We start from the raw sequence: 115343 nt of genomic DNA on the forward strand, positions 1-115343 counted from the left end.
CACCATGCGTGTCGCTGATCGTATTCATCACGTCGAGACCTTTCTCAAGCTGATGCGCGAGCAGCGCGATGCGGTGGTGACGCTGCTGATGTGGGAAATCGGCAAGAACCTCAAGGACTCGCAGAAAGAGTTCGACCGCACCTGCGATTACATCGTCGACACCATCAACGCCCTTAAGGAGCTCGACCGCCGCTCGAGCCGTTTCGAGCTGGAGCAGGACACCCTCGGCCAGATTCGCCGCGTCCCGCTGGGTGTGACCCTGTGCATGGGCCCTTACAACTACCCGTTGAACGAGACCTTCACCACGCTGATTCCGGCGCTGATCATGGGCAACACCGTGGTGTTCAAACCGGCCAAGTTCGGCGTGCTGCTGATTCGTCCGCTGCTCGAAGCGTTCCGCGACAGCTTCCCGGCCGGGGTCATCAACGTGATCTACGGCAGCGGCCGCGAGACCGTCAGTGCGCTGATGGCCAGCGGCAAGATCGACGTGTTCGCGTTCATCGGCACCAACAAGGCCGCCAGCGCCCTGAAAAAGCTCCACCCCAAGCCGCACCGTCTGCGCGCCGCACTGGGTCTGGATGCCAAGAACCCGGGAATCGTGCTGCCGGATGTCAACCTGGACAACGCCGTGACGGAAGCCATTACCGGCTCGCTGTCGTTCAACGGCCAGCGCTGCACGGCGTTGAAGATCCTGTTCGTGCATGAAAACGTGGTCGGCAGTTTCCTTGAAAAGTTCGAGGAGAAACTCGCCCAGCTCAAACCGGGCATGCCGTGGGAACCGGGCGTCTCGCTGACGCCACTGCCGGAGCCGGGCAAGACCGATTACCTGCAAGGGCTGGTGGACGATGCCGTGAGCAAAGGCGCCAAAGTGATGAACGAAGGTGGCGGCACGACCCACGGGCAGTTTTTCTACCCGGCGGTGCTGTACCCGGTCACCCCGGACATGCGCGTTTACCACGAAGAACAGTTCGGCCCCGTGGTACCGGTGGTGGCGTACCGCGATCTGGAAACGGTGATCGAGTACGTGCTGGATTCCGATTTCGGTCAGCAGCTGAGTATCTTCGGCAACGACTCCAAGCAGGTCGGGCGTCTGGTCGATGCGTTCGCCAATCAGGTGGGCCGGATCAACATCAACGCGCAGTGCCAGCGCGGCCCGGACAGCTTCCCGTTCAACGGCCGCAAGAATTCGGCCGAGGGCACGCTGTCGGTGGACGATGCGCTGCGGGTGTTCTCGATCCGCACCCTGGTGGCGACCAAGTTCCAGGAGAGCAACAAGGCGCTGATCAGCGACATCATTCATAACCGTGAGTCGACGTTCCTGACCACGGATTATATTTTCTGATTCATTTGCTCCAACCGGCCGCAGGCGTGTTGCACAGCGGATGCTGTTCAACCGCCTGCGGTTTTTTTATAGCTGTACTTTAAAACCCGCCGCCACTGTATTGCGCTGGCTGTTTAATTCTGCAGCCCTTCCTCTGTCTGAGATTATTTTGTAGGAAGGATTCTAGACTTCCGTAGGACACCTCTCTTCCTCTCTTTGGTGGGTAGAGTTTTTATTCGTAGGGAATTAGCCTTGCCGCTTCCCGAACTCGATGAAAACTTCATCAGCCCATTCGCTGCTCACACTTGTTAAAACTTGACCGCTTGGGGTGCGGGCGTTCGGCTGATACAAAGGCCCTGCGATCCGGATATTCCCCTTTGTGATGTGTTGCATTTTCGACGGAGGAGTTATGGCTTCAAACAGCTTTCAAAATGAAGTGCCCAAGGCGCGGGTCAATATAAAACTCGATTTGCACACTGGCGGTGCGCAGAAAAAAGTCGAATTGCCGCTTAAATTAATGGTGCTCGGGGACTACAGCAATGGCCGGGAAGACCGGCCCTTGTCCGAGCGCACCAAGATTAATATCAATAAAAACAATGTCGACAGTGTGCTGGCAGAATTTTCCCCTGCCTTGAAACTCACCGTTGAGAACACCTTCGCCGACGACGGTTCCGACGCTTCAGTGGATTTGAATTTCGAAAGAATGAAAGACTTCGAGCCGGAACACGTGGCCAGACAAATACCCTCATTGCGCGCGCTGCTGGCGACTCGCAATCTGTTGCGTGACCTCAAATCAAACCTGCTCGACAACGCCACCTTCCGGCACGAACTTGAACGCATCGTCAAAGACGAAACGCTGAGCGATGAACTGCGCGCCGAACTGGCGATGCTCGCCGCACCCACAGAGCGTTAATCACTCGGGTCTCTGATAGCAGGTATCAAACATGTCCTCGAAACACTCTTCCGCAGTCTCAGGCGGTGGCACCGTTTTGTCCGAAGAAAGCACGGGCGTTTATAGCGCGCTGTTCTCCAAAATCAACCTCAACCCGGTGTCAGCCCTGGGCGACATCGAGGCGTTCCAGAACAACGAGGCGCTGTCGGAGATCTCCGCCGATGAGCGCGTGACCGCAGCCGTCAGCGTGTTCCTCAACCTGCTCAAGGGTTCGTCGCGCAAGGTTCAGCGCCTCGACAAGACCCTGCTCGACGAACACATCGCCTCGCTGGACGCGCAGATCAGCCGTCAGCTTGATGCCGTCATGCATCACCCGGACTTCCAGCGGGTCGAGTCGACGTGGCGCGGAGTGAAGTCTCTGATCGATCAGACCGACTTCCGCCAGAACGTGCGCATCGAGCTGCTGGACATCAGCAAGGACCATCTGGTCCAGGATTTCGAAGACGCCCCCGAGATCGCCCAGAGCGGTCTGTATATGCACACCTATACCCAGGAATACGACACGCCCGGCGGTGAGCCCATTGCGGCGGCTGTTTCCAGTTACGAGTTTGATCGCAGTCCGCAAGATATCGCGCTGCTTCGCAATATATCGAAAGTCGCAGCGGCGGCGCATATGCCGTTCATTGGTTCAGTCGGCCCGGCCTTCTTCGGCAAGGAAACCATGGAGGAAGTGGCTGCCATCAAAGACATCGGCAATTACTTTGATCGCGCGGAATACATCAAGTGGAAGTCATTCCGAGACACCGATGATTCCCGTTATATCGGGCTGACCATGCCCCGGGTATTGGGGCGGTTGCCCTATGGCCCAGACACCATTCCGGTGCGCAGTTTCAATTATGTGGAAAGTGTCAAAGGCACCGACCACAGCAAATACCTGTGGACCAATGCCTCTTTCGCCTTCGCTGCAAACATGGTGAAGAGTTTCGTCAATAACGGCTGGTGTGTGCAAATTCGCGGGCCACAGTCCGGTGGGGCAGTCACGGACCTGCCGATTCATTTATATGACCTGGGCACCGGCAGTCAGGTGAAGATCCCGTCGGAAGTGATGATTCCGGAAACCCGGGAGTTTGAATTCGCCAATCTGGGGTTTATTCCGCTCTCGTATTACAAGAATCGCGATTACGCCTGTTTCTTCTCCGCCAACTCGACGCAAAAGCCTGCGCTGTATGACACCGCCGATGCCACGGCCAACAGCCGGATCAATTCGCGGCTGCCTTATATCTTTCTGCTGTCGCGCATTGCGCATTATTTGAAATTGATTCAGCGCGAAAACATCGGCACCACCAAGGACCGGCGTTTGCTGGAACTGGAACTGAATAAGTGGATCAGCGGGCTGGTCACCGAAATGACCGACCCGGGGGACGATTTGCAGGCCTCCCATCCGCTGCGTGACGCGCGGGTGACGGTGGAGGACATCGACGACAACCCCGGTTTCTTCCGCGTGAAGTTGTACGCCGTGCCGCATTTCCAGGTGGAAGGCATGGACGTGAATCTGTCGCTGGTTTCCCAGATGCCCAAAGCCAAAACCTGACGTCGGCCATAGGTGAGCACAACATGAAAATCGACCGACCTCTCTGGGCTGCCGGGGCGCTGCTGTCCCAGCAGCAATTCCAGCAGCAAGCGCGCTGGGAAGCCTGGACCAACGAATGCATCGCCTATCTGTCGCGGGTCCATCCGTGGGGCGTGCAGACAGCGACGTTTGATCTTGAAGCGCTGCGGCTGGGCAAACTCAAGGCGTCCACGCTGCGCGTGCGGCTGCCGGATGGCACGCTGATCGACACCGACAGCGTTGATCGGCTGCCCGCCGCGCTGGCCCTGGAACACATCCTGATCGAACCGGGGCAGGGCGCCACAGTGATGTTGTGTTTGCCCCTGGAGCAGGCCAATGGCGGCAACTGCCTGTTCGAGGGGGCTCGCGCTGACCGACCGGTGCGCTACCGGCAGGAGTGGCGTGAGGTGCAGGATCTGTACGGCGACGATCAACAGTCGATCGGCGTGCTCGAGCACCTGCTCAGCCTGCGTCTGGCCAGCGATGACAATGCCGATTACCTGACCTGTCCGGTCGCCCGGCTGGTGCGGGACGGGCAAGGGCGCGCGTGCCTGGACGAGGCGTTCGTGCCACCGCTGTTGAGCTTTGCAGGGCACGCGGGTTTGCTGGTGCAACTGGACAATCTGCTGACCCAACTGGCGTCCAAGCGCCAGCGCTTGATGGGCATGCGCCGTGAGAGCAACCAGCGCATGGCCGACTTCGCAGTGGCCGATGTCTCGCTGTTCTGGCTGCTCAACGCGCTCAACACTTACCAGCCCGTGCTTGCCGATTTCAAGGCAAGCCCTGCGCGCCATCCCGAGCAGGTCTATCAGGAGTTGGTGAAGCTGGCGGGGGCGCTGCTGACGTTCTCCCTCGAACACGACGTTGAGGCGATTCCGGCCTACCGTCACGAAGCGCTTGAAACGGTGTTCCCGCCCTTGATGCAGATGATTTCGACGTTGCTCGAAGCCAGTCTGCCGTCGCGGGTGATCGCCCTGGCGCTGGAGCGGGTGCTCCCGGGGCGCTGGCAAGTGACGTTCAACGACCCACGGCTGCGCGAGGCCGACGCTGCTGACTTTTACCTGTCGGTGCGCTGCCGCGAGGCGCCGGCGCAACTGCAGGCGCAGTTCCCGCGGCTGTGCAAGGTCGGCACGCCGGACGACGTCGATCGGTTGATCAACGCAGCCTTGGACGGCGTTCCGCTGCAGCCCCTCAGTCACGTGCCGGCGGCGATCCCGCTGCGTCTTGAAAACCAGTATTTCGCCCTCGACTTTGCCCATTCGAGCGGTCAGGCCGTGCTCGCCGAAGGGGTTTGCGCGTTCTACGTCCCGGCGACGCTGCCGGACGTCAAGCTTGAGCTGTTTGCGGTACTGCGCTCATGAGCCGGCCGATGAAAAGCCAGTCGGCTGCCCAGCCCGTCAATGTGGATCAACTGCTGCAGGACAGTTACCTGCTGGTGGTCGAGTTGCGCCATGGCGCGGCCGCCCCGGACAGCGATGCGCTCTGGAACCTGTGCACGCGCCAGGTGGTAGAGGTTCGCGATGCCCTCAAGCAAGCCGGCGTCAGCCAGCGCAGTGTCGACTTCATCAGCCACGCTCAATGCGCGCTGCTGGATGAAACCGTGCTGGCCCATGCCGATGCCAGTGCCCGCGCCAAATGGACCCACGAACCGCTTCAGGCGCATTACTTCGGACGTCATCAGGCAGGGCAGTTTCTGTACGAAGAAATGCGTGAGGTGCTGCACGAGCCCGCGCCGGATCTGTGTGTGCTGAGGGTGTATCACCGAGTACTGATGCTGGGGTTTCTCGGACGCTACAAGGATCCGAACCACCCCGAGCGGCAACAGTTGATGGCCGAGTTGACCGCCCGGGTAGCGCCGCTGACCCTGGATCAGCCGCTGCCCACCTGGATCGACGCCAGGGGACGCAAACCCTTGCCGGCCTGGTTGCGCGCACCGCTGTTGCATCTGCTGGCGGCCGGATTGTTGCTGGCGGGCATCTGGTGGTTGCTGGATTCGCACCTGGCGGCGCTGGTCGCTTCCCTTGTGACCGAGCGGGTGTGACGCGCCCATGACACTCAAGTTGATGCGCGCGCTTGCCCTGTGGTCGGGATGCTTGGCGCTGATGGTGATCAGTGTTTTGCCGCTGAGCCTGGTCGCTCAAGCGGTCGCCGTCTTTGGCGCCGTAATTCTTGTGGTCGTTGGATGGCTGCTGGCGGGGCGGAGGTCGGCGCGTGTCGGTGGTTCGCTAAGTCTGGATGAGTTCAGAGCCCTTCCCGGCAGCGAACATCGGCTGCCAGTGGTGCTGGTGTGTGGCGAGGGGGCGGCGGGGCTTTTTGCTGTTGATCCCGATGCTGATGCCGATATCGCCGAGCAGGTCGTCGTGCGGACGACGGCGAGCGGTTGTTACGTCAGCGTGCCGAGCCTTGAACGATTGCCCGGTGTGGCCGCTGCGCTGCTGGCCGCCCGTCCGCAATGGCGTGGGCAGCTCAGCGTCATGTTCGTCATCAATCCAGCCCAACACGCGGACAGCGCGGTGCTGGCCGGCCAGCTTCGTGCGCTGATTCATCAGCTGTCGGTGATCCGCAGGTGTGCGCAGGCGTTGCCGTTGTGGGTCGTGAGTTATCAGCACATGTCCCAAGGGCCGGGGGATGTTCGTGGGACCGGCTTCAGCCGGGAAGAGGGCGTCTTGCGCACCGAACCCGTCTGGTTCAGTTGGGAAAATGGCGAGCCATCCGCCCGGGTGCGAAGCAACGGCACTTGCGTCAGCGTCGAGGAGTGGCAGAGGCAAGACGCCGCCGCGCTCACTGACCGTATGCAACTCGCCGTGCAGATGAACGCCCACGGCGCATGGCTGGTTCAGTACGTCGCGCCGCACTTCACTGGCATCGGCCGGCATCGCGCGCCGTCGCCAGTGGCCTATGCAATCTGCCAAGTGGCGTGTCTGCCTGATCCGATGCCTGGCAGCGTCTGGCAGCACTGGATACAGGTAAAAACTGCGCTGGTGCCGACCCGGTTGGCGATCGACACGGGCGGTGCTTTGCCCGCGCCGGATCCTTTGCTGGAATTGCTGCCCCGACACACCGGCAACAGCGCCGCGCGGCGCGCCACTGTCATCGGCATCTGGCTGACGGTCTTCGCTGCCGTCGTCGCGGTGTCGAGCTCGGCCCGGCAGAACACCTTGTTGATCCGCCAGGTCGGTGACGACCTGCGCCGCTACGCTTCGATCAACCAAACCGATCGCCAGGACCAGCAGGCGGTAGCCCGGCGCGAAGCGGCGTTGACCGTTCTGCACGACGACGCCCGGCGGCTGGATGACTACTACCGCTACGGCGAGCCCTGGTCGCTGGGCCTCGGCCTTTACCACGCCGAACAGTTGCGCACCACGGTCTGGCACGCCATCGGCCGTTACCGGCCGCCAACCGACACGGCGCAGGCGTCCGGGCCAGTGCGGCTGGACACGCTGTCGCTGTTCAACACCGGCAGCGCCGAACTCAAGGCCGAGTCGACCCAGGTGCTGATCAACGCACTGGTCGGCATCAAGGCCCGACCCGGCTGGCTGATCGTCGTCACCGGGCATACCGACGCCACCGGCAGCGCCGAGCAGAACCTGCGCCTGTCCCGCGACCGCGCCGCTTCGGTGCGCGACTGGATGCAGCGCATGGGCGGCATTCCCGGCAGTTGCTTCGCCGTGCAGGGCTACGGCGCCAGTCAACCGATCGCCAGCAATGACACCGAACAAGGGCGCAGGGCCAACCGCCGCGTCGATATCCGTCTGGTGCCGGAAGAGGGGGCCTGCGGGTCGCTTTCTGCCGGGGCCGGGCCGGCTACCCCCGTCGCATTTCGCGGCACTCGATAACCCAAGCAAGGAGTTTCACATGGCAATTCCCGTTTACCTCTGGCTCAAAGATGACGGCGGCGCTGACATCAAAGGCTCGGTCAACGTGCAGTCCCGGGAAGGCAGCGTCGAAGTGGTCGCCCAGGACCACAGCGTCTACATCCCCACCGACAACAACACCGGCAAATTGACCGGCGCCCGGGTGCACACGCCGTTCCTGTTCACCAAGGAAATTGATGCCAGCAGCCCGTACCTGTACAAGGCCGTCGGCACCGGCCAGACCCTGAAAAGCGCCGAGTTCAAGTGGTACCGCATCGACGACGCGGGCCAGGAAGTCGAGTACTTCAACACCCTGCTGGAGAACGTCAAGGTCGTGCGCGTCGCGCCGAAAATGCACGACGTCAAGGACCCGGCCAAGGAGAAGCACAACCACCTGGAGATGGTCGAGCTGCGCTACGAGAAGGTCACCTGGACCTACAAGGACGGCAACATCATCCACTCCGACTCGTGGAACGAACGCCAGACCGCCTGACGCTGCAAGGCCGGCAGACAGGCAGCTTTTGCACGCCTGTCTGCCGGCTGCGGTGTGTTGGGTGGAGCGTCCGTTCGCGATCGCTGCGCCAAGCACATCTACACGGCACGTTTCCCGAGAAAAAACAGCGACGCGCCGACCGCTCAATGGTTTAGTCGCCGCTTATTACTCTTTCCGTTCAAGGACGATGACCCATGGCACAGAGCTCCTCCCGTTTGCTTCGCCGTCTCAACCCTTTCTGCGCCCAGGCCCTCAGTGCGGCGGCAACGCTGTGCCAGAGCCGCGGCCACGGCCACATCACCATCGAGCACTGGCTGCTGAAACTGCTGGGGCAGGGCGACGGCGATCTAGTGCTGATCGGGCGGCGTTATGAGTGGGACATCGAGGCGCTGTGGAGCGGCTTGCTCGACCACCTCGACCGCCTGCCGCGCAGCGTCCAGGCCAAGCCGCAGCTGTGTGACAACTTGCAGCGGCTGATCAAGAACGCCTGGGTGCGTGCTTCGATGGAAGAGGACAACGAGCAACTGCGCTCGGCCCACGTGCTGGGCGCGCTGCTCGAGTCTCCCGACCTCCTCGCATGCGTGGAGGCCTGGCCGTTGCTCAGCCTGAGCGAGGTGCAGTTGCGCCATTTGCTGCCGTTTCTTGACGAGTATTCCGATGAGCGCCCACAGCCTGGGCAGGGTCTGGACGTTGAACCGGAGATGGCTTCGGTAAAGATCTCGCCTGCGGATTCAACGGCGGAAAACCCTTCGCTGGCCAGGTTCACCCAGGACATCACTGATAAGGCGCGCAAGGGTGAGATCGACCCTGTGCTGGGCCGTGACGACGAGATTCGTCAGGTCATCGACATCCTCAGCCGCCGGCGCAAGAACAACCCGATTCTGGTGGGCGAGCCCGGTGTCGGCAAAACCGCGCTGGTGGAAGGGCTGGCCCTGCGCATCGTCGAGGGCAACGTGCCCGCCAGCCTCAAACCGGTCAGCGTGCGCACGCTGGATCTGGGCCTGTTGCAGGCCGGCGCGGGAGTGAAAGGCGAGTTCGAACAACGCCTGAAAGACGTCATCGAGGCCGTGCAGCAGGCCGAGCATCCGGTGCTGCTTTTCATCGACAAAGCCCACACGCTGATCGGCGCGGGCAATCAGGCGGGGGGCGCCGATGCCGCCAATCTGCTCAAACCCGCCCTGGCCCGTGGTGAACTGCGCACCATCGCTGCAACCACCTGGAGCGAATACAAGCAGTATTTCGAACGTGACCCGGCACTGGAGCGACGCTTCCAGATGGTCAAGGTCGACGAACCGGACGACGCCACGGCGATGGTCATGCTGCGCGGTTTGAAGGCCCGCTACGCCAGCCACCACGGCGTGCACATCGAAGACGCGGCGATACAGGCGGCAGTGGTGCTGTCGCGCCGCTATCTGCCCGGTCGGCAGTTGCCGGACAAAGCCGTCGACCTGCTCGACACCGCCAGCGCCCGGGTGCGCATGAGCCTGGATTGCGAGCCCCAGGCGCTAATCGCGAGCAAGGCCCGGCAGTCCGCGCTGGAGCAGGAACGCCAGGCGCTGCAAGACGATCAGCGCGTCAACGGACGCAATGCCGATGAGCGTCTGACGGCCATCGCCGCGCAGCTGTTATCCCTGAGCGGTGAGCTGGCGCGACTGCAGGACCAGCACGCCCACGAACTCGATCTTGCGCAGACGTTGCTCGCTGCTCGTCATGCCGAAGTCTTTCACCCCGAGACCTGCACGGATTTGCAGGCCCAGCTCAAGGCGGTTCAGGGCGATGCACCGCTGCTGTCGCTGGATGTCGACGATCGCAGCGTCGCCCAAGTCATTGCCGACTGGACCGGCGTGCCCCTGAGCAGCTTGCTGAAAGATGAACAGGCCAGCCTGCTCACGCTGGAACAGTCCCTGGCCGCGCGGGTGATCGGACAGGACCGCGCGTTGACGGCAATGGCCCAGCGTCTGCGCGCCGCGAAAACCGGCCTGACCGAAGAAGACTCGCCGCTGGGCGTGTTCCTGCTGGTCGGCAGCAGCGGCATCGGCAAGACCGAAACCGCCCTGGCGCTGGCCGACACGCTGTTCGGGGGCGAGAAAGCGCTGATCACTTTGAACCTGTCCGAGTACCAGGAAGCCCACACCGTCAGCCAGTTGAAAGGCGCACCGCCGGGTTACGTCGGCTACGGGCAGGGCGGCGTGCTCACCGAAGCGGTGCGCCAGCGCCCCTACAGCGTCGTCCTGCTGGACGAAGTGGAAAAGGCCCACCGCGATGTGCTCAACCTGTTTTATCAGGTCTTCGATCGAGGCTTCATGCGCGACGGCGAAGGGCGCGAAATCGACTTCCGCAATACCGTCATCGTCATGACTTCCAACCTGGGCAGCGACCTGTTGCAGGACTACCTGCTGGCCAACCCCGAAGCGTTCGACGGAGAGGTACACGAGCAACTGCGGCCGGTCCTGCGCGAGCATTTTCAGCCGGCGCTGCTGGCGCGTTTCCAGACGTTGATTTACCGGCCGCTGCAGGCGCCGGCGCTCAAGCGCATCGTCGCAATCAAGCTGGGCAAAGTGGCAGAGCGGTTACGCCGGCATTACGGGCTGGACTGCCGGATCGACGAGCGCCTGCATGATGCGCTGGTGGAGGCGTGCCTGCTGCCCGACAGCGGCGCGCGGAACATCGACAGCTTGCTCAATCAGCAGATTTTGCCGGTGCTGAGTCAACAGCTTTTACAGCGCCAGGCGGCGCGATTGGCGACGCGGGGCGTGGTGCAGGGGCACTGCGAGGAGGACGGTATCACCCTTGAGTTTGTCGAGTCCCAGGCTTCGGTGGAGGGCGAATGATGAACGATGCCATCGGGGTGTTTTTCGACCATAGCCGTCACAAACTCGTCGTTCATAACCTGCCTGTGACACTCGACGTTTTAGCCTTTGAAGGTGAAGAACAGCTGAGCCAGCCGTTTCTTTATCGCGTGGAATTTACCTCGGTTGAGCGAGACATCGGCGCCGAGCGGATGCTGGGCCAGGATGCGCAGTTCAGTCTGCATGCGGCGGCCCACATGTTGCCTGTGGCGATTCCTGGGTTGCGGGTGCCTCGGGTTGAAGCGCTGCGTACGTTGCATGGGGTGGTTACCGGGTTCAAGCGGCTGTCCGGCTCGGCTGATGAAGCGCGCTATGAAGTGACGCTGGAACCGCGCCTGGCGTTGCTGGCCCGTGGGCGGCAGTTCCGGATCTATCAGCATCAGTCGGTGCCGCAGATTGTCGAGAGCATTCTGCGTACGCGCCATGACTTCCAGGGGCAGGACTTTCTGTTCACGCTGGTGCGGGAGTACCCGGCGCGCGAGCAGGTGATGCAGTTCGGCGAGAGCGATCTGGCGTTTATTTCCCGGCTGCTGGCCGAGGTGGGGATCTGGTACCGCTTTAGCAACAATGAGCGATTGGGTATCGAGGTCGTCGAATTTCACGATGATCAGCGGCATTACGTTCGGCCGCGGGTGAGCTTGCCGTTTCGGCCGCAGTCCGGGTTGGGCAGCAGTGACGCGGACGGGGTTTGGGGGCTGCAGGTCAGTCATGAGGTGGTGGAGCAGAGCGTTCACTTTCGTGCCTACCACCATCGTGACGCCGGTGCGTGGCTGGATGGGGATGTTGATCAGACGCGTGGTGATACCACGACTTATGGGGAGGCTTATCACTATGCCGAGCCGTACAAAGCGCTGGGTGACAAGCTCGATCAGGATGAAGATTTAGAGGGTGAAAGCGGGTTTTTCTTTGCCCGGTTGCGGCACGAACGGTATCTCAATAACCAGACTCGGCTGACCGGGATTAGCAGCAGTGCATCTCTGGGACTGGCCCAGGTGCTGGCGATTTCCGGTGGGGCGCCGCAGGCGTTTGAGCCGGGAGCGGTGCTCACAAGGCTACGGTTGCGTGCGGCGCGGGATCGCAGTTTTGAGTTGAGCTTTGAAGCGATTCCTTATTCGGAGAACGTGTGTTTTCGGCCGCCGTTGCTGGCAAAACCGCAAATTGCCGGGACCGTTCCGGCGCGGGTCACCAGCTCGCTGGCCAACGATCCCTACAGCCACATCGACCGCGAAGGCCGCTACAAGGTCAGCTTTCTGTTTGACCGCGACAGCTGGGAGCTGGGCGAAGAAAGCCTGTGGCTCAGATTGGCCCGTCCGTATGCCGGGGATACCCACGGCCTGCACTTGCCACTGATCTGCGGCACCGAAGTGGCGATTGCCTTCGAGCAAGGCGACCCGGACCGGCCCTACATCGCCCATGCCCTTCACGATAATCGCCATCCCGACCATGTGACGCTGCTGCGCAGCGACTACAAACGCAATGTCCTGCGCACGCCGGCGAACAACAAGCTGCGCATGGAAGATGATCGCGGCAAAGAACACATCAAACTCAGCACCGAGCACAGCGGCAAGAGTCAGCTGAACCTTGGGCATCTGGTCGACAACGAGAAGGATAAGCGCGGCGAAGGCTTTGAATTGCGCACGGATGGCTGGGGCGCGATTCGGGCCGGGCGTGGGGTGTTCATCAGTGCGGATGAACAGACCAGGGCCCACGGGCAGCAGCTCGACATGGACGCTGCAATCGAGCAGCTTGAAAGCGCGCTGTCGTTGGCCCGGTCCATGGCTCAAGCCGCGCGGAGTGCCCAGGCCATTGCCGCCGATACCAGCGGCCACGAACAACTCACCGCGGCCCTGACCAACCTGACCGAGCCCGGGCTTCTGCTGCATGCACCGGCCGGCATTGGCGTGGTCAGCCCCGAGGCTGTTTTGCTGTCCTCCGGCCGTGACAGCGTCGCCATCGCGTCGTCGCGCTCGACCAACATCAGCGCGGGACATGACATCACCGGCACGGCCGAGGGTGCGATCAGCCTGTGCGCTGTGACCAAAGGTTTCGACCTAAAAGCCGTGGATGGGGATGTGCAGTTGCACGCCTACGGCGGCGCGATGCACGCGCTGGCGAATGACCAGATAAAAATTGAAAGCCTGGCCGGCCGTGTCGAGATCAGTGCGCCCGAAGAAATCGTCTTCAGCTGCGGCGGCGCATTCATCCGCATTAAAGATGGCGATATCGAGCTGGGCGCGCCAGGGAACATCCATCACCGGGCCGCTTACGTCCTCAAGGGCGGTGCCACCACGCTGACCACCCCGGCGACACCGATACCGCCGGGCTATGCCGCGGGCTACACCCTCAGCGAACCCGATAAGGATTACGCGCCCTTCGCCCGTTACCTGATCACCACCCAGGAGGGCGAGCGGTTCGCCGGCGTGACCGATAAGGACGGCAAGACCATTCCGGTCCACACACTGTTGCCCGGGAAGGTGGTGATCGAGTTCCCCAATGACAAGCACGATGAGCAGTGACCACCGCTCAGGGGCCCCGTCGCCCAAATGGTTTGCGATCTGCATCGCAACGGCTACCGACACCGCGCCTGCCGCCAGGCAATCGGCCGCGACAATTTATCACCGCATCAAATCTTCAATCAGGAAGGACCCGGCATGAAAGACAGACAGCACCAGACGGACATTTTTTGCACCTACAAGCCTGTGGCCATCGGCCCCCAGAAAACCCATTGGGTTGAATTTCAACTGGTGGACGAGCGCGGCGAGCCGCTGGCTAATCTGCCGTGGCGGGCGACCAACCAGGCAGTGCGGGATGGCTGCGTTGCTGAGTACTCGGGGAGCACCGATGCCCAGGGTGTCATTCGGCTTGAGGATCTTTATCCGCTCGACGTAACACTGCTAATGCCGGCGGCGCCGTTGGCTGACGTTCTGCAACAGCGGCGGTTGCGCGCGGTGCGTCCGGAGCCCGAGCGGCCGGGTGCAAGTGACAGCAAACCTCTGTACGGAAAGCAGCGTCCCGGGTTTTCGCCGGTGGAAAAGCAGGCACATGAGCAGGGGCATGCCTATCAGTATCTGCGAATAGGACAGTTGTGTGATGAGCTGCCGAAGTTCAATCCGCCATGGCCAGAGCTGGATCCGCCACCGGCTTATCATTTTCCGGACGCTGAGTTTTCAGGGTTTACGGTGCAATACGAAGCGCTGAACTGCCGGCATGTCTTGGAAGTTTGCCCGCTACGGGCTTGGTCGTTGGTGTTGCATCATCAGCCTGAGTACAGCCTGGCGAATGCCTACAACTTGGGGCTGATGAGCATCTTGTCGTACAGCAACCGCGCGGAGACTTTGTACGGTTCGCCTCAGGAATTTTTCGCGCAGCAGTGCCTTGATCTGTCGCGAACTCCCAAGGTATGGGACGGGGGGAAAAATTGGCCCTGTCTGGTGACTGACGTACCGTTCGATGATCGTTACCAGCGGTGCGAAGTATTTAACACCGCAACAGCAGACGTCCCTGAAGGCGATACCCAACTTTTCTACGTCAGAAATTCCACTCAGATGATGGTCGCGTGGCGGGGGACTGACTTTGATCGGATAAGCGTCCCTGACCTACGCACGGACCTGACCTTCCGCCCCGTCAAGCCTGAGCTAACGCCTGCATGCGCGCCTTCGGTTCCATGCGCGGATCTCGCACCTGACGGTCGTATGCATCTCGGATTCAGTGAGGCATACAGGGTCGTGCCGAGACTCTTTCCCTTCCGCTTTAAGGAAGATCTCCCGAGCCGTCTCGAAGGACGGAAGTTATACGTTTGTGGGCATAGTCTTGGCGGCGCTTTGGGATTGATCCACTCAGCGACACTTAAGGACCAGAATCCGCTGTTGTACACCTACGGAATGCCCCGTACGTTCACCCTCAATGCGATACGTGGTTTAAACGAACTCTGGCACTACCGTCATGTAAATGACACTGACACCATTCCCAGTGTTCCACCTGAGGCGGACCTCGATAACCAACTTTACAACCTATATGGCCCCTTAGGTACAACGTTGGGTTTTACATGGTCGATGGGCCAGACCCTCATGAACAATCTCATTAAATCCGGCGATCCGTACGGCCACCACGGCGAGATTGCCATGCTTTATCGCGTAGAACAGCACACGCAGAGGCGTGGCTCTTCCTACCCCGCATATCGAAGCAAAGATGGTTTCGGAGCGCCTTATTACAACACCATAAAAACGCGACTACCCGAGCGGCCAACCTTGTATCTAGTGCCAAGTCTCGACATGACAGCAAGTGAAAATAGCGAACAGTCACAGCTCCAGTTCATGAAAAGTATGAATGCCGAAATGCGTGAACAATATTTTCCACCTTACAAAAACCCCAAGCCGGGAGGGCTGCTGGGTATAGGTAACCACATGATGGGCGAATATATGGCGCACATAACCCGCCGACTACTTACAGCGATTAAACCTAATTGGAAACCGCTGCTTGCTGCACCGTCCGAGTTCGAGCGTTTCAAGAAACAGATGGAAGAGCATGGCAGCACTTCGCCGAAAGATGAACATAAGCGTAATCGCTGGTTCCTGCTGATGCACGAGGAAGTCGATGCGGCATTGAAGGAGACACGGCAGTTGGATGGTGGAGTCGAAGCGCTCGAACGCCTTGATTCCATTGCACGTGTGCGGGGATGAGCTAATGAGCCATTTAGCGGTTCAATTTAAAGCTTCTCTGCTGTGTAGTGCGCTGTCAATCTCGGTGAGCGGCTGTGCAACGGACCGTAGCCTGTCACCACTACCAGACGGGGAAAAGGTGACGTTTACGATCAAGGTTCCAGCAGAATTAAAACCATACGATATGCGTGTTATGTATCGATCGGCTAAATGCCAGCGTGTTGGTCATGATGCAAGCGGCAAACCTGAAATGCTGGACGGGCACAGTTCTTTTGAGACCGTCTTCCAGCCAGGTCAACCAGAAAATATGTATAAAGCGACGCTTTTTGTTAATGGTGGCGGGCCGTGCGAATGGCGTTTAAGTAATGTGATGTTCGGAGTGACCTACCGTGACCCCGGTCGCTTTGGCGAAAATGTTCTAGTTGGCGGGGGAGGCGGAGTAATAGTCGTATTCGATCATAACAATCCACAGCTTAGTTTGGGGGGGCGTGTGGCAGTTGAGGGTTCAGAGTTGAAAATCGTCAAGGATTACTATCTTTGGCTAAACGAGAGATATACCGGAGGATATGTAAAGCGTGCCAGCTTGTCGGGATACGGAAGCGGTTATCTTACATATGAAGCGAGGCAAGCAAGAAATATTTATTTTGAACCGGTGTTTCATCCAGAGTTTGTGGTTACGTCTGTAGCGCCCAAAAAACACGCAGTCGGAGATTTCATTAAGTTTTTTTATCCGGATGGGACAGTCGAGTCCGATCCGGAAGGAAGGCCCAACTTTAAAAAAATGCAGGAAATCCGCCTGAAAGCGGAAGCGAAGAGATGATGGGGCACACGGTAAACAGGCGCTTGGAGGGTGTCATGAAGGCCGTAACGGGATCCGTAAGGCCTTCAGCTTTGTTCTTTTTGTTGCTAACTGTGATTGGCGGATGCTCAAAGGACTACACAATGGCTCCATCGCCGGAGGGCGAGAAAGTTACGATTACGATAAATGCTCCGCAGGAGTTAGCGCCTGAGGTGCTGCGTGTGATGTATCGATCGGCCAAATGCCAACGTGTAACCCATGACGCACATGGTCAGCCACAAATGCTTGACGGCAACAACTCTTATGAGGGGAGGTTTGAGCGTAGTGGTGAAACAGGTATGTATCATACAGAGCTATTCGTGAACGGAGGAGGGGCTTGCGAATGGCGCCTAAGTAATGTGGTATTCAGCGTTGTTTACCGCACGCCCGAAAGATTTGGAGAAGGCGTAGTGTCCGGTGCGGGCGCAGAAGTAATCGTGGTTTTCGATCACAACAGCCCCCAGCTCAGAGTTTCGGCGCCAATGGCGGTAACCGGTTCAGAGTTAAATGTCGTGAAAGATTTTTACCCTTGGATTAAGGAGAGTTACATTCGGGGGTATATAAAACGTGTGGATCTTTCTGGAGGGGGTGGTGGTGATTATACCTATTACGCGCGTCAGGCTAGGACCGTATATTTCGAACCCATTCTGCATTCAGATTTTGTGGTGTCTTCTGTGGCACCCAAAAAACACATCGTTGGGGATTTCATAAAGTTTAAATACCCTGACGGAACAGTAGAGTCTGATGGGAGGTCAGAGCCTAACTTTGAAAAAATGCAGAAAATCCGCGCTGAAAGCGGAAACAAAAGAGTGAAGTCGCCCGCTGCCCCACCGCCTGTATTGAGAAATCTTCCATGAATCATGCTAAGTCATATTTGAAGACTTCGGTTTTGTGCTTCGTATTGCTCACTTTCCTCGGCGGCTGCGCGAAAGACTACAGTATGAACCCACAGCCGAATGGTGAGAAGGTCGAAATCGTTATAAAGATGCCTGAGGAACTGGAGCTGACACCTCTGCGAGTCATGTATCGCTCGGCTATATGCCGCAAAGTTGTCCATGACGGTGACGGTAGGCCTGAGTCCCTTGAAGGATATAACGGTTACGGTTCGGAACTAACGAGGCGTGGGGCCACAGAGTTCTATGAGGCGAGGTTGTTCATCGATGGAGGCGGTCGCTGCAAGTGGCGTCTTAGTAACGTCGTATTTGGCATCAAATACCGTCCTCCAAGTCGTTTCGGAGAAAGTGTAACGCAGGGCACGGGCGGCACGGTCATCATAAAATTTGATGGTAATAGAGCGCAGCTTAGCGTCGGAGGAACAAGGAAAGTGGTGGGCCCCGACTTAAAAATCGTGAAGGATTACTATCCATGGTTAAGCGAGAAGTTTATCGATGGTTATGCGAGGCGTGCGAACTTGTCTAGTGAGAATCGCGGTTATCTTAACTACGAGGCTCGGGAAGCGAGGTCCATATATTTTGAGCCGGTACTGCATTCAGATGTGGTAGTGACATCTGTGTCGCCAAAAAAACACGTCATTGGAGACTTCATGAAAGTCTACTATCCCGATGGCTCTGTGGAATCCGATTGGCGAGCGAGGCCTAACTTTGAAAAAATGCAAAAAATTCGTTTGGCGGCGGAGGCAAAATAATGAAGCCGCTCATTATGCCTCATCGTCCTAAGGAACCTTATATGCATCACGCGACGCTATACGCAAAAACTCCACTCTTATGCCTTGCGCTGCTCGCACTCTTAAGCGGTTGTGTAAAAGACTATAAAGTTCTGACTCCGCCGCCCGACAGCGAAAAGGTAAAAATTGTTATAAAAGTGCCTGCAGAGCTTGAGCCCAAAACTTTGGTTGCCAAGTACGAATCGGCCAGATGCCGAATGTTCGTCGACTTACCCACTGTGAGCCGTATGCAGTTTCCAGGATCAAACTTCCAGAATTCGAAGTTCACCAGGCAGGGAGAAACTGATTTCTACGAAGCAGAGGTATTCGTTGATGGCGGCGGTGAATGTGAATGGCAACTAGATAGCATCGAGTTTGGGGTCGTGTATCGTATTCCTAATCGTTTTGCAAAAAAAGTAACGGCTTATTATGGTGGGACAGTTATAGTTAGGTTTGACGGGCAGCACGCACCCTTTAATACGGTTGATCAGTTTATCGAAGGGCCGGACCTGACAATCGTAAAGGATTACTATCCATGGGTAAGGGAAGCCTATGAACTCGGTTACTACGATAAGAGCGTAAATCTGGCCAGAGAGTATGAAAGTTATCGTGCCTACAGGGCTCGGGACGCAAGAAACATCTATTATGAGCCGGTGCTGCATTCAGATCTTGTCGTGACGTCGACTTCCCCGAAGAAACGCGTCGCTGACGAAATCGTCACGACAACATTTCGCTACCCCGACGGAACGGAAGAATCCAATCGGGAACTTGAGCCAGACTTTAAGAAAATGCAGGAAATTCGCTTGAAGACGGAGGCGAAATAATGAACTTGCTCAGCGCCGCGAGATATCTTCAGGGCGATCAACCGAATCCGAAAGCTTCAAGCTTCAGCGCTTTACTCATAATCATAACGGTGTTTGCATCGCTCAGTGGTTGCGCACTCGACTACGAACTCCATCCGGACACGGAGGGGGAGAGAGTCACGATGACGCTTAAAGCATCGGAAGGGTTAGTCCCGCCGCCCATGGCCGTGGGTTATCTATCGACGATCTGCGAAAACGTTTATGAGGGGCCTGATGTATTCGGCAATATCAGGGAGCAGCGTGTAGCGTTCAAACGGCGCGGGGAGGGCAATGTCTATGACGCCGATTTCGCTGTTGACGGTGGCGGGATGTGTAGGTGGCGCGTGGCTTACGTGAAGTTTGGGGTACGTCCTCAATGGCCTGAGCGCATTGGCGAAGGTGCGGTAGTGGGAACGGGAGGTGATGTCCTGGTCGTGTTTCAGCATAACAATCCGGATTTTCCGTCTGAAGGGGTTAAAAATGTGGTGGGCACCCATCTTGATATAAAAAATAATTACTACCCATGGTTAAAAGATGTCCTAAAGAAGGATTACGTCAAGAGGCTTAATCTGGTGGGTGAAGCGGTGCCTTACCAGACTTACCTGGCTCCCCAAGTGCGAAACATAAACGCTGAGGCAGTGCTTCACGCCAAGTATGTCGTGACATCAAAACAGCCAGAGTTCAAAGGCATCGGAATTCACCCTGCCTTTATTTATCCAGACGGGACTTCGGGCCCAGATGACAGCGATACGCCAGATTTTCCCACGCTTGAGGCCATTCGTTTAAAGGCTGAAGCCAGACGATGAGGACAAGTAATAACTTAACGTGTCACTCCTGATCTTTATATCGGTCATCAAGTCGGTGAGTACAGGCCCGCACCGTTAAAACCCGGCACGTATGACACGCACGCGCAACCCATGAGCTCGCCCAGGGATGCGCTCGCGCGGAATAAATACACGGCTTCATCAATTCATTAACAAAGGATCTTTCAATGTCACAAGGATTCGTATTGTTGGGTGACAAGACCACCCACGGAGGAGCGGTAATTTCCGCATCGTCTACTCATATCACCCAGGGCAAAGCAGTCGCTCTGGTGGGGGATAGCGTCATGTGTCCCATACCCGGACATGGCGTTAATCCCATTATTGAGGGTTGTGCCGACTGTTTAGAGGATGGCCGTGCGCTGGTGGTCGATGGTTGCCACTCGCTGTGCGGTTGCCAGGTCATTTCCAGCGCACCTGACTGGGCGGTGGATTGAAGATGGCGTGGCAACGTGAATACGTGCAAGCAGGGCTCGCACCCAAACCGCCTTCACCGGTTCGCTGGCTGCTGATCGTGGTTTTAGCGGGGGCAGCGGCTGTGCTGATGTTCCTGCTCTACGTCGTGGTGCCTGAATTGCAGGCGTTAAACGTATGGGCGCTCACCGCCTCGCCGTTGGTGGTGGCGATTCTCGCGCTGGCGGCGCGGGTGCACGCTTACGGTGGCGCTCTGGATGAGTACAGGCTGCTGCAGGAGCGGTCCCGGCTGGCACAGGTCGCCTGGGCGGAATGGGGTCAGCGTTACATGGCAGTCATGGGTGGGCTTGTTCTTTTGCCCGAGCATTTGTCTGCGGTGGCGATCATGAAACTGCCCCATATGCCTGTCCCACACTCAGGCAAAGCCCGCCGCATCGTTGGCCTGCCGAAGGGCCAACAGGGCCGGGCCATGGCAGGTCTTGCCCAATTGATGGGTTCGCTGTCGACAATACTGGCGCCGCTGCCACCGAGTAAAAGTCTCAGGGTCACTGTCCTGACCGATGCGCCACAGGATGAGCATCCAGCATTGGCCGACGCCTGCCAGCAGCACCTGTCCGATCTCACCCCGTCATCCACCCTCACCGGCGTCCACGTAACAACCCAGTTTTCCTTCGCTTGGATGGAAGAAACACTTAAAACCCCACGCGACGCCGTCGACCTCATCCTCGTCGTCCAGGCCCACGGTAAAGAGGCTTACTCCGACGGACTCGCCGCGATCCTGCTGTGCGCCGACGCGGTCGCCAAAGCCCACAAGCTGCCCATCGCCGCGCGCCTGTTGCGCCCGATGCCCCTCGACGTCGATTCCCTGGAAACCGACTTCACCACTTTCCTCCAGATTCAGGCCAAAGCTCGCGATGCAACAGGCGTTTTGGCCGACGGCGCCGACTGGCACCCGGAAACCACCCTATTACTGGCGTCAGCCGCGCGAGAGGCTGCAGCGCTGTCGGTGGACCACCGCTGGATTCTGGAAGCCTTAAATGGCGTGCCGGGCCCCTGCGGTCCTTGGCTGCTGGCAGCCCTCGGCATCGAGATGACCAGGCTCGCGAAGCAACCCTTGTTGTTACTGAGCAGCGAAGACAAAGGCCGCTGGATCAACACCGTCACACCGGGAGACATCGCATGAAATCCATGATCGGCAATGGCTGGCGTCGCGCGGGTGGCGCGGTATGGCTTGTCGCCTTCGCAGCGGCGCTGGGCTGGCTTGTTTACACCTATGGCGCAACGGTCGGACTGACGGAGAGACATCAGCAAATCACGGTGTTCCTGTTGCTGATGGTGATCGCGCTGTTGGTGCAGACCCTTCCTCGTGCGCTGGCGCTGATGAAGGCCCGCCGCAGCGTCGAGCGGCAGAAGGGCGACGGCGTATTCCCACCGGAGGAGTCGTCATCCAACCCGGAAACCAAGAAACTCCCGGGCGTCGCGGAACTCCAGGAGCACCTCGACCACCAGTACAGCGCCTTCCAGCGCACCCGCACCCGCTTCATTCTGGTCGTCGGCGAGCCCGAACAGATCGAAGCCATCGCCCCAGGCCTTGCCGATGCCCAGTGGCTCGAAGGCCAGAACACCGTGCTGCTCTGGGGCGGCAGCCCGCAAACCCAGCTCTGCAAAACCGCTACCCGCTGGCACGCCGTAACCCAGCGGCGGGGCCTGGACGGCGTGGTCTGGGCCCTTGATAAGCAGCAAAGCGCCAACGCCGCGACGATGGCCAGTGGCGTCGCCGGTTTGCAGCAACTGGCGCGAACCCTGGGCTGGCAGTTGCCGCTGCACCTGTGGGAGGTCTGCGCGAGCCAATGGCCGCAGCACACCCGTCCGCGTGAGCCGGTTGGATCGTTGCTGGCCGCGCGCGTCACCGGGTCGCAGCTGGAAACGTCTCTTGCCCGTCTGGATGAGCCGCTGCGCAAACACGGCCTGGACCAGATGGAAGAAAGCGCGGACCACGACTTTCTCTTGCGCTTGTCCCAACAGCTGAAAGTGGAGGGCATCGCCCGCTGGCGTCAGGCGCTGACGCCGTTGCTGGGCAAGTTTGCGCGTGGAGTGCCATTGCGCGGGCTTTGGTTCAGCTTGCCGGCGCAACCCACCCACACCGCTGACCATTTGTGGCTGCCCGATCCAGCGTGGGGGGGCGTACTCCAAAACCAGTCACGCCAAACCCGCCGGCTAGGATGGCCCGTCACGCGCATCAGCTACGCACTGGCACTGGGTGCCGCGCTGATCTGGGCAGCAGGCCTGCTGCTGTCGTTATCCACCCACCGCGCCCAGATCATCGACATTCAGTCGTCCCTCGCGGCCGTGCAGCCTTCGGGCAACGGCGATGAGCCGTTGCTCGCCCTCAACGCGCTGATCCTCGAAATGGGCAGGCTGAAGGACCGAGCCCGGCGTGGCGAGCCGTGGTACCAGCGCTTCGGGCTGAGCCAGAACGATGCACTGCTCGCGGCGATGTGGCCGCGCTATGTGGAGGCCAACAACCGGCTGATGCGCGACCCGGCGGCGGAGAATCTGAAGCGCCAACTGGCATCGCTGGTGGCATCGCCCGCCGACAGTTCGCGGCGGGCGAAAGGCGCGCACAACGCTTACGTACAGCTCAAGGCCTACCTGATGATGGCCCGGCCGGAGAAAGTGGATGCGGCGTTTCTGGTGACAGCACTGGGTCATGCCGAGCCAACGAGAATGGGCGTGGCGCCGGGGTTGTGGAAAGGGCTGTCGCCCACGCTGTGGCAGTTTTACGCCGCGCAACTGGCGGCCAATCCGCAGTGGCGCATCGAGCCAGATAACGCACTGGTGGCCCAGGCGCGGCAGGTCTTGCTGGTGCAATTGGGCCAGCGCAATGGCGAAGCCAGCCTTTATCGGCAGGTGCTGGAGGCCGCCGCGACCCACGCTCCCGATCTCGGGGTTGAGCAGATGGTCGATGACAAAGAGGCGTGGCCGCTGTTTTTCACCGAGGCCAGTGTGCCGGGGGTATTTACGCGGCAGGCGTGGGACGGGCAGGTGCGTCAGGCGATCGATGACATTGTCGAAGCCCGACGCGAGCAGATCGACTGGGTGCTCAGCGATCGGGAAAGCAGCGCCTTTGCCGACACCTCGCCCGAGCAGCTCAGAGCGCGCCTGACCGAGCGCTATTTCCATGATTACTCCGGTGCCTGGCTTGAGTTTCTCAACAGTGTGCAGTGGCGACGGGCCGACAGCCTGGCCGACGTCATCGACCAATTGACGCTGATGAGCGACGTCCGTCAGTCACCGTTGATTGCCTTCATGAACACCCTGGCCTGGCAGGGGCAGGCCGGCAATCGCAGTCAGGGGCTGAAGGACTCGCTGGTGCAGTCGGCGCAGAAGCTGATGGGCAGCGAACGCTCGACCCGGGTGTCTGCCATCAGCCAGCAGCTCGACACGACGGCCGGGCCGCTGGATCCGACCTTCGGCCCGCTGCTGGGGTTGTTGGGCAAGGACCCGGAAGGCAAGGGCGGCGATGACGACCTCAGCCTGCAAGCGTTCCTGACCCGTGTGACCCGGGTGCGCCTGAAGTTGCAGCAGGTCAGTCACGCCGCCGATCCCCAGGGGATGACACAGGCCATGGCGCAGACGGTGTTCCAGGGCAAGAACATCGACCTCACCGACACCCGCGCCTACGGCGAGCTGCTCGCGGCCAGTCTCGGCGAGGAGTGGGACGGCGTGGCCCACGCGCTGTTTGTCCAGCCGCTGGATCAGGCCTGGCGCAAGGTGCTCGAGCCATCAACGGTGGCCCTCAACCGGCAATGGCAGCAAGGCGTTGTGGATGAATGGGACCAGGCGTTCCTCGGTCGCTACCCCTTTGCCGCTACCGGCAGCGACGCTTCGTTGCCTATGCTGGGCAAAATGATTCGGGCGGATTCGGGGCGTATCGAGCAGTTCCTCCAGCGCGAGCTGACCGGCGTGTTGCGCAAGGACGGCGGTCGCTGGGGGGTGGACCCGGCCCACGGCCAGGGCCTGCTGATCAACCCGAAATTTCTCGCGGCCGTCAATCAGCTCAGCCATCTGGCCGACGTGCTCTACACCGACGGCGGCATGGGCATCAGTTTTGAGCTGCAGGGCAAGGCGGTGCGCGACGTGGTGCAGACCACCTTCGTGCTCAACGGCGCGCGGCATCAATACTTCAATCAGAAAGAGAGTTGGCAGCGATTTGCCTGGCCCGGCAGCAGCGATTACCCCGGCGCCAGCCTGACCTGGACCAGCGTGCGCAGCGGCGAGCGTTTGTATGGCGACTTTCAGGGCGCCTGGGGGCTGATCCGTTTGCTGGACACCGCCACCGTCAACGCACTGGACGACAGTGACAGCCGCTACCGCATCACGGTGCCGGCGCCGGATGGTCTGGACCTGACCTGGCACATGCGCACCGAGCTGGGCGCGGGGCCGATGAGCCTGCTGGCGCTGCGCAATTTCAAACTGCCGCGACAGATCTTCCTCAACGGGATCGCCAGCGCACCCACGTCATCGCGCGCCGAGGTGATCGAATGAGCCTGCAAACGTTGATCGCCACGACGCTGGGTGAGCGTGACGCGGTGGGCCTCGCCAAGGCCCAGGCTGAACACTGGACAGCGTGGCTGGCACCGATCAGTGCCGAGTCCGCCGTGGGTCAGGACCCCGGCTATGACGATGATTTCCAGAGCATGCGCGAGGAGGTCAACAAACTTTCCGGAGCGGACGCCGATCGGGTCGTCTCGCTGGCGGAAAAGCTGCTCAAAGGCGCGTGCAAGGACCTGCGCGTGCTCACCTATTACCTGTGGGCGCGCCTGCAGCGGGACGGCGAGTCCGGGCTGGCGGAAAGCCTGAACCTTCTGGCCGCGATCATCGAACGCTACAGCGCCGACGTGCTGCCGGCGCGTCCCAACAGTCGCAAGGTAGCGCTGGAGTGGCTGGCGAGCGCCAAGGTGCTGGACAGCCTGACGCTGTACCCGGAAGTGGTGAAAGCCGAGGCCGAGCGCACAGTCGCCGCGCTCGCGTGGCTGGATCAGGTGCTGCAAGGCTGGCCTGCGCAACAACGCCCGGAGCTGGGCGCGCTGTACGCGGCGCTGTCGGCACGGCTGGCCCAGGCCGGCGGACTCGACGCCGTGGTGCCGCAGTTCAGCGCCAGCCATGACGCTGCGAATCCTCAGGCCACCCAACACGCCGCCCCCCATGGCGTCGGCCCCGCGCCAAATACCATCCGCTCTGGCCGTGATCTGCTGGACAACGGCCGCACGCTGGCCAGCTATCTGCGCGAACAACCCCAGGGCTGGCTGGCGGCCCATCGGCTGATGAAAAGCCTGCGCTGGGACACCGTGCACCAGTCGCCGCCCCACGACGCGAGTGGCCGAACACGATTGGCACCGCCCCGGGGCGAATACCGCGCGCAGCTCAAACGGCTGTACCTGCAACAGAGCTGGAACGAGTTGCTCGATCAGGTGGAGCGCATATTCGCCGAGGGCGTAAACCATTTCTGGCTCGACCTGCAGTGGTTTCTGTATCAGGGGCTGAGCCGGCAACCTGCGCCATTCGAGGGCTGGGCACGCATCGTCAAGGAGGACCTGGGCCTGCTCCTCGAGCGCCTGCCGAGCCTCGAAACATTGTGCTGGGACGACGGCTCGGCCTTTGCCGATGAGACCACCCGCGAGTGGATCGAACAGCACGTCAGCACCCAGGGCGCTGCTGCCTGGTTGCCCGCGCCGGCCGCGTTCAACCCAGACGACGCCGACATTCTGGCCCTCGAAAGCGAGGCGCTGGCCCAGGCCGACCGCGACGGCGTCGAGGTGGCGCTGGGCTGGCTCGACACGCGCCCCGACATTCACAGCGGCCGGCAGCGCTGGCTGCTGCGCCTGCTGATGGCGCGGGTCGCCGAGCAGTACGGCAAAAGCGAGCTGGCGTTGCACCTGCTCGGCGAACTGGACGCCACGGCCCAGCGCCATGTCCTCGCCCAGTGGGAGCCTGCGCGTGTGTTTGAAGTCAAGGCGCGTTTGCTCAAGTTGTTGCGTATCAAAGCCCAGCGCAGCGACGCCGACAAGGTTGCGCTGGGCAAACGCATGGAGCCGCTGCTGGCGGCTCTGGTGGCCATGGACCCGGTCCGCGCGGCAGTGCTGTGCGGCTGACACTCACAACCAGGAGGTTTCTTTGAACACGGACAATCTGACCCTGCGCTATTTCGATGCCGAAATGCGCTACCTGCGCGAGGCCGGCAAGGAGTTCGCCCAAGCGTTTCCCGACCGCGCCGCCTCGCTGAATCTGGACAAACCCGGTGCCCACGATCCCTACGTCGAGCGGCTGTTCGAAGGCTTCGCGTTCCTGATGGGGCGCCTGCGGGAAAAGCTTGACGATGACTTGCCGGAGCTGACCGAAGGTCTGGTCAGCCTGCTGTGGCCCCACTACTTGCGCACCATTCCCTCGCTGTCGATCGTCGAGTTGCAGCCCGACGTGCACCAGATGAAGCAGAGCGAGGAGGTCGCGACAGGCTTTGAAATTCAGTCGCAACCCATCGGCCCCCAGCGCACGCGCTGCAGTTACACCACCACCCAAGCGTTGACCCTGCGTCCGCTGGCGCTGGATTCGGTGCGCCTGGCCCAGGAGCCGGACGGCCGCTCGGTGATCCGCCTGCGTTTTTCCTGTGGTGCGCTGAGCCATTGGGGCCAACTGGACTTGCGCCGCATCCCGCTGTACCTCAACGCCACGCCGGCGGTAGCCAATGCGCTGCACCACGCGCTGACCCTGGGCACCCAGGCCCTCTACGTGCGTCAGCCCGGGGACGCCCAACGTCAACCGCTGCAGGGGCGCTTTGCGCCCAAGGGCTTCAGCGATGACGACCGGCTCTGGCCCAAGGGCGACAGCGCCTTCAGCGGCTATCAGTTGCTGCTGGAGTACTTCAGTTTTCGCGAGAAATTCATGTTCGTCACCTTGCACGGGCTCGAGAACATGAGCATCGCGCCGGACGCGCCGTGGTTCGAGCTCGAGGTCGTGCTGAATCAGGCGTGGCCCCACGGGCTTGCCCTGAGCGCGGAACAGATTCGCCTGCACGCCGTGCCGGTGATCAACCTGTTTGCGCTGGAAGCTGACCCGCTGTCCCTGGACCCTTTGCAGACCGACTATCTATTGCGGCCGATGCGTCTGCAGGACGGCCACACCGAGATCTATTCGGTCGACCGGGTGACAGCGTCCCGGGGTTCCGGGCGGGAGGCCTACGTGCCGTTTTCCAGCTTCCGGCACAAGGGCGGCATGCTCCGCGACGAGGCGCCCGAGCGCTATTTCCACACCCGCCTCAAGCGCGCAGCGAACGGGCTGCATGACACGTGGCTGATACTGGGAGGAGAGGGCGCCGACGTCGATCGGCTCGCCGAGCGCGCGTGTCTGTCCCTGCGGCTCACTGGCACCAACGGCCAGTTGCCGCGAAAAGCGCTGCAAAGCACGATCCTCGACACGCCGTTGCACGCCACCCAGGCAGGCCTGCGGGTGCGCAATCTGTGTGCGCCGACCCTGCCGTGCTACCCGCCGAGTCGCGACCGTTTTCACTGGCGAGTATTGAGCCACCTGGGCTCGAACTTCCTGCCGATGCTCGACAGCGCCGAAGTGCTGCGCGGCACCCTGGCGCTTTACGACTGGACCGGCAGCGAGCTCAATCGCCGGCGTCTGGAGGCCATCGTTGACGTCCGTCACCACCTCATTCAGCGCTTCGAAAAAGGCTTCCTCCTGCGCGGGGTGGACATCGAAGTCACCCTCGACGCCAACGGTTTTGCCGGCGAGGGCGACATCTGCCTGTTCGGCGAAATGCTCAACCGGTTCTTCGCGCTGTACGCCGACATCCACCTGTTCACCCAGATCACCCTGATCCTGCAACCGACCGGGAGGAGCCTGCGATGGAGCGAAAACCACAGCCAGCGGATTCCCGGTTAAGACTCGTCGAATGGCTCGATGCCGTGCAGGGGCGGGTGGCAGAGGCGAGCGTCTACCGTTTCTGCCAGTTGCTGGAAAGCGCTGCGCCCGGCCAGCCGTCGTTGGGCAGCACGGAAAACCCGAAGGATGATCTGGTGCGTTTCCGGCCTGACCCCGGCATGGGCTTTCCGGCCAGTGAGCTCAAAGCCGTGGAGTGGTCGTCTGAGGATCAGCCACTGCCTGCGACCGTGCGCACCCGCTTGCTCGGCCTCTATGGCGTGGATTCGCCGCTGCCGACGCGCTACCTCGACGACATCGCGCAAAAGCGGGAAGGCCACGAGGCGCTGGAGGGGTTTCTCGACATCTTCAACCATCGGGTCTTCACCCAGTTTTACCGGATCTGGCGCAAGTATTCGTACCCGGCCTCATTTGCGCCCGCGGGTGCCGACCCGACCTCGCAATGCCTGTTCGGGCTGATCGGGCTGGGCATCCCCGGCACGGCAAAACGTATCGCCACGCCGCTGTCGCGCTTTCTGGCGCTGCTCGGGGTGATGCGTTTGCCGACCCGCAACGCCGAGGGCATTTCGGCGCTGGTGCATTTGCTGGCGTCTCAGACCCGGGTGTCGATCGCGCCGCACTGGCCGCGAAACATCGCCCTCGCCACGCCGGCCAGCCTGTCCTCCGCACGGCCGGTGAACCTGTCCCAGGGCACGCCGCTGGGCAGCGTCGGTCGCGACGTCAACAGCGAACTGTTGCTGACACTGTTCACCGCCGACCACGACGAGGCGCGGGAATGGCTGCCCGGCGGCGGCTTGCACAGCGACCTGCGGGTGCTGCTGCAGGTGTATCTGGGCTGGCGCTGTACGGCGCGGTTGCGCTTGTCGCTGCCGATTGATTGCCTGCCGGTGTCAGCGCTGAGCGGACGCGGCGTGCTGCTGGGCATGACTGCAGGGCTCGAGTTGAAGGGCCGCGCTGCCGGGGAAAACGACACGATCACTATCCATTTGGGCCGTTATCAGGGGCTCCACCTCAACCCTCAGGAAAGAGAAACCACCCATGTCGCCTATGATTTTTAGAGCGTTGAACCTCTGCGCCTTCGGGCTCCTCGTCAGCGGCTGCGGGGTCACGCAGAGCGTGTCGGACTCCACCGCGTCCATGACCCGGGCGATCTTCTACAAACAGGTCAGAACACTGCGTCTGGACTTCGACGGCCGCCAGGCCCTGAACACCGACGGCACGGACATGCGCGCCTTGTCGGTGCCGGTGATGGTGCGGGTGTACCAGCTGCGCGACGGCAAATCGGCAAGCAAATCCACCTACGACGACCTGCTGCGGGACGCCGACCGCCTGCTCGGCGCTGACCTGCTGGATCAGCGCTCACTGGTGATCAAGCCGGGGGAGGGTGCGCAGCTGGATGTGCCGCTGGACGAAAACGCCGGGGTGGTCGCCGTCGTCGGGTTGTTCCGCGAGCCCGATTCACAGGCCAACGACTGGCGCATGCTGCTCAACCGCGACGACCTCGACCCGGACCGGCCACGGGTTATCGAACTGGGGGAAAGCCGCCTGACGCTGCGCCCCCTGGCCGAGGGTTGAGCCATGACCGAGCTCAACCCGTCGCTCTACGAAACCCTGCTGCAGAATTTCACCGGTGAACTCGATCTGGCCCGGGTGGCGGAGGACGACCAGTACGTGCTCTCGGTGCTGGACAACCTGCAGCGCATTCTCAACAGCCGCGCGGGCACCCTCGCGCACCTACCCGATTACGGCCTGCCGGACATGGGCGCCGTGCTCGAAGGCTTGCCGTCTGCCGCCCATGGACTGATGCGGACCATCGCCGACACGCTTCTTAAATACGAGCCGCGCCTGTTGTCGCTGCACATCGAGCTGTTGCCGCAGACCGAACCGGGCCATCTGGTCTACGCCCTCGACGCGACGCTGGAAGGCGAGCGCACCGCGACGTTCGGCACGACGTTGAGCCCGGAGGGAAGGGCGGTGGTGCGTCATCTCAAGCGCCATGATGTGCGGGCCCTCCCGTGAGGCTGACAGCGCGCGCGATGACCCAGGGCTTCGCCATGGAGATCAAGGCCGGCGGCGATCCGCGGGAATTGCCGGACTACCGGAGGTTGTGCATTGAAATGGCCCGAATGGGTCACCCGGCCTGCCCTGATGTGGACTGGCAATCCATTGAACAGTGCTGCCTGGCCTTGTTTGCCAGCCATGGCGCGGACCTGCAAACGGCGGCGGCTTATGCCCTGGCGCGCAGTCACCTGGCCGGAGTGGACGGGATGTTCGAAGGCGTGGCGGTGCTGGAGAGCCTTTTGCGGGCAGACGCCAAACCCTGGCCCCGAGGGGTATCGGCGCGGGCGGAAATCCTCAGCGGAGTGTTCGGCTCGTGGCAAGCGGTGCTGCGGGAACTGGACATCAACCCTTGCGATCGGGCAGGCCTTAACCTGCTGAGCACGCGGCTTGGGTCGCTGCGCCAGACGCTGGTTGAGCAACATCCGCAATCCCTCATCGCGCTGGATCGGTTGCACGAGCAGATCGGACAGCGGGTGTCACGTCTGGAGCGCGATGCCCAAGCCCTTGGCGTTATCGGGCATCAGGCAGCGCGAGCTTCAACGCTGCCCACCTCAGCGGACTCCCCGGTGCAGCGCGCAGTGCACGGCTCAACGCAGCGCAACCGGCCCGGCACGCAAAGGAAGGCCACGCCCCCCAATCCGCCCCTCCAGCAGCGTCGAGCGCTCCGTATCGGATGGCTCGCTGCCGCGCTGTTCGGCTGTCTCATCGTTCTGGCCGCAGGCTATTAATGTGCGTTGACCCCACACTTTCCGCGGGGTCGGTCGCGCACGGAATGTACCGCCCGGCTGAACCTTGGCATTTACCCGTCGGCCATATTTACAGCCGGGCACTGACTCCATTAGTGTGCGCGCATCATCTGCCTCAACACCGCGGCTGCCGCATGTTCAGGCACGTCCGCTCAGACCGGACACTTTCGCCCTTGGTTGAAATCACCCCTGCGTTGCGCGACCCCTGCGTCCCGGCCCCCGTTGCCAGCGTCCTTCAGCAATTGCGAACGGCGACCGCTGTCCAGCACACGGCACTCGAAGCCCGATTGCCACTGACCCACCCACAGCTTGATCTCGACACCTACAAACGGATCATCGCTGCCTATTACGGTTTTCATCTGCCCCTGCAACAGTCGATTGAGCGTTTTCTGGCGCCCCAGGCCGTTGATCCTGCGCGGCAGAAAATCCCGGCGCTGATCAAGGATCTGCACGCCCTTGGCCTGGACGACCTGCAGATTGAGGCGCTGCCGCTGTGCACCGAGCTGCCCGCCATCGACAGCGTCGCGCAGTTACTCGGCGTGATGTACGTCATGGAAGGGGCGACCCTGGGCGGGCAGGTGTTGCGCCGCATCATCGCCGACAGACTGGGCGTGGACGCCGACAGCGGCGGCGAGTTTCTGGACGTCTACGGCCGCAACACCGGTCATCTGTGGAAAGCTTTCCTGAAACAATTGGCCGAGTTCGACACCCCGCTGTACAACACCGAGGTGGTGCAATCGGCCCGCCTCACCTTTGAATCCTTTCAAACCTGGCTGGAGCGAGCGGGAGTGCTGAACAATGCTTAACAACATGCAGACCATGGATGACCTGCTGGACACCTGCGCCAACGAACCGATTCGGATCCCGGGCGCCATTCAGCCCCACGGCGCTCTGCTCACGCTGCTCGAAGCCGACTGGTCCGTGCAACAGGCCAGTGCCAATGCCTGGCAGATGCTGGGCATCCCCGGCGACGTGCAGGCCGGCGACTCGCTGGCACGCTGGCTGGGCGAGGCGCAGGCCGACGCCTTGCGCGACGCCGTTCGGGACGCGGATCTGCACAGCCTCGATCCGTTGCCGATGCAGTTTGCCGGGCAGGCATTCGATGGCCTGTTGCATCGCCATGACGGCCTGCTGTTTCTGGAGGTGGAGCCCGTCGCCACCCAGGCATCGATGCAGCACTTGGGCCCGCGCCTCACGCGCACCTTGCGTCGCCTGCAATCGGCCAAATCACTGGACGATCTGTACGCCATCAGCGTCGCGGAAATCCGCGAACTGACCGGCTACGACCGGGTGATGATCTATCGCTTTGAAGAGGAGGGCCACGGGCAGGTCATTGCCGAGTCGGCAACGGCCGAACTGGACGCCTACCTGGGGCTGTTTTTCCCCGCCACTGACATTCCGCAACAGGCCCGCGAGCTGTATCGCCTGAACTGGCTGCGCATCATCCCCGACGCCGCGTATGTGCCGGCGCCTATGGTCCCGGCCCTGCGCCCGGATACCGGCGAACCGCTGGACATGAGCCACGCGGTGCTGCGCAGCGTGTCGCCGATCCATTGTCAGTACATGCATAACATGGGCGTGCGCTCATCGATGAGCATCTCCCTGCTCAAGGATGAACGCCTCTGGGGCCTGATCAGTTGCGGCAATCGCGAGCCGCTGCAGGTTCCCCACACCCTGCGCTCAGCCTGCCAGACCATCGGACAAGTGCTGTCGATGCAGATCAGCCTGCTGGAAGATCAGCACACTCAGCGCCAGCGACTGGCCAAACATCACATGCTGGACCGGCTGTCCAGGGCGATGAACGAGTCCGCGGCCGACGTCTACAACGGGCTGCTTGAACATTCCCAGGCGCTGCTGACACTGGTCGACGCCAACGGTGTGGCGGTGATCATCGACGGTCAGGTGCACCTGATCGGCCAGTGCCCGAGCACCGAGCAAGTGAGCGCGTTGCAGCAATGGCTGCAGAACCGGCCCGGAGCGGTGTTCGAGACGTCCAGCCTCGGCGCCGTGTTCCCCGACGCGCAAGGCTATCCAGACGTGGCCAGCGGACTGCTGGCGTTCAGCTTGCCCAAGCCGGTGGCCAACGCGGTGCTGTGGTTTCGCGCAGAGGTCAGGGGCAGCGTGGAGTGGAGCGGTAACCCACAGGAGGCCAAACGGGTCGTCAATGACCGCCTGCAGCCACGGGAATCCTTTGCCCTGTGGGAACAGCAGGTCGAGGGCAAGGCCAGGGCCTGGAGCGCCGGCGAGGTCTACGCGGTGTCCGACCTGCGTCGCTCGGCGCTGGAGGCGGACCTGTCACGGCAGGTGCTGCGCGAAAAAGAGGCCGTGCGTGCCCGCGATGAGCTGGTGGCCGTGGTGTCCCACGACCTGCGCAGCCCGCTGACCGTCATCGTCATGCAGTGCGCCATGATGCAGCGGGTGATCAACGCCGACGCCACGGCGTCTACCAAACGACTCAACTCGGCCATCGACATCCTGCAGCGCGCGTCCACGCGAATGACCAACCTGCTGGAGGATTTGCTCGATACCTCAAAGATCGAAGCCGGCCGCTACTTCATCGACGCCGAGCCGCTGGAAGTCAGTCAGTTGTTCGAAGACGCCTGGTCACTGCTCACGCCACTGGCGCTGAACAAATTCATCGACCTGACGTTCGACGCTGATCCCGACCTGACGATTTTCGCTGACCCGGAGCGCATGTTTCAGGTGCTCTCCAACCTGGTGGGCAATGCCATCAAATTCACGCCCAAGTCCGGCAGTGTGAAGGTGACGGCGTCAGCCGCGGGCGACAATGTGGTGTTCGCCGTGGCGGACAGCGGAGATGGCATTCGTGGCGATCAGTTGCCCCACGTGTTCGAGCGCTATTGGCGCAGGCGTGAAGGCAATCCGAGCGGCACGGGCCTGGGGCTCTACATCTCCCAGGGCATCGTCAGGGCCCACGGCGGCGAACTGACCGCCGCCAGTGAAGAGGGCGTCGGCAGCGAATTCCGCTTCACGGTGCCGCGCGCGTCCATGGCGTCCTGACCCGGACGCGAGCGCCCCAGTGGCCGGGGGTTATTCCTGACTGGAATCCCCCGCATGAAAAACATGAATTTTATTTATGCCTGTCAGCCCTCTACCGTGAGCGTGTTCCGTTCACGGTAGAGCCATCATGATCGCACACCCCCAATCCCAGGCTGAGCCCCTGCCATCCATCGTCGAAGAGCACTGGAAGCGCAATCTGGCTGTTTGTGTGTTCGGCGCGTTCACCACCATCGTCGCCATGACGCTGCTGCTGCCGTTTCTGCCGCTGTATGTCGAACATTTGGGCGTCAGCGATCAGGCCGCCATCGTGCAGTGGTCGGGGGTGGCGTTTGGCGCGACCTTTCTGTCTGCCGCGCTGACGGCACCGCTGTGGGGGCGGCTGGGCGACCGCTACGGGCGCAAGCTCATGCTGATTCGCGCCAGCCTGGGCATGGCGGTGGCGATGTCGCTGATCGGGCTGGCGGAGAACATTTACCAGTTGGTCGGGCTGCGTTTGCTGGCAGGGTTGCTCGGCGGCTATGCCTCCGGCGCGACCATTCTGGTGGCGACGCAGACGCCCAGGGCGCGCACCGGCTGGGCACTGGGGATGCTCTCTTCGGGGATCATGGCCGGTAATCTCGCCGGGCCGTTGATTGGCGGACTGTTGCCGCCGCTGATCGGCATCCGTCACACGTTCTTCCTGGCCGGGGGCGTGATCTTTCTGACCTTCCTTGCGACGCTGTTTCTGATGAAGGAAGCGCCTCGGCCCCAACGTCAGGCGGGTGCGGCGAAGGCGCCGGCTGTGCGGGCGTGGGACGTCATCGCGGACAAAAGGCCAGTGCTGACCATGCTGGTCGTGGCCTGTCTGGTGATGTTTTCGATCATGTCCATCGAGCCGATCATCACCGTGTACCTGACCCAGTTGCACAGCGAAAACGTCACGCTGATGGCCGGGCTGGTGATGTCGGCTACCGCCCTGGCCAGCGTGTTGTCGGCGTCCCGCCTCGGCAAGCTGGCCGACCGCATCGGCCACTGGAAAGTGGTCATCGGCTGCCTGACGGCGGCCGCTCTGTTGCTCATCCCCCAGGCGTTCGTCAGCCATGCCTGGCAATTGGTGCTGCTGCGTTTTCTCATGGGCATTGCCCTGGGCGGCCTGTTGCCGTGCATTGCGGCGATCATCCGTCATTCGGTGCCCGACGCCGTGGCGGGGCGCATGCTGGGCTATTCCACGTCTTGCCAGTACATCGGCCAGGTGCTGGGGCCGCTGACCGGGGGGTACCTGGGCGGGCATTTCGGGATGCCGGTGGTCTTCATCGCCACCTGCCTGCTGATGGGCGGGTGCGCGGTCGGGATGTTGCTGATGCGGCCTCTGATGTCCAGCGGGACCGGCGCCAGCCGGGCGGAGCGCGGCATTTGACAAAACCATGACATCCCGCACCCGATAATCGCCGCAGGAGGGGCGACGCCCCGGATTCGAGTACCGCCATGCACGGACCTTCATGGACATCAAACACAGCCTCAAGCAACGGATTGTCATCGTATTCGCCTTGATGAGCACCCTGGTCGCCGGGGTATTCGCCGCCGGTATCATTGCCACCGTGCACGTGGTCGAAAAGCGCCTGTCGATCATGAGCCTGAAGGGCAACATGCACCGTCTGCTGGCGGTGGACAGCATCAACGACTGGCGCCACCGGCCTGAAAAAGACGAATTGTTCTACGCCGAAGAGGGCGTTGGCGACCTTGCCATGAGCGACGACCTCAAGGGCCTGCCCTTGGGATTTCAGGAGTTCTTTCGCGGCAAGAAAGCCTATTACGCCATGGTCTCGGAAGTGAACGGGCGCCATTACGTGTTGTTGCGGGATCAGCGCAAATTCCAGAAACGTGAACGAATTCTGTTCGGGGTCGTGCTGGTCGGCTTCGTCCTCAGCGTGCTGTTGGCGGTGTTGCTGGGGCGGCTGCTGGCGTCCCGGGTGATCACGCCGGTGTCGCGCCTGGCCGGTCAGGTGCGCCATCGCGATCAGTTGCTGGAACTGGCGCCGGTGCTCGCCAGCGATTACGCCAATGACGAAGTCGGCGCACTGGCCCGATCCTTCGACGAAACCCTGGGCCGGCTGCGGGCCGCGCTGAGTCGCGAAAAGCTGTTCACCAGCGACGTCAGCCATGAGCTGCGCACGCCGCTCATGGTGCTGGCGACGTCCTGCGAACTGCTGATGGAATACCCGGCGCTGGACGACCGTTCCCGCACGCAGGTCAAGCGCATCGGCAAGGCCACCGCGGGTATGAACCAACTGGTCGAAACCTTCCTGCTGCTGGCCCGTACCGAAGGCAAGAACACGCCTCATGGCCAGCGGTCGTCTCTGGTGCTGATCGCCGACGAGCTGGCTGACACCTGGCGCACGCCCATCGAAGCCAAAGGCTTGCGCTTCAGCTATCAGCGCCTGGACGGCGACGACGAGGCCTACAACGCGCCCTTGCTGCGCTCGGTGATGGGCAATCTCTTGCGCAACGCCTGGCACTACACCGATCAGGGATTCATCCAGTTGACCCTGCGCAGCGACGGGTTCAGCGTCGAGGACAGCGGCATCGGCATTCCGCTGGAAAAACAGCAGGCCATGTTCCAGCCCTTCGTGCGCGGCGACGAACAGCGCGGGGAGGGCCTGGGCCTGGGGTTGTCGCTGGTCCAGCGCATCTGCGCCAACCAGCACTGGACAGTCAACCTGACCAGCCGTGATGACGGGGGATGCTGTTTTACCGTGTCGCTGAAGCCGACCCATGAGATGTTGGTGGCCACAAGCCCCAGTGCCGACATCAGCGATTAATCCGACGCTTTCCCGGCTGAAGCCGGTCCTGCAGCCGGTCCCTCAGTCGGTCCTTCAGTCGAGGTCAAACCAATCCAACCGCGCCCGCTCCACAGGGCGCAGGCGACACCGCGCACGCCACTGGTCCGGTGCACCGCACGAGGGCTCGACAGTGCGCTCCAACGGTTGCCTCCCTTATGGACCCGCGACCATGCATCCTTCCAGCCCATCACTCATTTGCATGCCTGCCGACGATCCCGCGGCAGGTACGGATGACACCCCTGAATATCCCCTGTCTGCCCCCATCAAACCCGACGATCCCGAGCGGCGCAGCGAGCAGTCCCAGGCCGAGACCGATGGGTGCACCCCCGAAGCCGCTGCCGATCCGGCCGAGTGATTATCATTCGTTCGGATGTGTGAGTCGCTGCGTCTGTCGGCAACTGCGTGTGCATCTGTCATTGAAATTGATGATTGCGCTTGGAAAGCTTCTTCAAAAACGGAAGAATGCGCGATTATTCGCGCACCTAACTCGCAATATTCACCACGCCAATACCGTGGCGGAGGAAGCAAATTTGAATCAGCTAAAACGCCTTCAGAGCGGAATTGAAGGGCTTGATGAGCTGCTAATGGGCGGCTTCGTTGCCGGGTCCTCGTACATCATTCAGGGTCGACCGGGCTCCGGAAAAACCATTCTGGCCAACCAGATCGGTTTCAATCACATCCGCAATGGCGGCCGCGTGCTGTTCGCGACCCTGCTCGCCGAGCCCCACGAACGGCTGTTTCAGTTCCTCTCCACCATGAGCTTCTTCGACAAAGACCGGGTCGGCGACCAGATCCAGTTCGTCAGCGCGTTCGACACCATGGAAAACGACGGCCTTGATGAAGTCGTCAAGCTGCTGCGCCGGGAGATCGTCCGCCAGAAGTCCACGGTGATGATCCTTGACGGGCTGCTCAATGCCCGCTCCAAAGCCGAATCCACCCTCAACACCAAACGCTTCATCTCCGAACTGCAGGGCCACGCCGCTTTCGCCGGGTGCACGGTGTTCTTCCTCACCAGTTCCCAGCTGGACGACGGCAGCCCCGAACACACCATGGTCGACGGCGTGCTGGAAATGGGCGAAGAGCTGGTCGGCAACCGGTCCGTGCGCCGTATCAAGGCGCGCAAGACCCGTGGCAGTGGCGCCATCCCCGGCGCCCACGAATGCGAAATCACCGAAAACGGGCTGGTCGTCTACCCGCGCCTTGAAAGCACCATCACCCACTCGGCGCTGCGCGACAGTGCTGAATTCAGTGTCGTCGCCAGCGGGATTGACACGCTGGACCCGCTGATCGGTGGTGGCCTGGTGGAATCGTCGGTGACCTTGCTCCTCGGCCCGTCGGGCACAGGCAAGACCACGTTCGGCCTTAACTTTCTCGCGCGCTCGACGCCCGATGAACCGGGGCTGCTGTTCGGCTTCTACGAGTCGCCACAGCGCCTTCGGGTGAAGGCGGCGGCGCTCGGGCTGGACTTTGAAGCGCTGGAACGCGCCGGTGCGCTGCACATCGCCTGGAAATCACCGACCGCCGAGTTGATCGACAAACTCGCCCTCGACCTGCTGCGGATCGTCGAGCAGCACGGCATCAAGCGCGTGTTCCTCGACAGTCTCGGCGGCATGGCCAGGGCGTCGTGCGATCAATCGCGGATTCTCGACCTCTTCAGCGCCCTGATGAGCGAGCTTCGCGCCCGTGGCGTCACGGTGGTCTCGAGCTGGGAAATCCGCGGCCTGATCGGTGGCAAGATCGACGCACCGGCCCCTGACATGTCGGGCATCGTCGACAACCTCATGCTGATCCGCTTCGCGCAATCGACGGCGGGGCTGACCCGGCAACTGTCGATCCTCAAAATCCGCGATAACCCCTACGACCCGGCCCTGCTGGACGTCTTGATCGGCGAGCAGGGTCTGACTGTGAAAAAGGCTGCGTTCCATGCCCTCGACGATTCAGGCAATGCAACGGCGTAGAAGTCGTCATCGAGCCGATGATCGCTCATTGGCGCGGAGGGCTGCATGACCACGATTCTGATCGTCGACGATGAATACCTCATCGCTGACATCCTCAGCTTCGCGCTGGAAGACGAAGGCTACCTGACGGTCACCGCCGGCAGCGGACTGAAGGCCCTCGGCATTCTCGAACGCGAGCGCCCGCAGCTGATCATTACGGATTACATGATGCCCGGGATGAACGGCATCGAGCTGGCGGAAGCGGTGCGCGTGAATCAGAGCCTGGGGCAGATCCCGATTGTGCTCATGAGCGGTGCGCAGTCGCATCTGGGCATCGCCCGGCCAGACCTGTTCAGTAAAGTGTTCGACAAGCCGTTCGAAATCAGCGCAGTGCTGGAAGCGGTACGGTCGCTGCTGGGCACGTAGGACTGGCTTCAGCCGGGAAGAGGCCGATGTGGACGCCAGCAATTTTGCGGCGCGGCTGCCGGCGCATTCCCGGCTAAAGCCGGACCCACGGTCGAGGTCATGGCTGCTGGCGAAGTCCGGGAGCAAGTCTCACTGGACGCTTGGGATGCTTTTTATGGGACCGGCTTCAGCCGGGAAGAGGCCGATGTGGACGCCAGCAAATTTGCGGCGCGGCTGCCGACGCATTCCCGGCTAAAGCCGGTCCCACGGTCGAGGTCATAGCTGGTGCCTAGATCGAGGCGCAGCAGGTCTCACTGGACGCACGGGATGCTTTTTGTGGGACCGGCTTCAGCCGGGAAGAGGCCGGTATGAACGCCAACAATTCTGCGGCGCGGCTGCCGACGCATTCCCGGCTAAAGCCGGTCCTACAGTCAAGGTCATGACCGCTGCCGAAGTCCGCGCGCAGTAAGTCTCACTGGACGCTTGGGATGCTTTTTGTGGGACCGGCTTCAGCCGGGAAGAGGCCGGTATGAACGCCAACAATTTTGCGGCGCGGCTGCCGGCGTATTCCCGGCTAAAGCCGGTCCCACGGTCGAGGTCACAGCTGCTGCCTAGGTCGAGGCGCAGCAGGTCTCACTGGACCCACGGGATGCTTTTTGTGGGACTGGCTTTAGCCGGGAAGAGGCCGGTGTCGACGCCAGCAAATTTGCGGCGCGGCTGCCGACGCATTCCCGGCTAAAGCCGGTCCTACGGTCGAGGTCACAGCTGCTGCCTAGGTCGAGGCGCAGCAAGTCTCACTGGACGCTTGGGATGCTTTTTGTGGGACTGGCTTTAACCGGGAAGAGGCCGGTGTGGACGCAAAAATTCTACGGCGCGGCAGGTGATGCCGGGCGTGGATTGAAACTCGGGAAGGCAGGGCGGCCATGACGCCGCCCTGGGTGAATCAACGTCCGTCAGCGACCTTGCGTTCGATCTCAGCTGACTTTTTGTTCAGCTCCTCGGCGTCCTGTTCTTTTTCCCGAATGGAGGTGGGGGTGATGATTTCGTCCACCGCGCGGGTGTCGTTGTCAGGGTCAGTGAGGTCTCGCTGTATCACGTTGACGGGTTTGCCAGCGCTGTCCAGGGTTGGCGCGTCGGGCTGGGTGACGTTGCGTGGGTCGACCGGGGTGTCGTTGCTCATGGGTTCATCCTCGCTGTGGGGTATGAGGGTTGGATGTGTCGACGGTCGCCGAGTTCGGGTTTTTTTCGGCCGCGTGCCAGGCGGGGCCGGAGCCGCTCAACGCTGCTCCACCAGATTAAGGAAGCGCCGCGTGCGCTCGTTGTCCGGGTCGACCAGCACCTCGGTCGGCGAGCCATCGGCGACGATGCGCCCGCCCTCCATGAACAGCACGCGGTCGGCGATGTCCTGGGCGAACTTCATTTCGTGGGTCACCAGCAGCATGGTCATCTGCTGCTCGTGGGCGATGGCCCGAATTACGGCCAGCACTTCACCGACCAGCTCGGGGTCCAGCGCAGAGGTGACCTCGTCGAACAGCATCACTTGGGGCCGCATGGCCAGCGCCCGGGCAATGGCCACGCGCTGTTGCTGGCCGCCGGACAGCTGCGCGGGATAGGCATCGGCCTTGTGGCTCAAGCCGACCAGCCCGAGGTATTGATGGGCGCGCTCCAGAGCCTCTTCGCGGCTCAGCTTGAGCACCTGAAGCGGGGCTTCGGTGACGTTCTGTTGCACGGTCAGGTGCGGAAACAGGTTGAACTGCTGAAAGACCATGCCCACCCGATGCACCACCGGCGGCTTCTTCGCACCCGGCCAGTGCCAGCCGCCGGATTTGGCCGGCACCGGCGAGCCGGCCACCTCGATACTGCCGTGCTGATAGGCCTCCAGGCCCTTGATCAGGCGCAGCACCGTGGATTTGCCCGAACCGCTGGGGCCGATCAGGGCGACTTTCTGACCGGCGGGGATGCTCAGGTCGAGGTGATCGATGACCCGGGTCGCGCCAAAGTTTTTCACCACTTGCTTGAGGATGATCTGCGGCGATGCGCCGGGCAGAGCGTGTGCGAGATCAGACATGGCTGCGCCTCTCGAAATATTTGAACAACAGGGAGGTCGGCACGCTGATCGCCAGGAACATCAGCGCCATCACCGTGTAGGGCTCGTTGTAGCGGTACGTCATGCCGGCGATCTGCTTGGCCGCCTGGAACAGCTCGGGAATCGTGATCACCGCCAGCAGCGGGGTTTCCTTGAACATGCCGATCAGGTAATTGCCCAGCACTGGCAGCATCGGTTTGAGGGCCTGGGGCAAGACGATCCGCCGCCACGTGGTGGCGCCGTCGAAATCCAGGGCCTTGGCCGCTTCCCATTGTCCGGCCGGCACGCCTTCGATGGCCCCGCGAAAGGCTTCGGCAATGTAGGCCGCGTAATACAGGCCGAGCCCGATCACCCCGGTGGAAATCGCCGGCAGGGTCAGGCCGGCCAGGGGCAGGGCGAAGAACAGCACGTAGAGCTGCACCATCAGTGGGGTGTGCCGAAAGAAGCTCAGGTAGCCGGCGCTCAGCCGTTGCACCAGCGCGTTGTTCGAGCGTTGGGCGATGGCCAGCAGCAGACCGAGCAGCACCGCCAGCAGAAACCCCAGCATCACCACTTGCAGCGTCACCAGCAGCCCCTGAAACAGATCGGGGACGATGGACCAGGCGAAGGCGTAATCGAAGTTCATGGGGCCACCCCGCGACGCCAGTGGGTGACCCGCCGCTCATAGCGCTTGACCAGCCAACTGAGCGGCCAGGCCATGACGAAATAACACACCAGCACGATGCTCCAGATCAGCGTCTGCTGGCCCAGGGTGGTGATCAACTGACCGCCGGAAAACGTCAGGTCGCTGAGGGTGATCAGTGACACCAGCGACGTGGTCTTCAGCAGCTCGACCAGTTGATTGCCCATGGGCGGCAGCATGAAGGGCAGGGCCTGGGGCAGGATGATTCGGCGAAACGCCGTGATCGCGTCGAAGTCCAGGGCTTTGATCGCGTCCCGCTGGCCCCGGGCGACATTGCTCAGGGCCGAGCGGACGATTTCCGAACCATAGGCGGAGAAGGTCAGGCCCAGGCCTAGAATGCCGGTGGTCATCGGCGCCAGGGTGATGCCAAACAGCGGCAGGATGAAGAACAGGTAGAACAGCAGCACCAGGGCGGAGATGCCCCGCAGGATTTCGACGTAGACCGTCGCGATCCAGCGCAGCGCGCGCCATGGGGACAGGCGCATCAGCGCGATGACAAACGACATCACCACCACAACGACTTGGGCGAAGAAGGTGATTTCCAGGGTGACCAGTGCGCCGTTGGCCAACTGGCGAGCGATGAAGCGCGCGGTGTCCAGGGTGGAAGCATCAAAAAGCATGGGCCGTACTCGTATGGGCTGGGGCCGTCATGTCGCGGGTGAAAGATCGAGAAGCTTCCCGGCTGAAGCCGGTCCTACTGGATGCGTGCGGTCTGTAGGACCGGCTTCAGCCGGGAACAGGGCCGTGGCGGCACCCTCGATTTCCAGTGTGCTCACCGACGCCTTCCCGGCTGAAGCCGGTCCCACTGAATGCACTCGATCCCACAGTAGGACTGGCTTTAGCCGGGAAGAGGCCCGTGCTGGCGCCCACCATTTTGCGGTGCGCCCACCGACGTCTTCCCGGCTGAAGCCGGTCCTACAATGGCGCCGGCATCAGCGCCGGCATCGGCATCGGCACCGGGATCAGCATCAGCGATTGCAGCGTTGCTCGGCGGTGACGTCGGCGGGTGGCAGTTCGTTTTCGGTGTAGCCGTACTTCTGCAGGATCTTCAGCAGGTCACCGGACGCGCGCAGTTTCGCCAGTTGCTCGTTGAACGCCTGGGTGAACGCCGGATCGTTTTTCGGCAGGCCGTAGGCGTGGTAATTCCAGGTCGGTTTGCCATCGGCGTCCGGGATCTGCTCGAACGGCAGCGCCCGTTCAACCGGCGTGCCGTCGGCTTTTTTCAGCAGGCCGATGATTTCGGCATCGGGGAAGTACACCACGTCGACGCGATCGGCCTGCAGCGCGGCGAGGGCTTCGGTGTCTTTGTCGAAGAGCACCACGTTGCCATTGCTGATGCCGCTGTCCTTGGCTTCCTGCACCTGATTGCTGCCGGGCTGGGTCGCCAGCCGCGCCTTGCCGTTGGCCGCGACGTCCTTGAGGCTGTGCAGCTTCAGCGGGTTGCCAGCCTTGACCAGAAACGCGCCACCGGAGCGGGTGACCGGGTTGGAATAGCCAATCACTTTGCAGCGTGCCGGGTTGATGAACAGGCCGGCACCGATCAGATCGAAACGACCTGCCGCGAGGCCCGGCACCAGCGAGCCGAACTCGGTGATGGGCAGTTCAACCTTGCTGATGCCCAGCGGTTCGAGAATGGCCCGGAGGATCTCGACGTTGGCGCCGACGATGTTCCCGTCGGTGCCCACGTAGGCATAGGGCTGCTCGTTGGCGATGCCGGCGGTCAGGCCCTGAGTGCGGCCCTTTTCCAGCAGGTCGGCGACGGCGGAGAACGAAACCACGGCATTCAGCAGCAGGGCGGAGCCGAGTGCGGCTGACAATGACAGGGATTTTCCAGCGATTGTGCGAGGGAAGGGCATGGCGGACTCGTGGCGTCAGTGGGGGCAGGAAAGCGGAAGCCGCGAATCATAAGAGTCTAAAAAAGATTAGATAAATATCGTTTAGTTATTAGTTTATGCACTTGGGTCCGATGGATTCGGCCCGTGCCACGGCAACCGTATCCCCCTTGGACCGCTCTGGCAAGGCGGTCCGGGGGAACAGTCCGTGTCGATCAGGCCGTGGTTGAGGTTTCGCGGTGCGGCAGTTTCCAGCCAGCGCGAATAAAGTGGCAGGTGTAGCCGTTGGGAATGCGCTCCAGGTAGTCCTGATGCTCCGGCTCGGCTTCCCAGAACGGCCCGGCCGGGGCGATTTCGGTGACGACTTTGCCCGGCCACAGGCCCGACGCATCGACATCGGCCACGGTGTCCAGCGCCACGGCTTTTTGCTGGTCGTTGAGGTAGAAAATCGCCGAGCGATAGCTCACGCCCCGGTCATTGCCCTGGCGGTTCGGGGTCGACGGGTCATGAATCTGGAAGAAGAATTCCAGGATCTGGCGGTAGGAAATCTGTTCGGGATCGAAGACGATTTCAATGGCTTCGGCGTGGGTGCCGTGGTTGCGATAGGTGGCGTGGTCGACGTCGCCACCGGAGTAGCCGACGCGGGTCGAGACGACGCCGGGGTAGCGGCGCAGCAAGTCCTGCATGCCCCAGAAGCAGCCTCCGGCAAGCAGCGCGGTTTCGGTGTGGGTGGTCATGGGCAAGTCCTTCCAGCTGTTGAGCGGTGTGTGTCAGACAAGCGCCGCAGTGTGCGTGTCTGCGAGCTTGTTGGCGAGTGGGCGGCGCAACGGCCGCCCTTGAAGATCAGAGGATGGAGACGCGCACTCGTTCACTCGCCGCCGAACTGCTGACGGTATTGGCCGGGCGTCACGCCGATGCGCTCATTGAATGCCTTGCGCATGTGCCGCGCGCTGCCGAAGCCGCAGCGACTGGCCACCACCTTGAGCGGCAGGTCACTGCCTTCGAGCAGTTTGCGTGAATGATCGATGCGCGCGTTGAGCAGGAATTGCATGGGCGTCAGGCTGGCTTCGCGCTGGAACGCCCGGGCGAAATTGCGCGGACTCATCGCTGCCAGGTCGGCCATGCGCTGCACGGTGTACGCCTCATTGATGTGATCGACGACGTAGGCCTGCACCCGGGCGATCGCGCTGTCATCCCGGGGCACCGCCGCCAGCAGCGGGCCGTAGGGCGTTTGCCCGCCCTGACGCTTCATCACCACCAGCAGCACTTTGGCGACTTCGAGGGCGATCTCCTTGCCGTGGTCTTCGGCGACGATGGCCAAGGCCATGTCGATCCCGGCGGTAATCCCACCGGAGGTGATCAGGTTGCGGTCGACGACGTAGATTTGCTCGGTTTCGACCCGGGTGGCGGGGAACCGCCGGGCGAGTCGCTCGACGTAGTTCCAGTGGGTGGTGCAGCGATAGCCGTCCAGCAGGCCAGCGTCCCCCAGCAGAAACGCACCGGTGCAGATCGCCCCGAAACGCCGGGCGCCCTGGACGGCGGCGGGTAGCCAGGCGGTGAGCTGAGGATGGCCGACGCCGTACGCGCCCGGCCCGCCGGGGACCAGCAGCAGATCGATGTCGGCCGGCAGATCGTCCAGCGCCACATCCGCCTGGACCTTGAGCCCGCAGGAGCTGCGGATGAGCAGCGGTCGCTCGGCCACCGTGATCAATCGGTACTGTTCTTCCGGTGCCAGCAGTCGATTGGAAATCGAAAAGACGTCCATGGGGCCGGTCACGTCGAGCATGAGCACGTCGGTGAACAGCACCACTGCCACTGTTCTTTGCCTGGAAATGTCGCGCATGCCTTGATCGCCTTTCTGTTACCGCCACTGCCAGCGCAGGGGGCACGAGCCTGAAACCAGGCGGCATTCTAGGGGATTGTGCGGAAGGATGTGAATGATGGGCGTTGGTTGACGTGCTGCCTGTTCAGCGCGGGCGATCGTCCCACTGAATGCGCGCGGTGTTTTTAGTGGGACTGGCTTGAGCCGGGAAGGGGCCGGTGCGAGCAGCCTCGATTTTGCGGTGTGGCTTCTGACGCTTTCCCGGCTGAAGCCGGTCCTACGGTCGATGTCAGCGCCGGTCCCACCGCGGATACGCAAAGCGCAAGATTCTGCGAGTCCGCCAGTCCGTAATCAATGTCCGGAATCATTGCGGATCTGACATTGCCGGCTCTGCGGGTGCGCTTTAGACTCCCGGCCATCCACTAGACGACTGGTCTACGCCATTCATTCTGGTCACACCTTTGAACGCCTTGAACGGAGTTTCACCCATGGCTACGCAACCCTTGCTCACTCACGTCAACCTCGGTCGGCACGTGCTGAAAAACCGCATTGCCTTCCCGCCCTTGACCCGCCAGAGAAGCCTGCAACCGGGCGATATCGCCTCGGACCTGATGGCGACGTACTACCAGCAGCGTGCGTCCGCCGGTTTCATGATCACCGAAGGCACCCAGATCGAGCCGCGCGGCCAAGGCTATGCATGGACCCCGGGCATGTATACCGCCGAGCAGGTCGAAGGCTGGCGCAAAGTGACCGACGCGGTGCACGCGGAAGAAGGCGTCATCTTCGCCCAGCTCTGGCATGTGGGGCGCGTGTCCGACCACGCCTTGCAGCCTAACGGCGAAGCGCCGGTTGCCCCATCGGCGATCCCGGCGGTCAACGCCAAGGCGTTCATCGAAACCGCGCCGGGCGCAGGGCAACTGGTGGTGCCGCCGACGCCTCGCGCACTGACCGTGGAAGAAATCCGCGAGTTGGTGAAGCTGTACGCCCAGGCGGCAAAAAACGCGATCGAAGCGGGTTTTGACGGCGTGGAAATCCACGCGGCGAACGGTTACCTGGTCAACCAGTTCATCTCCGAGCACGCCAACCACCGCGACGACGAATACGGCGGCTCGCTGGAGAACCGCCTGCGCTTCCTGCGCGAGATCGTCACTGCCGTCGCCGAAGCCGTTAGCGGGGATCGTCTGGGCGTGCGCTTCTCACCGCTGTTCGCCAGCACCGACGAAGAACGCGTCTACATCGGCCTGGTGGAAAGCGATCCGCATCACACCTACGTCGAAGCCGTCAAGGTTCTGGAAAACGCCGGCGTCGCCTACGTCTCTATCGCCGAAGCCGACTGGGACAACGCCCCTGAACTGCCGGAGACCTTCCGTAGAGCCATCCGTGAAGCCTTCAGCGGACGCATCATGTACGCCGGCCGCTACACCGCCGAACGCGGCAACCGCCTGATCGACGCCGGCCTCGCCGACCTCATCGCCTTCGGCCGCCCCTTCATCGCCAACCCCGACCTGCCCGCACGCATCGCCAACGGCTGGCCCCTCAACCCCGTTGACCCGGCCACGTTGTATGGCGGGACTGAAGTGGGCTATATCGACTATCCGGTTTATAAGGCTGGCGAATAAAACCCCTCGCCTTATCCCGGATCGAGTACAGACGCGGACGCGGAGCGATCAGTGGAGGCAAAAGACGTTAGCGTTGTCCCGGGGACAGATTAATTTACGGTGAAGCGCTGTAAATAAATCAGTCCCCTATGCGCTGCGGCTAAAGCCGGTCCTACAAGGTAAGCGTCTGCTGTGCCTTTGATTTTCGTACACAGGAAGCCCGGTCATCGCGAAATGCGACTTGGGTGCAGGCTGAACGCAGGTCTCGCGCAGTGGGCCGAGCGGCATGGATGCCGCGAGAGCCGCCCCCCGCCATGGATGGCGGATGGCGGCGGGCCCACGGAGCGAGACCGGAGTGAGGGAACCCGACGAAGTCGGGCCCAACCAGGAGCAAGCACCCTTGGTTACTTGGGGTGCTTTTCCAAGTAACTCGCCGAAGGCGAAACGTCTGCCCCCAGGCAGACGCCCTTGATCTTGATCTTGACCTTAAAAAAAGCTGCAAAGCTATTCGCGCGTAGCGATCTCATCCAGATGGTTAAGCAACGCCAGCGGATCCTCATACACCCGCAACGCCCCGGCGCGCTCCAACTCGCTCACGTCATACCCGCCCGACAACAGCCCGATCCCCGTCGCCTTGCACCGCCGCGCCGCCAACATATCCCAGATCGCATCACCCACCACTAGACAATCCTCGATCCTCGCCTCAATCTTCTTCGCCGCCGTCACAAACAAATCCGGGTCCGGCTTGCCATTCTTCACATCATCCCGCGTGATCAGATTGATCTGCTCCGGCTCCAGCCCCAACGCCTTCAGATTGATCCGCGCCGTCGACATCTCCCCACTGGTCGCGATGCACCAGGGAAAACCCTCATCGTCCAGCGTCTTCAACAACTCCACGGCCCCCGGCAGCGCAATGATCTGATCCTGGGTTCTCTCGTACGCCTCAGCGTGCCTTTCACTCAACCGCTCAGCCTGCGCCTCAGTGATCTCCATCCCGGTTTCACGGGACAGCATCTTCAGCATCAAGCCGCCGCTCATACCGATCTTGCGGTGGATGCGCCACATCGCCAGTGGAATGTTCTCTGAATCAAGGGCTTCCTTCCATGCCGTGACGTTCTGATAAACGCTATCGGTCAAGGTGCCGTCGAGGTCGAAAAGGAAGGAGGTATTGGATCGCATGGTGAGGCTCCGTTGGTCAACAGGTCATCCGCTGACAATGACTAAAAATAAAAGGGGAAGCGCCCGGCGTTCAGGCCGGGGCATAAAAGCGGTTCAGGACAACCCGAGTGTCAGCCGCTTCAACCGGCATTCCACGACCTTGTCGTAGAACTCGGAAAGCGCGTCGGCCTGCTGCGCGTCAATGCCGCCGCAGCACCGCAGCCCGAGCACGAAGCCGTTGGCCTGAGCGCCGTTCTTGACCGCGTCGATGGTCGAGCCCGACGCATGGATATCAGCCAGGATGCGCTCGCTTTGCGGTCGCAGTACGGGGGGCAGGTGGTCGAGGATGTCGGTCATGGGGAAGGCTGCCTTTCAGTTCTCTGTCCGGCTGTCTGTGTCTGCACAGCAGCGGTTGAATGCTCATGCAAGACCTGACCGGGAGAGGGGCGCAGCGGTTCCGACAAATCCTTCAAATGACCGCGAACGGCAGGGGTCGTGGGACTGGCTTTGGCCAGGAAGGGGTCGTGTGCTACACCACAACACTGATGGTGTACAAACCGGCCTCTTCCCGGCTGAAGCCGGTCCCACCAGAATCAATCTATACGCGGGTGCTGCTGAACCAGCGTCTCGCGCTTGGCTTGCAACTCGGCAATCTGCGTGTCGATGTCTTCAATCTTCTGCTCAATGTTGTCGTGATGCTCCTGCAGCAGCTCACGGGCTTCGTTGAGGTCCGACGCCGCCGGCGCGGCGCCACGCAAAGGCTTGTTCGCGGTCTCTTTCATGGTCAGGCCGGTGATCAGGCCCACTACCGCCACCACCATCAGGTAGTACGCCGGCATGTACAGGTCCTGGGTGGTTTCAACCAGCCAGGCGACCACGGTCGGGGTCAGGCCGGCAATCAGCACCGAGACGTTGAAGGCACTGGCCAGCGCGCTGTAGCGGATGTGGGTGGGGAACATCGCCGGCAGCGTCGACGCCATGACACCGATGAAAAAGTTGAGGATCACCGCGATCAATAGCAGACCGGCGAAGATCAGGCCCAACTGGCCGCTGTTGATCAGCTTGAACGCCGGAATCGACAGCACCAGCAGCGCGATGCTGCCAGCGATGATGAAGGGGCGACGGCCGATCTTGTCGCTGAGGAAACCGATCAGCGGCTGCACGAACAGCATGCCGACCATGATCGCCACGATGATCAGGACGCCGCGGTTTTCGCTGTAATGCAGGTTGTGGGACAGGTAGCTCGGCATGTACGTGAGCAGCATGTAGTACGTGACGTTGGTCGCCGCGACCACGCCGATGCAGGTCAGCAGGCTGCGCCAATGCTTGGTCGCGACTTCCTTGAACGAGACTTTCGGGCCGTGTGCCAGGCCTTCGCGGTCACCCTGTTCGAGCTTTTCAACGTGCTGCTGGAACGCCGGGGTTTCTTCCAGCGCGTTACGCAGGTAGAGGCCGATCATGCCCAGGGGCAGGGCGAGGAAGAACGGCAGACGCCAGCCCCATTCGAGGAACTTCTCCTCGCCGACCACGGACGAGATGAGCACCACCACGCCGGCACCCAGCACAAAACCGGCGATCGAACCGAAATCCAGCCAGCTGCCAAGGAACCCCCGTTTGCGGTCCGGCGCGTATTCAGCGACGAAGATCGAGGCGCCGGTGTATTCGCCTCCGACCGAAAAGCCCTGGGCCATCTTCGCCAGCAGCAAAAGGATCGGCGCCCAGATGCCAATCGATTCATACGAGGGAATCAGTCCGATGGCAAAGGTACTCAAGGACATGATGACGATGGTCGCGGCGAGGACTTTCTGTCGCCCGTACTTGTCACCGATGGCGCCGAAAAACACGCCGCCGATGGGGCGAATCAGGAAGGGCACGGAAAAGGTCGCGAGGGCCGCGATCATCTGCACGCTGGGGTCGGCGCCGGGGAAGAAGATCTTGCCCAGTGCGTAGGCCACGAAGCCGTAGACGCCGAAGTCGAACCATTCCATTGCGTTACCCAGCGCGGCGGCGGTGATGGCCTTCCGCATCTTGGCATCGTCGACAATAGTGATGTCTTGCAACCCGATCGGGTTGACGGTTTTCTTGCGTGATCTCATAAAAGTCCCGGCAGCTAGAAGTGTGACGTTGCGACGTTGTGGCGATCGGCATTGCGACCCACGGCAGCGCATACACTCGAAAGAGGTGGTGTGCTGTCGTAATAGTGGCAGGCCGATCTGCATCAGATAGGACCCTGACACAATTAATTCAGAGAAATCCCTGGTTTTTTGAAGTTTATTCAAATGAGTGATTAATCGAGCGGCTCTATCGACCGATAAAGTCAAACAGGTTGGATCCAATGAATTAAATGCATCAGAACAAGACAGGCGGTAGTCTCAGCCTATTGATTAAGTGATGGCTCAATGACATATTTGCTGCGCCTTCAACTCATGCCCACGGAAAAAAATGCGCCCCTTCAAGTCACTTGTTGCAGCCTCGGTGCTGATCAGCGGGTGCAACGGAATGCCCACCGCTTTCACCCAGGATCCTGTCTTTGACCAAGCCTTCGTCGTCCATTCCGGTGCGCCGCTGCCCTATCTGTTGATGGGCACCGCGATCCAGTGGAATGAAGATTACGCCGTCACCGTCAAGCACATCCCTTACATCTCCGGCGCGGTATTCCAGGGGCAAGGCGACGTACAGTTCTTCAAGCACAAGGCCGATTCCGTTCCGATGTGGCGCTCGTACCAGCCGGGTGAAGAACTCACCTCAGTGGGCTACAACTCCGCCTACATGTCGGTGAAAGGCACAGGCCGCGCGCTGCCGGCGATGATTCGCCTGGACGCCAAAGAAGGCAACGTAATGTACGGCACCCATGATGGCCCGGTGGCCAAGGGCATGTCGGGCGGCCCGGTGTTCGCGGCAGACGGCAAGGTGGTGGGGATCACCGTGGCATTGCTGACCTCCAGCGACCTGGCCAAGATCAAGCGCCCGGACCTGGCCAACCAGCCACGGATCAGTATTTTCATGCCGTACAACGAAATCAACCGTGAGTGGACCCGTTACATGGCTCAGGCCAAGCCGGCCACGCCAGCGCCGACCCACCTCGCGGTCAACTGATCAACGCTCACGCAACGCTTCGCGGGCGCGGTTGAGGGGTTTGATGAGGTAATCCAGCACGGTTTTTTCACCGGTGCGGATGTCCACCGTGGCGATCATCCCGGGGACGATGGCAAAGCTCTTGCCCGCCTTGTTGCGCAGTACGTCCGAGTCCGTGCGGATGTACACGCGGTAGTAGAAGATTTCCGGCTTCACCTCATCCTGAATCGTGTCCGGCGAGATGGTCACAACCTTGCCGTCGAGGCTGCCGTAAATCGAATAGTCATAGGCCGTGATTTTCACCTTGGCCTGCTGCTCGGGGTGGATGAACGCGATGTCCCGGGGCGAGATGCGCGTTTCGATCAACAGTTGCTCATCCAGCGGGACGATCTGCATCAGCTGTCCGTTGGGCGGCACGACCCCGCCGATGGTGCTGACTTCGATGTCCTTGACGATGCCGCGCACCGGCGAGCGCAAGGTCAGGCGAGACAGCGAGTCGCTGCGGCCGCGGATCACCGCTGACAGCATCTGCGCCTCGGCATTCGCTTTGGCCAGGTCTTCGCGGGCATGCACCATGTATTCGGAACGCGCCTCGGTGGCCTTGAGCTCAAGCTCGGAGCGCTGGCGGTTCAGGCGCAGCACTTCGACCCGACTCGACGCTCCGATTTTCGCCAGATTCTCGGTGATCGCCAGTTCGCTGCGCACCAGCTTCAGCGAGCTCTCGATGCCGGTAAGGGTTTCGCCGAGGCCCCTGCGCCGGGCGTTGAACAAGTCGGTTTCGGCGCGACGCAGCTCCGGGTACTTGTCCAGCGACGCATCGAACGTCAGCGGCTTCTCGCTGACTTCGGCCTGCAGCCGGTTGACGCTGGCCAGCGCCGCCCGGTACTTCGCCTCGCTCTCGCCGACGTTCGACTCACTCTTCACCGCATCGAGCTGCGCCAGCACCTGGCCGCGCTCCACCAGCGTGCCTTCGCTGACGTTCAGCTCCTTGATGATCCCGCCCTCCATGGACTGAATCAGCTGCTCCCTGGAACTGGGCACCACCTTGCCGGTGCCGGTGGACACTTCCACCACCTGAAACCAGGCCGCCCAGGCAAGGAAACACGCGAGCATCAGCGCGCACGTCCAGATCACCCGCACGCTCCCGGTGATGCTGCGTTCATCCTGGCCGTCGAGGTAGGTGACTTGATCGCCAAGCCGTGGGGTTTGCTCCGTGGTCAATGCGTTCATGCCTGCGCTCCTTGCGGCTGTCTGAGTCGGGTGAGGGCGGCGTCGCGGTGGTCATCGATGACGATGCGGCCGTTGTCCAGCACGATGATCCGTTCCACCAGTTGCAGCAGGCTGACCCGGTGGGTGGCGACGATCAGGGTGCGGCCCTGACACCAGGTCGAGAGTTTTTCCAGCAGCTGGCGTTCTGTGATGTCGTCCAGCGAGGCGGTGGGTTCGTCCAGCAGCAGCACCTGGGGCTGACGAATCAACAGGCGTGAGAGCAGCAGGCTCTGACGCTGACCGCCGGACAACCCCAGGCCGCCTTCAAGAATCAGGTGGTCCATGCCCTTGGGCAACTGGCGGACAAATTCCAGCGCGCCGGTCACCGACAGGGCGGCGATGATTTCCTGATCGCTGGCCTGGCCGGCGCCGAGGGTGAGGTTGTCCCGCAGCGTGCCGTGAAACAGCCGCGCCTGCTGGGACATCAGGCCGACGTCCCGGCGCAGGTCGGCCGGATCAAGGTGGGCCAGCGCAATGCCGTCCAGGGTGGTTTCGCCACTGGACAAATCCATCGAGCCTGCCAGCGCCTGCAGCAGCGTGGACTTGCCTGCGCCATTGCGCCCGAGAATGGCGACGCGCTCGCCCGGCCGAATGTTCAGGTTGATGCCGCTCAGGGCAGGCGCGGCCTCTTCGCTGTGCTTGAAGCCGGCCTGACGCAACACGTAGTCGCCACGAATGGCGGGCACATGCACGCGCTGACTGCCTTCGGGGTGATCGACCGGCATCTGCATCAGCCGGTTGAGCCCTTGCAGCGCGACCTTCGCCTGCTGCCAGCGGGTCAGCACGTGGGTCAGCTGCGCCATTGGCGCCATCATCCGCGAGGCCAGCATCGAGGCGGCCACCAGGCTGCCGGTGGTGAGGTCGCCGGCAATCACCATGGGCGCGCCGAACACGATGACCACGGCAAACACCGCGCCCTGCACGTTCTGGGTCCAGGCCACCAGGCTGTTGGTCAGCGAGCGCAGTTTCAGGCTGCTGTCGGCCGACGCGGCGTTGTAGTGATTCCACTGCTGCTGGAAACGTTGCTCGGCCTGCAGCGCCTTGATGTCGTCCATGCCCTGCACGGTTTCCACCAGCATGGCGTTGCGCAGTGCGGCTTCGCGCATCGAGGCATTGGCCAGCCGCGCCAGCTTGCGTTGGGCGAGGACGCCGGGCAGCACCATCGCCACCAGCGCGACCAACGGGATCAACACCAGTGGCCCGCCGATCAGGTAGAACACCAGCAAAAACAGAAAGAAAAACGGCATGTCCGCCAGCGCCGTCGCAGTGCTGGAGGTGATCAGGTCGCGGATCTGCTCCAGCTCGCGCAGCTGCGAAATGAACGAGCCGGTGGATTTCGGCCGCGCCGAGTTACGCAAGCGCAGGGCGTGGCCGAAGATCAGGTCCGAGACCCGCAGATCCGCGCGCTTGCCCATCACGTCGGTGATGCGCAGACGCATGATGCGCATGACGAAGTCGAACACCAGCGCCAGCATCACGCCGCCAAACAGCACGTACAGGGTCGGCAGGGATTCGGCCGGAATCACCCGGTCGTAGACCTGCATGGAGAACAGCACGCCCGCCATGCCCAGCAGGTTGGCGACCAGCGACGCCAGCATGACCTGGCGGTAGGGGCGCAGGTCGCTGAGCACGATGCGCCGGAACCAATGCTCGTCGTAGGGCTTGATGTAGTCGTCGGTGCGCACGTCGCTCAGGGGCTGAATCGGCCGCAGGACCACCGTTCGCAGGGCGTGCTCGGCGAGGACGGCCGGGTCGATGCGGCTCTGCAGGCCCTGGTCGCCGCTGTAGGCGATGCCCAGTTCGCCTTGCTCGCTGACGCTTTCGATCACGCCGACCTGGCCGTCGCGCAGTTGCACCAGCAGCGGCGTGCGCCAGCGGGACAGGCTTTTGCGGTCGTAACGGGCGAACTTGACGCTCAAGCCCGCCTGCCGCGCCATGTAGCGGACCACTTCTTCGACTCGGCCCTCGCTGTTGGCCGAGGCCAGGCGGATGCTTTCCGGTGACACGTCGAGGCGGTAATGCCGGGCGACGGTGAGGATGGCCTCCAGCCACGGCGCGTAGTCCGGACGATCAGGGCCTGCCGCGGGGGCTTCAGGAATGACGACGGTCTCGGTCATGGCAGGATCTCCACGTGCTGGATGGTGCTGTGATCGATGCCGAACGCGCGGCGCAGCGCACCGCTGTTGTACAGGCAATCGATCTGCAGACGGCGCAGGTCAGCCTGGGTGTTGGCCAGGTCGAAGCGCGACTGGTGGATTTCCTGCTCGGCGTTGAGCAGGTCGAGCAGCGGCCGGGTGCCCAGTTCCAGGTACTGCCGCCCGTACAGCTCGCGGGCTTCGGTGATGCTGGTCTGCCGGGATTCCAGCGAGCTAAGCCGGCGCGTCAGGCCGGACGTCTGCGCCTGCGCCTCGCCCAGCCCTTGCCGCGCCTGCAGGCGTGCGGCGTCCTCGGCGGAATCGGCGGCGGTCAGGGCGTAGTTGGCGGCGCGGCTGCGGGCACTGGTGGCGCCACCCTGATAGATCGGCACTTCCAGGTTGAGAAAGATCCCCGCCTGGGTGCGATTGATCGTCGAGTTCTGGTCGTCGTAATGATCGTCCAGAAACTGGTTGACCGAGGGCTGCAGTGACAGCGTCGGGTAGGCTTCGGCCTTGGCCTGGGCCAGTTCGGCCTGGGCCTGGGTGCGCTGGGCGGCGGCTTGCAGCACGGCGGGGAGGGCGTCTGTGCTGATGGGGGCGGTGCAGGCGTCGGTCATCGAGGCGCTGAAGGTGCTGCTGACCTGGGGCGGGGTCTGCCGACCGAGCAGGTTGGTCAGCGTCGACTGCCAGCGTGCATACAACGCTTTGTACTCTTGCAGCGTCGCCATGCCGCCCTCGGCGCGGGACTGCGCCTGAACCACGTCGGAACGGGTGCTCGCGCCCATGTCGCTGCGCTGCCTGGCCAGATCGACGATATCGCCGATGCCGCGAATCTGCTCCCGGGCGATGTCCACCAGACGCTGATAGCGCTGGACTTCGATGTAGGCGAACGCGGTGTCGCGGCTGACCTGATCGATCGCCAGCAGAATGCTTGCCTGACTGCGGGCGGCCTTGGCACGGGCCGCCTCGACTGCGTTCGAGACCTTGCCGAAATCGTAGAGCATCTGTTTGAGGGAGATGCTCACCGACTGGCTGCCGTCGTCGCTGCCATAGCCGCTGGTGTAGCCGCCTTTTATCCCGCCGGAGATCTGCGGGTAGTAACCGGCTTCGGCCACGTTGATGCCCTCGGCCTGTTGATACAAGGTGCCGATCGCTTCGCTGATGCTGGGGTGCCAGTCAACGGCGAGCCGGACGGCCTGTTCGAGGCCCAGGGTCTGACTGTCTTCCTTGACCCCGACCGCTCCGGGCCCGGAACTGCCTTTGGCATTGCTTTTGTGACTGCCTTCACGACCATCGCCCTTGCTCCGCTGATCCGCGGGCTTCGCCTGCAGGCGGGAAGGGCTGATGCTGCGCAGGCCGGGATCGATTTGATCCTCCGCCAGCGCAACGGAAAAAATCGGGTGACACAGGCCGACGGTCAGGACGACCGCCGTCCATTTCTGCTTGCGAACGCGCTCCACATGGCTTCCTTACTGTACGAATACAGAGCTTCCCTTTTGTTGAATCAACCGGCCGAGCGCATTGATCGGCCGGTTGAACCCCGCCTCCGGCAGCGCCAGAGGGCGGGCTGATCAGACGACGTGAATACCGTTCTGCACCCACAGATGATGGGTTGGATCTTCTTGCGGCGTGTACTGGGTGTAATCGACGCCATCGGCCTGTTGCGCGCCGCCGGCGACCCAGGTGTTGGTCATGTGAACGCTGTCTCCGCTGCCTCCCTTGATGATCAATGTGTTGCTGTCGGCCGAGGTAATGGACACCAGGTCCGCCAGGCTGATGGTCAGCGCGACGGCACTGGTGTGGTTCAGGTCCAGCACCTCGATGTTGTGGATCCGGCTCTGCAGATCGCCCAGGTTGATGGTCGCGTCGCCCCCGGCCCACAGCAGGGTGTCGGTGCCCGTGCCACCATCGACCGAGGCGAAATGCTGGTCGGCGATGATCAGCGTGTCGTTGCCGGCGCCGCCTTGCAGGGTGACTGCACCGCCATGGGACCCGTCCAGCGTGTCATTGCCGGCAGTGCCCTGGATCAGCGCGGCACCGGTGGTGGCGATGGCCGTGGCGCTGTGATCATCGCCGCTCGCTACGGTGGACAGCGCGGCAAACGAGGTAGTGGCGACGGCACCGGCCTGTTCCAGATCAATGGTCAGCGTCGCCGTGTCGGTGGTGCCGTTGGGGTGCTTGAGTTGGTAGGTAAAGACCTCCTCACGGCCGATGACCGCATCGGTCTGGCCCGGCGTCAGGGTGTAGGTGTAGCGCCCGTCGGCCTGCACCAGCAGCGAACCGTAGGTGCCGACAATGGTGGTGCCGTTGTAGCCCGGCGTCACGTAACTGCCGGCCGCCAGCACGTTGAGCACGGTGTACGCCGAGCCCAGTACATCAGCGCCGCCGCCGGCTGTGTCGGTGAGCAGATTGCCCGCCACCGGGGTGTAGCTGCCCACCACGAACTGATTGGTGTAGGTGGCGTCGTTGGTCAGGCTGATGTTGACCGTACTGGCGACACCGACGCCCCCGGCGGCGAGTTTGACCTGATAGCTGCCAGGTCCCTGGTCATCGAAGCGCGCGGCGTAATTGCCGCCGCCCAGATTGGCGAGCGAAGCACCACTGTAGTTCTTGACCAGCACGTACTGGCCGGTGGCGGTGTTGAGCTTGTACAGGCCCAGGGTCAGGGACCCGAGCAGGCTGAGCAGGTTGGAGGAGTTGACCACTACCGTCAGGTCACTGATCGCACCGGCCGCCACGCTGGTGGTCCATGAACCACTGCCGCCCAGCACCGGCACGATGAACGGGCCCAGCGCCGTGGTAGTGATGACCTCCTTGTTGACCAGCGTGATGTCACTGACTGCGATGTCGTTGGTGGCATCGACCACCAGGGCCGGGCTGGCCAGGCTGGTATCGCTCCACACCTCGGTGGCCTGTGGGCTGTCGATGCGCACGTACAGATTGGCGGTGTCGCTGAGGCCATTGGGGTGCACCAGCTGATAGCTGAAGACATCCACTTTGCCGACGCTGGTGACCGCGCCGTCGGGCCGGTAGCTGTAGTTGCCGCTGGCGTCGATGGTCAACGTGCCGTACAGGCCTTGCACTGTGGTGCCCGCGCTGGCGGTGACGTAGCTGCCGTTTTTCAGCACCTGCAACACAGCGCCGTTGTCCGGGCCGGTCACGTCTGCCTGGCCATCAATGCCAGGGTTGGTGATGACGTTGCCGATCACGGCGGCACCGGCCACCCCGTTGAACTGGGTCAGGCTGGTGACGTCCAGCTGCAGTTGCGTGGTGACGTTGGTCACCACGCCGATGCCGGCGCTCGACACCACCAACCGGTAATCGCCGCCCAGCAGATCGCCGATGTTCACCCGCACGCCCTGGCCGGTCAGCGCCACCAGATCGAGCAGGCCGCCGTTGCCATTGACGTCCAGGGTCACCCAGTTGCCGCTGGCGTTTTTCACCTGCAGCGTATAGACCACGCCGTCGAGCAAGGACACGGCACTACCGGTGGTCAACGTCAGGGTCGGGTCGAGGCTGGTGCCGCTGTTGACCGTAAACACGAACGCCTTGGAGAAACCGGCCAACAAGGTGGTGAAGGAGTCCGCAACGTTCTGCGTGGTCTTCACCGGCACGAGGCTGACGGTGGCGGTGGCCAGGTTATCGCTGGCGATCACCGGCGTGTTGACGTCGATGTCCGGCGCGGTGACGTTGGCCACCACCGACAGGTTGCCCTTGATGTCAGTGAGGCTGACCAGCAGGGTTTCGCCGTTGATTTGCGCGGGGGCGAGGGTGACGCTGAAGATTCCCGTGGCCCCGACGGTGCCCGTCCCGAGCACCGCGCCGCCGGTGGATTTGATTTGTACCGTCGAACCGACTTCGCCCGTGCCGCTGACGGTCAGGCCATCGACGCTGACCAGCAGCGCAGTGGGTGCAGCGGGGGGTGTCAGGTCAGGCGCAATGGCGCTCGCCGAAAGCGACACGTTCCCCGCGGCATCGGCCTGGGTAATGCTCAGCACCTGGTTGTTGATCTGCGCGGTGTTCAGCGCCACCGAGAAGCTGCCGTTGGCGGCGACTGTCGCGCTGCCGAGGACGACGCCGAGTGCGTTGCGCACGGTCACGGTCGACCCCGCGACGCCGGTGCCCGTGACCACCGAGCCGCTGGCGTTGATGCTCACCGCCGTCGGTGCGACGGGGGCCGTGGTATCAGGTGCCACCAGGCTGCCGGCGGCCGACACGTTACCGGCAACGTCGACCTGACGCACCGTCAGCGCCTGGCCATCCAGCTGAGCGGCATTGAGGGTGAGGCTGAACGTTCCGCCCGCGCCGACCGTGGTTGTGCCCAGCAGCGTGCCGCCGGCATTGACCACGTTGACCGTCGCGCCCACTTCACCGCTGCCGCTGAGGGTCAGTCCGTTGGCTGCCAGCACCAGGGCGGAAGGGGGATTAGGCGCCTGAATATCCGCAGCGGTGACCGTCGCCACGGCCGAGGCGTTGCCCGTCACGTCCGCTTGCTGGACGCTCAACACCTGACCGTTCAACTGGGCTGTGGAGAGCAAGACGACAAACCCGCCCGCAGCATTGACCACTGCGCTGCCGAGCACTGCGCCGGCCGCATTGGTGACCCGTACGGTCGCGCCTGCCTCGCCGTTACCGCTGACTTGCAGGCCCGCGCCATTCAGGGCGACGTTGGTCAGCGCCGCGGGTGGCGTGGTGTCGACGGCGCTGAGGTTTGCCAGCAACGAGACGTTACCGGCGACGTCACGCTGACTCACCGTCAGCACCTGGCCATTGAGCTGCGCCGTCGAAAGGTTAGCCGTGAAGCTGCCGTCCAGTGCAACGGTTGCCGTGCCGAGTACGACGCCGAGGCTGCTGCGCACCGTGACCGTCGCGCCGGCTTCGCCAATCCCGGTCAGGACTGTGCCGGCGCCATTAAGCACCAGCGCTGCGGCTGCATTCGGCGCGGTGATGTCGGGGGCGGTGACCGGCAATATGCCGGACTGCAAACCCACGCTGTCGGTCTGATACGCGTTGAGCACCTGACCGTTGGCTTGCGCCGGGTTCAACAAGACGCCAAACGTACCGCCGGCATTGACCACGGCGGTGCCGAGCGTAACGCCCGCGGCGGTGGTAACGGTCACCGTCGCCCCGGCTTCGCCACGTCCCGTCACCAGCGTACCGGTGGCGCTGACCGCGAGGTCGCTGAGCGCAGCCGGTGGCGTTGTGTCAGCCGCCACCACCGCAGCCGGCAACGATGCGCCACCTGCTCCGGTACTTGCCGTCACGCCAAGGCTTTCGCCGTTGGTTTGTGCGGTGTTGAGGGTCACCGTGAACGTACCGCCAGCATTGGTGGCCGCCGTCCCGAGCACGGCGCCTGTTGCGCTGTACACCGTGATGGTGGTGCCCGTTGCGGCGCTGCCGGTCACGCTCAGACCGTCGGCGCTGACCTGCAGATTGGTCGGCGCATTCGGTGGCGGGGTCACGGGCACGGTGAGGTTGAGCGTCCCGGACACATTGTTGCTGGCGTCCACCTGACCGACCGTGAGCACGTTGTTGGCCGTGACGCCAGGGGCCAGGGTGACCACGAAGGTGCCGTTGGCCGCCACTTGCCCGGTGCCGAGCGTGACGCCGAGGGAGTCTTTGACGGTCACGATCGCGCCCGCTTCACCGCGGCCTGCCAACAGCAGGTAATCGGCGCTGATGGTCAGGTTGCTGACAGGATCAGGCGCCTGAGTGTCCGGCACTGTGTAAACCAGCGGCGCGGAAGCATTGTTGGCCGCGTCCGTTGCAGTCACGGAAATGACTTGCCCGTTGGTCTGCGCAGGATTCAGCCCGACTTCGTAACGTCCCCCGGCGTCGGTCCGCGTGGAGCCCAGCAACGTGCCGTCGGCGGACCTTACGGTCACCGTGCTGTTGGCTTCGGCAGTTCCTTGCAGAATCGTGCCATTGCCGGTCAGCGAGATGAACGTCGGAATCACTGGCGGCGTGATGTCAGGTGCGGTGACCACAACCGGCGTCGAATCGTTAAGTGCTGCATCAACCTGCACCACCGACAGCGACTGGCCATCAAGCTGCGCGGGCGCCAGCGCAAAGCTGAACGTGCCGTCCGCGCGCACGATGGCGGTGCCGGGCAACGGCGTGCCCGCCACCGACACCGTGACCGTGGCCCCGGGTTCCCCGCGGCCGCTGAGGGTCAGGCCGTCCTGGCTGACGGAGAGGTTGGTCACGGCGAGCGGATCGGTGACGTCGTCGGCCCGGTAAACCACCGTGCCGGACACGTTGTTGGCCGCATCGGTCTGGGTGACGTTGAGCGTCTCGCCGTTGAGCTGGGCAGATGACAGCGTGACGCTGAACGAGCCGTCGGCCAACACCGTGGTGGTGCCGAGGCTGGCGCCGGTGGCACTGGTCACTTTGACCGTGGCGCCTGCTTCACCGGTGCCGGTCAGGATCAGGCCGTCGCCACTCAGCGGCGCCAGGACCGGCAGCGCGGGCGGGGTGTTGTCGGGCGCGGTAACGGGCGCGCCAACGGACGGATTGCCCGCAGCATCACGTTGCACGATCGACAGCAGTTCGCCGTTGATTTGCGGCACCGACAGCGAGACCGCGAAATTGCCATCCACACCCACCACGCCGGTGCCGACGAGGTTACCTGCCCCATCGGTGATCAACAGGCTGGCACCTGCCTCACCGCGGCCGCTGACCACTGCGCCGGTGTCATCGATTTGCACGTTGGTGACGGGTGCGGGCGGCGTCAGGTCGGGTGAAGCCAGGGAGCCCGCAGCGGACGCATTGTTGGCGGCGTCGGTGAGCACGACAAACACCGGCTGACCGGCGTTTTGCGTCTGTGACAGGTTGATCAGGAACGTGCCATCGACGCCCACGGTGCCGGTGCCGACTAGCGTGCCATCGGCCAGAGTGATGCGCACCCCCGCACCGACTTCGCCGCTCCCACTGAGCACGCTGCCGGAAGCATTGAACTGCAGATCGGTGGCGACGGCTGGCGGGGTCAAATCCGGCGCGGTGACCGTGGCTGGCACACTGACGTTGCCGGGTGGGTCGGCCTGCTGAACGCTCAGCACCTGGCTGTTGATCTGCGGGGTGGTGAGGGTGACGCTGAACGTGCCGTCGGCCAGAACCAGGGTTGTGCCGAGCAGCGTGCCGCCGGCGTCGCGGACGGTGACGGTGGCGCCGGTTTCACCGGTCCCGGTGACCACCGCACCGGCGGCGTTGATGCGCACGTTGTCCAGCGGGTCGGGCGGGGTGAAGTCCGGGGTGGTCAGGCTGGCTTGGGGTGACACATTGCCGACGGCATCGCGTTGCACCAGCGTCAGCACTTCGGCGTTGGACAGCGCCGGGACCAGCACCAGGGTAAACGCCCCGGTGCTGCCCACCGTTGCCGTGCCGAGCACGGTGCCGAGGTCGTTGCTCACTGTGACAATTGCCCCGGCTTCACCGCGGCCGGTCAGCGTTGCGCCATCGCTGGAAATGCTCAGCTGGGTCAGGGCCAGCGGCGCAGTGGTATCGACCGAGGTCAGGCTGGCAGGCAGGGAAATATTCCCGGCCGCGTCAGTCAGGGTCACCGCCAGCAGTTCGCCGTTGGCTTGCGGGGTGGTGAGGGCGAGCTGGAAGGTGCCGTCGATGCGCACGCTGCCGGAGCCCACCAGCTCGCCGCTGGCGTTGAACACATTGACCGTGGCGCCAGGCTCACCGGTGCCCGAGAGCATCGCGCCGTCTGCCGTCACCGACAGGGCGAGCGGCGCATTCGGGGCGATCAGGTCTCTGGCGGTCAGCGCGAGGCTGGCCGCTTCATTACCGGCGAGGTCGGTCTGGCTGATGCTCAGGGACTGGCCGGCAATCTGCGGCGGGTTCAGCGTCAGCGAGAAGTTGCCGTCGAGGCCCACTTGCCCGGTACCGAGGATGACCCCGCCAGCGCCGAGCACCGTCACCGTTGCGCCCGCTTCGCCGTGGCCGGTCAGGGTGACACCGTTGGTATTGAGCACCAGATCGGTGAGCTGCCCGGGCGCGGTGACATCCGCCGCCAGGTAACCGGTGGCCAGCGAGTTGATGCCGTCGCTGGAGGTGGCGATGGCCGCAAGCGATTCACCGTTGAGCTGCGCGGCATTGAGGGGCGCGCTGAACGTGCCGTCGCCATTGACCAGCGCCGTGCCCAGCAGCACACCCGAGGCGGTGCGGACGCTGACAGTGCTGCCGGCGTTGGCGGTACCGGTCAGCGTCAGGCCGTCTGCGCTGAGGGCGAGATTCACCGGCGCCGGTTCGGCGAGATTGCCGGGCGCAACCACCGTGCTGGCGTCGGAAGCATTGCCGGCGGCGTCGGTCTGGACCACGGTCAACGTGCCGCCGGCCACTGCCGCCGGGGTCAGACCGAGGGTGAAGCTGCCATTGGCGGCCACGGTCGCGGTGCCCAGCGCGTTGCCATTGGCATCGCGCACCACCACTGTCGCACCGGGCTCGCCGATACCGCCCAGGGTCAGGCCATCGGCGCTGACCGCGAGGTTGCTGACGGCGGCGGGCGCGACGGTGTCGGCGGCTTGGTAGGGCGCCGCCACCGAGACATTGCCGGCCGCATCAGTGGCCGTGACACTGAGGCTCTGGCCGTTGAGTTGGGGGCTGGACAGGGTGACCTGGAACACACCATTGGCCCCGGCGACGCCTGAGCCCAGCACGTTGCCGGCCGCGTCGCGCACGGTGACAGTGCTGCCGGCTTCGGCGTTACCTGCCAGTTGCGCGCCGCTGCCGCTCAGCAGCAGAGCGGTCGGACTGTCCGGTGCCGTGAGGTCGACGGACGTTACGTTGACCGCCGTCGAGACGTTGCCGGGCGGGTCTTCCTGGGTGACGGTCAGCACTTCGGCATTGAGCTGCGCGGTCGTCAGGGTGACGCTGAACGCGCCATTCGCGGCCACCAGCGCCGTGCCCAACAGAGCACCGCCGGCCGTGCGCACCGACACCGTTGCGCCAGGTTCGCCCCGGCCGGTCACGGTCAGGCCGTCGGCGTTCACCGCCACTTGGGTGAGGGCGGCGGGCGGGCTGATGTCCGGCGCTGTGAGGTTGATCGACGGCGAGACATTGCCGCTCGGGTCGGTCTGGCTGATGTCCAGGGCCTGGCCGTTAGTCGGCGCAGGAACGAGGGTCACGGTAAAGGTGCCGTCACTGGCCACAAGGGCGGTGCCAAGCAACGTGCCGGTGATGTCGAGGACGCTAACAGTCGCACCGGCCTCACCGGTGCCGGTCAGTGTGCTGCCGTTGGCGCTGATCAGCAGGTTCTGCAGCAGCGCCGGCGGGGTGGTGTCCACCGTGGTCAGGCTTGCGACGCCCGAGACGTTGCCCGCCGCGTCGGTCAGGGTGACGGACAGCGGTTCACCGGTGGTCACGGCATTCGGCAGCGTGACCTGGAACTGGCCGCTCTGGTTGACGATGCCGGTGGCGAGAACGTTGCCGGCGGCATCACGAATGGTCACGGCCGCACCGGCTTCACCAACGCCGTTGACCACGGTGCCGACGTTGTTGATGGTCACACCGGTGGCGGCATCGGGCGCCTTCAGGTCCGGCGCACTGATGCTGCCGGTTTGCGACACGTTGCCCGCCAGGTCGGTTTGCGTGGCGGTGAGCGGCTGGGCGTCCAGTTGGGGCGGCGTCAGTGCGATGACGAATGTGCCATTGGGCGCAACCGTGCCGGCGCCCAGCACGGTGCCGCCACTGTTTGTAATGGTCACCGTCGCACCGGCTTCACCGCGCCCGGTGACGGCGCTGCCATCGCCATTGATGGTCAGACCCGCCGGCGCGTCGGGTGCCGTGAGGTCATTGGCGACCACCAGCGCGGTGACCGAGGTGTGGCCTGCGTCATCGGTCGAGACGACGTGCAAGCTCTGCGCGTTCAATTGAGCGAAGCGCATCAGGATGCTGAAGCGGCCGAAGCTGTTGACCCTGCCGCTGCCCAGGCTGACGCCGTTGCTGTCGAGGATGTTCACCGTGCTGCCCGGAGTTGCGGCACCGGTGAGAATATAGCCGTCGCTGCTGACGGCCAGGTCGCTGGGGGTCGCCAGCTGGGTGCCGTCCGGCCCTGGGAGGGTGACCGCGTTGGAGGCGTTGCCGATGGCGTCGGTGCTGATGACGTCGACGTTGGTGTTGTTTGCAGCAGGCGGAATAAGGCCGATAACAAACGTACCGTCCTGGCCAACCGTGCCGGTGCCCAGCACGACATTGCCCGGCCCGCGAACGGTGACAGTGGTGCCGGGTTCGCCGACCCCGGAAACGTTCGCGCCGTCCGGACTGATCGCCAGATTCGTCACATCGACCGGTGGTGTGGTGTCCGGTGCGAGCACCGGGGTCGCCAGCGAATCGTTGGCACCGTCGGTGGCGACCACTTGCACCGTCTCGCCGTTGCTCAGGATCGGCGCAACGTTAAAGATGAAAATCCCGTCCGCCCCGGCAACGGCAGTGCCGATCTCAACGCCAGCGGCATCGAGAATTCTCACCGAGCCACCGGGCACGGTGGTGCCGGTCAAAAGCCCGGCGGCATCCAGCGTCAGGCCGCTTGGCACGGGCGGCGCGGTGAGGTCGGGTGCCGTGACCGAACCGGCCAGCGAGGGCAGGGTGCTGGCGTCGGTCTGGGTCACGCTCAACACCTGACCGTCCAGCTGCGGCGGGCTCAGGGTCACCGCGAAAATGCCGTTGGTTCCCACGATGGCCGAGCCCAGCAGGGTCCCGCTGATATCCCGCACTTGAACGGTATCGCCCGCAACGCCTGTTCCGGAAACGGTCAGGCCGTCGTTGCTGATGGTAATCCCGGCGGGCGCGCCCGGCGCAGTGGTGTCTGGCGCGTTGAGCGAGGAGGCGGGGGAGATGTTGCCGGCGGCGTCGGTCTGCTTGACCAGCAGCACCTGGCCGTCGGCCTGGATCGCGTTGAGGAGGACGTCGAAGCGGCCGTTCAGCGGGTCGGCCGTGGCGGTGCCCAGCACGTTGCCATTGACGTCGAGCACGTTGACGGTGGCGCCGGGCTCGCCCTGGCCGCTGAGCGTCAGGCCATCGGTGCCAAGAATGAGGCCGGTGGGGGCGTCGGGGGCCTGGATGTCCGCCGCCAGCAATGGCGTGGCGGGAGAGGCCAGGGCCGAGCCGTCGACTTGCGTGACGCTCAGGGGCTGATTGTTGATCTGCGCGCTGGAAAGCGTCACCTCAAAGCGCCCGTCACTGCCGACCACGGCGCTGCCCAGCGTTGCGCCGAGGTCATCCTTGACGGTGACGGTGGCGCCGCTCTGGCCGTTACCGGTGACGATCAAACCGTTGGCCGACAGATTGAGGTTGGTCACAGCTCCCGGTGCGATGACGTCGGGCGCCGTGACCGGAGCGGCTACCGACTGGTTGCCTGCAGCGTCGATCTGGGTGACTTGCAACAACTGACCGTCGGTTTGAGCGGTCGTCAGGGTCAGGGAGAAGCTGCCGTCGGGGCCGGCCTGGCCGCTGCCAATGACGTTGCCGGCCGCATCTCGCACCGTGAGGCTTGCGCCGGCTTCACCGGTACCGGTGAGGACCAGGCCCGTGCCGTCGAGGACAACGCCGGTCAGCGACGCAGGCGCCTGGGTGTCGGGGGTGATGAAGCTTACCGACGGTGCCAGGTTGCCGGTGCCGTCACTGGCGCCGATCAGCAGGGTCTGGCCGTTGTTCTGCGGGCTGTTCAATGTCACGCTGAAGCGACCGTCGGCGGCAGCGATCGCCGTGCCGAGCACCGTGCCGTCGAGGGTGGTGACGGTGATCGTTGCCCCGGCCTCGCCGGTGCCGGTCAGCGTTGTGCCGCTGGCGTCGATGCTGATCGCAGCGGGCTGCAGCGGGCCGTCGAGGTCTGGTGCGCTGACGGGGGTGGCAACGGACGGATTTCCGGCAGCGTCGCTCAGCACCACCTGCAGTGCCTGGCCATTGGTTTGAGCAGAAGCGAGTGTGACGGTGAAGTTGCCGGTTGCGGACGTCACGCCGGTGCCGATGACAATGCCAAGGGCGTCCCGTACCGAAACGGTCGCACCGGGTTCGCCACGGCCGGTCAGGATCAGGCCGTTATTGGCGATGCTGAGATCGGTGGCAGCGGAAGGACCGGTGACGTCGGGCGCGGTGACGGGAACGGTGACCGAGCTTTCGCCCTGACCGTCGACCGCGACCACGTCGAGCACTTCGCCGTTGGCCAGGCCCGGGTTGAGCACCACGGTGAAGCTGCCATTGCCGCCCACGGTCGCACTGCCGAGCAGCACGCCGTTGGCATCGCGCACCTGGACCACCGAACCCGCACTCGCGGTGCCGGTCAGCTGGGTGCCGTCGCCACTGATGACCAGACCGGAAGGCGTGGTCGGGCCGATGGCGTCGGGCGCCGTGACCGCCAGCACGGTGGACGGCAGGCCTGCGCTGTCGGTCTGGATGACTTGCACCAGATCGCCGGGGTTGACCGGTGGAGTCAGGGGGGTGGCGAAGGTGCCATTGGCGCCGACGACCACCGTGCCGATTGGCGTGCCGTTGGCCACGAGGGTCACTGTCGCGCCGGCTTCTCCTTTACCCGAGACCTGCGTGCCGTCCGCGCTGATCACCACATCGGTGACCTGGGCGGGTGGCGTGGTGTCGGCGACGGTCAGCTCGGCGGAGGCGGAGTTGCCCGCCGAGTCCGTGGCGCTGACGTTGAGTTTTTCGCCATTGAGTTGCGCGATGTCGAGGGTCACGCTGAAGGTGCCGTCGAGACCGGCGCGGGCGACGCCAATAACTGCCCCCGACGCAGTGCGCACGAGGATGCGAGCGCCCGCTTCGGCAACACCTGTAAGGATCAGGCCGTCGGCCGACAGGACGAAATTCGAAGGCGTCACCGGCGCGGTGGTGTCCGGTGCTTGCAGTGCCACGTTGGCGGAGATGTTGCCGGCGGCATCGGTCAGGGTGAGCTGCAGCAACTGACCGGCGATTTGTGACGCGTTCAGGGTGATGTTGAACAGCCCGTCAGTGCCCACGACGGCCGTGCCGAGTACGTTGCCGATTGCATCGATGACGCTGGCGATACTGCCGGCTTCGCCACGGCCACTCACGATCAAGCCATTGCCGCTGATCGCGATGCCGATCGGCGCATCCGGCGGCGTCACGTCCCCGCTGGGGGGCGTGACGTCGATGTCCGGCGCCAGCGCTTGAGCCGGCGGGGAGACGTTGCCGGCGGCGTCGACCGCATTCACGGTCAGCGACTGGCCATTGGTTTGCGCGGGGTTGAGCCCGAGGCTGAAAGTGCCGTCCGCTGCGACGATGCCGCTGCCCAGCAGGGTGCCATCGGCGGCGCGCACCTGAATGGTTGCGCCGACTTCGCCGGAGCCTGTGATGCGCGCGCCATCGGCGCTAATGGCGAGGTTGACCGGCGCATCGGGTGGCGTGGTGTCGCCGGGCGGGGTGATATCGATGTCCGGCGCCAGCGCTTGAGCCGGCGGGGAGACGTTGCCGGCGGCGTCGACCGCATTCACGGTCAGCGACTGGCCGTCGGTTTGCGGTGGGTTGAGCCCGAGGCTGAAAGTGCCGTCTGCCGCAACGACGCCGCTGCCCAGCAGGGTCCCGTCGGCGGCGCGCACCTGAATGGTCGCGCCGACTTCGCCGGAACCGGTAATGCGCGTGCCATCGGCGCTGACGGCAAGGTTGGCCGGCGCATCGGGTGGCGTGGTGTCGCCGGGCGGGGTGATATCGATGTCCGGCGCCAGCGCCTGAGCCGGCAGGGAGGCGTTGCCGGCGGCGTCGACCGCATTCACGGTCAGCGACTGGCCGTCGGTTTGCGCAGGGTTGAGCCCGAGGCTGAAAGTCCCGTCCGCTGCGACGATGCCGCTGCCCAGCAGGGTGCCGTCGGCGGCGCGCACTTGGATGGTGGCGCCGACTTCGCCGGAACCGGTAACGCGCGTGCCATCGGCGCTGACGGCAAGGTTGGCCGGCGCATCGGGTGGCGTGGTGTCGCCAGGCGGGGTGATATCGATGTCCGGTGCCAGCGCTTGAGCCGGCGGGGAGACGTTTCCAGCCGCGTCGACCGCATCAACGGTCAGTGATTGGCCGTCGGTTTGCGGTGGGTTGAGCGACAGGCTGAATGTTCCGTCTGCCGCCGCGGTACCGCTGCCGAGCAGGGTGCCAGCGTTGTTGCGAACCCGAACGGTCGCGCCGGCTTCACTGATGCCGGTCAGGGACGTCCCGTCTGCACTGACCAGCAGATTGCTCGGGGCCACGGGAGCTGACGTGTCAGCGGCATTTCCACCGCCGCCACCACCACCGCCACCTGCGACCCCGCCCGCTGCCGCCGCCGCACCGCCCGCGCCCAACAGACCCAGCCCGGCAATCGCAAAGGTGGGGGTCGTGCCCCCCACCACGCCGGCTCCGGCGATGAGCTCATCCAGAGAGCTGACTTCGTCGAAGGTAAAGCCGGTGAAGGACTGAGTGTCGTACTGCGCCTGCCACAGGGTGCCGTCTTCGCCCTGAAACACCATGTCGCTGGTGGGGCCTTCCGGCGCGGTACTAAAGAAGTTGGCAACTTTGACCTGTTCGCCATTCTTCAAATTAACCACCAGGTCTTGCCCATTTCGGGAGACCGAAGCGACTTGGCTGGGTGGAACGGGCATTTGAACAACGGAGGGTGAATTGAGTGAAAGATCGCCCCACGTGTTGGCAGTAAGTTCGGAGGTTGCTTTATTGGCTACAACAATATTGTCCATTCTGACAGTCCTTTTCTTCGCTTTTAGCACTACAACAACGCGGGTAATGGCGTGTCATACCAGCCACCTGATTCATCGAGTCAGGCGCAGCTTTGTTTCTTGTTAGGCGTGACGCTGTTTGCCAATAATTTAGATCGGATCTATTCGAGATCAATGGAAAATACTTTGACGTTTAACGATATGACGAAATGGATATGACGTAAGCCATTGACCCTTCGGCAGAAATTTGTAGTTAGATGTCGATCTACCGATCGTCGGCGGGTTTGCGCAAATGTGCTCGTACGAGTGGAACGGGACTTCCAGGAAGACTCACGCCGCTTCATCGGCCTGGCCATGATGAAAGTCCAGCAAAGCGCCTGATTGGCAACGCCCGGTGCCTTCCTGTCAGCAGCGATGAGCGCCGCTGTTGCCCTCCCAGGCCGATTTCACAGAACAACCGCCGCCACGGGCATGCTCGGCGTTGAGCCGATCCACTCCAGCGTCTGCTCAAGGGGCATCGGCTTGGAGAACAGGTAGCCCTGAACCAGCGTGCAGCCGAGGGTCCGCAACGCCTCCAGCTCTGCCTCGGTTTCAACACCTTCGCTGACGCACTGCAATTCCATGTCCTGACTCAGGGCCAGCAATGATTTGACGATCTTGAAACTGGCGGCGTTCTGGTGAATGTCGGTGATGAACGAGCGATCGATCTTCAGCTTGGTCAGCGGCAAGGCGTGGAGCTGGCTCAGGCTTGAGTAGCCCGTGCCGAAGTCGTCCAGGGAAATGCCGCAACCCAGTTCACGAAACGCGTTGATCGCCCGTTGTGCCTGAACGAGGTCTTTGATGACGGCGGTTTCGGTGATTTCCAGGTCCAGCCGCGAGGCGTCGAATCCGCTCTGGCGGATCACCTTGATCAACTGTTCGACAGCGTCCATCGACGAGCAATCGTGGGCCGACAGGTTGAACGCCAGCCGGACATCGGCCGGCCATAACTGCGCCGCGTGCAGCGCTTTTTCAAGCAGCGGCGGCGTCAGCCGGTTGATCAGGCCAATTCGCTCGGCCACGCCGATGAAGTGCCCCGGCGCGACGCTGCCCAGCTTTGGACTCACCCACCGGGCCAGCGCTTCGAACGCCACCGTTCTGGAGGTGCGGATGTCGACGATCGGCTGAAACACCAGGGTGAATTCTTCCGCAACATTGGCCTGGCGCAGGCCCTGCTCGGTCAGCATGTCGCGCTTGAGGCGCTGATGCTGACTCGGCGAGAAAATGCACAGCTCGCCAGGTGTTTCGCGCTTGCTGGTATAGAGCGCGTAATCGGCGAATTCATACGCCTCGGTCGAGTTGCTCGCCAGGTCCGGAAACACCACCAGACCCATGGAGGCGCTAATGCTGACGTGAATATCGCCGATCACGAAGGGCTGACGCATGGCGCGGCACAGCGACTCCCCCTGTTTGATCAACTCACTTTCGTCACCGGCCCTGACGATGATGAGCCCGAACTCATCGCCGCCCAGTCGGGCCACGTGCAGTTGCTCGCTGGCAAACGCCCGCAATCGCTGGCCGACCTGACGCAACAGCTTGTCGCCTATGCCGTGGCCATAAGAGTCGTTGATCGGCTTGAAACCGTCCAGATCGATCATCCCCACCGCCAGACGCGTGTCGCCGTGCCGCGCCTGTTTGAGCGCACGATCGAGCAAGGTGAAAAACTGCCGTCGGTTGGGCAGGCCGGTCAGGCTGTCTTCGTTGGCCAGCCGTTGATTGTCGTCGCTGAGCTTTTCCGTGCGGATCTGCATGTTCACCAGCCGGGTGAACTCGCCGTAGTGGTTCTGCAGCACCACGATCATCGCCAGCGAGACGAGGAACACGTTGGCGGCCATGGCGGTGTAGGTAGCGTTGCCGGCATTGGCAAAAAACGCCACGAAGGCGATGTTGACCACCGCCGTGGTCATCATCGCCGAGGAGGGCAGGTGCATCAGGCAGAAGATGCAGACGATCACCGTGATCGCCATATAGAAGGCCACATGGGACTTGGTGTAGGTGTCACCGTAGGGAAACAGCAACAGCGCCCAGATCGTGAAGCCGAACGCAATGACCACCGTGACCTGATTGGTGCGGGTCAGTTTCTTGAAGATCTGCTCGGTGGTCAGGGTCTGACTGCGGCTCTGCCACCAGAGGACCGCGCGTACGGTACCCACCAGGGTCAGCAACAGCGGGATGTACACCGTCAGCCACAGCGGCGCGACGCCGTAATGGGTGGCGGCCAGGGCCAGGGTGTTGATCAGCAGAATGACGTACATCATCGGCAGCTGCCTGGACAGCGCGATGTATTGCGCTTCCATCAGTCGCGTATTGTCTCGCTGGACGCAGACCAGCGCTTTCAATCGATCTAAAGACGGGAATTTCATAAATAGGGACCCAACGCGCGCAATTTCAAAAGAACGACCACCCCACAACTTGCAGCGCTGCAAAACGTTATGACTGTCCCGGGCTATCGGCGGCGCGGTGAGATTCTGTAACAGCGTGGTGCCTGCCACCCGGGCGTTTATCACCGTGGGCTCTTGGCTGCCGGGCCTGCGTTGAAGAGTGGGGCGTAGGGGGAGGCAACTTGCTACGAGGCGAGTTGCGTTGCTACGGCCTCCCCATTGGAACGGATGTCCGCGTGGATGGGTTCAGCCTGACCAGGACTCGGCTGACGAACGGCGCAACTCACGAAGCGACGACAGGGCCCGTATCAACGGGGCGCCGATCTGACGGGGTCGCTGAATCATTCGCTGCCGACCCAGTCAATGCTATTGGCCATCTTCTATAACGATCAGGAAAAGGGACACGTTCATGTTTGCGCGCGGCGATGTTTATAACGAGTGGACGCAATCACCAGCGAGTGATGAGAACTATACCGAAGCGGCGGAGAACGGCTGTCAGCTGGAGGTCCGGGCGCGGGCCAATGGCGACACCATTGACGTTCTGGTTTGCGTTTATGCCGCTGATGGCGAAAGGGTGGTGGAACATCTGGAGAGTCTTCCGGCGTCCGGGTGGACCGTCGAGCAAGGGCTTGTCAGGGGACGTGACCAGGCCGAGCGTATTGCCGCAGGTGACTCCGACGGCCTGCCGTTAATTGCTGATATCCGAAACTATTCGAATGAATGATTAGCGTCCGCTGGCGCACTTAATACATCTTTTTGGTGGGTGCGCTAGATCAACTAACGCGTTGAAACATCCATTAAACCGCTCGTCTCGAAATTTCAAATTCGCGATGAACATCCTTCAGCCCACTACGGTCAACTTTTTAACGGGCCGTTGTATGGCCTGTTTTATTGGCATTGAATCAATGTTCTTAACGTCCCGGTTATAACGCGGCCTGCAGCCGCCCTTGAAAGCCTGAGGCCTCGATAATGGAGACTTTCAATGCGGTCATCCCCTTAGAAGAAGCTGCCACAGACTGATGCCTGGTCTGCAGCTCCACCCTGCGCGGTGAGTCAGTCGTCCACCCAGATGGAACCCAAACAACGAAATCGACCCTGTGAACGAGATCAAGACCATGCAACATACCCAACACTACCGCATTGAATACCTTTTCCATGGCAAGCCACGATGGTTCTACGTGTGCGCCAGGCAAATGGATAACGCTGAGGCGTGGCACTGGGCTGCAGTGGACGCTGGAGTGGCCGACATCCCCAAATACCGGAGTGACAGAGCCATCAAACTTTCCAAGCCCAAGGCCGAGCGATTGGGCATCGATGCGGTGAGTTGGAAATCGGCTTGATTCAGACGTTTTCCCCATGGGCTACGTGTTGATTGAAGGGCGTGCGATCTAACTAAAGCCGCCCCTTGAACCTTGTTAGATCCCGTTGAAAGTTGCCTGCCTGTTCCAGGCTAATAGCCGGTCCTCTGTGGAAAATTCCCGTGCATGACCGGCGTTAGTCGGGAAGAGATGAGGGGTCTGAATCTTACACCGCTTTAAGATCACCGCTGATCGTTCTGACATTCCCACAGCCAAAACTTCCGGCGTCCAATCGGGTCAGCCTTAGACTCAAATCCCGAACCCCGCCACACCGCCGGAGCCAGCCCATGACATCGCAGCCGCCACAACCGAGCCCAGCACTGAAACGCGCGATCACCGGGCCGATGCTCTTGCTGTTCATCCTTGGCGACGTGCTGGGCGCCGGGGTGTACGCCCTGGCCGGGACCATTGCCGGTGAAGTGGGCGGGGCGATCTGGGTGCCGTTGCTCATCGCCCTGTGCTTCGCCATGCTCACCGCAGGCTCTTACGCCGAACTGGTCACCAAATACCCTCACGCCGGTGCTTCAGCCGTGTTTGCCGGCAATGCGTTCAAATCGCCCTTGATCTCGTTTCTGGTGGGCTTCTGCATGCTGGCAGCGGGCGTGACCAGCGCCGCAGGGTTGTCTCTGGCGTTCGCTGGCGATTACATGGCGCCCTTCATCGACCTGCCACCCCATATCGTGGCGTTGATCTTCCTGGTGGTCATCGCCTTGCTCAACGCCCGCGGCATTAAAGAATCGCTGTCCGCCAACCTGGTGATGACGGTGATCGAAGTCTCGGGCCTGCTGTTGGTGATCATCGCGGCGGTCTGGTTCTTCCGCTCCGGCAACGGTGATTTGTCCCGCGCCGTGCAATTCAAGGAGGGCGTCAACCCCGCGTTTGCGGTGCTCGGCGCGGCGTTGCTGGCGTTTTATTCGTTCGTCGGCTTCGAGACCTCGGCCAATCTGGCGGAGGAGGTGCGCAACGTGCGCACGGTCTACCCCCGCGCGTTGTTCGGTGCGCTGCTGATCGCCGGCGCGATCTACATGGGCGTCGGCATCGCGGCCGCCACCGTCATGCCCATCGAGCAGTTGGTGCATTCCTCGGCACCGTTGCTGGAAGTGGTCAAAGCGTCGAACCTCGGCATTCCTCCGCGGCTGTTCGCCTTTATTGCGCTGGTGGCCGTGGCCAATGGCGCGTTGTTGACCATGATCATGTCCAGCCGCCTGGCATATGGCATGTCTCGCCAGGGTCTGCTGCCCAACGCGCTGTCGAACGTGCTGCCTGAGCGGCGGACGCCGTGGGTGGCCATCGTCGCGACGACAGTGGTCGCGATCATCCTCACCCTGACCGGCTCGCTGGCAACACTGGCGGAAACCGTGGTCCTGCTGCTGTTGTTCGTGTTCATCAGTACCAACCTGGCCGTGCTGGTCCTGCGCAAGGACACCGTCGAGGCTGACCACTTCCGCGTGCCGACCTGGGTGCCGGTTCTGGCGATCGTGTCATGCCTGATTTTGCTGACCCAGCAAAGCGCCGAAACCTGGCTGCGCGCCGGGGCACTGATGCTGGTGGGGGTGGCGCTGTATTTCCTTGCGCGAGTGGGCGGAACACGGCCTGCGTTCAATACCCATACGGTGGACGCCGACGCCGAGTACTGATCTGGCGCCACGGGGATCGGCGACGCAATGTTGCCGATCTCTGCCGCATCTACCAACACCCTGCCGCACCTTGAACTTCCCGGTCATTCCCCATCGCCATCATGCGCAAGAAGTTGCGCAGTGGGCCGCCCCTGACTGCCTGCTTAGCGCCCTGCATGGGGCGTCGTTTGTCGCGTGCAGAGGAATGCGCAAGAAGTTGCGCAGGGGTGCGCAACTTCTTGCGCACATTCCCCTGGACGGTTAACCCGACGTCACCCCAAGCCCGCAAAAATCCCCCGCAAACCCTTGTGGCATAAGGGCCGCGCTCCTTCTGGCACGGCCCTTGATATCTCCGTCGTCCTCTGGTTACGCGAACAACCCTGATTGATCGCGATTCCCAGACCGCGGAGAGCACCGCCGACCCCTGGCGGCTCGCTGTCCTTCCACGCATTCGCAGCCGCTGATCGCCTCCTTTGCATCAACGTCTGCCGCCTCAGCGCACAAGGAACAAGGGATGTTCGCACCGGCCAACCAAGCCCCATTCAGCCTGACCCTCAATGGGCAGGACTCACTGTTTCAAGTGCTGTCTTTCACCGGCCGGGAGCGCCTCAACCAACCGTTCGAATTCGAGCTGGAGCTGGTCAGCGAAAAGGCCGCGCTCGATCTTGAAAGCCTGCTGCACGGGCAGACGTTTCTGCAATTGGCCGACGACGGCACCGGGATTCACGGACTGGCGTACAGCATCGCCCAGGGTGATGCCGGCAAGCGGCTGACCCGCTACCGGATTTCCCTGCGACCACAGTTGGCTTACCTGGCGCACCGGATCAACCAGCGCATTTTCCAGCAGATGACGGTGCAGCAGATCATCAGCCAGGTGCTGGAAGAGCACGGCATTCTCTCCATCGATTACCGGTTTCAGCTCGGTGCGACCTATCCCGAACGCGTCTACTGCGTGCAGTACGACGAATCTGACCTGCATTTCATCCAGCGCCTGTGCGAAGAGGAAGGGATTCACTTTCATTTTCAGCACAGCGCCAAGGGCCATCTGCTGGTGTTCGGCGATGACCAGACGGTATTCCCGAAACTGGCGCCGGTGCTCTACCAGCAGGACACCGGACTGGTCGCCGACGCCCAGGTGATCAAGCGCTTCGGTCTGCGCATGAACACCCGCACCAGCCGCACCACGCGGCGTGACTACGACTTCACCAAACCGAAGTTCCAGCTGGAAAGCAGCGCCAAAAGTGCGGCCATCCCGGACCTCGAAGATTACGACTACCCCGGCCGCTTCGCCGATCGCGAACGTGGCCGCCATCTGGCCCATCGCGCCCTGGAGCGCCACCGCAGCGACTATCGGGTGGCTGAGGGCAGCAGCGATCAGCCACGCCTGGTCAGCGGCCATTTTCTTGCCCTGACCGGGCACGCCAATCCGTTGTGGAATGACCTGTGGCTGCTCACCGAGATATTCCACGAGGGCAAACAGCCGCAGGTGCTGGAAGAAGTCATCACCAGCGACGTCACCGACCTGAAAAGTGACTTCCATCAGGGCTACCGCAACCGTTTCAGCGCGACGCCCTGGGACGTGCACTACCGGCCGCCGCTGGAGCACCCGAAACCGAAGGTGCTGGGCACCCAAAGCGCGGTTGTCACCGGCCCCGAAGGTGAAGAGATTTACTGCGATCAGCACGGCCGGGTGAAGGTGCAGTTTTTCTGGGACCGCGAAGGCCAGCACAACGACAAAACCAGCTGCTGGATGCGCGTGGCCTCGAACTGGGCCAGCCAGAACTTCGGCGCGATCAACCTGCCGCGGGTCGGCATGGAGGTCCTGATCACCTTCCTCGAAGGCGACCCCGACCAGCCCCTCATCACCGGTTGTCTGTACCACGGCGCTCACTTGCCGCCGTACAAGCTGCCCGATTTCAAGACCGTGGCCACGGTCAAGAGCAAGGAATACAAGGGCAGCCGCGCCAACGAATTGCGCATCGACGACACCACCAGCGAGATCAGCATTGCCCTGCGCAGCGATCACGGCGCCAGTGCCATCAACCTCGGCTACCTGACCCATCCACGGCCCGCTGGCGGCCAGCCCAGAGGCGAAGGTTTCGAGCTGCGCACCGACCGCCATGGTGCGGTCCGGGCCGCTGCGGGCTTGTTGATCACCACCGAGCCGCGTCCCAACGAATCCAAGCACCACAAGGACTTGCCGGAAACCGCAGAACGCCTGGCCACTGCCGCCGATCAGCAGGACGGCTTCGCGCTGCAAGCCAAGGCGGTCCAGGCCCAGGAACCCGGCGACCAGGATGACGTCGCCAAAGCCCTGCACGCCCAGCACCAGGGCGTGCTCGGCAGCGGTCCGGCGAACAAGAGCGCCAATGAGTTTCCGGAGTTCACCGAACCCCATCTGGTTCTCGCCAGCCCGGCCGGCATCGCCCTGACCACGCCGCGTTCAAGCCACATCGCCACCGGCGAACACCTGGCGCTGAGCAGCACGGGACACACCAGCTTTTCCGTGGGTAAACGCCTGCTGGCCAGCGCCAGCCAGGGCATGCGCCTGTTCGTGCAAAGCCTCGGCTGGCGTCTGGTGGCCGCCTCCGGTGACATCGACGTGCGCGCCCTGAAGGACAGCATCAACCTGCTGGCCAAACTCAACATCACCGCCAACGCCGAGCGCATCACCCTCACCGCCAAAACCGAGCTGGTGATTCAGGGCGGCGGCAGCGCCACCACTTACAATGCCGCCGGCATCACCCACGTCACCACCGGCCCGTACACCGCCCACGCCGCCAACTTTGCCTACACATCGGCGAAAAACCTCGCCGGCGTGTTCCCCGAGCCACCGAAGCCGGGCGAGGGTGACCTTCAGCTGTTCAACCAGTACGCGGGTCAGCAAGGCATTCAGGGTGGCGGCTTCGAGGTGATCGATGCTCTGGGCCAGCGGCTCAAAGGCTCGCTTGATGCCAAGGGTTTCGCGGCGGTTCCCGGCGCTGCACCCGGGCCTGGAAGGGTGGCCTTCGGCAAGGACCCGGCCGACACCTGGGCAGACGGCAGTTTTATCGGCACGCCCGAATGGCCGGTCATGCCGCCGAGTGCGGGCGAGGTTCCGGCGCCGTTAGACGCGGCGGTTAGTGAAGGGCTGCCGACCAAGAATTGGGATGTTGCGCACGTCATGAAGGCTGCAGTTGACGCCGGGGCGGCGGGATTGGGCTTGCCGCCGCTTGCGACCGCGGCTCTGCCGATCGCTTCAGGCCTTCTGAGCGGGGTGATCAAAAGCGGGAAGCTTCCGAGCCTGCCAGTGCCGACGGTGGATGAGGACTTGCTTGAAGTGTCGGGCCTGCTGGCCGGCGAGAAGTTGTCATGAGTACGGGCATTGGGGAGCGCGATGGTCAGGTGGCGATCGTTCCGCTTGATCTGATTCAGCTTGAGGACGTTGGGGCTGGCGCGGCCAATGTCGATGCCTGGCTGCAGGAGATCAGCGGCGGGGTGGTTTCGCTTGAGAGGATCAAGAGCGCTGCGGGCTTTCTGCCTGTGGTGGGCAACGTCATGGCGCTGGTCGATGCGCTGAATGACATCGTTCGGCTCGCGACGAGCGAGAAGCGTGATCCGCTGGATTGGGTCAGTTTGGGCATCAATTTGATTGGCGTGCTGCCGACGCCGCCGACCATGGCGGCGGCGCGCATGAGCTTGCGGCCGACGTTGTTTCTGGTGCGTCAGGAGATGCGTCAGGCGGGCAAGTTGGTGCTTGGAGACTCGCTGGTTGAGGTGCTGATTGGGCACCTCAACGCCGACATCGTTGGGACGCTTGATGATTTTGTGACGCAGGCGCAGGCCAAACTTGCTGGCATTCTCGATGACGCGGGGAAGCTGGGCGAAGGGGTGCTTTTTGAGATCGCTTCTGGTCTTGAAAAGTTGGTTAACCCGGGGCTAAACGCCAAGGCCGATTTGCTTGAGGCGGAGCAGTTAGTTCAGGCCGCTGGGGATCTCTGGGCCTACGATCCTCAGGCGGCGATTGGCAATATTTTTGCGGCGGCTGCGGAGGTTTGCGTTGCTGCGGGCAAGGGTGCTGTCAACGGCGCCGTTGAACATCTGTTGCCTGAAGCCGTTAAAAAAGAGGTGGTCAGACAGGCCAAATTGTTGCGCGCCATGGCGCCGGAGCTTCGGACCCAGATTACTGGTCTGGCTGATCCTGGAGTTCAGAATTCCATTGGTTCGTTGCTGCTGACGCTGGGTGATGCGGTCGTCAGTTGGCGGTCGCGCAATGGGCATGGCCAGGCCTTTAACATCAAGCCGGGGGTGGTTAATCAGGCCAAGCGCCGGGCCGGCGAAGGCAAACTTGAGAAGGTTCAGCGGGAGACGCCTGCCAAGGGGCGGCCTAACGAGCTGAAGAATTGTGCCTGTGCGGCGACCATCAAGAGCATCAGCTTTTCGATGGGCTCAGAGTCGGTCAGTCATACCGATTTCAGTCTGCCGGGGCCGTTTCCGATTGAGTGGACGCGCACCTACTGCTCGAGTCTGGATGCCTACGATCAGGACGTTATTGGTGCGCGGTGGATTACGCCGTTTACCACGCGCTTTGATTGTGTGGATGAGGGCTTGGTGTTTCATGATGCCGATGGCCGCAGCCATGAATTCCCTCTGCCCAAGGTCAAGCTGTTCCACTTCAACGCCATTGAAAACCTGACCGTTATTCGCCTCAGCAAAGATCGGTTAGTGCTGATGCGCGGCCTGGAACACAGGGAAACCTACATCAGGCGGGGTCTGCGTTTTGTTTTGATCAACAAGGTGCTGCCCAATGGTGCCGGGGTGATGCTGCATCACGAGCATCGGCATGATGGGCATTCGGTGCTCTCTGAATTGGTGACTTATCGGGAAAAGGACGCCCGTAAAGTCCACTTGCGAATCGGCACGTTGATTGATGATCAGGGACGGTTGACGGGGCTTTGGGAAGTTCGTAACGGCGACGTCAAACGGCAACTGTGCGCTTATCAGTACGATGATTTTGGTGACCTTGTTATGGCCCAGGACGAGAACGGCGCTGCCTGGCGCTACCAGTATCAGAACCACCTGATTACCCGCTACACCGACCGCACCAATCGTGGTTTGAATCTGCAGTGGCAAGGCACGGGCCCCGACGCGAAAGCCGTGCGCGAATGGGCTGACGACGGCAGTTTTGATACTCGGTTGGCGTGGGATGAAAACATTCGTCTCACCTACGTAACCGATGCGCTCGGTCACGAAACCCGGCATTTCTACGACAGCCTCGGCTACACCTATCGCATTTGCCACGCGGACGGGCGTTCGGAGTGGTTCTTCCGTGATGCTGCAAAAAACATCATCCGCCACGTCCACACCGACGGCAGCACGGATCGTTATCGCTACGACAAGCTGAGCAACCTGACCGAACACACCCGCGCTGATCACAGCGTGATGAATTACGCGTACGACGATAAAAGCCACCTGATCAAGATCAGCGATGGCGAAGGCGGGCTTTGGAAACGGGATTACGACCTTCGCGGGAACCTAATCGAGGCGATTGATCCCCTAGAGAACGTCACTGAATACGCCTACAACACATTCGGCCTTCCTACGGCGATCAAAGACGCCAACGGCAATACAAAGGCGTTGGCCTACAACGACGCCGGACAACTCGTTAAGTACACCGACTGCTCCGGGAAGGTAAGCGCTTGGGAGTACGACGAACGCGGCCAGATGGTTCGCTTCACCGACCCTGCTGGGCATAGCACGACGTACGAATACAAAGCCGGTCAGTTGGTCCTGATCAAGCATCCGGACAAAACCGAAGAACGCTTCAGCCGCGATGCCGAAGGTCGTTTGCTGGCCCACTCCGATGGCCTGGAACGCTGCACGACGTGGCGCTACACCGCTGCGGGATTCATCGCCGAACGCGTTGATGCCGCCGAACAAACCCTGCGTTACCGCTGGGACAAGCTTGGCCGGCTGGTGGCGCTGGAAAACGAAAACGAGCGCCGCGCTCACTTTCACTACGACCCTGTGGGTAGGCTGCTGGAAGAGCGCGGCTTTGATGAGCGTTCGACTCGATATCAGTACGATCCCGAAACCGGGCGTCTTGCCGAGACTATCAACGGGCAGCGCTCCATTGCTTTGACCTTCGACCCCATGGGCCGCCTGACCGAACGCCGCGCCACCCTCGGGGAGAAGCCTCAGAGCGAAACCTTCGCCTACGACGGCAATGGCCATCTGGTCATGGCGACCAACGCCGTCAGCAAGCTCCAATGGTTCCACGACCCGGCCGGCAACCTGCTGCGCGAACATCAGCACTACACCAGCCTGATAGAACCGCTGGTCGCCGTCTGGCAGCACGAGTACGACGCGCTCAATAATCGCATCGCGACCATTCGCCCCGACGGCCATCGCGTCAGTTGGCTGACCTATGGCAGCGGTCATCTGCTGGGGCTGAAACTGGACGAGCACGAACTCCTCAGTTACGAGCGCGATGATCTGCATCGCGAAGTCGCCCGCCACCAAGGCAATAAACTGCTGCAAACCCAACAATGGGACCCGGCGGGACGCCTCCAAGAACAACTGCTAGGACGAGCAGACGACAAATCCACGCTCATAAAACGCGCCTACACCTACGACGCCGCCGGCCAACTCACCGACATCGACGACAGCCGCCGTGGGGAGTTGAGCTACCGATACGATCCCGTCAGCCGACTAATCAATGCCACCAGCCGCCTGGGCGTGGAAACCTTCGCTTTCGACCCGGCCAGCAACCTGCTCAACGACAGCGACGCGCCAGTCCGCCGACCTTTAGATCCCGAGCCAGTCCGCCACAAGCTGATCGACAACCTGCTGCGCGACTACGCCGGCAGCCACTACGAATACGACGAGCGCGGCAACCAGACTGAGCGCTGGACCAACGGCCTGCGCAGCGAGCTTCACTGGGATCTATTTGATCGTCTGGTGCACTTCCGAGATTCGCGCCTGACTGTCGACTTCGGCTACGACCCCCTCGGACGCCGCCTCTACAAATTCTCGAAAGCGCACTACAAGCCACGTCCCGAAGCCGGCACAGGCTGGAACGAAAACGCACACGCCAGCAAAGAGCGCGAACTCGGCTGCGGCTTCACCCTCTACGGCTGGGACGGCGACAACCTCGCCTGGGAAAGCAGCCCCCCGCCATACGCCGGCGCCCTCGGCCGCACCGTCCACTACATCCACGAACCCGGCACCTTTGTCCCGGTGGCCCAGGCCATCCGCCACGAAACAATCCGCCTGGTAAGCCAGCCCAATTACGAGGGTCGCTACAACTTCAAAGAAGACCCGCTCTGGAACTACAAACCGGTGGCGCTGGCGATTGCTGCGTTGGCTTGGTACCAATGCGACCACTTGGGCACCCCGCAGGAAATCACTGACCAGAACGGCAACACCGCCTGGAGCGCCCAATACAAAGCGTGGGGCGAAGCACAGGAAAACCGTTCGGAGTTCGCCCAACAGATCGGTCTGACCAACCCAATCAGATTCCAAGGCCAGTATCACGACCACGAAACTGGCCTGCACTACAACCGGCATCGGTACTATGATCCAAGGGTCGGGCGCTTTATCAGCAAGGATCCGATTGGGTATTCGGGTGGGCTAAACCTCTATCAGTACGTACCGAATCCGACAGGGTGGTTTGACCCGCTGGGGTTGAAACGAAAAAAAGGAATAACACCAAACAATAAGGGGACTCGTGGAATCATGGAGTTGCAACCGCCTTCAGAGCCTACTACGGGTTATAGCACCCAAGCGGGCGGTGAAGGTGCTCGCCATCCAGTTGTTAAAGAACTCTACGACTCAGTGCCTCTTGATGATCAAAACAAATATTTCCACAGTCAGTGCGCGGAGGCAGACGTGCTGAGTCAGATTGCATACCAACATAATGTGCGCTGCGTGGCTCAATTGAAAAAAATTACCGCTGGAGCAACGTTCACGGCTGTTAGAAACGATGGTAAGCCATTGCCATTTTGCGACTCCTGTTTACATGTTATGAATCGGCTTGGGGTGAGGGACGGGATCTTAGATGATTGAACATCAAGAAGTGCTCGAAATAGAGGAACTTGAAGCGCAACTAGTAGCTCGGGGGGTGTCGTTCGACCAGCTAAGGCGCCAGTACGCGAGATTCTTATTGGAACTGCTGAATGACGGAAGAATAAGGTCGATTTCTGAAGAAAGACGTTTAGAACTTGTTTTTTTTCTGAGGGATTCAGTCGGTCGTGTGAAGTTGGATGTGGACGATAGTATCGTGAAAGCTCAAGTCTCGAAGCTCTGCGCTATGGAGCGAACACGAGGCACGCAGGAATTAGAATTATCGATTTTTGCTCGCTGCGTGATCTTCTGTTTCAGGGACGGAAAACAATGGGCAGCTGAGGATTCCGGTGATCCGACACCTCTTTATTTATATTTCATAACTCTGAAGAGAGTTCTTCCAAAGGTGAGGCAGGAGTTTGTGACGTTTATACGTGAGCTTTTGCACCCCGTTGGGGGGTGATAGGTGAGTGCGCAAACCATAGATTACTCTCAGGTAGAAGCAAGTTGAAGGGGACGGACCCCTTTAACTCTCTGAATTCGCGGAAGAAGTCGGCTCGACCGAGCTAAAAGAGACGGATCCCTTGAATTCTCAGAAAACCGCACTTGCAAGATCGGTATGTGAAAGTTGATAACTTGGAAGTCCGAGGATGAGCCATAAGGTCGGGCTCAGTGTCCAAGGGAAAAAGGGAAAGCTTTCTATGTTGAAGGATGCTGCCAATGAATATTGATCCTTATAAAAGAGAATTGCTGTACAGGAAGGCTCATGGCAACAGTCTGCGTGAAAGCTATAAAAAAAGCTTAAATCTTTTCTCGGTATCGACCCGGAAGAAAGACATTTTTTGAGCTTGACTGAAACAGATAATATAAATAATAAGTTGGTAAAAAATGAAGAAATATCTTTGGAAAATGCTGAATTTTCCGTTCTGGATGAATGTCTGAAGCAGTTCTTATCGAAAGCAGTCGGTGACGATTATTATCTGCTGATTGACGAGGATTGGCGATATTGCGGTGCATATGCTGGTCGTGGTCTTATTTTAAATATGGAATTCGAATTTAATAAATGTCAAAGTGATGAAGTCAGACTAATAAGTGCTGACCTTAGTGCGGAAATTACTATCGACTACATTGAAAGTTACAATGAAAAACTTTTTGAGTTTCGTCTCAGAAAATACGAACTGACTTAAATAAAAGGATTAAAGGGGATAACCCCCTTCAACCTCGCCGCGCAGCATTCGGAACGCAAATGTCGACGGCCGCTTGGCCGTCGTCACAACACGTGAATACCTCTACACCGCAAACCCAGTCCCGCGCGTATTCACAAACAGCGAATAAATCGAGTGACTGCTCGCCATAAACAACCGATTCCCTTCACGTCCGCCGAAGCAAAGATTGGGGCAGCGCTCAGGCAACGAGATGTGCCCAATAGCCTTGCCCTGGGGATTGAATACCCGCACGCCGTCGAGTTTTTCCAGGTCGGCCTTCGGGTCGCCATTCCCACCCCAGCCGCACCACAGGTTTCCCGCTTCGTCGCACTTGATACCGTCGATGGCGGCGTAGTCCAGGCCTTCGATGTGTTTGCGGCGTTCGCCCAGTGTGCCGTCGTCTTTGATCGCGATGGCCCAAATCAGGCGGTTGGGTTTGGCGCGGCCTTCGACGACGTACAGGGTCTTTTCGTCAGGGGAGAAGCACAGGCCGTTGGGACCGGCGAGGTCGTCGATCACTCGTGTGACTTTCTTGCTCTCACCGTCGATGCGGTAGACGGCGTGGGGCTGGGTCGGGGTGATTTTGTGGCCTTCGTAGTTGTTGCTGGTCTGGAAGGGCGGGTCGCTGAACCAGATCGAGCCGTCGCTTTTGCAGGCGATGTCGTTGGGGGAGTTGAAAGGTTTGCCGTCGAAGCTGTCGGCCAGCACGGTGATCGTGCCGTTGTATTCTGTGCGGGTGATGCGCCGACCTTCGCTGGTGGTGGTGGAACCTTCGCAGACGATGAGACGGCCCTGGCGATCGCGGCACATGCCGTTGGAGAAGTTGGAATGCTCGCGGTACACCGTGAAGGTGTCGGTGATTTCGTCCCAACGCATGATGCGGTTGTTGGGGATGTCGCTGACCAGCAAGTAACGCCCATCGCCGACCCATACCGGCCCTTCGGCCCAACGCATGCCGGTGGCGAGTTTCTCCACGCTGGCGTTGAACACGCGCAGATCGAGAAAGCTGTCGTCGAGAATGTGAATGAGCGGGTCCGGGTAACGCTGGCTCAGGGGTTCCGCAGCCGACGCGAGGCGAGGAAGTGCGGCGGTGCCGACGGCAGCAAACGTGGCGGACACGGCGAGGGACTTTTTCAGGAAGCTGCGGCGGGTGTTGCCGCTTGAGCGTTCAGCGGTTTCAGCGTGTTCGGGCAAGGCGGACAGGGATGAGTCCATGTAGCGATCTCCGTTCTATTATTTTTTTACGGGGATCTAGTAATACCTCGTGATAAGACATCGTACAAGTTAATGATGGGAGGTGTATTCAGCTCGCCGCCAAAAAATATCGGTGCCCCGACCTGCCCATTCCCGGCTAAAGCCGGTCCCACTAAAAGCAACGTATGCAGTCAGTGGGACCAGCTTTAGCCGGGAATGGACGCGGAGCGTCAAGGGCTGCATTCCCACGCGGAGCGGGGGAACGATCTAAGCGTTGAGCCGCAGGAGTGATGGCGCCCAAACCGGCCTCTTCCCGGCTAAAGCCAGTCCTACAAAAGCAGCGCGTGCATTCAGTGAGAATGGCAGCAACCTCGACCGTGGAATTGGGTTCAGCCGGGAAGCAGCGGAGCTGCACTTGATCTGCTTTTGATCTTCGTACCCAAATAGTCCAGACGACACCTATCGCGACTTGGGTGCAGGCTGAACGCAGGTTTCGCGGAGTGGGCCGAGCGGCATGGATGCCGCGAGAGCTGCCCCCCGCCATGGATGGCGGATGGCGGCGGGCCCACGGAGCGAGACCGGAGTGAAGGAACCCTGACGAAGGAAGGGCCCAACCAGGAGCAAGCACCCTTGGTTACTTGGGGTGCTTTTCCAAGTAACTCGCCGAAGGCGAAACGTCTGCCCTTAGGCAGACGCCTTTGATCTTCCCCAAGGCCGGGCACGCTCTCAGGCCAGGCAAAGAGCGAAAACCTACTTCGCCCTCAACCCCTCCCGCACATCCTTCACCTCCGCAGCCGAGACCGCCGGCGCCGCATTGCCCCACGTATTACGCACATACGTCAGCACATCCGCGACATTCTCATCCGACAGATTCCAGCCAAACGCCGGCATCGCCGGAGCCGTCGGCGCAGCATCGGTCGCGCCCGCACGACTGCCCGCCAGCACCACACGAATCAACGACGACGGATCGTCGCTGTTCACCAACGGCGCCATCGCCAGTTTCGGGAACAGATTGGCCGCGCCTTCACCCGTCGGCGTATGACACGCCGAACAGCGATCCGCATAAATCGCCTTGCCCGTTACCATCGCCGCATCGCTTGCCGAAACCGGCGTGGCGGCCTCGACCGGCTTGGCGCCATCCTTCAAATACACCGCCACCGCCAGCAAATCCTCATCCTTCCAGTGTTGCGAAGAATGCTCGACTTCCTCGGCCATCGGCCCGGACGCAATGTCGAAACGGTTCGCACCGGTCTTCAGGTACTTGACGATGTCCGCCTCGCTCCACGCACCAATGCCATCGTGGCCAGTGGAGGTGATGTTCGGCGCGACCCAGTTCTGCAGATTGGCGCCGGTGAGGAACTGATCGTTCTTGTCACCGCCAATCAGGTTCTTTGGCGTATGGCACGTGCCGCAGTGCCCGAGGCCTTCCACCAGATACGCGCCGCGGTTCCACTGCTCGGACTTCTGCGGATCGGCCTTGAATTCGCCTTCCTTGAAGTTGATCAGGTTCCAGCCGATCAGGCTGGTGCGCACGTTGAAAGGGAAGGGCAACTGGTTGGTTTCCACCTTGTTTTCCACCGGATCCACCGTCTTCAGGTACGCGAAGATCGCCAGGTTGTCCTCACGCAGCACCTTGGTGTAGGCGGTGAACGGCATGGCGCCGTACAAGCGCTTGCCGTCCAGCCCGTGGCCCTTGGACATGGCATTCTGGAAATCCTCGAAACTCCAGCGGCCGATGCCGGTGGCCGGGTCCGGGGTGATGTTGGCGCCGGCCAGCTTGCCAAACGGCGTATCAAGGATCACGCCACCGGAAAACAGCGGCTTGCCCGGGATGGTGTGGCACGCCGTGCAGTCGCCCAGAGTGGTCAGGTAGCGGCCCTTTTCCACGATGTTGTAGGAATCGGCGCCGGTTGCGGCATGGGCCAGGGAAACAGACAGGCCGATAACGCCTGCGCAGACCGTCAGAAGAGTCTTCATACGCTGATCATCTCCCCTGGACGCTTGAGGTAGCGGGTGCGGATGGCATCCGCCGCTTTGAAAGCCAGCGCCGCGACGGTGCCGGTCGGGTTGTAGCCCGGGTTCTGCGGGAAGGCGGAGGAGCCGACCACGAACAGGTTCGGCACGCCCCACACTTGCAGGTGTTTGTTCACCGAGCTGTTCTTCGGATCGGCGCCCATGATGAAACCGCCAACGATGTGCGACGACTGATACGGCGCGCTGTTCCAGTGCCCTTGCTGGGAGCTGGGCACCATCTGCCGCGGGTTCATGCTCTTGGCGATCTCGCCGACCTTGCCGGTGACGTAGGCGGCCATCTTGCGATCGTTCTCCGGGAAGTCGAAGGTGATGCGCAGCAGCGGGCGACCCAGCGGATCTTTGTAGGTCGGGTCCAGCGACAGGTAGTTGGTTCGCGTTGCGTAGCTGCTCGCTTCACAGCCGATGGACATGGTCGCGGCGTAGTTCTTCACCGTGGCTTTCTTCCATTCCGAACCCCAGGCCGGGGTGCCGGGCGGGAGAGGGCGCGAGTCGATGGGCGCGGCGCCGATCGGGGTCACGCGGGTGCTGCCGCCGCCGACGAAGCCCAGACCCGAGTGGTCGAAGTTGTCGTTGTTGAATTCGTCGATGCCCATGCCGATGGCGCCGCCACCGATAAACGGGTTGAAGTTCTTGTCATCGAAGAACATGCGCACGCTGTTGGCGGTCTGGTAGGCGTAGTTGCGGCCCGTGGTGCCGGTGTTGGTCACCGGGTCGTAGGGCTGGCCGACGCCGGAGAGCAGCATCAGGCGCACGTTTTCGAAGATGAAGGCGCTGATCACTACCAGTTCGGCAGGCTGCTCCCACTCTTCGCCGTTGGCATCCATGTAGACGATGCCGGTGGCGCGTTTGCCGCTGCTGTCCATGGTCACGCGCAGCACTTCACAGTTGGTCATTGCGGTGAAGTTCGGCTTGCGCACCAGGACCGGCAGCACGGTAGTGATGGCGCTGGCCTTGGAGTAGTTGGCGCAGCCGTAGTTGGTGCAGAAACCGCAGAACGTGCAGGCGCCCATGGCCACGCCGAGGGAGTTCACATAGGGCCGTGATTGCAAGGCGGACGGCACTGGAAACGGCTTGTAGCCGAGGTTTCTCGCGGCTTCGGCGAACAGCGTCGGCGCGTAGGTCTGTGCCGTCGGCGGGTTCGGGTATTCCTCGGAGCGCGGCCCTTCGAAAGTATTGCCGCCTTCCTGGATTACACCTTTGATGTTGCCGGCCTTGCCGGAGATGCCCGCCAGGCGATCGAACTTGGCGTAGAAGGGCTCCATTTCGTCCCAGTCAGTGCCCCAATCCTGCAGGGTCAGTTCAGGCGACAACTCTTTGCCGTAACGCTCGCTCAGGTGGCTGTGCAGCCGGAATTCGTGGGGCTGGAAACGAAAGCTGATGCCGGCCCAGTGATTGCCGGCGCCGCCGGTGCCGTTGCCCGGGTGAAACGAGCCCCAGCTGCGCATGGGTAGCGCTGTCTCGGTCACACTGTTACGAATGGTCGTGGTGTTTTGCCGGGTCCTCACCATCAGGTCCTGACGGCGGTTGTAGCGCAGTTCATCCGCCGCCGAGGCAACGTTGAAGTCCGCCGCGGTATCGCGCCATGGGCCGCGTTCGAAGCCGATGATCTTCAGGTTTTCATCGGCCAGTTCATTGGCGATGATGGATCCGGCCCAGCCGAGCCCGACTACCACGACGTCCGTGGAAGGTAGTTTTTTGGCCATGTCGAATTAACCCTTCTTGGTCCAGGCGGAACTGCCGATGATGGAGAGCGGCACCAGATTGAGCTTCTGGTTGTGCAGGCCGATGTACTCGCGGTAGTCGTAGCGGGCACCGGGGAAGCCGATCATTTTCCACGACACCATGTCGCGGTTGCCGCCGTAGACCGGGTCGGCAAAGAAGCCTTCCATGGTGTTGCCGAGCACCTGCTGGAAGAACAATTTGGCGTCGATGCCGTCCAGCGTGATTTCGGCCTTGTCCAGACCGGTCAGGACCTTGTCCTGCTGTTCGGCCGTCAGCGCGCTGAAGCTTTTCTGAAACTGCTTCTGGCAGTAGCCTTCCAGGCCGGCGAGGCCGAGACGGTAGCGCTGGCGCGGCACCAGTTCCGACTGGTCACCTTGCATCGGCGTGCCCTGAACGAAGGGGCCCTGCATGTACAGACGGCTGAAGGTGCCGTACTCGCCGGCCAGTTGGCGGTCGATGAACACCGCGCAACCGGCGTCCTTGCCGCTGACGCTGAGGTCATCGGCGGGGATCAGTCGGGCGACAATGGCTTCCACCGCGAGGGCTTCGGCGTCGGTGAAGAATTGCCAGCCGGGGGTGTCGTAGTGCATCGGTCCGTTGTGGTCGAAGGGCACCCACTGGGGCACACCGACGACGGTGGCGGCCTGGGCCGTGGCAGCTGCACCGACGGCCAGCGTCGTGGCTGAACCTTTCAGCAACTGGCGGCGGGTGAGGCCTTTGGATTGTTCTGTCATTCAGGGCTCCTGCAAAACCACGCCCCCACAGGCCATTGGGGAATGGTCCGTGCCGGGGCTGTGCTCTGCGTTCTTTATCACGGGTATTGCCGCGTATACGATGTGCACGGCAAGTGGCTCTTGGCGGGGTGTGACATTGGGTCTCTGGCACGCCTGCGCGCGAATGGCGCACGCTAAGCGGGGAAATGCCGTAACTGATCCGCATCTTTTCACGCCAACTGCCATGATAGATGTGTTACGCCGTGTTGCGGCTGATGAAATCGGTAAATGACTCTTACCTATTGCGTAACAGTCGGTCTGCAATCGGGTAACAATGGGTCAGATCAGGGGGGCGTGTCCTCCCGCCGAAGCAGCCCACGGGTACAGCCGTTCAGGGCTGACGTCGGCACCAACCTGACAGAATCTTCATCAAGCCAAGTCCTTTGCCAGGGCCACTTCTTGGTATCGTGCACGCCATTTGCGTCCCGCCTGTCCCTGCGGGTTGCTGACTGTGCCGTTTATATATTCACCGAGTAGCTGCAGAAATGCCCGATCCAATACCTTTAAAAGACCACGAGAAGGAAACCCGGCTGGTCAACAAACGCTTGATCGCCTGCGCCGTTTTCGTGGCCATGCTCAGCGTGGCGCTGGTGTGCCGCATGTACTTCCTGCAAGTCACCGAATTCGCCTACCACTCGACCATCTCCGAAAACAACCGCGTCCACGTGCTGCCGATTCCGCCGGAGCGCGGGCTGATCTTCGACCGTAACGGCGTGATCCTCGCCGACAACCGCCCCAGCTTCAACCTGACCATGACCCGCGAGCGCGCAGGCGACTGGCATGCGGTGATCGACGAACTGATGCAAATCCTCAACCTGCCCGACGAAGACCGGATCATCTTCGACAAGGCGATGAAAAACTCGCCCCACCGCTTTGTGCCGGTGACGCTGTTGTATGAGCTGACCGAAGAGCAGATCGCCCTGTTGGCCGTCAATCAGTTCCGCCTGCCGGGGCTGGACGTCGAGGCGCAGTTCGTTCGCCACTACCCTCTGGCGGAGCATTTCGCGCACTCCATCGGCTACGTCGGGCGGATCAACGAGAAAGAGGCGACCCAGCTCGATCAGGTGGAGTACCGGGGCACCCAGTCCATCGGCAAGACCGGCGTCGAGCGCTTCTACGAAAGCGAGCTGCACGGCCATGTCGGCTACGAAGAAGTGGAAACCAACGCCCAGGGTCGGGTGTTGCGCGTGCTCAAGCACACCGATCCAGTGGCCGGCAAAAACATCACCCTGAGCCTGGACATCAAGCTGCAGGAGGCGGCGGAACACGCGCTGGGGGATCGTCGCGGCTCGGTGGTGGCGATTGATCCGGCCACCGGCGAAGTGCTGGCGATGGTCAGCAAGCCGAGTTTCGACCCGAACCTGTTCGTCACCGGGATCAGCTTCAAGGAGTATTCGGCGCTGCGGGATTCGGTCGACCGGCCGCTGTTCAACCGCGTGCTGCGCGGCCTGTACGCCCCGGGTTCGACGATCAAACCGGAAGTAGCGATCGCCGGCCTGGACAGCGGGGTCATCACACCATCGACCCGGGTCTTCGATCCGGGTTACTTCCAGCTGCCGGACTTCGATCACAAATACCGCAACTGGAACCACAGCGGCGATGGCTGGGTGGATTTGAATGCGGCAATCATGCGCTCCAACGACACCTATTTTTATGACCTGGCGCACAAGCTGGGCATCGACCGCATGCACGATTACCTGACCATGTTCGGCATCGGCCAGAAGGTCTCCCTCGACATGTTCGAAGAGTCGGCGGGCCTCATGCCCTCCAAAGAATGGAAGCGCATCACCCGGCGTCAGGCCTGGTTCCCGGGCGAAACCGTGATCCTCGGCATCGGCCAGGGCTACATGCAGGTGACGCCGCTGCAGCTGGCCCAGGCGACCACGCTGATCGCCAGCAAAGGCGTGTGGCACCGTCCGCACCTGGCCAGGGAAATCGGCGGTTCGCCGCCGGTGGACGAGCACCCGATGCCGAACATCGTCCTGCGTGATCCCCACGAGTGGGATCAGGTCAACAATGGCATGCAAGCGGTCATGCACGACCCGCGCGGCATTGCCCGTGCGGCGGCGCAAGGTGCGCAATACCGCATCGCCGGCAAAAGCGGTACCGCGCAAGTGGTGGCGATCAAGCAGGGCGAACGCTACAACCGCAACAAGACCCTGGAGCGGCACCGGGACAACGCGTTGTTCGTCGGTTTTGCGCCGGCCGCCAATCCGAAGATTGTCGTGGCGGTGATGATCGAGAACGGCGAGGCGGGCGGTCGTGTGGCCGGTCCCGTGGTGCGGGAAATTCTGGATGCCTGGCTGCTGGACCCGGACGGCCACCTGAAGCAGCAATACGCCACGCCAAGTGCCACGCCGGTCAATCCGAAAGTGCAGATCGCCGCGCCGAGCAAAGCGGCGGGCCAGCCGCCGGTGTGAGATCCGGCGCTTGCGCGCGGGGGCGTTTACCCAAGATGCACTGAACTGTGCCCGGCGTGACAGGTCGATTTGAGACCACGCGTGAGGTCTGTTCCGGCCTCGCGCGCTCATTCGACTCGACAAGGAACTTGCCCCATGTCCAGCAGAACCATCGCCGACTACCTCGCCCAAACCCTCGCCGCAGCCGGCGTCTCGAAGATCTGGGGCGTCAGCGGCGACAGCCTGAACGGCCTGACCGACAGCCTCCAGCGCCTGGGCAAGATCAAGTGGATGCACACCCGTCACGAAGAAGTCGCGGCGTTCGCGGCAGGGGCGGAAGCAGCGTCCACCGGCAAGCTGGCGGTGTGCGCGGGCAGTTGCGGCCCGGGCAACCTGCACTTGATCAACGGCCTGTATGACTGCCACCGCAGCGGTGTGCCGGTCCTCGCCATTGCGGCGCAGATTCCGTCCTCCGAGATCGGCCTGAATTACTTCCAGGAAACCCACCCCACCGACCTGTTCAAAGAGTGCAGCCACTTCGTTGAAACCGTCAGCACCCCCGAGCAGTTCCCTCGGGTGCTGGAGCGGGCCATGCGCGCGGCCATCAGCCAGCGCGGCGTGGCGGTGATTGTCATCTCCGGCGACGTCGCCCTGAGCGCGGCCCCGGACATCAAACCCGTGTGGGTCGATCACGCGCCTGCGCGGGTCATCCCGGCAGAAGCTGATCTGCAACGCCTGGTGGACATGCTGGACACGTCCAAAGCCGTGACCATTCTCGCCGGCGCCGGCTGTGCCGAGGCCCACGATCAGGTGGTTGCGCTGGCCGAGAAACTCTCCGCGCCAGTGGTTCACGCCCTGCGCGGCAAGCAGTACATCGAATACGCCAACCCCTTCGACGTCGGCATGACCGGCTTGATCGGCTTCAGCTCCGGCTACCACGCGATGATGGCCTGCGACACGCTGGTGATCCTCGGCAGCAGCTTGCCGTACCGCAATTTCTACCCGGAAAAAGCCAAGGTCATTCAGATCGACATCGACCCGACCGCCATTGGCCGTCGCGTGCCGGTCGCCCTCGGTCTGGCGGGGGACATCGGTGAAACCCTCGATGCCGTGTTGCCCCGCCTCAAGGCCCACACGGACCGCAAGTTCCTCGACAAGGCACTGGATCACTACGCCAAGTCCCGCGAAGAACTCGACGAACTGGCCACGCCGTCGGGCCACGGCGAGCCGATTCACCCGCAATACCTGACGCGCCTGGTTGACGCCTACGCCGACCCGGACGCGATCTTCACCGTCGATGTCGGCACGCCGACGCTGTGGGCCGCGCGCTACCTGACCATGAACGGCAAGCGCTCTCTGCTGGGTTCGTTCAACCACGGCTCCATGGCCAACGCGATGCCCCAGGCATTGGGTGCGAAAGCGGCATTCCCGCAGCGGCAAGTGGTGGCGCTCTGCGGCGATGGCGGCTTGTCGATGCTGATGGGTGACCTGCTGTCGATCCGCCAACTGAACCTGCCGATCAAGCTGGTGGTGTTCAACAACAGCTCGCTGGGCTTCGTGGCGATGGAAATGCAGGCGGGCGGCTATGTGCCCCATGACACTGATTTCGACAGCACCAATTTTGCCAACATCGCGATCGGCGCAGGAATTCTGGGGATTCGCGTGGAGGACTCGGCAGACTTGCCGGCCGCGCTGAAGAAAGCCTTTGAACATCCGGGGCCTGTGGTGGTGGATGTCGTGACCGCGAAACAGGAACTGGGCATGCCGCCAAAGATCAAGCTGGCCCAGGCGAAAGGCTTCAGCCTGTTCATGCTCAAGGCCGTGATGAACGGCAAGGCCGACATGGTGCTGGAACTGGCGAAGACCAATTTGCGCTGATAGGTTGTCAAGGGCTGTGTGCAATGCACAGCCCCTTTGATTTATAAGCAGGATAATAAATTAACCCATTCGCACTGTGTGGGAGCGAAAAGCATCTCGCCGGGAAGACCGAACCCTTCCGACATGGTGGTGGTTTAGATTGTTTGGAAATTGATTTGATAGCGAATGGTTTTGTCCTCTGCAACTGACTGTTTTTCTTGTTATTTAATGTCCTCCTGCGCGATTGCCTCCATGGCGTTATGCCGTTGAATAAAGGGTAAATGCCGAATAGGCTGAAGGTTGAGTTATTGTTAAATCAATTGAGCCATTAGGGACAATGATCATGCGCGAAGAACAAATCTCAGCAAGCGCCGATGCGCACGCTGCCGGGGATCGGGACATGGAGATTAATGGTGGACTTGGGGTGCTTAGATCGATGCCTACAACGTTTGCAGTCGATCTCATGGCAGGCTCAATTCAAAAGTTTTACGCCACCACAACAATTCAGCCTTTCGGAGTGGCACCCTCCGAAATTCGCCGTTATTTTCCAACCGGATTCACTGACCAGAATTTCCGTGCAATTGATTTACCGCTGCTTGATGAGGCCAGGCAAGGTGTGATTGATATACAAGGTCTGATCTTCAGTAGAAACAGGGGCGGAGTCGAGACGGTCACAGGCGTTGGGGTTGCCAGGGCAGTCGTCACCGGCGAGGGCTCCGGTGTCTATTACTACCCGGCTGCCGTACGTGTTGTCGACTACTGGGAGAAGGACCCGGTCATTGACCCGATATTTGGCAAAAATGGGGGCATGATGTATGTATTCCGAAAACCAGCTGATGGACCACTGCCCGATCAGGACCTTGGCTGGCCTCATCTTCCATCCTCTCCCTTCAGTACTTACGTGAGCACTGTGAGGGATGACGCGCATGTTTTATTTTGCTGTGGTTTGTTAAAAATAGACTCCGGGAAATATACGTATGTTTTGGTCAAGATAAAACATACGGGAGAGCCATGTGAGGGATTCGGCGATAACGGTGTGCAAATAATCAGCGCCGCGTCTGATCAGGATGCACTGCAGTGGAATGATTATGCAATGCAGGCAGATGGCGGCATCACGTTAGTCGGCGTTACGGCTGCACAGGACGCCGGCGTTGTAATGAGGTATACGTCCGAGGGGGCGTCAGACTCAAGTTACGGGGAGGCGGGGAAAATAATCATCCGTGCCGAGCCCTTCGCCTGTCAACTGACTCACGTCTGTGTCTCTGTAACAGGGGAGGCTACAGTGCTGACCCTGGTGTCTGCACCCGAGCCCTATGCCGCCGTTATAAGGCTGTTGAATAACGGGGAGGCCGATAAAACCTTCAACGAAGGCGCCCCCTTTAAAGTGACCAGCCTGACAGCGAACAAGCCTTGTCTGGCGGTGGACAGTAAAGGGCGGGTTATCGTGGCCGGAGAAAGCGCAATGACGCCACAGGTCGCGTGTGCCGTCCGAATCACCCCCAGCGGCATTCTGGACGATGAATTTGGTGAGGGAGGCTCTAAGGACTACTCCACACTCAAACCCTTTCAAAAAGTTGTCATCATCAGTGGTGCAGACATACTCGCGACAACCGATGACCCTGCGATACCCGGATTTAGAGAAATCGCCAAATTGTTCGGCGAGGCGTCTGAAGATCCAAGCTCGTGAAATATGCCCAGGAGGCCCATTTCTGCATCTCCCAGTGCAGTCACTGCTGGAGCTGATCAAGATCAATCTGCACTGACTCCTAGCAACGACAGGCGCTGCGTGCAATGCGCAGCGCCTCTTTTGCAACACAGGTAAATGTTCGTTGCAGCACGGGGTCAGGTTTAATCCAGTCAGTACGTCGTTTTTATAGTTATTCGATATAACTCCACAGATTTTTTGGAGCCTATTGATTCTGCCACCTAACGAATCAGCCCTTTCATTCGGGTCACGTCATGGCAAAGCGGGACTGAAGTGTTTACCAGCACTGGCCGCTATCGCGAATTGGCTTAAGGTGGCCGGCTTTTAGACTGTTAGCACCTTGCCTGTTAGAACAATTGGAAATTGACCTAATTTCCAATTCTATTTCCCGCCACTAACCTGCTGTTAATTCTGCAGAATTAACGCCGTGATGAATATCATGGACGACTAGCCGCGTGCTTGAAAATAGTGTTCACGCTCATTACTCTTGAGTTTCTCCGTTTACGCAATCAAGGATGAATATCATGAGCAACCCTCGCACAAATCAAGCCAGTCGCGCTCACCAAGCGGGCGATCTTGACACACACTTCGCCGGCGCCGGATATTTAATAGACGTGGCCCGTACGTTCGCACCGGATCCAACCCTGAGCGCTGATCAGAAATTTTATGCGACTGGATTTGGGGGCGTGCTAGGGACTACGGCAAGTACCATTTCCCGGTATACAGCGGATGGCGCGTTAGACACCGATACGACTGGCTCTGGACGAGCTACTTGGCAATGGCCGCTGCCATCGGTAGATGAAGCGAAACGAGCGGTCCTTGATGTTCAGGGACTGATCTTCGGTAAGAACGACGCTGGCGTTGACACCATAACGTGTGTGGGTGTGACGTGGGAAACAGTGTCTGCCAGAGCTTCCAGCTTTAACTATTTTCCCGCTGCCATCCGCCTTGAGGCGTCGGGAGAGCCTGACAAATCTTTTGGCGAAGGCGGGGTCAAGATTTACCCGTTCGTTCAAGACCCAATTGAAAACCCGGCCTGGGATCGTCGCTCTCCGGCCTATCGCTCTTATCGGGCGACCAGGCAAGCCCAAGGGGGATTTTTATTCAGCTGCCCCCTGATCGCTGGTATTTCAAAAAAGGCAATGTACGTTGTGGTCAAAGTCAACTCGGATGGGAGTCCTGATAAGAGTTATGGGGACGACGGCGTGCTGGTTATTTCTCCACCCGCCGGTGTTGACGCTCCAACCTGGACTGATTACGGAATCGATAATGCCGGGGATATGACGCTCGTCGGCGCCGAACATGGCTACGGGAACGGCGTTTTAAGCCGATACGGCTCCGATGGGAAGTTGGATGGGGGCTATGGAACTGGCGGGATCCTTGTCTACTCTGTCGCGACGGTGGACTCCTACATCACTCAAATCCACGTATCACCCGACGACGGAAGTACCACGTTGTTACTCTCCCTCGGCGAGCCACGGCAGTGTGCCGCCGTGGCCAGATTATTGAAGGATGGCTCCAGCGATCCTGATTTCAATCAGGGCATGCCGGTCGTTCTTACCGATGTGGTGGTGCCGCTGGCGAACCTTGCCGTGGACGTGAAGGGGCGCACGGTCGTTGCTGGCAGGAGCGTAATCGATCCCACCGTGCTGCGAGTAATCAGGTTGACTTCCGCAGGACAATTTGATGCAAGCTTTGGCGCGAACGGATCTCAGGGATACCCGACGCTTCTCGGCGTGGACGGAATGGCAATCCAGAATGGCGTAGACATCCTCCTGCGTACAAACGACACGGACGAGGTCGATATCAATACGGCGGAGCTCGTCAGAATCTTCGGAGAAGACATGGCCTGAAGCAGATTCTGCGCACGTCCGTTCCAGTAATGACAGTGAGAGTGAGCAACCACTTTCAGCCATGATTCTGCTGGAGCGGACGAGTACGCGCAGATTGAACAACGGACCTTTTGAACGCCCTCCCTGCGTATAAATTGCCTCTCTCCATTCACCCAATCGTCCAACCATTTTTGCCCGGTAAAAGGGCATTTATGCGCGTGCCCGCACCACCCTGAGCCAGGTTTTTCTGCGGTTGAATCTTCTTGAAATAATAGTTGTGGCCTCTCGAAAACCGATGTTATGTTGGTAACATCCTGTAGTGAAGTGCTCGGTCAATAACATTTTCCGGCACTCCGCTTCACCCGATTCAGGCTGCTAACCCATGCAGAAAACCACGTTCATCGACACCCTGGAACAGCGATTCAGCGATTTGACGCCGACGGGCAAGCGCATCGCCGGCTACCTGTTGGCCAACCCGCAGAAGCTGCCGTTCGAGACCGCTGACAGCATCGCCCAGCAGACCGGCACCACCGGTATTTCGGTGGGGCGGTTCCTGCGCTCCCTGGGCTACCGCAACATTGACGACGTCAAACAGAGCCTGCGCGGCGACACCGCCAGTCCCTGGGTGATTACTGATCGGCTCGGCGCGTTTCGTGAAGAAAACACCCAGGGTGATGCACTGGAACGTTCGATGAACCGTGAGCTGGAAGCGATCCAGCGGGTCTATGCTCTGGCCCGTGGCGAAACCTTCGCCCGCATCGTTGAGCGGCTGCACAGCGCCGACGCGGTGTTCATCGTCGGCATTCAGACCACCCGCGGCATCCTCAACGCGTTTTTCAATCACCTGGAGTACATCCGGCCCAAGGTGTATTACGTCGACGGCCTGTCCGGCACCTATGCCGAATCGCTGAACTCGCAATTCGAAAATCCCTACGCCGTGATCGCCGACTTCCGCACCTATTCCGCTGTTACGCGGACCTTCTGCGAAGTCGCCCATCAGCAGAACGTCGGGCTGGCCTTCATCACCGATTTTCACTGCCCGTGGGCGCGGGATTACCCGAGCGACCTGCTCCAGCTCGACGCCGACGTGGGGCAATTCTGGGATTCCCTGGCGCCGCTGACGTGCCTGTTTAATTTGATGGTGTCGGCGGTGGCCGAGCGCTATGGCGATCGCCTCGACCAGAGGCTGGCGAAGAACCGTGAGCTGCAACAACTGTTTGGCCAGTTTGAATAGCCAAAGCTTCCCGGCTAAGGCCGGTCCCACAGGGGCAACAGCTTCCCGGCTGAAGCCGGTCCTACGGGAGGCAGCCGAGCCCGCTGCATGACTCGCTTTTAGTAGGACCGGCTTCAGCCGGGAAGCTCTACCCCCTCAATACATGATGAATGAAGAAGCTGATCTGGAGTGTCGTTACGTGAAAAGCCCCCTCGTCGAAGTCGACGCCCACGCGCTGCAGGTCGAGGTCGACTTGATCTACGCCGGCGTCGACAACCTCGCCGGCAAGCAGATTTACCAGGACCCGCGCTGCCTTTTGCACCGCGACGCCGAGCGTTGTCTGCGCAAGGCCAGCACCCTGGCGCGCCAGGCCGGTTTGCGCCTGCGCCTCTTCGATGCTTATCGCCCGGGCTACGCGCAGTACCTGCTGTGGCAGGCGCTGCCCAACCCCGAATACGTGCGCGACCCCAGCCTGGGTTCCCACCACACCCGTGGCGTCGCGGTGGACCTGACCCTGATCGACGCGAGCGGCACAGCCCTGGACATGGGCACCGGTTTCGACGACATGCGCGAGCAGTCCCATCAGTTTTTCGCTGATTTGCCCGCCCACGTTCAGCGCAATCGTCTGCTCCTGCTGGGGATCATGCTGGCCGCGGGATTCACCTACATCGACAGCGAGTGGTGGCATTACGAACTGCCCGACGCCGAGGACTACCCGCTGATCGACGACGGCTCGATCCAGCCCGCTGACTGAACACCAAACACGCAGTACGCAGCACAAAACAAGACACACGAACACACGAACACACGACCGGGACGACCACGAATCCCGGCTGAATCTGGCGTCACCCGACCTCGCGAGAGCAGGGCGTGCCATTTCCCAGGCCTGAGGCCTGTGAGCTTTAACTGCCCGGTATAGCTTCAATAACAAACCTGACGAACTTCCCTACATCGACGATCAAGGAACCGGCATGAAATCAATCTTCACCCCTCGCACCCTGGCGATGGCACTCCTCTGCACCGCCATGGGCCTCGGCGCCTGGCAATCGGCCAGCGCAGCCGTGCCCCAGGACACCCTGATGATCGGCAAACCGTCCGACCCGCAAACCCTCGACCCGGCCGTGACCATCGACAACAACGACTGGACCGTGACCTACCCGGCGTACCAGCGACTGGTCACCTACAAGGAAGAAAACGGCAAGGGCAGCACCGAAGTGGCGGGGGAGCTGGCCAGCAGCTGGACCACCTCGGCGGACAACCTGACCTGGGAATTCAAGCTCAAGCCCGGCAACAAGTTTGATGACGGCGCCGAGGTCAACGCCGAAGCGGTGAAGTTCTCCTTCGACCGGGTGATGAAGCTCAAGCAAGGCCCGTCCGGTGCGTTTCCCGATGACATGGCCGTCTCGGTGGTCGACCCGCTGACCGTGCGCTTCACCCTCAAAGCGCCGTACGCGCCGTTCCTCTCGACGCTGGCCCACAACGGCGCGGCGATCATCAACCCGGACGTGGCGAAGAAAGCCGAAGGCGCCGACGCCTACCTGTCGAACCACACCGCAGGTTCTGGTGCGTTCAAGCTGGTCAACTGGCAGAAAGGCCAGGCGCTGACCATGGAGCAGAACAGCTACTACGCCGGCCCCAAGCCGACCCTGAAAAAGGTCGTGGTGAAGATCATCAGCGAGGCCTCGGTGCGTCGGCTGCAGCTGGAACACGGCGACCTGGACATCATCGAAGACATGCCCGAAGACCAGCTCGAAGCGCTGGCGAAGAAATCCGGCATTGTCGTCGGCGACTACCCGTCGCTGCGGGTGACGCTGCTGTACCTCAACACCCAGAAAGCGCCGATGAACAACCCCGATGCGCGGCGCGCGATTGTCGAATCCCTCGACTACGACGGCATCATCAACGGCATCCTGAAAGGCAAGGCCAAGCCGCTCAATGGCCCGATCCCCCAGGGCATGTGGGCGTATGACGAGAAGCTGCCGGCGTTCAAGCAGGACATGGAAAAGGCCAAGGCGGACCTGGCGAAAGTCTCGCCCAAGGTCAGCAACCTGACATTCATGTACTCCGACAAAGACCCGAACTGGGAGCCCATCGGCCTGACCCTTCAAGCCGGCCTGCAACCCCTGGGCGTGAACCTCAAGCTGGAGAAGCTCGCCAACGCCAGCATGCGCGAGCGCCTGGGCACCGGGGACTTCGACATCGCCATCGGTTCGTGGAGCCCGGACTTCGCCGACCCCTACATGTTCATGAACTTCTTCTTCGACTCGAAGCTGAAAGGCCTGGCCGGCAACCGTTCGTTCTATGACAACCCGGCCGTGGACAAACTCATCCGCGAATCGGCGACCACCAACGACATGGCCAAGCGTACCGAGCTGTACCAGCAGGCGCAGAAGATCGTGCTCAACGACAGCGTCTACGCCTACCTCTACCAGAAGGCCTACACCTTGCCGATGAGCGAAAAGGTCAAGGGCTACGTGTTCAACCCGATGCTGGAACAGGTGTTCAACGTCGGCACGATCACCAAGTAAGCGCTGCATCCCGTCAATCGCTGTGACTCACAGGGCCCTGCAAGTGAGGCGGGGTCCTGTGGAGCAGCGCTGTGTCCGCGAGCTGTTTCGCGTTATTGATCCACTGCGTGACCGAGGTGCCCCATGGCCTTCCTGAATATGCTGCGCAAACGCCTGGGCGGCCTGCTGCTGGTGGTGTTCGGCGTTTCCCTGATTACCTTTTCCATCTCGCACCTGATTCCGGGCGACCCCGCGCGACTGATCGCCGGCGACCGCGCCACCGACGCCATCGTCGACAACATCCGCCACCAGTTGGGGCTGGACCTGCCGCTGTATCAACAATACGGCCGCTACATGCTCGACCTGCTGCACGGCGACCTGGGCACGTCGATTCGCACCCATCGCCCGGTGCTCGAAGACTTGCAGGCGTTCTTCCCGGCAACCCTGGAACTGGCGCTGACGGCGCTGACCTTGTCGATTCTGGTGGGCGTGCCATTGGGCGTGCTCTCGGCGGTGTACCACAACCGCTTTATCGATCAGGTCGCGCGCACCCTGGCAGTAACGGGGATTTCGACCCCGGCATTCTGGCTCGGCCTCGGCCTGATCGTGCTGTTTTACGGCCAGCTGAACTGGCTGCCCGGCAGCGGGCGGCTTGACGAGGGGCTGGACCCACCCCGAACCATCACCGGTTTTTACCTGATCGACACACTGCTGGCAGGCGATACCGCACTGTTCTTCAACACCCTGCAGCACCTGATTCTGCCGGCCATCACCCTGGGCTTCGTCAACTTGGGCGTGGTCGCGCGGCAGATCCGCTCGGCGATGCTCGACCAGCTCGGCGAAGACTACATCCGTACCGCGCGCGCCTACGGGCTGTCGAAGTGGGCGGTGATTCTGCGCCACGCCTTGCCCAACGCGTTGATTCCTTCGGTGACCGTACTGGGCCTGACCTTGGGCGATCTGCTCTACGGCGCGGTGCTCACCGAAACGGTGTTCGCCTGGCCGGGCATGGGCGCTTACGTGGTCAAGTCGATCCAGTCGCTGGATTTCCCGGCGGTGATGGGTTTCGCGATCATGGTTTCCTTCATTTACGTGCTGCTGAACATGGCGATCGATCTGCTGTACCGCCTGATCGATCCGCGCATTGGCGAGGTCAACTGATATGACTACCCCGATCACCGCGCCCGCCGTGGCGCCACTGCCGGCCGCCTCGCGCTGGCAGGATAAATGGGCGTATCTGGCCCACCAGATCCGCCGCAGTCCGCTGACCATGGCCGGGCTGCTGATCACCGTGATGGTGCTGTTGGTGATGGCCTTCGCGCCGTGGCTCGCGTCCCATGATCCCAATGCACTGAACCTGACCCAGCGCCTGGCCGCGCCGTCCGCCGCCCACTGGTTCGGCACCGACGAAGTGGGCCGCGACCTGTTCAGCCGGGTGCTGTACGGCAGCCGGCAATCCGTCGGCGTTGGCCTGTTCGTGGCCTTCGCGTCGTGCTTTGCCGGCGGCTTGCTGGGTTGCATGTCCGGGATCATTGGCGGGCGCTTTGACGGTCTGATCATGCGCCTGATGGACATCATGCTCTCGGTGCCGTCGCTGGTGCTGATCATGGCTCTGGCCGCCGCACTGGGCCCGAGCCTGTTCAACGCCATGCTGGCGATCACCTTGGTGCGGATTCCGTTCTACGTGCGCTTGGCCCGAGGTCAGGCCCTGAGCATTCGCCAGATGGGTTACGTCAAGGCCGCCGAAACCTTCGGCGCCGGGCGCTGGCACATGGTCATCTGGCACGTGGCGCGCAACGCCATGCCGCCGTTGCTGGTGCAGCTGAGCCTGGACATCGGCAGCGCCATCCTCATGGCCTCGGCCCTGGGCTTCATCGGCCTCGGCGCGCAACAGCCGACGGCGGAGTGGGGCGCCATGGTCGCGACCGGGCGCAACTACATCCTCGATCAATGGTGGTACTCGACCTTTCCCGGCCTGGCGATTCTGATCACCGCGACCGGTTTCAACCTTTTGGGCGACGGCGTGCGTGACTTGCTCGACCCACGGCAGCAGGGGAAATGACCATGCAGGCTTCCGCTCAACAACCTCTGGCCGAGCAGGCCCCGGTGCTGGTCATCGACGACCTGCGCATCGAATTCCCGGCGTACAAGAGCACCGTCAAAGCGCTCAACGGCGTCTCGCTGCACGTTAATCCGGGTGAGATCGTCGGGGTCATTGGCGAGTCCGGCTCGGGCAAGTCGGTCACCGCGATGCTCAGCCTGCGCCTGCTGCCGGAGCGTTCTTACGACGTGAAAGGCGGCAGCCTGAGCATTTTGGGCCGCGACATGCTCACCGCTAAAGAGAAAGACCTGCTAAGTGTCCGTGGCCGCGACGCCGCGATGATCTTTCAGGAGCCCATGACCGCCCTCAATCCGACCCGCTGCATCGGCCGGCAGATGCTCGACGTGATCATCCATCACCAGCGCCTGAGCAAGGCCGACGCCAAGGCCAAAGCCATCGCGTTGCTGCGCGACATGCACATCGCCGATCCCGAGCAGGTGATGAACAGCTACCCCTTCGAGCTCTCCGGCGGCATGCGTCAGCGGGTGATGATCGCGTTGGCGTTCTCCTGCGATCCGCAATTGCTCATCGCCGACGAACCGACCACCGCGCTGGACGTCACGGTGCAGCGGCAGGTGCTGTTGCTGCTGCGGGAAAAAGCCCGCGCGCGGGGCACGGCGATTTTGCTGATCACCCATGACATGGCGCTGGTGTCGCAGTTCTGCGACCGGGTGTACGTGATGTACACCGGCGCGGTGGTGGAGCAGGGCGTCACCGCGCAGGTGATGGCCGACCCCCGACATCCGTACACCCAAGGCCTGCTCAGCGGGTTGCCGGAGCAGGTCGAACCGGGCCAGGACCTGATGACCATTCCCGGCCAGGTGCCCAACCTTTCGGCGTTGCCGGAGGGCTGCACCTTCCTGGATCGCTGCGCCTTCGGCACGGCTCAATGCCTGCAACGCCCGCCTATGCAGGTCATCGACGCCGCCGCAGACCGCAAAAGCGCCTGCTGGTTGAGCGCGCCTTCACACGCCACCCCACAGGAGTCGCGGCCATGAACCGTTCAGCGCTGCAGACATTGCCCGGCGCAAGCCCGACCATCCTCGGCCTGCAGGACGTGCGCGTGCATTACCCGATGGGCAAGGACTGGCTTGGCCGACCCAAGGCCCAGGCCCACGCCCTGAACGGCATCGATCTGCAGGTCCGCTCCGGCGAGACTCTCGGTGTAGTGGGAGAGTCTGGCTGCGGCAAAAGTACGCTGGCGCAGTTGCTGATGGGCTTGATCAAGCCGACGTCCGGGCGACTCGACTGGATCTACAACAGCGACAAGGAACGCAGTAGCAACGTGCAGATTGTGTTTCAGGACCCGCAATCGTCCCTCGACCCGAGGCTGTCGGTTTGGAAGATCATCACCGAGCCGCTGTTCGTGCAGCGTTCGGCGCCGCGCCACGAGATGCGTGCCATTGCCGCGAAGGTGGCGGCTCAGGTGGGCATTCGCACGGAATACCTGGATCGTTTTCCTCACCAGTTTTCCGGGGGGCAGCGTCAGCGGATTGCGATTGCCCGGGCGCTGTCCTCCAACCCGGACATCATCGTTCTCGACGAGCCAACGTCGGCGCTGGATATTTCAGTGCAGGCGCAGATTCTCAATCTGCTGGCCGAGCTGCAGCGCAGCCGCGACCTGACCTACATCCTGATCTCCCACAACGTCTCGGTGGTGCGACACATGGCCGACCGGGTGGCGGTGATGTACCTGGGGCAGATTGTGGAGTTGGGCACGGCGGCGGAAGTGCTTGAGCGGCCGCGTCATCCGTATACGCAGCTGTTGCTGGAGGCAGTGCCGCGTTTGGGGGTGGCGGTGGACGATGGGCAAGTGTCGGCGCCGACCGAGCTGCCGGGCAATCGAACGTTGCCGACGGGGTGTTTTTTTCGGGATCGCTGCCCGAAAGCCACCCACGGCTGCGAAAAGCCCCAGGCGTTACTACCGGCAAAAGGCGGTGAGGCGTCCGTGCGCTGTCATCTCGAGTCGTAAGTGAGGAGGGAACTCGACTGGGGAGCGACTGACTGGGAAGGGGACTGATTTATTTACAGCGCTTCACCGTAAATCAATCTGTCTCCCGGCTCGGTTCTGCCATCGGGGACAGATTGATTTATCAAAGAAGCGCGATAAATAAATCAGTCCCCTATAAACAAGTCCCCTATAAACACCGTCCCCTATAAACACCCTGAAGATCAATGGCTGTTCATCCACGGTCGGCCCGCTGGCTTGCCTTTCAGCAGTGGGGAGGGGATTTGGGGAGGGGACTGATTTATTTACAGCGCTTCACCGTAAATTAATCTGTCTCCCGGCTCGCTTATGCCATCGGGGACAGATTGATTTATCAAAGAAGCGCGATAAATAAATCAGTCCCCTATAAACACCCATAAACAATAAACACCCTAAAGATCAATGGCTGATCATCCACGGTCGGCCCGCTGGCTTGCCTTTCAGGGCGTGGGGATTGGCTTTGGTGGGTTCGAGCCGTTTCGTCGGGCCGCAGCAACTGCAACCGCTGGGGTGGCCCCGGCTTTCCTCGTACTGGTCCAGGGTTTTTGGCGCGTGGGCGCTTTGCTCATTGCGGGCGATGGCGCTGCGGGTGTTGCCGGCCATCGTGCTCAGCCCCGGCGCGGAGAGAATCACCCGCAGGCTCGATGCGCCGCACGCCGGGCACTCGCACGGCAGCGCGCTCTCGGCCATGGGTCGCAGCGAAGTGAAATCCCCGCATTCAGGGCAGTCGTATTCGTACATGGGCATGGCTCAAATCCTTTAGTCGGCGTGGGTTCTGCAGGCGCGAATTCCTTCGCGACTGCAGGTCAGGCGTCAGCCCAGCGTTACTTATCCTGCGCGATCGGCAAGTCCACGGTGCCGTCGATGAATTTTGTCGGGCCGTTGGCGTTGGGGTTGATGTCGAATTTGAAGATCTCGGTCGGCAGCCACAACGTCGCGCACGCGTTGGGGATGTCGACCACGCCGCTGATGTGACCCTGCACCGGTGCCGAGCCCAACAGCGAGTAACCCTGGGCCGGGGAGTAACCGAACTTGGTCATGTAGTTGATCGCGTTCAGGCACGCCTGGCGGTAGGCGATGTTGACGTCCAGGTAGTGTTGCTGGCCGGCTTCGTCGACCGAGATGCCTTCGAAGATCAGGTAGTTGTTGTAGTTCGGCACGATAGGACTTGGCTTGAAGACCGGGTTTTTGATCCCGTACTTGGCCATGCCGTCCTTGATCAGCTCGACGCGCATGTGCACCCAGCCGGCCATTTCGATGGCGCCGCAGAAGGTGATTTCGCCGTCGCCCTGGCTGAAGTGCAAGTCGCCCACGGACAGACCCGCGCCGTCGACGTAGACCGGGAAGAATACTTTCGAGCCCCGGGACAGGTCCTTGATGTCACAGTTGCCGCCGTGCTCACGGGGCGGCACGGTGCGGGCGCCCGTGGCGGCGGCGAGGTCGCGGGCCGGGCCTTTGAGTTTGCCCAGGTGCGCCGTGCTGGCGCAGGGCGGACAGGCCAGGGCCGGGACGCGGTCCGGGTCGGTGTCGATCAGTTCCTGTTCGCGGCGGTTCCATTCGGCGAGCATCTTGTGGTCCGGCAGGCAGCCGATCAGGCCGGGGTGAATCAAACCTGCGAACTCGACGCCGGGAATGTGCCGGGAGCTGGTCATCATGCCTTTGAAATCCCAGATGGATTTCTGCGCCAGCGGGAAATGCTCGGTGAGGAAGCCGCCGCCGTTCTGCTTGGAGAAGAAGCCGTTGAAGCCCCATTGCGAATCGGCCCGGGCGCCGATGTCCAACAGCTCCACCACCAGCAGGTCGCCGGGCTGGGCGCCGTGCACACCCACCGGCCCGGAGAGGTAATGCACGGTGGTCAGGTCGACGTCGCGGACGTCGCTGGCATCGTCGTTGTTCTTGATCGCGCCAGCGGTCCAGTCGTAGGTTTCGAGGATGAAATCATCCCCCGGCTTGACCCAGCAAGCCATCGGGATGTCCGGGTGCCAGCGGTTGTGGATCTGCTCGTTTTCGGTGACAGGCTGGTTGAGGTCGACTTTGATCAAGGTATCGGTCATGGGGGGTTCTCCTTGGGTTTCGGGTCAATCAAATAGGGCGTGGAGGTCCACGCTGACGCCATCGCGAGCAAGCTCACTCCTACAAGAGCGCACCCCAACTGTAGGAGTGAGCTTGCTCGCGATTACGTCCGATCTGACGCTGCATATCTCCGGGCCTTGCTACACCGACAAATACCGACTGATCGTCGCTTCATCGACGTTGCCCCGGGTTTCTTCGATGACGAAGCGGCCTTTCTCGATCACCAGCAACCGGTCGGCGATTTCCAGGGTGAAGGACAGCACCTGCTCGGAGACGATGATCGTCAGGTTGCGCAGGGTGCGGATCTCTTTGAGGGTGCGGGCGATGTCCTTGATGATCGACGGCTGGATGCCTTCGGTGGGCTCGTCGAGCAATAACACCTTGGGATTGGTCGCCAGGGCCCGGGCGATCGCCAGTTGCTGTTGCTGGCCGCCGGACAGGTTGCCGCCGCGTCGGCTGCGCATGTCGAACAGCACCGGGAACAGCGCGTACAGGTCTTCCGGCACCTGGCCGCCCGCTGAGGCGGGGAGGCCGGTCTGAATGTTTTCCAGCACGCTCATCGACGGAAAAATCATCCGGCCCTGGGGCACGTAGGCCATGCCCTCGGTGACACGGTTATGGGTTTCCATGGCGGACACGTCCACGCCGTCCAGATGAACCTGGCCGCTCCATTGCGGCAGGATGCCCATCAGGCTTTTGAACAGGGTCGTCTTGCCCATGCCGTTGCGGCCCATCACCGCGACGATTTCCTGTTTCTGCACCGAGAGGCTCAGGTCGTGGAGGATCTGACTCTGGCCATAGCCACACGCCAGCTGCTGAATGTTGAACATGCTGCGCTCCTTAATGGCCCAGATAGACTTCGATGACTTTCGGGTTGTTCTGCACCGACTCCATGCTGCCTTCGGCCAGCACCTTGCCTTGATGCAGCACCGTCACCTTGTGCGCGATGCTCTTGACGAACTCCATGTCGTGCTCGATCACCAGCACCGAGCGGCCCTGGCTGATGCGATTCAACAGGTCCGCGGTTTGCGCCCGCTCGCTGACACTCATGCCCGCCACCGGCTCGTCGAGCATCAGCAGTTCCGGGTCCTGCATCAGCAACATGCCAATCTCCAGCCACTGCTTCTGGCCGTGGGATAACAGGCCCGCCTGCTGCTGCAGCCAGTCACCGAGGAAGATCTCGGCGGCCACTTGATTGACCCGGTCCAGCACCTCCTGAGTGCGCTTGAAAAACAGCGCGCCGAACACTGACCGGCCCGCCGGAAACGACATCTCCAGGTTCTCGAACACGCTCAGGTTGTCGTAGATCGACGGCGTCTGGAATTTGCGCCCGACCCCTGCGCGGACGATGTCGTACTCGTTCATTTTGGTCAGCTCGCGGTCCTTGAACTGGATGCTGCCGCCCGTGGCCCGGGTCTTGCCGCAGATCAGGTCGAGGACCGTGGTCTTGCCCGCACCGTTGGGGCCGATGACCACCCGCACTTCGTTGCGGTCGATGTACAGGTTGAGGTCGTCCACCGCCTTGAAGCCGTCGAACGAAACGGTCAGCCCTTCAATGGCCAGGACCGGTTTGTTCATCTGAAAGCCTGTGGCGCGGGTCATGGCTGAATCTCCATCGGGCTGGCAGCTTGCTTGTCAGCGGGGGCGGGGGTTGGCGTGATGACCGGGGCAGGGGAGGCAATCACCGGTGCCGGCTTGCGCGTCACGCCCGACAACCATTTGCGCCCGTGGCTTTCCCACAAACCGGCCAGGCCGTTGGGGAAATACATGACCACGGCGATGAACAGCCCGCCCATGAGGTACAGCCACAATTCGGGGAACGACTCGGAGAAGTAGGTCTTGCCGTAGTTCACCAGCAGCGAGCCGTATACCGCGCCCAGCAGCGACATGCGCCCACCGACGGCGGCGAAAATCACCATCTCGATGGACGGCACGATGCCCACAAACGACGGCGACATGAACCCCACCTGCAAGGCGAACATCGCCCCGCCGATGGCCGAGAAACACGCCGCGACGCAGTACACGAAAACCTTGAACGCCGCCACGTCGTAACCCGAAAACCGTACCCGCTCTTCCTTGTCGCGCATGGCCATCAGCAGCCGGCCCAGCTTGGAGGCGAGGATGAATTTGCCAAACAGGATGCAGGCGAACAGCAGCCCTGCATTGACGAAGTACAACAGCAGCCTGGCGCTGTCGCTGCGGATGTCCCAGCCAAGGAGCGTCTTGAGGTCTGTGATGCCGTTGATCCCGCCGGTCAAGCCTTGCTGGCCGATGATCAGCACCGTGAGGATCAACGCGATGGCCTGGGTGACGATGGAAAAATACACATCGCCCACCCGGCGTCTGAACAGCGCGACGCCAATGATCAAGGCCAGCAGCACCGGCAACACGATGATCGCGATCAAGGTGAACGTGAAGCTGTGAAACGGCGCCCACAGCCCGGGCAGTTCGGTGATCTGGTTCCAGTCCATGAAGTCCGGAATCCCGGGCGTGGACTGGATCTTTGTGCTTTCCGGATCGGAGGCTTCGAGCTTGAGGAACATCGCCATGCAATACCCGCCCAGGCCGAAGAACACCCCTTGGCCCAGGCTGAGAATGCCGCCGTACCCCCAGCACAACACCAGGCCCACGGCGACGAACGCGTAGGTCAGGTATTTGCCCACCATGTTCAGGCGAAAGGCGTCCAGGGTCAGGGGGAAGACCACCAGAATCAGGGCCGCGAGTATCAGCAGGCCGACCACGCCCTGGCGTCCGCCGAGCATTTTGTTTAGCGCGTTCATGGGGCTACCTCTCTGGCGCACACTTATTTACGGACCTTGCTGGCAAACAACCCCTGGGGGCGCATCAGCAGGATCAGGATCACCGCGGACAGGGTCAGGACCTTGGCCATCGAGCCACTCATGAAGAACTCCGACAGGGACTGGGTCTGGGCAATGGCGAACGCCGAGGCAATGGTGCCGAACAGGCTGGCCGCGCCGCCGAAAACCACCACCAGAAAGGTGTCGACGATGTATAGGGAACCTGCGGTGGGGCCGGTGGAACCGATGGTGGTGAACGCTGCGCCCGCGACCCCGGCAACGCCGCAGCCCAGGGCGAAAGTCATGCGGTCAACCTTGCGGGTGTTGATGCCCACCGCCCGGCTCATGATCCGGTTCTGCACCGTGGCGCGGACGTGCAGCCCCCAGCGGGTGCGGTACAGCATCAGAAAAATCCCGCCGGTCATCAGCACGGTCAGGCCCATGACGAACAGGCCGTTGCGCGGGATCTCGATGGCGTCGGTCAGGTTAACCGCGCCCATCAGCCATTCGGGCGGGTTGGCGCTGACTTCACGGGCACCGAAGATGGAGCGGAAGGCTTGTTGCATGACCAGGGACAGGCCCCAGGTCGCCAGCAGGGTGTCGAGCGGTCGGTGGTAGAGGCGACTGATCATCACCCACTCCACCACCCAGCCCACGGCACCGGCCACCACGAACGACAACGCGATGGCGAAGAAGAAATAGTACGGCTGCATCCACGGGCACCAAGTCTGCACCAGGGTCGACAGCAGATAAGTCGTGTAGGCGCCGATGGTGAGGAATTCACCGTGGGCCATGTTGATCACGCCCATCTGACCAAAGATGATCGCCAGCCCCAGGGCCATCAACAACAGCACGCAGAACACGGAAAGCCCGTTGAACCCCTGCATGGCCGCGATGGCACCAAATTCCGATAGCCATTCCATGGTGGTCCCTCCTCGGGAAGCTGTGTGGGTTTAGGATTGGGGGTCGGGACCAGCTGCAAGCTGTAAGCTTCAAGCGGCAAGTAAAAGCGAGAGCAACTGCAACGCACACCGCTTCCACTTGCCGCTTGCAGCTAACCGCTTACAGCTACCGCGCAGCGGCCTACTGATAGCCCTTCGGAAACGGATTCGGCTCGATCAGCTCCGACTCGTAAACCACTTTGAACTGGCCGTCCGCCTGGACTTCACCGATGCGGGTCTTGCTCCACAGGTGATGGTTTTCATGAATCTTCACGTAGCCTTCAGGCGCGGTGTTCAGCTCGATGCCCGGGGACGCCGCCACCACTTTGTCGACGTCGAAGCTGCCGGCTTTCTCGACCGCCGCTTTCCACAACCACGGGCCGAGGTAGGCGGCCTGGGTCACGTCGCCCATCACCGAATCCTTGCCGTACTTGGCCTTGAACGCCTCAACGAACGCCTTGTTGTTGGGGTTATCCAGGCTCTGGAAATACTTCATCGACGCGAAGAAGCCCTTCATGTTCTCGCCGCCAATGCCCAGCAGTTCGTCTTCGGTGACCGACAGGGTCAACAGCGTCTGCTTGGTGGAATCGACGCCTGCGGCTTTGAGCTGCTTGTAGAACGCCACGTTGGAGCCGCCCACGACCGCGGCGAAGACCACGTCGGGTTTCTTCAATTTGACTTTGTTGATCAGCGAGCCGAACTGGGTATTGCCCAGCGGGTAGTAGTCTTCGCCGACCACGGTGCCGTGGAGCACGTTTTCGATGTGCTTGCGGGCGATCTTCATCGAGGTGCGCGGCCAGATGTAATCCGAGCCGATCAGGTAAAAGGTCTTGGCGCCCTTGGTCTTGGCGATCCAGTCCAGGCTGGCCAGGATCTGCTGGGTGGCTTCTTGCCCGGTGTAAATCACGTTTTTCGACTGTTCCAGGCCTTCGTAGAAGGTCGGGTAGTACAACAGGCCGTTTTCTTTCTCGAACACCGGCAACACCGCTTTACGCGAGGCCGAGGTCCAGCAGCCGAACACCGTGGCCACCTTGTCGTTGATCAGCAGCTTGCGGGCTTTCTCGGCGAAGGTCGGCCAGTCGGACGCGCCGTCTTCCTGAATGATTTTGATCTGGCGGCCAAGAATGCCGCCCGACGCGTTGATCTGGTCGATGGCCAGGCGTTCGGCCTGGATCGAACCGGTCTCGGAGATCGCCATGGTGCCGGTGGCCGAGTGCAGCTGGCCGACGGTCACTTCGGTCGGCGTGACCGCCAGACCGGTGCTGTTGGCGTCGTCGGCCAGGGTCATCTGGCTGAACACGCTGGCGGCGATCAGCGAGAGGGCGGCCGCCCCCAATGCCAGGCGTCGGGGGAAAAAGCGCGTGGGGCCTGTCAGTCGTGAATCCATGTTCCCGCTCCTGTGCTGGTGATTCGCGGCGCCGGGTGAGGGGCCGTCGCGAGCTGCGAGCAAGGATGAGGCGGGCGCGGGAATCGGGGTATACGCAGCGTGACGTATGCGCGTACGTCATTTGACGTAGGGGCGGGAACGCCGGACCGGGGCATGATTGCGCCCGCGGCACAGAAGTTGCTGTTTGAACACAGGTCTCAGTTTCGCGCCAGCAAGGACGGTGAGTGGCGAATTCGCTCTTTCTCATCAGGAACCACTCAGTGCGCCCCTCCGGCTCTCAACGCATCATCAAGGTGCGCCGCGATTACAATCGTCTGGTCGCCGACGAGACCATGGAAGACTACGCGTTGCGTTTCACGCCCAAGTCCTTTCGCAAATGGTCGGAATTCCGCATCGCCAACACCGCTGTCGGGGCCGTGTCGTTCCTGGCACTGGAGGCCATTGGCGGGGCGCTGGTCATGAGCTACGGCTTCACCAACACCTTGTGGGCCATCATCGCCATGACGGTGGTGATCTTTCTCACCGGGCTGCCCATCAGCTACTACGCCGCGCGCTATGGCGTGGACATGGACCTGCTGACGCGAGGCGCCGGCTTCGGCTACATCGGCTCGACCATCACCTCGTTGATCTACGCCAGTTTCACCTTCCTGTTCTTCGCCCTGGAAGCGGCGATCATGGCCCTGGCGCTGGAGCTGTACACCCACATTCCGTTGGCGCTGGCGTACGTGATCTGCTCGATCATCGTCATCCCGCTGGTGGCCTACGGCATCACCCTGATCAGCCGCCTGCAGATGTGGTCGCAACCCTTGTGGCTGACGTTGCTGATCGTGCCGTACGTGTTCGTGATCTGGAAAAACCCCGACGCGCTGGCCGACCTCACCACCTTTGCCGGCCGGGAGGGCGAGGGCGGCACGTTCAATCTGCTGCTGTTCGGCGCCGCGTTCAGCGTGGCGTTGTCCCTGGTGACGCAGATCGGCGAGCAGGTGGACTACCTGCGCTTTCTGCCGGAAAAAACCCGCCGCAACCGCAAGCGCTGGTGGGCCGCGTTGCTGATGGCCGGGCCCGGCTGGGTCATCCCCGGCGGCCTGAAAATCATGGCCGGCGCCTTTCTTGCCTTTCTCGCCTTGCAACACCAAGTGCCCATCGAACGCGCGGCCGAGCCGACGCAGATGTACTTGGTGGCGTTCAACTACGTGTTTGCCTCCCCGGAATGGGCGCTGGCGGCCATGGTGCTGTTCGTGATCATTTCCCAGATCAAGATCAACATGACCAACGCCTACGCCGGGTCTCTGGCCTGGTCAAACTTCTTCGCCCGGGTCACCCACAGCCACCCGGGCCGGGTGGTCTGGCTGGTGTTCAACGTCGCTATCGCCCTGATTCTCATGGAGCTGGGCGTGTTCGACGCCATCGAGGAAGTGCTCGGCCTGTATGCCAACGTCGCCATCGCCTGGATCGGCGCGCTGGTGGCCGATCTGGTGATCAACAAACCCCTCGGCCTCTCGCCCAAGCACATCGAATTCAAGCGCGCGCACCTGTACGACATCAACCCGGTGGGCGTCGGTGCGATGTTTATTGCGTCACTGCTGTCGATGTGCGCCCATTTCGGTGCGCTGGGGGAGGTGGCCCGGGCTGCGCCGCCGCTGATTTCCCTGACCAGCGCCCTGATCGCGGCGCCGTTGATCGCCTGGCTGACCCAAGGCCGTTACTACATCGCCCGGGACAGCGACCCCGGTCTGCTGTTCCCCCTCGGCCGCCAGACCAGCCTGCGCTGTGGCGTGTGCAGCAACCGTTTCGAAACCCCGGACATGGCCTGGTGCCCGGCCTACGGTTCGCCCATCTGCTCGTTGTGCTGTTCCCTGGACGCCCGCTGCGGCGATCAATGCAAAACCCGCTCGCGGCTGTCGACCCAGTTCGAGGACCTGATCGCCCGCCTGCTGCCCCGCTTGCCACGCCAATACCTGCACACCCGGCTGGCGCAATACCTGGGCCTGCTCACCGTGTTGGTGCTGACCCTGACCGGGGCGCTGACGATGATTTACAGCCAGGTCTCACACGGCTTGATCGATCAATCGCCGCAGGTGCATCACACCCTGATGCTGGCGTTTCTCAAGGCTTTCCTGACCTTTTGCGTGTTCGCCGGCGTACTGGCCTGGTGGGTGGTGCTGACCCGGGAGAGCCGGCGCGTGGCCCTGGAAGAATCCGAGCGGCAGACGGCGTTGTTGATGCAGGAAATCGAGGCGCACCACAAAACCGATCAGGCGTTGCAGGAAGCCAAGGAAGCCTCCGAGGCCGCCAACGCCGCCAAGAGCCGCTATGTCACCGGGCTTTCCCACGAACTGCGCACACCGCTCAACAGCATTCTGGGTTTCACCCAGATCCTGCAACGGGACGTCGCCACACCTAGCAAACATCTGGATTCCCTGGCGACCATCATGCGCAGCAGTTCGCATTTGTTGTCGCTGATCGACGGCCTGCTGGACGTGGCCAAGATCGAAGCCGGCAAGCTGCGACTGGAGCCGACGGAAATCCTGTTCCAGGAGTTTCTCAGCGACCTGGAGAAAATGTTCGCCAGCCCGGCCCGGGAAAAAGGCCTGCACTTTCGCCTGGAGCTGATCGGGCGCATGCCGGAAGTGGTGCGCGGCGACGAGAAGCGGGTGCGGCAGAT

General features: G+C 61.8%; 78 protein-coding genes (2 of these 78 cut by a window edge). 52 read left to right on the forward strand and 26 right to left on the reverse strand.

All coding sequences use genetic code 11. The features are described from left to right. From IFT99_RS07960 to IFT99_RS08110, 31 genes are all read left to right on the forward strand, one after another. A protein-coding gene (locus IFT99_RS07960; protein WP_192131362.1) for an NADP-dependent glyceraldehyde-3-phosphate dehydrogenase crosses the window boundary here: on the forward strand, positions 1-1342 show its 3' portion. Its footprint begins 284 nt before the window's first position; the window shows 1342 of its 1626 coding nt (coding positions 285-1626); the start codon falls outside the window, past its left edge; its stop codon occupies positions 1340-1342. A 388-nt stretch (positions 1343-1730) separates the two neighbouring features. Next, on the forward strand, positions 1731-2234 hold the full coding sequence (tssB, locus tag IFT99_RS07965; RefSeq protein WP_065991574.1) for a type VI secretion system contractile sheath small subunit: 504 nt from the start codon (positions 1731-1733) through the stop codon (positions 2232-2234). A gap of 31 nt (positions 2235-2265) precedes the next feature. Beyond that, entirely contained in the window at positions 2266-3804 is a 1539-nt protein-coding gene (gene tssC, locus IFT99_RS07970) for a type VI secretion system contractile sheath large subunit (RefSeq protein WP_065991575.1), read from the forward strand. A gap of 23 nt (positions 3805-3827) precedes the next feature. Then, positions 3828-5183: a type VI secretion system baseplate subunit TssK gene (gene tssK / locus IFT99_RS07975; protein WP_192131374.1), complete on the forward strand. Its 1356-nt coding sequence runs from the start codon at positions 3828-3830 to the stop codon at positions 5181-5183. Positions 5184-5191: 8 nt separating this feature from the next. After that, positions 5192-5863, forward strand: a complete 672-nt coding sequence (tssL, locus tag IFT99_RS07980) for a type VI secretion system protein TssL, short form (protein WP_192131376.1) — start codon at positions 5192-5194, stop codon at positions 5861-5863. A gap of 7 nt (positions 5864-5870) precedes the next feature. Beyond that, a complete protein-coding gene (locus IFT99_RS07985; protein ID WP_192131378.1) occupies positions 5871-7658 on the forward strand; it encodes an OmpA family protein in 1788 nt (595 codons plus the stop codon). A 19-nt stretch (positions 7659-7677) separates the two neighbouring features. Further along, positions 7678-8169 (forward strand): Hcp family type VI secretion system effector, encoded by a 492-nt coding sequence (locus tag IFT99_RS07990; protein WP_065991578.1) that lies wholly within the window; start codon positions 7678-7680, stop codon positions 8167-8169. A gap of 194 nt (positions 8170-8363) precedes the next feature. Then, complete coding sequence (gene tssH, locus IFT99_RS07995; protein WP_192131380.1) at positions 8364-11000, forward strand: type VI secretion system ATPase TssH; 2637 nt, start codon at positions 8364-8366, stop codon at positions 10998-11000. Continuing rightward, a complete protein-coding gene (locus IFT99_RS08000) occupies positions 11000-13534 on the forward strand; it encodes a type VI secretion system Vgr family protein (RefSeq protein ID WP_192131382.1) in 2535 nt (844 codons plus the stop codon). The genes tssH and IFT99_RS08000 overlap by 1 nt, the downstream gene beginning before the upstream one ends. Positions 13535-13669: 135 nt before the next feature. Next, positions 13670-15697: a lipase family protein gene (locus tag IFT99_RS08005; RefSeq protein WP_192131385.1), complete on the forward strand. Its 2028-nt coding sequence runs from the start codon at positions 13670-13672 to the stop codon at positions 15695-15697. A gap of 4 nt (positions 15698-15701) precedes the next feature. Next, on the forward strand, positions 15702-16496 hold the full coding sequence (locus IFT99_RS08010; RefSeq protein WP_192131387.1) for a hypothetical protein: 795 nt from the start codon (positions 15702-15704) through the stop codon (positions 16494-16496). Positions 16497-16531: 35 nt separating this feature from the next. Beyond that, positions 16532-17371: a hypothetical protein gene (locus tag IFT99_RS08015; protein WP_192131389.1), complete on the forward strand. Its 840-nt coding sequence runs from the start codon at positions 16532-16534 to the stop codon at positions 17369-17371. Beyond that, positions 17368-18159: a hypothetical protein gene (locus IFT99_RS08020; RefSeq protein ID WP_192131391.1), complete on the forward strand. Its 792-nt coding sequence runs from the start codon at positions 17368-17370 to the stop codon at positions 18157-18159. Before IFT99_RS08015 ends, IFT99_RS08020 begins: the two co-directional genes overlap by 4 nt. Then, positions 18159-19001, forward strand: coding sequence for a hypothetical protein (locus IFT99_RS08025; RefSeq protein ID WP_192131393.1), 843 nt, complete (start codon positions 18159-18161; stop codon positions 18999-19001). The genes IFT99_RS08020 and IFT99_RS08025 overlap by 1 nt, the downstream gene beginning before the upstream one ends. After that, entirely contained in the window at positions 19001-19825 is an 825-nt protein-coding gene (locus IFT99_RS08030; RefSeq protein WP_192131395.1) for a hypothetical protein, read from the forward strand. The genes IFT99_RS08025 and IFT99_RS08030 overlap by 1 nt, the downstream gene beginning before the upstream one ends. A 185-nt stretch (positions 19826-20010) precedes the next feature. Continuing rightward, positions 20011-20277 (forward strand): PAAR domain-containing protein, encoded by a 267-nt coding sequence (locus IFT99_RS08035; protein WP_192131397.1) that lies wholly within the window; start codon positions 20011-20013, stop codon positions 20275-20277. Between the two features lie 2 nt (positions 20278-20279). Continuing rightward, the gene (locus IFT99_RS08040; protein ID WP_192131399.1) at positions 20280-21437 is read left to right on the forward strand and encodes a hypothetical protein; all 1158 of its coding nucleotides are present in this window, start codon (positions 20280-20282) and stop codon (positions 21435-21437) included. 197 nt (positions 21438-21634) lie between these two features. Beyond that, a complete protein-coding gene (locus tag IFT99_RS08045; protein ID WP_446731126.1) occupies positions 21635-24802 on the forward strand; it encodes an ImcF-related family protein in 3168 nt (1055 codons plus the stop codon). Then, entirely contained in the window at positions 24799-26409 is a 1611-nt protein-coding gene (gene tssA / locus IFT99_RS08050) for a type VI secretion system protein TssA (RefSeq protein ID WP_192131405.1), read from the forward strand. Before IFT99_RS08045 ends, tssA begins: the two co-directional genes overlap by 4 nt. A 22-nt stretch (positions 26410-26431) precedes the next feature. After that, positions 26432-28201: a type VI secretion system baseplate subunit TssF gene (gene tssF / locus IFT99_RS08055; protein ID WP_192131407.1), complete on the forward strand. Its 1770-nt coding sequence runs from the start codon at positions 26432-26434 to the stop codon at positions 28199-28201. Beyond that, positions 28165-29256: a type VI secretion system baseplate subunit TssG gene (gene tssG / locus IFT99_RS08060; protein ID WP_192131409.1), complete on the forward strand. Its 1092-nt coding sequence runs from the start codon at positions 28165-28167 to the stop codon at positions 29254-29256. Before tssF ends, tssG begins: the two co-directional genes overlap by 37 nt. Next, complete coding sequence (tssJ, locus tag IFT99_RS08065; protein ID WP_192131411.1) at positions 29237-29773, forward strand: type VI secretion system lipoprotein TssJ; 537 nt, start codon at positions 29237-29239, stop codon at positions 29771-29773. Before tssG ends, tssJ begins: the two co-directional genes overlap by 20 nt. 3 nt (positions 29774-29776) lie before the next feature. Further along, on the forward strand, positions 29777-30217 hold the full coding sequence (gene tssE, locus IFT99_RS08070; RefSeq protein ID WP_192131413.1) for a type VI secretion system baseplate subunit TssE: 441 nt from the start codon (positions 29777-29779) through the stop codon (positions 30215-30217). Further along, complete coding sequence (locus tag IFT99_RS08075; RefSeq protein ID WP_192131415.1) at positions 30214-30987, forward strand: type VI secretion system ImpA family N-terminal domain-containing protein; 774 nt, start codon at positions 30214-30216, stop codon at positions 30985-30987. The genes tssE and IFT99_RS08075 overlap by 4 nt, the downstream gene beginning before the upstream one ends. 191 nt (positions 30988-31178) lie before the next feature. Beyond that, positions 31179-31811, forward strand: coding sequence for a biliverdin-producing heme oxygenase (locus tag IFT99_RS08080; protein ID WP_244656927.1), 633 nt, complete (start codon positions 31179-31181; stop codon positions 31809-31811). Beyond that, entirely contained in the window at positions 31804-34026 is a 2223-nt protein-coding gene (locus IFT99_RS08085; protein ID WP_192131419.1) for an ATP-binding protein, read from the forward strand. The genes IFT99_RS08080 and IFT99_RS08085 overlap by 8 nt, the downstream gene beginning before the upstream one ends. Positions 34027-34153: 127 nt before the next feature. Further along, positions 34154-35422 carry an MFS transporter gene (locus tag IFT99_RS08090; RefSeq protein WP_192131421.1) on the forward strand — a complete coding sequence of 423 codons (1269 nt, stop codon included), beginning with the start codon at positions 34154-34156 and terminating at the stop codon, positions 35420-35422. An 82-nt stretch (positions 35423-35504) separates the two neighbouring features. Then, on the forward strand, positions 35505-36824 hold the full coding sequence (locus tag IFT99_RS08095) for a sensor histidine kinase (RefSeq protein ID WP_065991592.1): 1320 nt from the start codon (positions 35505-35507) through the stop codon (positions 36822-36824). A gap of 190 nt (positions 36825-37014) precedes the next feature. Then, complete coding sequence (locus IFT99_RS08100) at positions 37015-37200, forward strand: hypothetical protein (RefSeq protein ID WP_192131423.1); 186 nt, start codon at positions 37015-37017, stop codon at positions 37198-37200. A gap of 175 nt (positions 37201-37375) precedes the next feature. Further along, on the forward strand, positions 37376-38803 hold the full coding sequence (locus IFT99_RS08105) for an ATPase domain-containing protein (protein ID WP_083233208.1): 1428 nt from the start codon (positions 37376-37378) through the stop codon (positions 38801-38803). A gap of 45 nt (positions 38804-38848) precedes the next feature. After that, positions 38849-39208, forward strand: coding sequence for a response regulator (locus tag IFT99_RS08110; protein ID WP_065991595.1), 360 nt, complete (start codon positions 38849-38851; stop codon positions 39206-39208). Between the two features lie 922 nt (positions 39209-40130). Here the strand turns inward: IFT99_RS08110 and IFT99_RS08115 are convergent. The 7 genes from IFT99_RS08115 to IFT99_RS08145 form a co-directional block, all read right to left on the reverse strand. After that, positions 40131-40367 carry a hypothetical protein gene (locus tag IFT99_RS08115; RefSeq protein ID WP_192131425.1) on the reverse strand — a complete coding sequence of 79 codons (237 nt, stop codon included), beginning with the start codon at positions 40365-40367 and terminating at the stop codon, positions 40131-40133. A 96-nt stretch (positions 40368-40463) separates the two neighbouring features. Continuing rightward, positions 40464-41255, reverse strand: coding sequence for an amino acid ABC transporter ATP-binding protein (locus IFT99_RS08120; protein ID WP_192131427.1), 792 nt, complete (start codon positions 41253-41255; stop codon positions 40464-40466). Next, positions 41248-41898, reverse strand: coding sequence for an ectoine/hydroxyectoine ABC transporter permease subunit EhuD (gene ehuD, locus IFT99_RS08125; protein WP_192131428.1), 651 nt, complete (start codon positions 41896-41898; stop codon positions 41248-41250). The genes IFT99_RS08120 and ehuD overlap by 8 nt, the downstream gene beginning before the upstream one ends. After that, a complete protein-coding gene (gene ehuC, locus IFT99_RS08130) occupies positions 41895-42575 on the reverse strand; it encodes an ectoine/hydroxyectoine ABC transporter permease subunit EhuC (protein ID WP_065991599.1) in 681 nt (226 codons plus the stop codon). The genes ehuD and ehuC overlap by 4 nt, the downstream gene beginning before the upstream one ends. A 348-nt stretch (positions 42576-42923) precedes the next feature. Further along, the gene (ehuB, locus tag IFT99_RS08135) at positions 42924-43811 is read right to left on the reverse strand and encodes an ectoine/hydroxyectoine ABC transporter substrate-binding protein EhuB (RefSeq protein ID WP_192131430.1); all 888 of its coding nucleotides are present in this window, start codon (positions 43809-43811) and stop codon (positions 42924-42926) included. A 191-nt stretch (positions 43812-44002) separates the two neighbouring features. After that, complete coding sequence (msrA, locus tag IFT99_RS08140) at positions 44003-44524, reverse strand: peptide-methionine (S)-S-oxide reductase MsrA (RefSeq protein ID WP_192131433.1); 522 nt, start codon at positions 44522-44524, stop codon at positions 44003-44005. 131 nt (positions 44525-44655) lie between these two features. Continuing rightward, entirely contained in the window at positions 44656-45630 is a 975-nt protein-coding gene (locus IFT99_RS08145; RefSeq protein WP_192131435.1) for a GlxA family transcriptional regulator, read from the reverse strand. Between the two features lie 467 nt (positions 45631-46097). On the opposite strand from IFT99_RS08145, the gene IFT99_RS08150 reads away from it, so the two are divergent. Continuing rightward, complete coding sequence (locus tag IFT99_RS08150; protein WP_192131437.1) at positions 46098-47228, forward strand: alkene reductase; 1131 nt, start codon at positions 46098-46100, stop codon at positions 47226-47228. A 483-nt stretch (positions 47229-47711) separates the two neighbouring features. Here the strand turns inward: IFT99_RS08150 and IFT99_RS08155 are convergent, their stop codons facing one another. The 3 genes from IFT99_RS08155 to proP form a co-directional block, all read right to left on the reverse strand. Then, entirely contained in the window at positions 47712-48386 is a 675-nt protein-coding gene (locus IFT99_RS08155) for an HAD family hydrolase (protein ID WP_065991604.1), read from the reverse strand. A 93-nt stretch (positions 48387-48479) separates the two neighbouring features. Further along, positions 48480-48722 carry a hypothetical protein gene (locus tag IFT99_RS08160; protein ID WP_065991605.1) on the reverse strand — a complete coding sequence of 81 codons (243 nt, stop codon included), beginning with the start codon at positions 48720-48722 and terminating at the stop codon, positions 48480-48482. 236 nt (positions 48723-48958) lie between these two features. Continuing rightward, the gene (gene proP, locus IFT99_RS08165) at positions 48959-50461 is read right to left on the reverse strand and encodes a glycine betaine/L-proline transporter ProP (RefSeq protein WP_192131440.1); all 1503 of its coding nucleotides are present in this window, start codon (positions 50459-50461) and stop codon (positions 48959-48961) included. Between the two features lie 403 nt (positions 50462-50864). Between proP and IFT99_RS08170 the strand changes: the two genes are divergently transcribed. Next, positions 50865-51461 carry a S1 family peptidase gene (locus tag IFT99_RS08170; RefSeq protein WP_244160408.1) on the forward strand — a complete coding sequence of 199 codons (597 nt, stop codon included), beginning with the start codon at positions 50865-50867 and terminating at the stop codon, positions 51459-51461. Here the strand turns inward: IFT99_RS08170 and IFT99_RS08175 are convergent, their stop codons facing one another. The 5 genes from IFT99_RS08175 to IFT99_RS08195 all read right to left on the reverse strand — a co-directional run bounded on the left by IFT99_RS08175 (position 51462) and on the right by IFT99_RS08195 (position 71915). Next, positions 51462-52670, reverse strand: coding sequence for an HlyD family efflux transporter periplasmic adaptor subunit (locus tag IFT99_RS08175; protein WP_065991607.1), 1209 nt, complete (start codon positions 52668-52670; stop codon positions 51462-51464). Next, positions 52667-54826, reverse strand: coding sequence for a type I secretion system permease/ATPase (locus IFT99_RS08180; protein WP_065991608.1), 2160 nt, complete (start codon positions 54824-54826; stop codon positions 52667-52669). Before IFT99_RS08180 ends, IFT99_RS08175 begins: the two co-directional genes overlap by 4 nt. After that, complete coding sequence (locus IFT99_RS08185) at positions 54823-56304, reverse strand: TolC family outer membrane protein (RefSeq protein WP_192131441.1); 1482 nt, start codon at positions 56302-56304, stop codon at positions 54823-54825. The genes IFT99_RS08180 and IFT99_RS08185 overlap by 4 nt, the downstream gene beginning before the upstream one ends. Positions 56305-56415: 111 nt before the next feature. Beyond that, the gene (locus IFT99_RS08190) at positions 56416-69534 is read right to left on the reverse strand and encodes a BapA/Bap/LapF family large adhesin (RefSeq protein ID WP_192131443.1); all 13119 of its coding nucleotides are present in this window, start codon (positions 69532-69534) and stop codon (positions 56416-56418) included. Positions 69535-69959: 425 nt separating this feature from the next. Continuing rightward, complete coding sequence (locus tag IFT99_RS08195; RefSeq protein WP_192131445.1) at positions 69960-71915, reverse strand: putative bifunctional diguanylate cyclase/phosphodiesterase; 1956 nt, start codon at positions 71913-71915, stop codon at positions 69960-69962. 427 nt (positions 71916-72342) lie between these two features. Between IFT99_RS08195 and IFT99_RS08200 the strand changes: the two genes are divergently transcribed. From IFT99_RS08200 to IFT99_RS08230, 7 genes are all read left to right on the forward strand, one after another. Further along, positions 72343-72657 carry a hypothetical protein gene (locus IFT99_RS08200; protein ID WP_192131447.1) on the forward strand — a complete coding sequence of 105 codons (315 nt, stop codon included), beginning with the start codon at positions 72343-72345 and terminating at the stop codon, positions 72655-72657. Between the two features lie 391 nt (positions 72658-73048). Then, positions 73049-73273, forward strand: a complete 225-nt coding sequence (locus IFT99_RS08205; protein ID WP_192131449.1) for a DUF6555 family protein — start codon at positions 73049-73051, stop codon at positions 73271-73273. A 305-nt stretch (positions 73274-73578) separates the two neighbouring features. Beyond that, a complete protein-coding gene (locus tag IFT99_RS08210; RefSeq protein WP_192131451.1) occupies positions 73579-74928 on the forward strand; it encodes an APC family permease in 1350 nt (449 codons plus the stop codon). Positions 74929-75421: 493 nt separating this feature from the next. Continuing rightward, positions 75422-78262, forward strand: a complete 2841-nt coding sequence (locus tag IFT99_RS08215; RefSeq protein WP_192131453.1) for a type VI secretion system Vgr family protein — start codon at positions 75422-75424, stop codon at positions 78260-78262. Continuing rightward, positions 78259-82953 carry an RHS repeat-associated core domain-containing protein gene (locus IFT99_RS08220; RefSeq protein WP_192131455.1) on the forward strand — a complete coding sequence of 1565 codons (4695 nt, stop codon included), beginning with the start codon at positions 78259-78261 and terminating at the stop codon, positions 82951-82953. Before IFT99_RS08215 ends, IFT99_RS08220 begins: the two co-directional genes overlap by 4 nt. After that, positions 82946-83413 (forward strand): hypothetical protein, encoded by a 468-nt coding sequence (locus IFT99_RS08225; protein WP_192131457.1) that lies wholly within the window; start codon positions 82946-82948, stop codon positions 83411-83413. The genes IFT99_RS08220 and IFT99_RS08225 overlap by 8 nt, the downstream gene beginning before the upstream one ends. A gap of 379 nt (positions 83414-83792) precedes the next feature. Continuing rightward, a complete protein-coding gene (locus IFT99_RS08230; protein WP_192131459.1) occupies positions 83793-84137 on the forward strand; it encodes a hypothetical protein in 345 nt (114 codons plus the stop codon). A 102-nt stretch (positions 84138-84239) separates the two neighbouring features. Here the strand turns inward: IFT99_RS08230 and IFT99_RS08235 are convergent, their stop codons facing one another. The 4 genes from IFT99_RS08235 to IFT99_RS08250 form a co-directional block, all read right to left on the reverse strand. Then, complete coding sequence (locus IFT99_RS08235; protein ID WP_192131461.1) at positions 84240-85370, reverse strand: SMP-30/gluconolactonase/LRE family protein; 1131 nt, start codon at positions 85368-85370, stop codon at positions 84240-84242. 729 nt (positions 85371-86099) lie between these two features. Further along, positions 86100-87326 (reverse strand): c-type cytochrome, encoded by a 1227-nt coding sequence (locus IFT99_RS08240; protein ID WP_192131463.1) that lies wholly within the window; start codon positions 87324-87326, stop codon positions 86100-86102. Further along, positions 87323-89086 carry a GMC family oxidoreductase gene (locus IFT99_RS08245; protein ID WP_065991625.1) on the reverse strand — a complete coding sequence of 588 codons (1764 nt, stop codon included), beginning with the start codon at positions 89084-89086 and terminating at the stop codon, positions 87323-87325. Before IFT99_RS08245 ends, IFT99_RS08240 begins: the two co-directional genes overlap by 4 nt. Positions 89087-89092: 6 nt before the next feature. Next, on the reverse strand, positions 89093-89839 hold the full coding sequence (locus IFT99_RS08250) for a gluconate 2-dehydrogenase subunit 3 family protein (protein ID WP_192131466.1): 747 nt from the start codon (positions 89837-89839) through the stop codon (positions 89093-89095). A gap of 524 nt (positions 89840-90363) precedes the next feature. Between IFT99_RS08250 and mrdA the strand changes: the two genes are divergently transcribed. The 11 genes from mrdA to IFT99_RS08305 all read left to right on the forward strand — a co-directional run bounded on the left by mrdA (position 90364) and on the right by IFT99_RS08305 (position 105464). Beyond that, positions 90364-92298, forward strand: a complete 1935-nt coding sequence (gene mrdA, locus IFT99_RS08255; RefSeq protein ID WP_192131468.1) for a penicillin-binding protein 2 — start codon at positions 90364-90366, stop codon at positions 92296-92298. 135 nt (positions 92299-92433) lie between these two features. After that, the gene (poxB, locus tag IFT99_RS08260; RefSeq protein ID WP_192131470.1) at positions 92434-94155 is read left to right on the forward strand and encodes a ubiquinone-dependent pyruvate dehydrogenase; all 1722 of its coding nucleotides are present in this window, start codon (positions 92434-92436) and stop codon (positions 94153-94155) included. Between the two features lie 322 nt (positions 94156-94477). After that, the gene (locus tag IFT99_RS08265; RefSeq protein WP_192131472.1) at positions 94478-95821 is read left to right on the forward strand and encodes a hypothetical protein; all 1344 of its coding nucleotides are present in this window, start codon (positions 94478-94480) and stop codon (positions 95819-95821) included. 542 nt (positions 95822-96363) lie between these two features. After that, positions 96364-97692, forward strand: coding sequence for a hypothetical protein (locus IFT99_RS08270; RefSeq protein WP_192131474.1), 1329 nt, complete (start codon positions 96364-96366; stop codon positions 97690-97692). Between the two features lie 361 nt (positions 97693-98053). Continuing rightward, a complete protein-coding gene (locus IFT99_RS08275) occupies positions 98054-98905 on the forward strand; it encodes a MurR/RpiR family transcriptional regulator (protein ID WP_192131476.1) in 852 nt (283 codons plus the stop codon). Positions 98906-99083: 178 nt separating this feature from the next. Then, entirely contained in the window at positions 99084-99638 is a 555-nt protein-coding gene (ddpX, locus tag IFT99_RS08280) for a D-alanyl-D-alanine dipeptidase (protein WP_342214611.1), read from the forward strand. A 217-nt stretch (positions 99639-99855) separates the two neighbouring features. After that, complete coding sequence (locus tag IFT99_RS08285; RefSeq protein WP_192131480.1) at positions 99856-101412, forward strand: ABC transporter substrate-binding protein; 1557 nt, start codon at positions 99856-99858, stop codon at positions 101410-101412. A 123-nt stretch (positions 101413-101535) separates the two neighbouring features. Beyond that, a complete protein-coding gene (locus IFT99_RS08290; RefSeq protein WP_192131481.1) occupies positions 101536-102552 on the forward strand; it encodes an ABC transporter permease in 1017 nt (338 codons plus the stop codon). 1 nt (position 102553) lies between these two features. Further along, positions 102554-103453: a D,D-dipeptide ABC transporter permease gene (gene ddpC / locus IFT99_RS08295; protein WP_192131483.1), complete on the forward strand. Its 900-nt coding sequence runs from the start codon at positions 102554-102556 to the stop codon at positions 103451-103453. Continuing rightward, positions 103450-104490, forward strand: a complete 1041-nt coding sequence (locus IFT99_RS08300) for an ABC transporter ATP-binding protein (protein ID WP_446731121.1) — start codon at positions 103450-103452, stop codon at positions 104488-104490. The genes ddpC and IFT99_RS08300 overlap by 4 nt, the downstream gene beginning before the upstream one ends. Beyond that, on the forward strand, positions 104487-105464 hold the full coding sequence (locus tag IFT99_RS08305) for an oligopeptide/dipeptide ABC transporter ATP-binding protein (protein ID WP_192131487.1): 978 nt from the start codon (positions 104487-104489) through the stop codon (positions 105462-105464). Before IFT99_RS08300 ends, IFT99_RS08305 begins: the two co-directional genes overlap by 4 nt. A gap of 414 nt (positions 105465-105878) precedes the next feature. On the opposite strand, the gene IFT99_RS08310 is transcribed toward IFT99_RS08305, so the two are convergent. The 7 genes from IFT99_RS08310 to urtA all read right to left on the reverse strand — a co-directional run bounded on the left by IFT99_RS08310 (position 105879) and on the right by urtA (position 112678). After that, positions 105879-106226, reverse strand: a complete 348-nt coding sequence (locus tag IFT99_RS08310) for an FmdB family zinc ribbon protein (RefSeq protein ID WP_192131489.1) — start codon at positions 106224-106226, stop codon at positions 105879-105881. A gap of 77 nt (positions 106227-106303) precedes the next feature. Then, positions 106304-107533 carry a formamidase gene (fmdA, locus tag IFT99_RS08315; protein ID WP_192131491.1) on the reverse strand — a complete coding sequence of 410 codons (1230 nt, stop codon included), beginning with the start codon at positions 107531-107533 and terminating at the stop codon, positions 106304-106306. 159 nt (positions 107534-107692) lie between these two features. Next, positions 107693-108382 (reverse strand): urea ABC transporter ATP-binding subunit UrtE, encoded by a 690-nt coding sequence (urtE, locus tag IFT99_RS08320; protein WP_192131493.1) that lies wholly within the window; start codon positions 108380-108382, stop codon positions 107693-107695. Between the two features lie 10 nt (positions 108383-108392). Next, on the reverse strand, positions 108393-109154 hold the full coding sequence (gene urtD / locus IFT99_RS08325) for an urea ABC transporter ATP-binding protein UrtD (protein ID WP_192131495.1): 762 nt from the start codon (positions 109152-109154) through the stop codon (positions 108393-108395). Beyond that, complete coding sequence (gene urtC / locus IFT99_RS08330; protein WP_192131497.1) at positions 109151-110332, reverse strand: urea ABC transporter permease subunit UrtC; 1182 nt, start codon at positions 110330-110332, stop codon at positions 109151-109153. The genes urtD and urtC overlap by 4 nt, the downstream gene beginning before the upstream one ends. 23 nt (positions 110333-110355) lie before the next feature. Beyond that, positions 110356-111273: an urea ABC transporter permease subunit UrtB gene (urtB, locus tag IFT99_RS08335; protein ID WP_192131500.1), complete on the reverse strand. Its 918-nt coding sequence runs from the start codon at positions 111271-111273 to the stop codon at positions 110356-110358. A gap of 160 nt (positions 111274-111433) precedes the next feature. Continuing rightward, positions 111434-112678 carry an urea ABC transporter substrate-binding protein gene (urtA, locus tag IFT99_RS08340; protein WP_192131502.1) on the reverse strand — a complete coding sequence of 415 codons (1245 nt, stop codon included), beginning with the start codon at positions 112676-112678 and terminating at the stop codon, positions 111434-111436. A 260-nt stretch (positions 112679-112938) separates the two neighbouring features. Between urtA and IFT99_RS08345 the strand changes: the two genes are divergently transcribed. Then, on the forward strand, positions 112939-115343 hold the 5' portion of the coding sequence (locus IFT99_RS08345; protein ID WP_192131503.1) for an ATP-binding protein. The gene runs 997 nt beyond the window's last position; the window shows 2405 of its 3402 coding nt (coding positions 1-2405); the start codon lies at positions 112939-112941; its stop codon lies beyond the right edge, outside the window.

The sequence above is a fragment of the Pseudomonas sp. CFBP 8772 genome (assembly GCF_014841665.1).
Lineage (GTDB): Bacteria > Pseudomonadota > Gammaproteobacteria > Pseudomonadales > Pseudomonadaceae > Aquipseudomonas > Aquipseudomonas graminis_B.

What these genes read in the sequence shown, in the direction of transcription:
- tssB (WP_065991574.1), top strand. Translation starts at nt 1,731, where the DNA reads ATGGCTTCAAACAGCTTTCAAAATGAAGTGCCCAAGGCGCGGGTCAAT.
- tssC (WP_065991575.1), top strand. Translation starts at nt 2,266, where the DNA reads ATGTCCTCGAAACACTCTTCCGCAGTCTCAGGCGGTGGCACCGTTTTG.
- tssK (WP_192131374.1), top strand. Translation starts at nt 3,828, where the DNA reads ATGAAAATCGACCGACCTCTCTGGGCTGCCGGGGCGCTGCTGTCCCAG.
- tssL (WP_192131376.1), top strand. Translation starts at nt 5,192, where the DNA reads ATGAAAAGCCAGTCGGCTGCCCAGCCCGTCAATGTGGATCAACTGCTG.
- IFT99_RS07985 (WP_192131378.1), top strand. Translation starts at nt 5,871, where the DNA reads ATGACACTCAAGTTGATGCGCGCGCTTGCCCTGTGGTCGGGATGCTTG.
- IFT99_RS07990 (WP_065991578.1), top strand. Translation starts at nt 7,678, where the DNA reads ATGGCAATTCCCGTTTACCTCTGGCTCAAAGATGACGGCGGCGCTGAC.
- tssH (WP_192131380.1), top strand. Translation starts at nt 8,364, where the DNA reads ATGGCACAGAGCTCCTCCCGTTTGCTTCGCCGTCTCAACCCTTTCTGC.
- IFT99_RS08000 (WP_192131382.1), top strand. Translation starts at nt 11,000, where the DNA reads ATGAACGATGCCATCGGGGTGTTTTTCGACCATAGCCGTCACAAACTC.
- IFT99_RS08005 (WP_192131385.1), top strand. Translation starts at nt 13,670, where the DNA reads ATGAAAGACAGACAGCACCAGACGGACATTTTTTGCACCTACAAGCCT.
- IFT99_RS08010 (WP_192131387.1), top strand. Translation starts at nt 15,702, where the DNA reads ATGAGCCATTTAGCGGTTCAATTTAAAGCTTCTCTGCTGTGTAGTGCG.
- IFT99_RS08015 (WP_192131389.1), top strand. Translation starts at nt 16,532, where the DNA reads ATGAAGGCCGTAACGGGATCCGTAAGGCCTTCAGCTTTGTTCTTTTTG.
- IFT99_RS08020 (WP_192131391.1), top strand. Translation starts at nt 17,368, where the DNA reads ATGAATCATGCTAAGTCATATTTGAAGACTTCGGTTTTGTGCTTCGTA.
- IFT99_RS08025 (WP_192131393.1), top strand. Translation starts at nt 18,159, where the DNA reads ATGAAGCCGCTCATTATGCCTCATCGTCCTAAGGAACCTTATATGCAT.
- IFT99_RS08030 (WP_192131395.1), top strand. Translation starts at nt 19,001, where the DNA reads ATGAACTTGCTCAGCGCCGCGAGATATCTTCAGGGCGATCAACCGAAT.
- IFT99_RS08035 (WP_192131397.1), top strand. Translation starts at nt 20,011, where the DNA reads ATGTCACAAGGATTCGTATTGTTGGGTGACAAGACCACCCACGGAGGA.
- IFT99_RS08040 (WP_192131399.1), top strand. Translation starts at nt 20,280, where the DNA reads ATGGCGTGGCAACGTGAATACGTGCAAGCAGGGCTCGCACCCAAACCG.
- IFT99_RS08045 (WP_446731126.1), top strand. Translation starts at nt 21,635, where the DNA reads ATGAAGGCCCGCCGCAGCGTCGAGCGGCAGAAGGGCGACGGCGTATTC.
- tssA (WP_192131405.1), top strand. Translation starts at nt 24,799, where the DNA reads ATGAGCCTGCAAACGTTGATCGCCACGACGCTGGGTGAGCGTGACGCG.
- tssG (WP_192131409.1), top strand. Translation starts at nt 28,165, where the DNA reads ATGGAGCGAAAACCACAGCCAGCGGATTCCCGGTTAAGACTCGTCGAA.
- tssJ (WP_192131411.1), top strand. Translation starts at nt 29,237, where the DNA reads ATGTCGCCTATGATTTTTAGAGCGTTGAACCTCTGCGCCTTCGGGCTC.
- tssE (WP_192131413.1), top strand. Translation starts at nt 29,777, where the DNA reads ATGACCGAGCTCAACCCGTCGCTCTACGAAACCCTGCTGCAGAATTTC.
- IFT99_RS08085 (WP_192131419.1), top strand. Translation starts at nt 31,804, where the DNA reads ATGCTTAACAACATGCAGACCATGGATGACCTGCTGGACACCTGCGCC.
- IFT99_RS08090 (WP_192131421.1), top strand. Translation starts at nt 34,154, where the DNA reads ATGATCGCACACCCCCAATCCCAGGCTGAGCCCCTGCCATCCATCGTC.
- IFT99_RS08095 (WP_065991592.1), top strand. Translation starts at nt 35,505, where the DNA reads ATGGACATCAAACACAGCCTCAAGCAACGGATTGTCATCGTATTCGCC.
- IFT99_RS08100 (WP_192131423.1), top strand. Translation starts at nt 37,015, where the DNA reads ATGCATCCTTCCAGCCCATCACTCATTTGCATGCCTGCCGACGATCCC.
- IFT99_RS08110 (WP_065991595.1), top strand. Translation starts at nt 38,849, where the DNA reads ATGACCACGATTCTGATCGTCGACGATGAATACCTCATCGCTGACATC.
- IFT99_RS08115 (WP_192131425.1), bottom strand. Translation starts at nt 40,367, where the DNA reads ATGAGCAACGACACCCCGGTCGACCCACGCAACGTCACCCAGCCCGAC.
- IFT99_RS08120 (WP_192131427.1), bottom strand. Translation starts at nt 41,255, where the DNA reads ATGTCTGATCTCGCACACGCTCTGCCCGGCGCATCGCCGCAGATCATC.
- ehuD (WP_192131428.1), bottom strand. Translation starts at nt 41,898, where the DNA reads ATGAACTTCGATTACGCCTTCGCCTGGTCCATCGTCCCCGATCTGTTT.
- ehuC (WP_065991599.1), bottom strand. Translation starts at nt 42,575, where the DNA reads ATGCTTTTTGATGCTTCCACCCTGGACACCGCGCGCTTCATCGCTCGC.
- ehuB (WP_192131430.1), bottom strand. Translation starts at nt 43,811, where the DNA reads ATGCCCTTCCCTCGCACAATCGCTGGAAAATCCCTGTCATTGTCAGCC.
- msrA (WP_192131433.1), bottom strand. Translation starts at nt 44,524, where the DNA reads ATGACCACCCACACCGAAACCGCGCTGCTTGCCGGAGGCTGCTTCTGG.
- IFT99_RS08145 (WP_192131435.1), bottom strand. Translation starts at nt 45,630, where the DNA reads ATGCGCGACATTTCCAGGCAAAGAACAGTGGCAGTGGTGCTGTTCACC.
- IFT99_RS08150 (WP_192131437.1), top strand. Translation starts at nt 46,098, where the DNA reads ATGGCTACGCAACCCTTGCTCACTCACGTCAACCTCGGTCGGCACGTG.
- IFT99_RS08155 (WP_065991604.1), bottom strand. Translation starts at nt 48,386, where the DNA reads ATGCGATCCAATACCTCCTTCCTTTTCGACCTCGACGGCACCTTGACC.
- IFT99_RS08160 (WP_065991605.1), bottom strand. Translation starts at nt 48,722, where the DNA reads ATGACCGACATCCTCGACCACCTGCCCCCCGTACTGCGACCGCAAAGC.
- proP (WP_192131440.1), bottom strand. Translation starts at nt 50,461, where the DNA reads ATGAGATCACGCAAGAAAACCGTCAACCCGATCGGGTTGCAAGACATC.
- IFT99_RS08170 (WP_244160408.1), top strand. Translation starts at nt 50,865, where the DNA reads ATGCCCACCGCTTTCACCCAGGATCCTGTCTTTGACCAAGCCTTCGTC.
- IFT99_RS08175 (WP_065991607.1), bottom strand. Translation starts at nt 52,670, where the DNA reads ATGAACGCATTGACCACGGAGCAAACCCCACGGCTTGGCGATCAAGTC.
- IFT99_RS08180 (WP_065991608.1), bottom strand. Translation starts at nt 54,826, where the DNA reads ATGACCGAGACCGTCGTCATTCCTGAAGCCCCCGCGGCAGGCCCTGAT.
- IFT99_RS08190 (WP_192131443.1), bottom strand. Translation starts at nt 69,534, where the DNA reads ATGGACAATATTGTTGTAGCCAATAAAGCAACCTCCGAACTTACTGCC.
- IFT99_RS08195 (WP_192131445.1), bottom strand. Translation starts at nt 71,915, where the DNA reads ATGAAATTCCCGTCTTTAGATCGATTGAAAGCGCTGGTCTGCGTCCAG.
- IFT99_RS08200 (WP_192131447.1), top strand. Translation starts at nt 72,343, where the DNA reads ATGTTTGCGCGCGGCGATGTTTATAACGAGTGGACGCAATCACCAGCG.
- IFT99_RS08205 (WP_192131449.1), top strand. Translation starts at nt 73,049, where the DNA reads ATGCAACATACCCAACACTACCGCATTGAATACCTTTTCCATGGCAAG.
- IFT99_RS08210 (WP_192131451.1), top strand. Translation starts at nt 73,579, where the DNA reads ATGACATCGCAGCCGCCACAACCGAGCCCAGCACTGAAACGCGCGATC.
- IFT99_RS08215 (WP_192131453.1), top strand. Translation starts at nt 75,422, where the DNA reads ATGTTCGCACCGGCCAACCAAGCCCCATTCAGCCTGACCCTCAATGGG.
- IFT99_RS08220 (WP_192131455.1), top strand. Translation starts at nt 78,259, where the DNA reads ATGAGTACGGGCATTGGGGAGCGCGATGGTCAGGTGGCGATCGTTCCG.
- IFT99_RS08225 (WP_192131457.1), top strand. Translation starts at nt 82,946, where the DNA reads ATGATTGAACATCAAGAAGTGCTCGAAATAGAGGAACTTGAAGCGCAA.
- IFT99_RS08235 (WP_192131461.1), bottom strand. Translation starts at nt 85,370, where the DNA reads ATGGACTCATCCCTGTCCGCCTTGCCCGAACACGCTGAAACCGCTGAA.
- IFT99_RS08240 (WP_192131463.1), bottom strand. Translation starts at nt 87,326, where the DNA reads ATGAAGACTCTTCTGACGGTCTGCGCAGGCGTTATCGGCCTGTCTGTT.
- IFT99_RS08245 (WP_065991625.1), bottom strand. Translation starts at nt 89,086, where the DNA reads ATGGCCAAAAAACTACCTTCCACGGACGTCGTGGTAGTCGGGCTCGGC.
- IFT99_RS08250 (WP_192131466.1), bottom strand. Translation starts at nt 89,839, where the DNA reads ATGACAGAACAATCCAAAGGCCTCACCCGCCGCCAGTTGCTGAAAGGT.
- mrdA (WP_192131468.1), top strand. Translation starts at nt 90,364, where the DNA reads ATGCCCGATCCAATACCTTTAAAAGACCACGAGAAGGAAACCCGGCTG.
- poxB (WP_192131470.1), top strand. Translation starts at nt 92,434, where the DNA reads ATGTCCAGCAGAACCATCGCCGACTACCTCGCCCAAACCCTCGCCGCA.
- IFT99_RS08265 (WP_192131472.1), top strand. Translation starts at nt 94,478, where the DNA reads ATGCGCGAAGAACAAATCTCAGCAAGCGCCGATGCGCACGCTGCCGGG.
- IFT99_RS08270 (WP_192131474.1), top strand. Translation starts at nt 96,364, where the DNA reads ATGAGCAACCCTCGCACAAATCAAGCCAGTCGCGCTCACCAAGCGGGC.
- IFT99_RS08275 (WP_192131476.1), top strand. Translation starts at nt 98,054, where the DNA reads ATGCAGAAAACCACGTTCATCGACACCCTGGAACAGCGATTCAGCGAT.
- IFT99_RS08285 (WP_192131480.1), top strand. Translation starts at nt 99,856, where the DNA reads ATGAAATCAATCTTCACCCCTCGCACCCTGGCGATGGCACTCCTCTGC.
- IFT99_RS08290 (WP_192131481.1), top strand. Translation starts at nt 101,536, where the DNA reads ATGGCCTTCCTGAATATGCTGCGCAAACGCCTGGGCGGCCTGCTGCTG.
- ddpC (WP_192131483.1), top strand. Translation starts at nt 102,554, where the DNA reads ATGACTACCCCGATCACCGCGCCCGCCGTGGCGCCACTGCCGGCCGCC.
- IFT99_RS08300 (WP_446731121.1), top strand. Translation starts at nt 103,450, where the DNA reads ATGACCATGCAGGCTTCCGCTCAACAACCTCTGGCCGAGCAGGCCCCG.
- IFT99_RS08305 (WP_192131487.1), top strand. Translation starts at nt 104,487, where the DNA reads ATGAACCGTTCAGCGCTGCAGACATTGCCCGGCGCAAGCCCGACCATC.
- IFT99_RS08310 (WP_192131489.1), bottom strand. Translation starts at nt 106,226, where the DNA reads ATGCCCATGTACGAATACGACTGCCCTGAATGCGGGGATTTCACTTCG.
- fmdA (WP_192131491.1), bottom strand. Translation starts at nt 107,533, where the DNA reads ATGACCGATACCTTGATCAAAGTCGACCTCAACCAGCCTGTCACCGAA.
- urtE (WP_192131493.1), bottom strand. Translation starts at nt 108,382, where the DNA reads ATGTTCAACATTCAGCAGCTGGCGTGTGGCTATGGCCAGAGTCAGATC.
- urtD (WP_192131495.1), bottom strand. Translation starts at nt 109,154, where the DNA reads ATGACCCGCGCCACAGGCTTTCAGATGAACAAACCGGTCCTGGCCATT.
- urtC (WP_192131497.1), bottom strand. Translation starts at nt 110,332, where the DNA reads ATGAACGCGCTAAACAAAATGCTCGGCGGACGCCAGGGCGTGGTCGGC.
- urtB (WP_192131500.1), bottom strand. Translation starts at nt 111,273, where the DNA reads ATGGAATGGCTATCGGAATTTGGTGCCATCGCGGCCATGCAGGGGTTC.
- urtA (WP_192131502.1), bottom strand. Translation starts at nt 112,678, where the DNA reads ATGGATTCACGACTGACAGGCCCCACGCGCTTTTTCCCCCGACGCCTG.